We start from the raw sequence: 93,407 nt of genomic DNA on the forward strand, positions 1-93,407 counted from the left end.
AGCTCCACGAAGGCGCCGTAGTCGGTGATGTTGGTGATCCGGCCGGTGAACTACGCGCCCACCGGATACTTGGATTCCACGACGTCCCACGGGTCCGACTGGAGATGCTTCATGCCCAGCGAGCTGCGTTGGGTGTCGGGATTGATCTTGACGATCTGCACCTTGACCGTGTCGCCCACCGCCAGCACCTGGCTCGGGTGGTTGACGCGCTTCCAGCTCATGTCGGTGACGTGCAGCAGGCCGTCGATGCCGCCCAGGTCCACGAACGCGCCGTAGTCGGTGATGTTCTTGACCACGCCTTCGCGGACTTCGCCTTCCTGCAGCTGGCTGACCAACTCGGTGCGCTGTTCGGCGCGGGCTTCTTCCAGAATGGCGCGGCGCGAGACCACGATGTTGCCGCGCGGGCGGTCCATCTTGAGGATCGCGAACGGCTGCTCGCGGCCCATCAGCGGACCGACGTCGCGCACCGGACGGATGTCGACCTGCGAGCCGGGCAGGAACGCCGAGGCGCCGCCGAGGTCGACAGTGAAGCCGCCCTTCACGCGGCCGACGATTGAGCCGACCACCGGTTCGTTGCGCTCATAGACGCCTTCCAGACGCGTCCACGCCTCTTCGCGGCGGGCCTTGTCGCGGCTGATGACCGCCTCGCCCATGGCGTTCTCGACGCGCTCAAGGAACACCTCGACGGCGTCGCCGACCTTCAGCGTGGGCTTGCCGGCGTCGTCGACGCCGAATTCCTTGATCTGCACGCGGCCTTCGGTCTTCAGGCCGACGTCGATGATCGCGAAGTCCTTCTCGATGGCCACGACCTTGCCGTGCACCACCTGGCCTTCCATGAAGTCACGTCCGCCGAGGGACTCGTCGAGCAGCGCGGCGAAATCGTCACGCGAGGGATTGAGGCTTAGATCGTCAGCCATTTGGCTCTTTCAGGTCTGAATGACGCGAGGCCGGCCGGCTCGCACATGCGAATCCAGCGTCGGAGTCCCGGCGTCTGTTGGGGGTTGAACCGAAGGCGCGAGGACCGCGGCCCCTGTCGAAGGGAGGTCGTTCGCGTAGAAAAGTCGCCCGCAGCCGTACGAGGAAAAGGCGCGATGGGATTACCGTGGACCGTTCAGGCCCGGCCGGCGCGCGCCGCCTCTACGATGCGGCGGGCCGCATCGGCGGCCTGCTCTATAGTCATTTCCGAGGTGTCCAGCAAGACGGCGTCGTCGGCGGGCCGCATGGGCGAGGCCGCGCGGCCGCCATCCCGCTCGTCGCGCAGCCGGATGTCGGCCAGCACGTCAGCGAGTGAGACGCCTTCACCCTGCGCCTCGAGTTGCCGATGGCGGCGCTGGGCCCGCACCTCAGGCGAGGCCGTGACATACAGTTTCGCCGGCGCCTCAGGCGCGATCACCGTGCCCATGTCGCGCCCGTCCAGCACCGCGCCGCCGGCCTGGGCGGCGAAACTGCGCTGCAGCGCCAGGAGGGCCGCGCGCACCGGAGCGTGAACCGCGACTCGGCTGGCGGCCTCACCAGCGCGGCGGGTGCGGAAGGCGGGATCGGAAAGCGCGTCCGGCGTCAGAGCGCGCGCCTGGGCGGCGGCGGCGGCCGGATCGTCCAGGTCGCCGCCCGCGCGCTCCAACAGCACGCCGACTGCTCGATACAGCAGTCCGGAATCCAGCACCGGCAAGCCGTAAGCCTCGCCCAGCGCGCTGGCGATCGTGCCCTTGCCGGACGCCGCCGGCCCGTCGACGGTGATGACGAAGCTGGTCATACCCCTCCTCTCCCCCGCAAAGCGAGAGGGAGAGGGGTCACGCGACGATCTCGCCGCCCAGCCCGCGCATCAGCTCGACGAAGCCGGGGAAGCTGGTGGCGATCATCCCGGGCTCGTCCACCTCGACCGGCGCGTCGGCGGCCAGCCCCAGCACCAGGTGCGACATGGCGATCCGGTGGTCGCCACGGGTGGTGACCCGCCCGCCACCCGCCACCGCATGGTTGGCGCGCGCGGTCCCGACGACGATCAGGCCCTCGGGTTCCTCTTCCACCTGGGCGCCGCAGGCCGCCAGGCCCGCCGCCATCAAGGCGATACGGTCGCTCTCCTTGACCCGCAGCTCGCCGATGCCGCGCATGGCGGTGGGTCCCTCAGCGAAAGCCGCCGCAGCCGCCAGGATCGGATATTCGTCGATCATCGAGGGCGCGCGGTCGGGCGGCACCACGACCCCATGCAGCGCCGAGTGGCGGGCGGTGACGTCGCCTACCTGCTCGCCGCCTTCTTCGCGGGCGTTGGAGATCGTCAGGTCCGCGCCCATCTCGCGAAGCGTCGTGAACAGGCCGGTGCGCAGGGTGTTGAGCAGCACGCCCTCCACCGTCACCTCCGACCCCGGCGTGACCAGGGCGGCGACCAGCGGGAACGCCGCCGACGACGGATCTCCCGGCACCCGCACCTGAGCCGCGCTCAGCGACTGGCCGCCCGGCAAGGTGATGTAGCGCCCGTCGGCGCGGTCCTCGACCTCGATGCGCGCGCCGAACGCCCGCAGCATCCGCTCGGTGTGGTCGCGAGTGGGCTCCGGCTCGATCACCTGCGCCCCGCCCTCGGCGTTCAGCCCAGCCAGCAGAACCGCCGACTTCACCTGCGCCGAGGGCTCCGGCAGCCGGTAAGAGAGATACTTCAGCGCCCCGCCTTGCAGGGTCAGCGGCAAGCGCCCGCCCGAACGCCCGGCCCAGCGTGCGCCCATTTCGCTCAAGGGGTTCAGAACCCGGCGCATCGGCCGGCCGCGCAGCGACATGTCGCCGGTGAAGGTCGCCGCGAGTTCATAGCCCGCCGCCGCGCCCATGATCAGCCGCGCGCCGGTGCCGGAGTTGCCGCAGTCGACCACGTCGCCCGGTTCCTCAAGCCCGCCTCTTCCTTCAATCTTCCAGCGCCCGTCGCCCAATCGTTCGACCTTGGCGCCGAAACTGGCCATCGCCTGGGCGGTGCGCAGCACGTCCTCACCCTCGAGCAGGCCCTCGATCTCGGTGACCCCTTGGGCCAGCGCGCCGAGGATCAAGGCGCGGTGGGAGATCGACTTATCGCCGGGCGCCCTGATGCGACCGCGGAGCGGGCCTGCGCGCCGCGCGGTCAATCCTGCCGCCGTCATGGTGAAGACGCCCTCCGGAAAGGCTTAAAATGGCTTGGGGATTGCTTTTGACAGTGGCGTTCGCGCGTGGCAAGGGAGCCCGCTTCCAAGTCCGACGCAGAGAAAGTCATAGCCTTTGGCCAATCCCGAGCTGGGCACCAAACAGATCTGCCCGAACTGCCAAGCCAAGTTCTACGACCTCGGGCGACGCCCCGCCGTCTGCCCCAAGTGCGCCAACGAATTCGACCCTGACGAGGCGGTCCGCACCCGCCGGGTGCGCACCCGCGCCGTGGCGCCTGAGCCCGACGAGGCCGAAGACCTGGTCGTCGCCGACGCCGACGAGGCGGAGGACGAAGAGGAAGAAGAAGAGGAAGTCAGCGCGCCAGAGATCGATGAGCCGATCGACGATCCGGTGATCACCAGCGACGACGACGAGGACGCCGAACCCGGCGTCGCGCCCGCCGCCGAGGACGACCTCACCGAATTCAGCGAGGACGACGAGGATCTCGAAGACGACGCCGACGTGCCGTTCCTGGAGGACGACGAAGACGACGAATTCGACGAGACCGAGATCGACGGCCTGCCCGGCGAGGACGACGAACGCTGAGGAACAGATGCGCGCGGTCGAATTCCGCAACAAGGCGGCTTGATCGCGCGCAATCGTTTGAATAGGTTCCGCGCCTTCCCGGACCGGCGGAGACGCCGGGGCGCGAAACCCGAAACGACCCCGGGGCTATAGCTCAGCTGGTAGAGCGCTTGAATGGCATTCAAGAGGTCAGCGGTTCGACTCCGCTTAGCTCCACCATGAAGCCCTCCAGCAACCCGCTGGAGGGCTTCACCATTTTCAGAAGGCGGCATCAACGGATTTGGCCGAAAGGGGCCATCAGCCGGGCCCCAGTTTGCGTTTTAGGGGACGAAATGTAGCGCCTGCGCTGCAGGGGCATCGCGCACCACACCTCTCCCACGGGTCTTAAGACGATAGCGGAATTCGCGGTCGGGCCTTCCTCCGCCGCCCCCAGCGCCCCCAACCGTTCTCAAGGATGAATACGGCAGCGAGACGAAGGCCGCGCGCCGGGTTCAGCGGAGCGCGCAAGGCGCATCGCCTGTGCGACAGGCGAGCTTCAAAGGACCGCGCGAGGGCAAATGGCTGAGGAAGTCGTCCAAGAACGCGAGCTACCGCCGCGGTCGCCATGACCAATGAAGACTAGGCCCCCTTCGGCGACCTTGCTGGCGTCGCCGCCGCGCGTGTACGCTTGCGCTATGGATCTTCGGAACATGCGCCAAATGCTCGCGGTGCAGGCGCATGGAAGCTTCGCCCGGGCGGCAGAGTTTTTGGGTATTTCTCAACCGAGCCTGTCCACAGCGATCGCGCGGCTCGAAGACCAACTGGGCGTTCGCCTCTTCGATCGAACCCCGACAGGCTCGGAGCTTACGCCCATCGGCGAGATCATCGCGCAACGTGCTGTCAGGGTTCTGGCCGAGACGGAGAGTATAATCCGCGATGCGGAGCTGATCGCTGGTGGCGAGAGCGGGCTGTTTCGCCTGGGGGTCGGCGCGGCTTTGAAGCCCAATTTCCTGCCGCGCTACGTCCGATTGATCGCGGAGCAGCACCCGGCCTTGAGCTTGCACATTGATGTCCACGATCGCGATAAGCTGCTCCCGCTTCTCAAAGCGCGAGAGCTTGATCTGGTGGTGTGCGCGGTCGGCGACGAGATCATGGATGAGGCCCTTGTCGTCACCCCCATCATGGCGGCCAGGGTGGTCGCCGTGAGTTCACCGAACCATCCCCTCGCGGCCGAGGGACCGATTTCGGTCGCTCGCTTCGCCGAATTTCGCGCAGCGGGCTCCATGGTCGGTTTGTACACCAACACCGAGATCCTTGGGCTGCGCGATGATAGCGCACGTCCATCACATTATACCGCCAGCGACTATGACCCCCTGGTGACCTTAGCTTTGAGCGGAGCGTGTACGCTGATCGCGCCCCTCTATGTGGTTCAGTCACTCCTCGACGCAGGAGAGCTGGTGCGATTGGACCTCGATTGGACTTTCGCGGTGCAATTCGTCGCGATCACCACACGACCGTCCAGCTACTCGCCCATCGTTGCAAAGCTAGTGCTCTATGCGGCAGAGGTGGGTTTCGCCCTCCAGGACGAGTCTGGAAAGACTATCCCGTAGGAATCTATTCTGGCTCTTAGTTCGGATCGGCGTTGGCGCAGGAACCCCCTTGGATTCCGTAGAGGGCTTCGGCCGATATCGCCCGGCCATGCCAATGAATGGCGGCGTCAATGAGTAGTTTCTTTTCTAGCGGGTTCGCAGTTTTCTGCGCCTGTTCGAACAGCCCTGCTGCGAGTTTCTTGTAGGCGTCTATCGTAGACTGAGATGACATGGCTAACGGTGATCCTCAGGGGATGTCGCCGTCGTCTAATGGCTTCTCGAACGAAGGTGCGGAACCCGCTCATATTTGCGAGGTCCAGTAGCCTCAGCCTATAACTGCCCATGGGGACCTAAGCACGATCGTGCTTAGGTTGGGCGCGATCTTGGTGATTGCGCCATCTGGGAATAGCCGGATCCAAGCGGTGCGCGCCGCGAAGCGGTCTCCAGCCGCTCGGCCCTGGCGTTCGAGAGGTCAGCGCTTCGACTCCGCTTAGCTCCACCATAAAGGCCTTTCCGACGATCACCCCTGCAGAGTGACGTACAACTCTCGCTCCAGCAGCCACTGGCCGCGGCGCTCCCGCCAGGCGGCCAGATAGACGCCGCTCATCTCGATCCCGCCCTTCCAGCGTCCGGCCCAGCGACCCGCCTCGGCGGCGCGGGCGCCGTCTGCGGCGAGTTCGACGCTCTCCGTGGTGCGCACATAGTCCACGAAGGCGGCCTCGGCGAACTGGCCGGCGAAGGCGGCGACCACCGCATCCGCGCCGTGGATCAAGGCGCCGTCGCCGGCGATCAGCACCATGTCGTCGGTCAGGTGCGGGCGTAGTCGGACGGCGTCATGGGCGGCGATGAGGCGGTTGGTCAGTTTGCGTTTTGCGCGGATCGCGGCGTCGGGGGCTGGCATTGCAGGACCTTGATCGAGCGTAACGGGAGTGGTCTGGATTCAGCTTGGCCGCCAGGCTGAAGTCACCCTCGAGGATCTCTTGCAGAAAGCACAGGTGGCGGCGAACCCGGAATCCTATGTCGCAGGACTGGCGGGCTGGCAGGCCGATTGCGTCCGCAAGTTGCGCGGCGCCGTCACCTCGGCCGCCCCGTTCTCCGAGACGATCAAGTGGGGCCACCTGGTCTATCTCGCCAACGGCCCGGCCGTTCTGATCCGCGCGGAGGCGGACAGAGTCCTGCTGGGGCTGTGGCGTGGCCAGCGGTTGAAAGCGATCGAACCGCGCCTAGAGCCAGGCGGCAAATACGAGATGGCCCGGCTCGTTCTGCGAGAGGGTGACGCGCCCGACACCGCCGCCCGATTGGCCGCCGAAGCCCACAGGCTCAATGTGGAACTCGGCGATCCCACCGACCTTTCCCGCTAGCCTTCATTCGCCCTGCCCACGGCGCGCGGCGACACCGCCTGCCCACAATCCGCCTGATGGAGTTTGCCTGTGCTGCCGATCGCCCTGCTGGTCTGTTCCAACCTGTTCATGACGGTAGCCTGGTACGGGCATCTGAAATTCACCGACAAGCCGCTGTGGGTCGTGGTGCTGGCGAGCTGGGGGATAGCGCTCGTCGAGTACTGCTTCGCCGTGCCGGCCAACCGGCTGGGCTTCGCGCAGGGCTACACGGTCGGCCAGCTCAAAATCATCCAAGAGGTTATCACCCTGCTGGTGTTCGCCGGCTTCGCCACCTTGGTGCTGGGCGAGAAGCTGAAGTGGAACCACGCTGCGGCGTTCGCCTGCATGGTCGGCGCAGTGGCCTTCATCTTCGCCGACGACATCCGCCTCTAGGCAGCACATTGCTGCACTGCAACGCATCCAAAGCGCCCGCTCGCGCGTACCTGCCGTCCGGCGCTTGGCCGGATGGAGGATTTGATGTCGAGATTCACGATAGCCGCGGCGAGCGTCGCAGCTTTGTCGGTGCTGGGCGCCGGAACCGTCGCGCAGGCGCAAGCCGCTGACTGGACGGGCTTCTATGTCGGCGCGCACGCCGGTGCGGCCAGCCAGTCGGACAACGACGGCGAAAGCATCCTGTTCGACACCAATCTCGACGGGAATTTCAACAACACGGTGAACACCGCGGCGGGCGCCAACGCCTTTTCGCCCGGCTTCTGCGGCGGCGCGGCGGCGGCCTCGACGCCCGGGGCCGGATGCGATGGCGACGACGACGGTCCCGAGTTCGGCGGGCGCGTGGGCTACGACATGCAACTGGGCTCCTTCCTGGTCGGCGCGGTCGCCGAGGCCAGCCGAACCGACGTGACCGACAGCGTCAGCGCCTTCTCGACCACGCCTGCGCAGTACACCATGACCCGCAAGCTCAAGGGTCTGGCCGCAATTCGCGCCCGGGCCGGCTTCATCCTCGACCGCAACCTGATCTACGCCACCGGCGGAGCGGCGCGCGGCGAGATCGACCACACCTTCGGCAGCACCAACACCGCCAACACCTTCGTGCTGTCGGGCGACGACCACGCCGATGGCTACCAGTGGGGCGGCGGGCTGGAACACAAGCTCACCGACAATGTGAACCTGGGCGTCGAGTACATCTACACCAAGCTCGATGACGGCGGCGCGCGCGTGCGTTCGCAAGGGCCTGCGCCGGCCAACAATCCGTTCCTGCTGGTCAACGCCTCCGGGACCGACTTCCAGCGCAGCGAACAGGACTTCGAAGTCCATTCGGTGCGGTTCACCGCCAGCTACCGGTTCTGACCGACATGGCGCCCGGGATGCTCGGCGATCACACGCGACGCGGCGTCCTGGGCGCCGCCCTTTCCCTGGCGGCGGCGCCGGGGGCTTTCGCCGCGCCGAGCGGGAGGTTGCGGTTCAAGGTGTTTCGCAACGGCGTCCTGGTCGGCGAGCAGGTGACCACCATCGCCGGCGCGCCTGGCGCTCAGACCGTGACGACCGACGCCCAGCTGGTGGTCAAGCTCGGCCCGGTGCCGGTTTTCCGTTACCACCACCACGCGGTGGAGCGCTGGCAGGCCGGTCGCTTCGCCAGCCTCGAGACCACCACCGACAGCAACGGCAAGCATGAGCGGGTGTCGGCGCGTAGCGGCCCGGCCGGCGTCGCCATAGAGACCGCAAAAGGCAAGACGACGGCGCCGGCGAACGCCCTCCCCTTCACCCACTGGAACCCGCAGGTGTTCGCCGGCGCGCCGCTGTTCAACCCGCAGACCGGCAAGCTGCTCAAACTGTCGGTCAGCCGTCATGGCCCCGAGCGCCTCGCCCCGCCCGGCTCCCCGTCCGTGATCGCCACCCGATGGACAGTGCGCGGCGACGCGGAGATCGACGACTGGTACGACGCGTCCGGCGTCTGGGTGGGCCTACGTGGCAAGCTCGAGGACGGCTCGACGCTGGAGTACCGCCGCTAAGCGCCCGCTTGCCGCATCTCGGCGCGCAACTATGGTGAAGGTCTTCGTCCCTGGAGCGCCTTCCTATGCGTCTGCTGGTTCTTGCCCTCGCCCTTTCCGCCGTCACCGCGGCCCAGGCCGCGCCCGCACCGCTGACGCCCGCTGACAAGGCGGCCGCGTTCAAGGCCGCGGGCTTCAAGGCCAAAGGGCGCGAATGGGTGCGCTGCGACGACACCCAGACGAGCTCACACCAGAACGGCTCCATCGAGGTCGCCGACCTGAACGGCGACGGCGCCCCGGAAGCCTGGGTCCGCGAGAGCAGCGTGTTTTGCTACGGCGCCACCGCAGAGGCGTTTGTGTTGGTCACCAAGCGTCCGACTGGCTGGACGATCCTGCTCGACGAGGTGGGCGTCGCGAGCCCCTTGGCCACCAAGCATAACGGCTGGCCCGACATCGAGGTCGGCGGCCCGGGCTTCGGCCCGTCGCCCAAGTACCGCTACAACGGCGTGAAATACCTGGCCGGGCGCTGAGCCCGGCGCGGCGTTGAAACGGCGCAGCCTGATCCCCAGATAAGTCCTGTCTGGCGGCTGCGCGCCTATGCAGGGCGCTGCCGCCAGAGAGTCGCTTGTTCGAGGACTCTTCTTGCGATGAACCGGTCTCTGCTGTTCGACAGCCCTTTCCTGCTCGGGTTCGAGCATACCCGCGCGCTGGCGGAACGCGCCGCCAAGGCGGCGGCCGAAAGCTACCCGCCGTACAATGTCGAAGACCGTGGCGGCGGCGATTTGCGCATCACCCTGGCGGTGGCAGGCTTCACGCCCGATCAGCTCCAGGTGACTGTCGAGGACCGCCAACTGGTGGTCGCCGGCAAGCGTGACGACGCGCAGGCCAAGACCGAGGACGCCTATCTGCACCGCGGAATAGCCGCTCGCGGCTTCGTCCGCAGCTTCGTTCTGGCGGACGGGATGGAGGTCCGCGGCTGCGTTCTTGAGCACGGCCTGCTGCACATCGAGCTGTTCCGCCCAGAACCGGAGCGATTGGTGCGCCGTATCCCAATCCGGACGGCCGGCTGAACTTTGCAGCCGTTCGCGACGTTGACTTAGTTGGAGGTGGTCATGATGACGCCCGTTTTAACGACTGAAGCCTTTGCAGCCTTGGGCGCGCCGGACCTGGTGTACGTGCGCCCGGTCAAGGCCGCCGAGATCCTGGCCGGCACGCCGAACGGCCTGGTGGAAGGGTTCGAGCTTGAACCCAATCAAACGCTCTATGCAGTGCACCGCGCCGACGGCGAACGGCTGGCGGTGATGACCGATCGCGATTCAGCGGTCGCCGCCGCCTTGGCGCACGAACTGGCGCCTGTTTCGGTCCACTAGATCCGCCTGACGACAATACGGCGCGACCGCCGTCGATCAGGGGTTGTAGGCCCGCTCGCCGTGAGCGGCCATGTCCAGCCCCTCTTCGATGGCCTCGTCGCGCGCGCGCAATCCGATCGTGCGCTCAAGCACCACCGCCAGAATCAGCGTCGCGACGGCCGACCAGACGATGGTGGCGCCGACGCCAAGCGCCTGGGTGAACAGTTGTTGCACCGGCCCGACCCCCTCGGCGTAACCCTTGCCGCCCAGCTCAGGCGCCGCGAGGCCAGCGACCAGCAAGGTCCCCAGGATGCCGCCGACGCCATGCACGGCGAACACGTCCAGGGAATCGTCGATCTTCAGCCGATGTTTGATCAGCTCCACCGCCTGATAGCAGACGAAGCTACCGGCGGCGCCCAGCACCACGCCGCCCAGCGGGCCGACGAAGCCCGAAGCCGGCGTGACGGTGGCCAGGCCCGCCACCACGCCGGTGACCAGCCCGACCATGCTGGCCCGGCGGAATCTGCGCCATTCGATGAACGCCCAGACCAGCCCCGCCGTCGCCGCTGACAGGTGGGTGACCATCAGCGCTGACGCCGCGTCGGCCCCGGCGCTGAGCGCGCTGCCCCCGTTGAAGCCGTACCAGCCGACCCACAGCATGCCGGCGCCGGTCATGGTCATGCCCGGATTGTGCGGCGGCGAAAGCTCCCGCGGGAATCCGTCGCGCGGACCGAGGCGCCAGGCCAGCACCAGCGCGGAGACGCCCGCCGTGGCGTGAACCACCAGGCCGCCGGCGTAGTCCATGACGCCGCGCGCCGTCAGCCAGCCGCCACCCCACACCCAGTGGCAGACCGGCGCATAGACCACGAACAGCCACGCCGCCGAGAACAGCAGCACGGCGGAGAACTTGATGCGCTCGACGAAGGCGCCGACGATCAGCGCCGGCGTGATGATCGCGAAGGTCATCTGGAACATGAAGAACAGCGGCTCAGGCAGCGTGCCGGCCACAAGGTCGCGGCCGACCCCGATCAGGGCGAACTTGGCGAAGTCGCCGATCATCGGCCCGCTCCCGGAGAACGACAGGCTGTAGGCGCCCAGCAGCCACAGAACCGAAGCCAGGCAGGCGATCGCCACGCAGTGGGCCATCACCGAAAGCACGTTCTTCGACCGGACCAGGCCTGCGTAGAACAGCGCCAATCCCGGCAAGGTCATGAACAGCACCAGCGCGGTGGCGGCGAGCACCCAGGCGGTGTCGCCGGCGTTCACCTGGCCTGAAGCCTGGGCGCCGGCGCTTGAGGCGATGGTCGCAAACATCGCGGCGAGCGCACCGACGCGCGCGCCGCGGCAGATCCTGGGCATGCAGCCTCCCCCTTGCGCGGACGTCGCTCCCGACCGCGTCCGAATGCTCGGGTTATAAGCGTGAATCGCCCAATTCGCGAGCATCGCATTCTCGCGTGCTCATGACGCGTCGCCGTCGAGCTGGTCGGCGAGCGCCTGACGCACCGCCTCGATCAACGCCTTCAACCGGGCAGGCGGCAATCGACTCGCCCCATCCAGGAACGCCGAGAATTCCGCGAGGAACGATTCGTCTTCCGGCAAGCCCGCCTCTGTCCACTCATCCGCCAACAGGCCGCGCCAATACGGGCGGTCGCCATCCTCACTCATTCACCATACCCCCACCATCTGGACGGTAGGGATACACCTTATGATTGTCTAGACGCTCAGCGCGACGCCAGGCCGTTGCGCCGTTCCGGTGATCCGGGCCAGGATCGTTCACCATGCAGCCTCTGGATCACCTCGCACGATATATCGCCGATGCGCGCCGCATTGCGGTGTTCACCGGGGCGGGAATCTCGACGGAATCCGGGGTGCCGGATTTCCGCAGCCCCGGCGGGGTGTGGACCAAGATCCGTCCAATCCCCTTCCAGTCGTTCGTCGCCGACGAGGACGTGCGGCGAGAGGCATGGCGGCGCACCTTCACCGGCGTCGCGCGCTGGGTGGGCGCCCGACCCAACGCCGGCCACGCCGCGGTCGCCCGCCTGGTCGACGCCGGAAAGGCCCGCGCGGTGATCACCCAGAACGTCGACAACCTGCACCAGGACTCCGGCGTCCCGCCCCCCCAGGTGATCGAACTGCACGGCAACGCCAGCTACGCGCATTGCCTCGACTGCGGGCTGCGGCATGAGCTCGCGGACCTTCGCGACGGGTTCCTGGCCACCGACGCGCCGCCGGCCTGCCGCGCCTGTGGCGGCGTCGTGAAAGTCGCAACCGTCTCTTTCGGCCAGCCGATGCCGCCTGCGCCGATGGCCCGCGCAGAAGCTGAGACCATGGCCTGCGATCTGTTCCTGGTGCTGGGCTCGTCGCTGTCGGTGATGCCGGCGGCGTCGTTCCCGTTGATGGCCAAGCGCAACGGCGCACGCCTGGTGATCGTCAATCGCGATCCCACCGACCAGGACGCCTACGCCGACCTGGCGCTGCACGGCGAGATCGGCGCGGTGATGAGCGCCGTGGCGCCGGCGAACGGCTGAGAGTCAGGACGTCGCGTCGGCGCAGCCAGTCAGGGTCTCCGCACCCGCACGGACCTCCGCGCTCATCGGGTATTCCCGATCCGACATGCCGTCACTACAGGCGGCCTTGCGCAGCCGGACCTGCAGCGCGTCCGTGGATGCGCCCCAGGCTGCGGCGTCGCCCTCGGCGCGGGGGCCTGGATTCGCCGCCGTGACGTCAGGCTTGTCGGGACGCTGCAGGCGCAAGCCCTCGGGGCGGATCTGCAGCGCCCAGAACGGCTCCGTCCCGCGTGCGTCTATCGCGCCGCTGAAGCCCGGCAGTGCGGCTGGCGGCGCTAGAGGCGCGGGCTCCACCGCTTTTGGCGCATCCGCGGGCTCTTGGCTCAGCGAACCGTCGTCGGTCTTGGGCGAGCAGGCGGTCAAGGCGAGGCAAACGACGGAGACGGCCATCGGGCGCATGCGGGCATCCTTTCTTCAGGTCGCCATCACGCTAGACTCACCTGCGATGAGTCGAAACGCCCCGTTCACCTTCTATGAGTTCTTCGCCGGCGGCGGTATGGCGCGGGTGGGGCTCGGCGCGGAATGGACCTGCCTGTTCGCCAACGACTTCGATCCGGTAAAGGCGGCGACGTACCGGGCGAACTTCCCGGACGCCCAGGCGCATTTCCACCAGGGCGACGTCTGGCGGCTCGGCGCCGAAGACCTGCCCGACGCGGCCGATCTCGCCTGGGCCTCCTCCCCCTGCCAGGACTTCAGCCTCGCCGGCGCCCGCGCGGGCCTGGGCGGCGGCAGGTCCTCGGCCTTCTTCGGCTTCTGGCGTTTGATGGAGGGGCTCGACGACCAGGGCCGCGCGCCGCGTCTGGTGGTGATCGAGAATGTCACCGGACTCCTCACCTCGAATGGCGGCCGTGACTTCCAGGCGCTGTGCGAAACTCTGAGCGCCCGTGGATATGCGATGGGGGCGCTGGAGATCGACGCCGCCCATTGCCTTCCGCAGTCCCGTCCGCGGGTGTTCGTGATCGCCACGCGCGAGCCGCCCTCACCCCATCTCATCGGCGACAGCCCGTTCCAAACGCGCGCCGTGCGCGCCGCCCACGCCCGGTTGACCCAGCCGCTGCAGGCGAACTGGATCTGGTGGCGGCTCGCCGCGCCGCCCGCGCGCAACACCGAGCTGGCCAGCCTGCTGGAGCCGGACGACGCCGTGGCCTGGCATGCGCCTGCGCGCACCCAGCGCCTGCTGGACCTGATGTCCCCCGCCCACCGCCAGCGGCTCCAACACCACCGCGCACAGCCGGCCCGGAGCGTGGGGGCGGCCTATCGCCGGATGCGCGTTGAGGCCGGCGTGCGGGTGCAACGCGTCGAGGTGCGTTTCGATGGGCTGGCCGGATGCTTGCGCACGCCCCGGGGGGGTTCGTCTCGGCAGACGATCATCGTGGTCGAAGACGGCGGGGTGCGTTCGCGCCTGCTGTCGCCACGTGAGGCGGCCAGGCTGATGGGTCTGCCCGACGCCTATGTGTTGCCGAGCCCCGCCACCGCCGCCCTGCATGTGGCGGGCGACGGCGTGGCCGCGCCGGTGGTGCGCATGCTCGCCCAGGGCCTGCTGGAACCCCTGTTGAACGGCGCAGTACGGCTCGCCGCTGAATAAAGCCGGCTTCCAAAAAAACACGGAACGCTTAGGTTCGCGGCCCGACGCCAACTCTCGAACCGGAAGCTCCCCTTATGGACGCCAACACCGACCAGACCTACGACGCCGCGCGCCACAAGCGAGCCGGCCGTGGCAAGATCTTCGACAGCATCATCGACACCATGGGCGACACGCCGCTGGTGCGTCTGCCCCGCCTCAACGCCGCGTTGAAACCGCGCGGCGAAGTGCTGGCCAAGCTCGAGTTCTTCAATCCGATGGCTTCGGTCAAGGATCGCATCGGCGTGGCGATGATCGAATACCTGGAGGCCAAGGGCGTGCTGAAGGAGGGCTCGACCATCGTCGAGCCGACCAGCGGCAACACCGGCATCGCGCTGGCGTTCGTCGCCGCCGCCAAGGGTTACAAGCTGACCCTGGTGATGCCGGAAAGCATGTCGATGGAGCGGCGCAAAATGCTGCTGATCCTCGGCGCCAAGCTGGAACTGACGCCGGCCGAACGCGGCATGGCCGGCGCCGTCGCCCGCGCCAAGGAACTGGTCGAGGCGACACCCGGCGCGGTGATGCCGCAGCAGTTCGACAACGCCGCCAACCCGCTGATCCACCGGGTGACCACCGCTGAGGAGATCTGGAACGACACCGCGGGGGGCGTCGACGCGGTGATCTCCGGCGTCGGCACGGGCGGCACCCACACCGGCGTCGGCCAGGCGCTGAAGGCCCGCAAGCCCTCGGTGCGAATGGTCGCGGTGGAACCCGAGGCTTCGCCGGTTCTCTCGGGCGGACCGCCCGGACCGCACAAGATCCAGGGGATCGGCGCGGGCTTCGTGCCCTCGATCCTCGATCGCGGCGTGATCGACGAGGTGATCCAGGTCTCCAACGAGGACAGCTTCGCCATGGCCCGCCGCGTCGCCCGCGAAGAGGGCATCCCGGTCGGGATCTCCTCGGGCGCCGCCCTCATCGCAGCCTTTGACGTGGCGGCCCGTGAGGAGATGGCTGGCAAGTTGATCGTGGCGATCATCCCGAGCTTCGCCGAGCGCTACCTGTCGACGGCGCTCTTCGAAGGGCTGTGAGCGCGCGCACCGACGTCTTCGAGCCGGCCGTCCGCTCGGCGGTGATGCGCCGCGTCAAGGGGCGCGACACCGGCCCGGAGATGAAGGTGCGTCGCCTGCTTTGGGCGCTGGGCGCCCGCTACCGCCTGCATCGGAAGGACCTGCCGGGATCGCCTGACGTGGTGATGGCCGGCCGCCGGCTGGCGATCTTCGTCCACGGCTGCTTCTGGCACGGTCATGACTGCGCGCGCGGGGCGCGGACGCCGAAGTCCAACACGACGTACTGGACGGCCAAGGTCGCCCGCAACCGGGCGCGCGACGCCAGCGCTGCTCAGGCGCTGACCGACGACGGCTGGCAGGTCGAGACCATATGGGAATGCGAGATGAAGGATGAGGCGGCGCTGCGCGCGCGCCTCGCGGGCGTCATCGGCCGCTGCTAGGCGGCGGCCGTGGCCTGGATGCTCACCGGAATCAGCGCACGGGCGATGGCGGCGTGGAGCGCCGCGGCGTCGATTGGCTTGGCCACGTGGCCGGTCATGCCGGCTTGACGGCAGGCCTCCCACTCCGTGGCCTCGCTTGAGGCGGTGCAGGCGATCACCGGCGTATGCTGATTGGGTCCTGGCGTGCGGCGCAGCATCCGGCAAGCCTCTCGGCCGTCCATGACCGGCATGTGGACATCCATCAGCACCACGTCGAACACATGCGCCGAGAGTTGCTCGAGCGCGGCGCGGGCCGACGAGGCGGCGCTGAGCTGAACGCCGAACGGCTCCAGCATCAGGGCGACGGCGCGGCGGTTGACCTCGTGGTCGTCCACCACCAGCACACGCACGTCTTCGACGGAGGTTGCCAGGGTCTCCGCAGCGGCATCCTCCATGGGACGGGCGTCGGCAAGCGCGATCTCCAGGGTGAAGCTGGCGCCTTCTCCGGGGCGGCTGCGGGCATAGAGATCGCCACCCATCAGCCGGGCGAGCTCGCGGCTGATGGTGAGGCCCAGGCCCGTGCCGCCATGGGTGCGGGCGATCGACGTCTGGGTCTGCTCGAAAGGCGTGAACAGGCGTGCGATCTGGTCGCTGCTCATCCCGTCGCCGCTGTCGGCGACCGTGAAGCGCGCCATCCAGGCTGCGTCTTCATTGGGTAGGCGGACATCCTCCTCCAGCCGGGTGGCCAGCACGCTGAGGGTGACGCCGCCGTGGTCGGTGAACTTGATCGCATTGGAGAACAGGTTGTTGAGGATCTGACGCAGCCGGGTCGGGTCGCCCGCCACATGCGACGGCAGGACATCCACGCCCTCGAGCTCCAGGTACAATCCCTTCTTGGCGGCCTCCGCCGACCAGAAGGCGACGCTGTCGGAGATCAGCGCGGGCAGGTCATAGGTGATGACCTCGATGTCCATTCGCCCAGCCTCCATCTTGGAGAGGTCGAGGAGGTCGTTGAGCAGGGTGCGCATCATCCGGCCGGATTCGGCGATCAGTGCAGCGTTGGACCGTGTCGCCGCTTTAGGGCCGGCGCTGCGCTCGATCGCCTCGGCCCCCGCCAGGATGGCGCTGATCGGCGTGCGCAGCTCGTGACTGACCATGGCGATGAAGCTGGACTTGGCGGCGGTCGCGGCCTCAGCCTCGAGGCGACGACGATCGGCCTCGGCGTGGGCCCGCTTGCGGGCGTCGCGCGAGTCCGAGCCCGAGCGCCAGAGCTCCCGGGCGGTGTTGACGATCACCACGCACAGGGCGACGGCGGATATGGCGATGATCGGCGATCCGCTGATCTTCCCCGCCGTGTAGGCCACGAACAACAGGTAGCCGGCGAACGGCGCCAGGGCGGCGATGATGGCGGCGCGCGAGCCCTGATTGGTCATCAGCGGCGTCAGCATGCCGACAACCAGCAACATCAGGCCGTAGACCAGCCCCCAGCTCCCCTTCGACGAGGTGAACAGCACCGGTGCGCCGAATACGAGGCTGTTCACGGCAAGCCAGGTGAGCGCGAGCCCTTTGCTGAACGGTCGGCGGCGTGCGGATTCTGAACCGAAAAGCGCGAAATCGAGCGCCTGTACGGCGCTGTAGAGCGCCAGCCAGAGGATCGCTAGCGTCCAGCCTATCACCGGCGTCAGGCAGACCGCGAGGCAGCCGGCGCGGAACATGCGGCTGCGCTGACCCTGGCGTCGCGCGGCCATGGTCTCGACAACGCCGTCTTCGCGAATCCTGTCGAGCAGCTTGACCACTGCATTAGCCTCCCCCGGAGGCGCGGCCGTCGCCGGCGCCTCACGAGAACAGCGGTACGTGAAAGGGTGAAAGGATTGGTAAAGCGGCCCGTTCAACCGACGGCGGCGCGGCCCTCGACCTGGATGTCGGTCGTGACCGAATTGGCGATGAAGCAATCGCGATGCGCAGCGTGGTGCAGCGCCTCGCTCGCCTCAGTGGATGGAGCCGCGCCGTCGTAGATCACCTCGGGGCGCAGGGTGATGCGGGTGATCGCCAGGCGTCCGACGGCGTTGGGCTCCATCACCCCGACCGCGTGGTCGCGGTAGCCCAGCACGCGAAGGCCGGCCTCGCGCGCCTTATGCAGGAAGGTGAGCATGTGGCAATTGGCCACGGCGGCGACGAACATCTCTTCCGGGTCGACCGCCGACTCCACAGACCAGGGCGCCGGCACGACGTGCGGCGAGGACGACGCGTCGATCTGCGCGCCGCCATCGAAGCTCAGGATGTGGGCGCGGCTGTAGCGCCCGCGCGCGAAGTCCTCGCCTTCGCCCAGCGCCCAGGCGACCTGCGCGGTATAGGTCGCCATCAGAAGGCGTCGGCCGGCAGGCTCATCAGCGTTTGTGAACCGGCCTTCAGTTTACGCAGGTGGGCGCCGGACTGGGGCAGAACGCGCTCCAGGAAGTGGCGGGCGACGACGAGCTTGCGCGCATAGAAGGGATCGGTGTCTCCGGCCGCGACCTTCGCCTGGGAGACCTTGGCGATCCGAGCCCACATGTAGGCCAGGGCGGTCAGACCGAATAGATGCAGGTAGTCGCTGGAGGCCGCGCCGGCGTTGTCGGGATTGGCCATGCCGTTCTGCATCAGCCACAGGGTCGCTTCCTGAAGTTCGCCCTTGGCCTGGGCGAGGCCGGCGATGATCGGCGCCAGGGCCTCGTCGTCTTTGTTCGCCGCTGCATAGGCGTCCAGCTCGGTGAAGAAGGCCATCACCGCGCGACCGCCGTCGGCGGCGAGCTTGCGCCCGACGAGATCCAGCGCCTGCACGCCGTTGGTCCCCTCGTAGATCATCGAAATGCGCACATCGCGCAGGTACTGGCTCAGCGGCAGGTGTTCGGTGTAGCCCGCGCCGCCGTGAATCTGCAGGGCGTTGGAGCAGACCTGGAACCCCTGGTCGGTGAGGAACGCCTTCACCACCGGCGTCAGCAGCGCCATGAAATCTGACGCCTTGCGCCGTTCTGCCTCATCGGTCGCCGCATGTGACAGATCACCCTGCAGCGCCGTCCAGAACAGGAAGGCGCGACCGCCCTCGACCATGGCGGCGGCGTCCAGCAGCATGCGACGCACGTCGGGGTGGACGATGATCGGATCGGCTGGACCGTCGGGATTCTTCGGCCCGGTGAGCGCGCGCCCTTGCAGTCGCTCTTTTGCGAAGGCGGCCGCGGCCTGATAGGCGCCCTCCGCCTGAGCGATCCCCTGCAGGCCGACGCCGATCCGCGCCTCGTTCATCATCACGAACATTAGCGCCAGGCCGCGGTTCTCCTCGCCCACCAGCCAGCCGATCGATTCGTCATGGGCCAGGACGCATGTGGCGTTGCCATGAATGCCCATCTTGGATTCCAGGCCCAGGCATTTGACGCCGTTGCGGTCGCCCAGCGTCCCATCCGCGTTCGGGATGAACTTCGGCACGATGAACAGGCTGATGCCGCGTACGCCGGCCGGCGCGCCCTCGATGCGAGCCAGCACCAGGTGGACGATGTTCTCGGTAAGATCCTGCTCGCCGCCGCTGATCCAGATCTTCTGGCCGCTGATCCGATAGCTGCCGTCGCCTTGGGCGACCGCCTTGGTGCGCAACAGACCCAGGTCGGTGCCGCAATGCGGCTCGGTGAGGTTCATGGTCCCCGCCCACTGACCGGACGCCAGCCTGGGAAGGTAGAGGTCCTTCTGCGCCTGCGATCCGCCATTCAGAATCGCGGAATAGGCGCCGTGCGTCAGGCCCGGATACATGGCGAACGCCATGTTGGCGCCGGACGACATCTCCGAGACGGCCAGGTTGACCACAGCGGGCAGGCCCTGGCCGCCGTAGGCAGGCTCGGCGCCCAGCGCCGGCCAGCCTGCGTCGACGAACTGCTGATAGGCCGCCTTGAAGCCGTCCGGCGTGGCCACGGTATGGTCCGGGCTCCACCGGCAGCCCTGCTTGTCGCCCACAGCGTTCAGCGGCGCCAGCACCTCGCCGCAGAAGCGCGCCGCCTCTTCCAGGATCTGCTCGACCAGGTCGGGCGTCGCGTCGGCGAAGCCCGGCAGGTTGGCGTACCGTTCGAGCTCCAGCACGTCGCGCAGCACAAAGAGCTGATCGCGCACAGGCGGTTGGTAGGTCATGGACGGCTCCGGCGATACGCCGCGGACCGTACGGGCAGGCCCGCTCAGACGCGGCTACTTGGCTTCGACGCCTTCCATACGACGCGGCAGGGCCGGTGCAAATTGGTCTTCGAGCGCGTGCCCGTCGGTCCGCAGCGTCGTCAGGCTGCGCTCGCAGAACGCGATGCTCTCGCGCAGGTGGTCGATCGCGCCGTCGATGTCGGTCTTCTGTTCTTCCAGCGCACGGACGCGCTCGCGGAACTTGTCGGCCGACTTGATCAGCTGCGCCTCGCCGCCGTCGCCGGCGCTATAGAGGTCGAGGATCTCGCGGATCTCGGCCAGAGCCAGACCGACCCGCTTGCCGCGCAGGATCAGGATCAGCCGTCCACGGTCCTTGTGCGAATAGATCCGGTTCATGCCGTCGCGCGTCGGCGAGAGCAGGCCCTTGTCCTCATAGAAGCGCAGCGCGCGCGGGGTGCAGTCGAATTCCTGGCATAGCTGGCGGATGGTGAACGTCCGGCAGGGCTGGCGAAGCTCTTTGTCCATGGGGGGTCTCTCCTGGGGAGGAAGGAGGCCTCGGTATAGTTGACCCTTACGTCAACGGCAACTCGCCTTCACGTAGGGGGCGCCTCGCCTGTCAGGCGACGCTCGTCAGTTCTCCGTTTAGCGCCGTTTCGATCAGGGCGATGGTCCGCTCCAGCCCGAAGATCGCCGCGAACGACCCAAACCGCGGCCCCTGGCTCTGACCCAGCAGGACCTCGTAGAGGGCGGTGAACCAGCCACGCAGCGGCTCGAAGCCGGCGGCCTTGCCGGCTTCATAGACCTCGTTCTGGATCAGCTCCGCGTCCTGGCAGCCGGAAGGCAAGGCGCGCAGCCGCGCGGCCAGGTCGTTCATCGCGCCGCGCTCGCGATCATCGGGCGCGCGGAACGTCTTCGAGGGCTTCACGAAGTCCTCGTAGTAGTTGATCGCATAGCCGGCCATGCGATCCATCAACGGTTCGCTCTGCGGCGTCGCGCCCGTGAGGTAGCGGCTGAGGAATCCCCAGAGGATCTCCTTGCTGGAGGCGTTCGCCGCCGAAACCAGGTTCAGCATCAGCGAGAACGACACCGGCGAGCCCTTCGTCGGCGGCTCCGCGCGATGGACGTGCCAGGCCGGATTATCGATCGCCGGCGCGTTGGCGCCATCGCCCGCCGCCTTGTTGAACGCGTCCAGCTGCTGCAGATATTCGTCTGTCGCCTTGGGAATCACGTCGAAATACAGCCGCTTGGCCGACTTCGGCGATTGGAACATGTAGTAGGCGAGGCTCTCGGGCGTGCCGTAGCGCAGCCACTCCTCCATGGTAAGGCCGTTGCCCTTGGACTTGGAGATCTTCTGGTTGTGCTCGTCCATGAAGAGCTCGAAGTGGAAGCTCTCGGGCGGCTCGCCCCCCAGCACCTTGACGATGCGGTTGGAGATGCGGACCGAGTCCACCAGATCCTTGCCCGACATCTCGTAGTCGACGTTCAGCGCCGTCCAGCGCGCCGCCCAATCGGGCCGCCACTGCAACTTCACCCGGCCGCCGGTGACCGGGGTCTCGGTCAGCGTCCCGTCCTCGTCGGCGAAGACGATCGTGCCGCGGTCCAGGTGACGCTCCAGGGTCGGGGCCTGCAACACCCGCCCGGTCGTCGGGCTGATCGGCAGGAACGGCGAATAGGTTGCGCGGCGCTCCTCGCCCAGCGACGGCAGCATGATCGCCTGCACCGCATCGAAGCGCTCGAGGATGCGCAGCAGCACCTCGTCCAGCCGACCCGAGCGATAGGTCTCGGTGGACGACATGAAGGTGTAGTCGAAGCCGAACCCGTCGAGGAAGGCGCGCAGCCGGGCGTTGTTGTGCGCCCCGAAGCTCTCGTACTGGCCGAAAGGATCGCGCACGCTGGTGACCGGCTTGTCGCGGTCTTCCTCCAGCATAGCGCGGTTGGGCACGTTGTCGGGGATCTTGCGCAGGCCGTCCATGTCGTCGGAGAAGACGATCAACTGCGTCGGAATCGCGTCCTCGGTCAGCGCACGGAACGCGGTGCGCACCATGGTCGGACGCGCGGCCTCGCCGAAGGTGCCCATGTGCGGCAGGCCGGACGCGCCGTAGCCACACTGGAACACCACCGTTTCGCGCAGCGCCGGCAACGCCTGAACGGCCTCGGCGAACTTGCCCTGGGCGATGAGGGCGGCGGCCAGATCGCGCCCGGCGTCGTCGAGCCTCAGACGCAGGATGCGGGCCAGCAGGCCGCGGGCCTGCTCGAACGGCCAGCTCCTGGCCTCACGCGCGGCGTGGGAAAGTCCTTGCAACATGGCCGTGGCGGTAGCGCCCCTGCGCCCTGGCCTCAAGTGCGCATTTCCACGGCGCCACGCGCGGCGGAACCAACCGTCACGCTTCGCGTCTTCGCCAGGGTGGAGCTTTCGAAGGAGTTGCGGGCCCGTGAACCTCATCATCGCCAAGCGCGCGCTGGGCCTGTTCAGCATCGGATTGGGCGTCGTCGCCGTCGCCGCTCCGGATCGGCTGGCGCGCTGGCTGGGATCGGACGCCGAGGCCGAGGCGATGAGCGCCTTCGGGGCTCGTGAGATCGCCTCAGGCGCCGGCCTGCTGTCGCCGGTGAAGCCCGCGCCCTGGTTCTGGATGCGGGTCGGCGGCGACGTGATGGACCTGTTCGCCCTGCGCTCGGCGCTGCGCCCCGACAACCCCCGTCGTCAGGTCGCGATCGGCTTCACCGCCGTCATCGTGGCGATTGCCGCCATCGATGTGGCGATGGCGCTGCACGCCTCGACCAACCGCCGCGACAACGCCGAGGCCGCCGCCTAGCCGCCGTCGCTGAGCAGGAAATGGCCGCGTAACGCCGCCACCGGCGCGGCGCGCAAGTCCTGCCACGCCTCCACGTGGACGTTGGCCACGCGGCGCCCGACCTTGCGGACGTCGGCACGGGCGTAGAGCGTCACCGGCCGGCCCGGCCGCAGGTACTCGATGGTGATGTCGATGGTCTTCGGCGTCCGCCCGCCGGGCTCGTCGACGACGAGCTGCGCCAGCGCGGTAAGCTCCATGAACGCCCCCAATACCCCGCCGTGCAGGGCTGGCAGCTTGGTGTTGCCGATCAGGTGCGGCGAGTAGGGCAGGATGGCGGTCATCTCGTCGCCCGCCAGTTCGGCGCGCATGCCGAGGAAGGCGATGTACGGCACCCGGCTGATGAACCGCGCCAGCCGTTCGGGGGCGTCGCTCATCGGCCGTTCGCTCCCAGCATGAAGGCGGCCTGGGCGGTGGCGATCGGCTCGCCGCCCTTGTCGTCATAGGCCTGGGCCCGGACGAAGGCGATCGAGCGGGTCAGCTTGTAGCAATGCGCCTCGGCGGTGATGGCGCTGCGCGGCGCGGCGGGCCGCATGTAGTCGATCCGCAGGTCCAGCGTCGGCGTGCTGCCCAGTTCGCTCACCGCCGACACCACCGCCAGACCGCAGACATGATCCAGCAGGGTGGTGACGACGCCGCCGGCGATGACGCCCGTATCGGGATCGCCCGCCAAGGCCTCGCGCCACGGCACGCGCATCACGCCACGCCCGGTTTCCACCGACACCAGTTCAAAGCCGAGAGCGGCCGCCTGAGGCGCCATCATGACCATGCCGCGGGCGACCTGATCCAACTGGGATTCGTTGAACTCCATGGGCTCCGTTTGAGCCCGCGCGCGTTTCGCGTCAACGTGGAGGAGGTGCGCGGTCAGCCCGCGGCGCCCATATGCTCAATCGATGATCCGTCCCCAGGACCTGCTGTGCCCCCGCCCCGAGGGTCTCTACTGCGCCCCGGGCGATTTCTACATCGATCCTGTGCAGCCGGTGGCGCGTGCGGTGATCACCCATGGCCACGCCGACCACGCCCGCCCGGGGCACGGCGCGGTGCTGGCGACGCCGGAGACCCTGGCGATCATGGGCGAGCGCTATGGCGCCGACTTCGCCGAGGCGGCGGAGCCCTGCGCCTATGGCCAGACGATCGCCCGCGACGACGTTCAGGTGACCCTGGTCCCCGCCGGCCATGTGCTGGGTTCGGCCCAGGCGGTGGTGCGCTGGAAGGGCCTGACCCTGGTGGTGTCCGGCGACTACAAGCGCCGCCGCGACCCGACCTGCCCGCCGTTCGAGCCGGTGCCCTGCGACGTGTTCATCAGCGAGGCGACCTTCGGCCTGCCGGTGTTCCGCCACCCCGACGACGCCGGTGAGATCGCCCGACTGCTGCGCTCCGTCGCCCAATTCCCGGAGCGCGCGCATCTGGTCGGCGCCTATGCCCTCGGCAAGGCGCAGCGGATCATCCGGCTGCTGCGCGAGGCCGGCTGGGACAAGACCATCCACGTCCACGGCGCGCTGGAGCGGCTGAACCGGCTCTATGGGGAACACGGCGTCGATCTCGGTCCGCTGGAGCCGGCGACCACGGCGCGCAAACAGGACTTCGCCGGAGCCATCATCATCGCCCCGCCTTCGGCCACCGCCGACCGCTGGGCCAGGCGCTTCCCCGATCCGGTCACCGCCTTTGCGTCGGGCTGGATGCAGGTGCGCGCCCGCGCCCGCCAGCGCGGCGTCGAGCTGCCGCTAGTGATCTCCGATCACGCCGACTGGGACGAGCTGACCGCCACCGTCGACGAAATTCGCCCGGGCGAACTGTGGATCACCCACGGCCGCGAGGAGGCGCTGGCCCGCTGGGCGGAGCTGCACGACATCCCCGCCCGCGCTCTGGCCCTCGTCGGCTACGAGGAAGAGGACGACGATTGAACCTGGAGCTTGGAATCCATCACGCTCGTGTTACCGTCACTGCAACTCTTCCGTGCGAGTTGTTCATATGCGTATTGCGAATTGTCTAGTCATCGCCTTGGCGCTCACAGCCTGTAGTCGGCCCAGCGGCACGCAATATCGCAACGACCTAACCGACGTCGCACTGATCAAACCCGCGAACGCTGCACCCGAGACAACAGCTCCCGCCCCATTCACGCCAATGCTGGCCTATCGCTATCGGTACGCCGTATTTGCCTCAGCAGACTCGGTCCGGGCATTGATCGCGCGGCACGAATCTAGGTGCGCCGCGGCCGGCCCGACGACTTGCCAAGTCGTCCTCTCTTCAGTGACTGATCAAGGACCAGGTGATATTGTTGCTAAACTGCTGATCAGAGCAACACCTGTTTGGGTGGAACATTTTCGCAGCGGTGTCGATGGCGAGACGAAAGATGTCGGTGGGAAACTTGGTCAGACTTTGGCCGAATCTGAAGACATTTCTCGTCCTATCATAGATAATGACGCGACGCTTAGAGCAAAAACCACATTACGTGATCGACTACAAAGAATTCTCGACCAGCGACCCGCCAAGATCTCGGACATGTTGGAGGTGGAACGAGAACTCGCGAGAGTTCAGGGCGAACTCGACGTTCTTCAATCCGAACTCACCATGATGCGTAGTCGGGTGGCCACGTCAGAGATCGAGATTCATTACCGATCAGCAGGTATGGCGCCGCCGGCCGGAGTCAGGACGCCGCTATCGCTAGCGCTTCGCGACATGCCTGGCATCGTGGTCGAGACCCTAGCCACGATATTGCGCGTCATCGCCGCTGCCGTACCGTGGGCGCTGATCGGGGGCGTTCTTTGGCTCTTTCGCAAACGCCTTCCGCGCTGGAGGGGTAAGAAGTCTACTCCTACGATCTGAGGCTGCGCGCTCGCTTCAAGCCTTTGCGGTTCCTAAGTTAAAGCTATGCGCGCCTTCGCTGAGTTGCTGGATCGTCTGTCCCTGACCGCGTCGCGCAACGCCAAGCTGACGCTGGTGCGCGACTACCTCGCCCAGACGCCGGACCCGGACCGCGGCTGGGCGCTGGCGGCGCTGACCGGGGAGCTGACGTTCAACGCCGCCAAGCCAGCCTTCATCCGCAAGGCGGTGGAGGCGCGGATGGACCCGCTGCTGTTCCGCTGGTCCTACGACTATGTCGGCGACCTGGCTGAGACCGTCGCCCTGGTCTGGCCGCAGCGGCCGGGCGCCAATCGCGAACCTGAGCTTTCGGAGGTGGTCGACGCCCTGCGCGGCGCGACCCGGGCCGAGGTTCAGCGCCTGATCGAGACCTGGCTGGACGCCTTGCAGCCGACGGGCCGCTGGGCCTTGCTGAAGCTGATGACCGGCGGCTTGCGGGTAGGCGTCTCGTCGCGGCTGGCCAAGCAGGCGACCGCCGACTTGGGCGGCGTCGAGGTGGCCCAGGTCGAAGAGGTCTGGCACGCCCTGCACCCGCCTTACGAGGACCTGTTCGCCTGGCTGGAAGGCCGCAGCGAGCGGCCGTCGCCGGACGCGCCGGCGCGGTTCCGCCCGGTGATGCTTGCCCAGGCCCTGGACGACGCCGTCGACTTCGCCAAGCTCGACCCGGCCGACTACGCCGCCGAGTGGAAGTGGGACGGAATCCGCGTGCAGGCGGCCAACGAGGCCGGCGTACGGCGGCTTTACACCCGCAATGGCGAGGACATCAGCCACGCCTTTCCCGACGTGCTGGAAGCGGTGGCCTTCGAAGGCGCGATCGACGGCGAGCTGCTGGTTCTGCGCGACGGCCGCGTGGCGCCCTTCGCCGATCTGCAGCAACGGCTGAACCGCAAGACCGCCGACGCCAAGCTGATGGCCGCCCACCCAGCAGGCATACGCGCCTACGATCTGCTGTCAGACGCGGGCGAGGATGTGCGCACCCTGGACTTCAGCGAGCGGCGCAAGCGCCTGGAGGCGATGCTGCAGCGCTCGCCCTCGCCGCGCGTCGACCTGTCGCCGATGCAGCCGTTCGACACCTGGGCCGAGCTCGCCGCCCTGCGCGCGGACCCGCCGGCCGGCGACGCCCAGCTGGCCGAGGGCGTGATGCTGAAGCGCTGGACCTCGATCTACGAGGCCGGGCGGCCGAAAGGTCCGTGGTTCAAGTGGAAGCGCGACCCGATGCTGGTCGATGCTGTGCTGATGTACGCCCAGCGCGGCCACGGGAAACGGTCGAGCTTCTACTCCGACTACACCTTCGGGGTGTGGACCACCGGGCCCGACGGCGCCCGCCTGCTCACCCCCGTCGGCAAGGCCTACTTCGGCTTCACCGACGAGGAGCTGAAGCAGATCGACAAGTTCGTCCGCGACAACACCATCGAGCGGTTCGGTCCAGTGCGCTCAGTCCGCGCCGAGCCGCACGCCGGCCTGGTGTTCGAGGTGGCGTTCGAGGGCCTGCAGCGCTCGACCCGTCACAAGTCCGGCGTCGCCATGCGCTTCCCTCGCATCAACCGCATCCGCTGGGACAAACCCCCCGGCGAGGCCGACGAGCTGACGGCCCTGGAGACGATGCTGCAAAAGCTGGAGGGGCGCTGACGGCCTATGCGGCCGCGCTGACTTCGGGCGCGCGGATGCGCTTGGCGGCGAGCCACCAGGCGATCGCGGCCTGGACGACGCCGGAGACCAGGCTGACCAGCGGCGCGCCGGGCAGCGGGGCGAACACCGCCCCGCCGGTGTCGCCGCCGACCGAATGGCCGAGGATCGCGCCCGCCGCGTAGAACAGCGCCAGGGCCACCACCGCGCCGAAGTCGCCGCGCTGCGGGCGCGGCCCGAAGCGGAACAGCGCGATGACGCCAAGGTCGCGCACCACGAAGGCGATCAGCGCCAGCGCCTGCCAGACGTCCTGCAGCGAGATCTCGGCGCCGGCGTGGCGCGGACTGACCAGGGCCGCAATCACCAGCACGGCGGCCAGCACCACCGGCGCCAGGGCCGAGGGCGCCAACGGCGCAGCACGGCTGAAGTCCCGCGCCGCGGCCGCGCCGGCGAATTGCCGCAGGCGCACGCGGTCGGCCGGTTCGGCGAACCCGGCGGCGTAGGCGCACAGGGCGACCGCGAGCGCGCCGGCCAGCAACGCCGCCATCATCCCGCCCGCCGGGTAGGCGAAGCCGCCGATGAACAACGCCAGGAACACCAGGAACGCCGGCCACGTCAGTGGCGCGTTGCGCATCTGCAGCTCCAGCCGCATCAGCCGCCAGGCGCCCGCCAGCGCCCAGCCGGCGAATGCGGTCAGCGCCAGGGCGCGGAACGGCTGGCCCGGCGCAACCACGCCCCACCACTCCACTTCGCCGCCCGTATGCAAAAGGGTCGAGAGCCCGGCGATCCCCGCGCCGCGCTGGAAGCCCGCCGATCCGGCCGCGCTGACCAGCAGGAAGCCGCCGATCACCAGCCCGCCGATGACGCCGCTCGGTCTGGCGGCGCGGCCCTCGGCGCGCGCCTTGCGCACCCCGATCAACGCCGCGCCCATCGACACCGCCTGCAGCAGCACCGCCGCCGCCAGCATCGAAAGCACGCCCCAGAACGCCATGCGCGGATCGCGTCCTGCGCCCGCCACAGTCGCCAGCGCCAGGCCGGTCAGCCCACACATCCACGCCAAGCTGGAGGCGCCCAGCAGCTTGCCCCAGGTCATCGCCCAGGGATCGAGGGCCGACAGTCGCTGGAAGTCCCAGGTGCGGTCGGCGATCTCGCCCAGCACGGAGGATCCGGCTGCGCGCGCAGCCCAGATCCAAGCGCAGAGCACGAACACCGCCCCGCCGGTCCAGCCCAATGCCTCGGTGCGACCGCTCGGATAATCCGGCGCCGCCAGGAGCGCGATCCCATAAACCAGAGCCAGCGACACGCCGGCCCAGGCGATCCGGCGGGGCGAAGCCTCGAGCCAGAGGTTGCGCTGGAACTCCGGGTTCATCGCTTCACCTCGGCCAGATAGGCGTCCTCGAGCGTGCGCCGCGCAGGCTGGAACGACCGCACCCTCAGGCCGGCCGCCATCAGCCGGCCCAGCAGCGCCGAATCGTCCTCGCCGGCCGGCGCGGCGATCACCGCATCGTCGCCGTCGATGGTTTCCACGGCGACGCCCAGCGCTGTCAGCCGTTCGGCCAGGTCCGGCGGCGGATCGGCGAAGGTCACCGCCACCCGCTCGCCGTCGCGTGCGCCCGCGCCCGCCGCCACCACGCCGCCGCCGGCCACCCGACCGTCCCGGATCATCAGCATGCGGGTCGAGTAGTCCTCCAGCTCGGCCAGGATGTGCGAGGAGACGACGATGGTCATGCCCTCGGACGTCAGCTTGAGGATCAGGTCCGAAAGGCTGCGCCGCGCCTCGGGGTCGAGGCCGGCGGCCGGCTCGTCCAGCAGCAACACGCGTGGGCGGTGGACGATGGTCTGCCCGATCGCCAGCCGCTGGCGCAGGCCCCGCGACAGCTCGCCGGCCCGCGCGTCCAGCCGGTCAGCCAGCTGCACGCGCTCCGCCGCGAGCTGCACTGCGGCCGGCGCGTCAGCCTCGCTCACCCCGCGCGAGCGAGCCGCGTAGGTCAGCGCGCGCCGCACGCTGAGCTCCTCATAGAGGCCGTAGAAGTCCGGCAGGTAGCCTATGGCGGCGTGCACCGCGCGGGGATCGTCCTGGGTGTCTAGACCGGCAATGCGGATATGGCCCTCGGTGTGCGAATCCAGCGCCGCCATGCACCGCATCAGCGTGGTCTTGCCGGCCCCGTTGGGACCCACCAGCGCCAGCACCGCGCCGGCGTCGACGGTAAATCCGATCCCGTGCAGCGCGCGCATGGCGGGATAGTCGTAGATCACGTCCGTCACCTCGATCATGCGAGGATCGCCTCCGCTTCCAGGAATTTCGCCAGATCGCCGCCGGGGAACAGCAGGCCGCGCAGGCCGGCACGCAGGGCGGCCTCCAGGTCGGCCGGCTTGTCACCGACCATCACCGAGCGCTCGCGGTCCACCGGCCATTCGGCCAGCGCCCGCAGGATCATGCCGGGGTTGGGTTTGCGGTCCGGTGGATCGGGATGGCGATAGGCTTCCACCGTCGCCTCCGGATGCTGGGCGCAATAGTAGACTGCGTCGATCCGCCCGCCGCTGGCCGCCAGGTCCTCGATCATCCGCGCGTGCAGGGCGAGCATGGCGTCCTCGGTATAGTAACCGCGCCCGATGCCGGACTGGTTGGTCACCACGAACACCAGCCAGCCGGCGCGGTTGAAGGCGCCGATCACCTCTTTCGCGCCGGGGATCCAGCGGAAGTCCTCCCAGCGGTGGACGTAGCCGTGATCGACGTTCAGCACGCCGTCCCGATCGAGGAACAGGGCGGGGCGCAACAACGGATCGGCCGAGGCGTTGGACACGGGCTGGACTATAGCGCCACCGCGACGCCACGGCGCGCGCTTTCGCATTCGTCACGCGCCGGTCTATGGTCGGGGCTATTCCCTGCGCAGAGGTGCTCGTCTTGGCGGACCCAGATCGATCGGCTCCTGTCCTTAGCCTGGATGACCTGACCGTCGACTTCGAGACCTACGACGGCGCGGTGCGCGCGGTGCGCGGCGTTACCCTGGCGATCCAACGGGGCGAGACCCTGGGCGTGGTGGGCGAGAGCGGCTCGGGCAAGAGCCAGACCTTCATGGCGGTGATGGGCTTGCTGGCGCGCAATGGCCGCGCCGGCGGCTCCGCGAAGTTCCTTGGGCAGGAATTGTTGGGCTTGCCACCCAAGGCGCTCAATCGCATCCGCGGTTCGAAGATGACGATGATCTTCCAGGACCCGCTGACCGCGCTCACCCCGCACGTGCGGATCGGCGAGCAGATCGCCGAGCCGCTGCGCCTGCACCTGGGCCTGTCTGGCGAAGAGGCGCGCAAGCGGGCGCTGGACTGGCTGGGCCGGGTGCGTATCCCCGATGCGGCCCGGCGCATGAGCCAGTATCCGCACGAGCTCTCGGGCGGCATGCGCCAGCGAGTGATGATCGCCGCCGCCATGGCCGGCGGGCCGGAGCTGCTGATCGCCGACGAGCCGACCACCGCCCTCGACGTCACCGTGCAGGCCGAGATCCTCGATCTGATGGACGAACTGAAGCGCGAGACCGGCGCGGCCATGGTGCTGATCACCCACGACATGGGCGTTATCGCCCGCTTGGCCGACCGGGTCTGCGTGATGCGGCAGGGCGCCTATGTGGAAGAGGGTCCGGTCGAGCAGATCTTCTCCGCCCCCCAGACCGACTACGCCCGCGAGTTGCTGGCCGCGATTCCGCGCCTGGACCGCGCCGACCGGGGCGGCAGGCCCACCCTGCAACCCGTGGCGGCCGACGCGCCGATCGTCGCCGAGGCCACCGACGTCAAGGTCTGGTTCCCCATGCGCGAGGGCCTGTTCGGCGGCCGCAAGCAACTGCGCGCCGTCGACGGGGTGAGCTTCCACGTGCGCCAGGGCGAGACCCTGGGCGTGGTCGGAGAGAGCGGCTGCGGCAAGTCCACCCTGTCGCGGGCGGTGCTGCGGCTGATCCCGCCCACCGCCGGCGCGGTGACCCTGATGGGCCGCGACATCACCCATGCCGACCGCGAGAGCCTGCGCGCCGCGCGCCGCGACCTGCAGATCGTCTTCCAGGACCCGCTGGCCAGCCTCGACCCGCGCATGACCATCGGCGACTCGATCGCCGAACCGATGCAGGTCTACCGGGCCGGCATGTCGCGCGCCGAACGCGAGCTGGAGGTCCGCGCGATGATGGCCAAGGTCGACCTCGACCCGGCCCTGATCAACCGCTATCCGCACGAGCTCTCGGGCGGCCAGAATCAGCGGGTCGGCATCGCCCGCGCCATGATCCTCAAGCCCAAGCTGGTGATCTGCGACGAGGCGGTCTCGGCTCTCGACGTGTCGATCCGCGCCCAGATCATCGACCTGCTGATCGCCCTGCAGAAGGAGATGGGCCTGGCGATGATCTTCATCAGCCACGACCTGGCGGTGGTGCGCGAGATCAGCCACCGGGTGATGGTGCTCTATCTGGGCCGGGTGATGGAGCAGGCCGATCGCGACCAGCTCTACGCCGCGCCGCAGCACCCCTACACCCAGGCCCTGTTGTCGGCCGCGCCGATCCCCGACCCGGTACGCGAGCGCAGCCGCAAGCGCATCAAGATCGAGGGCGAGCCGCCGAGTCCGATGGACCCGCGCGCCGCCCTGCGCTTCCTGCCATCCCGGCTGAGCATCGACCCGATGGCGCCGGTCTACGCGCCGCAACTGCGCGAAGTGGCGCCCGGCCACCTGGTGTCGGAATTCGATCCACCCGCCGGGCCGGACGCTAGCATCTGATTCACCGGCCGGAAGTTATGCGTTCCCGATGACCTACACCGCCGCCAACTACGCCCCCGTCCTCAGCCTCGAGGAATTCGCCAAGTTGCGGGATGCCCGCGACATGGGGGTGGTCGTCGCCACCTCAGGCGGCTTCGACCCGATCCATCCGGGCCACGTTACCTGCATCGTAGAGTCCAAGGCGATGGGCGACACCCTGGTGGTGATCGTCAACGGCGACGACTTCCTGGTGAATAAGAAGGGCAAGGCGTTCCAGGACCTGGAGACCCGCGCGGCCATCGTCTCGGCGATCCGGGGCGTCGACTACGTGGTGACCTTCGAGATCAAGGACGACCCGACCGTGGCCGTGGCGCTGCGCGCCGTGCGGCCCCGCTACTTCACCAAGGGCGGCGACCGGGTCGTGGGCAAGTCCATGCCGCCCGCCGAGGAATCCGCCTGCCGCGATCTCGGAATCGAGATCATCGACGGGGTCGGCCGCGACAAGCAGTGGTCCTCCACCGACTTCCTGCGCGACTGGGGCGAGTTCTGGAGCAGCCGGCGCTAGGCGCGGCCTCAACCTCGCGGAAAGACTCACGGGCCTAGGATCCGCGCGAGTTCAGCTAGGTTTCCGCCCCTTGTCGATCGACGTCATCCGTCCCCGCGACCTGACCGCGGCCCAGGTCGCGCGCTGGAGCGAGCTGCAGCGCGTCGATCCGGCGTTCGACAGCCCGTTCCTGTCGCCGCAGTGGGCGAGGACTGTCGAGCGCGCCCAGGCTGAGAGCGCACGCGGGCTGCAAGTTGCGGTGGTCAAGCAGGACGGCCGCGACGTGGGCTTCATGGCTGCCCGGCTGGGCGCCTACACCGCCCTGCCGGCGGGCGCGCCCATGTGCGACTACCAGGCCCTGGTCGCCGAACCCGGCCTCAGCGTCGATCCGCACGACCTGGTGCATGCGTTCGGCGTCCACCGCTTCGACTTCTCGGCCATGCTGGAGAGCCAGGCCGCCTTCGCCCCCTACGCGCGCGGTCGCACCGTGTCACGGGTGGTGGACATGGCCGGCGGCTGGGGCGCCTACGAGGCCGAGCGCCGCGCGGCAGGCGTCGGCCTGATCAAGGACATCGAGAAGAAGCGCCGCAAGGTCACGAAAGACTTGGCCACGCCCGTCTTCAACGCCTTCTCGAGATCATCGGGCGACTTCGAGCGCATGATCGGCTGGAAACGCGACCAGCTGCGCGCCACCCACCAGACCGACATCTTCGAGACACCCTGGACCCAGCGGCTGCTGCGCGAGCTGTTCGACAGCCGCGATCCGGAATTCGGCGGCGCGCTGTTCACCCTGCACATCGGCGACAAGCTGGCGGCGGCGCACTTCCACGTCCACGGCCGGCGCACGGTGCACGCCTGGATCATCGCCCACGACCCGGCGTTCGAGCGCTATTCGCCGGGCATGATGCTGTTCCTCGACGTGCTGCGCTGGATGGACGGCACGCCCTACAGCCGCCTCGACCTCGGCTGCGGCGACCAGCGCTTCAAGCAGGAGCTGTCCAACGCCGTCCAGGGCGTGACCCAGGGTTTCGTCGGCGTGCCCTCGGCCGCAGATCTGGTGCGCCGCGCGGCCTATGGCGTGGTGGCCGCCGCCGAGGCCCTGCCGCTCGGTCCCGCCTCGCACCTTCCGGCCAAGGCGTTGCGCCGCATGGACCAGTGGCGAGGCCTGCGCATCGCGCGGTGATTGCCGCCATGCTGCGGCGCCGTTAGGTTGCGCGACTTTTTCCCCAAGGCCCTCCGCCAATGACTCTCGCTTTCACCGACATCCTCGCCGCCGCAGACCGGCTGAAGGGTCATATCGAGCGCACGCCGTGCCGCCATTCGCGCACCCTGTCGGAAATCACCGGGGCCGAGGTGTGGGTGAAATTCGAGAACCTGCAATTCACCGCCGCCTACAAGGAGCGCGGCGCGCTGAACAAGCTGCTGCTGCTGGGCGACAACGCCAAGAAGCGCGGCGTCATCGCAGCGTCCGCCGGCAACCACAGCCAGGGGCTGGCCTATCACGCGGCGCGGCTGGGCATTCCGGTGACCATCGTCATGCCGCGCTCGACCCCGTTCATGAAGGTCCAGCAGACCCGCGCTTTCGGGGCCGATGTGGTCCTGGAGGGTGAAGGCTATGACGACGCCTCGGCCCGCGCCCAGGATCTCTGCGCCGAGCGCGACCTGATCTTCGTGCATCCGTTCAACGATCCCGATGTCATGGCCGGCCAGGGCACGGTGGCCCTGGAGATGCTGGAGGATGTGCCGGACCTCGAGGTGCTCCCGGTGCCGATCGGCGGCGGCGGGCTGATCGCCGGCGTCGCCACGGCGGCCAAGCACGTCAACCCGAAGATTTCGATCATCGGCCTGGAGCCGGCGATGTATCCGTCGTTCACCGCCAAGATGCGCGGCGTCGCGCCCGGAGCCGGCGGCTCGACCATCGCCGAAGGCATCGCGGTGAAGCAGGTGGGCGAAGTCAGCTACGGCATCGCCCGCCCGCTGATCGACGAGGTGCTGCTGATCGAGGAGCCCTACTTCGAGCGCGCCGTGGCGCTGTACTGCAACGTCGAGAAGACCGTCGCCGAGGGCGCCGGGGCGGCGTCGCTGGCGAGCCTGCTGGCCTATCCCGAGCGGTTCAAGGGCAGGAAAACCGGCGTCATCCTCACCGGCGGCAATATCGACACGCGCCTGCTGGCTTCGGTGCTGACCCGCGAACTGGTGCGCGACCAGCGCCTGGTGTCGCTGCGGATCATCGGCGACGACCGCCCGGGCTTCCTGGCCACGGTGTCGCGGGTGATCGGCGACATGGGCGCCAACATTGTCGAGGTGGCGCACAACCGCCTGGCCTTGGACGTGCCAGCCAAGGGCGCCGAATTCGACATCATGATCGAGACGCGCGACGCCCAGCATACCCAGGACATCATGTCGGCGCTGCGCGACGCCGGTTATCCCCCGAGGGCCGTCTGATGGCGTTACGTTTCGCAAGCCTCCTGGCCTGCCTGCTGCTGGCCGCCTGCGGCGCGCCCAAGGCGCCCGACCAGTCGGCCGCCTCCGAGGCGTTCTTGGCCCAGAACAGCAAGGCCGCGGGGGTCGTCACCTTGCCGTCCGGCCTGCAGTACCGCGTCGTCCGCCAGGGCCCTTCGACCGGACTGCACCCGCAACGCGCCGACGAGGTGAAGGTCCACTACGAAGGCAAGCTGGTGTCGGGCAAGGTGTTCGATTCCTCCTATGAGCGCGGCGCCCCGACGGCGATGCCGCTGGGCGGCTTGATCCCGGGCTGGATCGAGGCGCTGCAGCGCATGCGTCCGGGCGACGAATGGATCCTCTATGTGCCGCCGGAGCTCGGCTACGGCGACGAGCAGAAGGGCGACATCCCACCGGGCAGCGTGATGATCTTCCGCATCGAGCTGATCGACGTGCTGCCGGCGCCCGGCCGCATTCAGCAGGGCTGAGCCGCGCGGCGTTCCATCGCCATCCGGCGCGGGACCCACGCTTTCCTTTGAGGCTGGCGACGCAGGGGACTAGGCTTCCCCCATGTCCGCAGAACAACTCGGCGATCGCGCGCTCGACATCCTCGGCCGGCTGATCGCTTTCGACACCACCTCGCGCCTGTCCAACCTCGCCCTGATCGAGTGGGTCGAGGCCTATCTGGCCGATCTGGGGGTCGCCTCGCGCCGCGTGCCCAACGCCGAGGGCACCAAGTCCAACCTGCTCGCCACCATCGGCCCCGCCCTGCCGGGCGGCGTGGTGCTGTCGGGCCACACCGACGTGGTGCCGGTGGACGGCCAGCCGTGGACCTCCGACCCCTTCGCCCTCACGCCGCGCGGCGACCGGCTGTACGGTCGCGGGACCTGCGACATGAAGGGCTTCCTGGCCCTGGCGCTCGCCGCCGCCCCCGACATCCTGGCCGCCCAGCCAAAGCGCCCTGTGCATCTAGCCTTCTCCTACGACGAGGAAGTGGGCTGCATAGGCGCGCCGGCGATGATCGAAGTGATCGCCCGCGAACTGCCCCGCCCCGCCCTGGTGGTGGTCGGCGAGCCCACCAACATGGAGGCGGTCACCGGCCACAAGGGCATCTCCACCTTCATCGTCACGGTCAGCGGCAAGGAGGCCCACTCCAGCCAGACCCAGCTCGGCGCCTCTGCGGTGATGGCGGCGGTCCAGCTCATGGGCTCGCTGTCGCGGCTGGCCGAACGGCTCGAGCGCGAGGCCGATCCCGCTTCGCCGTTCACGCCCAAGGGCGCGACGCTCACCATCGGCCAGGTCAATGGCGGCACCGCGGTGAACATCTTGGCCCGCGAGTGCGTCTTCGTGTTCGACCTGCGCTGCGCCGGCGCGATGGACCCGGAAGCGGTGCTGCGCGACTTCTTCGCCGAAGCGCAGGCGCTGGACGCGACCCTGAAGGCGCGCTTCCCCGAGGCCGGCGTTCGCGTCGAGCGCCGCTCGCATACACCCGGCCTCAATCCCGAACCGGGCGGCGTCGCCGAAACCTTCGCCCGGCGGCTGGCGGGCGACAACGGCCCGCCGCGCGCCGTGGCGTTCGCCGCCGAGGCCGGACAGTTCCAGCAGGCGGGTTTCTCCACGGTGATCTGCGGCCCAGGGTCCATCGACCAGGCGCACCAGCCGGACGAGTTCGTCGAAGTCAGTCAGATGCAGCGCGGCGCGGCGTTCATGAGCCGGCTGGCCGAGTGGGCCGCCACCGCCGAATGACCACTCGCCGGGCCAGCAGGTCCAGCGGGTTCCAGGTCATGGCGCGGGCGATCTCGAGCGACGAGACGCGCCGCTCCGCCTGGGCTTCGCGGCGCGCCGCAAGCGCCATCGGCAAGCCCCTCACGCCCGCCACAAGCCCGCGCCACGGCGCGCCGATCTCGCCGCGCAAGGCGTGACGGGCGAACAGCAGGAGCGTCGCGGCAAGATGCAGCGGCGCGGTCAGCCACAGCAGCGGCGTCGGCGTATCCTTGACGAACACCCAGAGCCGGTTGCGCGTGCCATGGAAAACCGCGAACTCCGAGCGCGGCCCGCCTGACGAGGCCGAGCCTACGTGGCGGACCACCGCCTCAGGGATCACCAGCACCGGCTCGCCGCGCAAGCGCAGCCGGTAGCCGAGGTCGACGTCTTCGCAATAGCAGAACAGCCGCTCGTCGAAGCCGCCCATCTCCAGAAACAGCTCGCGCTCGATCAGCATCGCCCCCCCGCAGGCTGAGAACACCTCGCCGTCCGGCAGCGGCCCGGGATCGCGCCCGCGATAGCCCCCGCGGAACGGGAAGCCCACCGCCGACATCACATCGCCCAGGCCGTCGAGACGGCCCGCATCGGCCTCCATCAGTTGCCGCGAGGCGAAACAGCGCACGTCGGGATAGCGGCCGGCCGCGTCCATCAGCCGCTCCAGCCACTGCGGTTCCGCATAGGCGTCGGGATTGATCAGCGCCAGCCAGCGGCCTTGCGATGCGCGCGCCGCGGCGTTGACCCCCGCCGCGAAGCCGAGGTTGGCGCCGTTGTCGATCAGCCGCACGCCGGCGTCGGCGGCGGCGGCGGCCTGTGGCGCGCCGTCGCTGGAGCCGTTGTCGGCCAGCAGCAGCTCGAAGTCGGTGAAGCTCTGTCCACGCAGGGCGTCGAGGCATCGTGCGAGCGTCGGCCCGCTCTGATAGGCGAGCACCAGGACGCTCGCGGCCGGCGCCGCAATCTTGTGTTCGTCCGCAGGCTGGGTCATGCGGAGGCCACGTCCACTCCCGTTGAGAAGGCCATGACGACGATCACGCCGCTCGCCCTGCCCGAGGTTCTGCTTATCACGCCCAAGCGTCATGGCGATGCGCGAGGCTGGTTCTCCGAGACCTGGAGCCGGGCTGCGATGGCGCAACAGGGCCTGGACTTCGACTTCGTGCAGGACAATCAGGCGTTCAGCGCGCGCCGCGGCACTGTGCGCGGGCTGCACTTCCAGGCCTCGCCCAACCCGCAGGCCAAGCTGGTGCGCGTGCTGCGCGGCGCGATCTACGACGTGGCGGTGGATATCCGTCCGGGCTCGGCCACCTACGGCCGCTGGGCCAGCGCCGAGCTCACCGCCGAGCGCGGCGAGCAACTGCTGGTTCCGCGTGGTTTCGCCCACGGCTACTGCACGCTGACCGAGGACTGCGAGATCTTCTACAAGGTGGACGGCGCCTACGCCCCGAACTCCGAGGGTGGGATCCTCTGGAACGACCCGGCGCTGGGCATCGACTGGCCGGTGGGTGCGGCCGAAGCCACGGTCAACCCAAGGGACCAAGCCCTGCCGGTGTTGGCGGAACTGGGCGCAGTGCGGTTTTAATTAAAACTCCGCTCATCCCGACGAAAGTCGGGACCCAAGCTACGTCAGACACTTAAAATCCGATCAGGTTATTGATGTCCGGATACAGGTCGCGCCACTCAGGATTCGTGGCCTCGATCAGCTCGATCTTCCATTTGCGCTTCCATTCCTTGATCTGTCGCTCACGTCGAAACGCCGCCTCCCGGCTCTCGTGCGCCTCGAACCAGACTAGCCGCACACGCCGTATTTGGCGGTGAAGCCGGGCCGGACCTTTTCGCGGTGTTCGTAGATCCGCTTCGCGAGATCGTCGGTGCTGCCGGCGTAGAGCGTCCCATAGGGCGCGCTGGCCATCAGGTAAGTGTAGAAAGACATGGCTCAGGGCCACCGCCAGCTCAGCTTGGGTCCCGACTTTCGTCGGGATGAGCGGGAGTGGGGGACCACTCGGCTTGAACATTCCAATCACGCTCCGTCGAGGCCCGATCCGCCTGCATTCCCGCAAACACCTCCGGCGCCAGCCGCCTGAGCGCCCAAGCCGCCGCGCCTCTCACCACGGGCGCCGGGTCGTCCAGCAACGCCAGCACACGCGTCACCAGTCCCACGTCCCCCGAGTTGCCGATCGCGTAGAGGACGTTGCGGACGAAGCGGTCGCGGCCGATGCGCTTGACCGGGCTCTTGGCGAACAGGGCGCGGAAGGCGGCCTCGTCCAGCAGGGCGAGCTCTCCCAGCGGCGGCGCGCGCAAAGCCTCCCGCGCATGCAGGGCCTGTTCGTGGGCGATCTGGGCGAACTTGTTCCAAGGGCAGGCGGCCAGGCAGTCGTCACAGCCATAGATGCGGTTGCCGAGCGCGGGCCGGAACTCGGCGGGAATCGCGTCCTGCAATTCGATGGTCAGGTAGGAGATGCAGCGCCGCGCATCGAGCTGGTACGGCGCCGGGAAGGCGTTGGTCGGGCAGGCGTCGAGGCAGGCGTGGCAGGCGCCGCAGTGGTCCTCGGACGGAGCGTCCGGCTTGAGCTCGCGCGTGGTCAGCACCGCGCCCAGGAACAGCCAGGAGCCGAACTCCCGCGACACCAGGTTGGTGTGACGGCCCTGCCAGCCCAGGCCGGCGCGCTCGGCCAGCGGCTTTTCCATCAGCGGCGCGGTGTCGACGAACACCTTCACCTCGGCCGGGAAACGCTGCTGCATCCACCGCGCTAGCGTCTTCAACCGCTTCTTGATCAGCTCATGGTAATCGTCGCCCTGGGCGTAGGCCGAGATCGCGCCAAGCTCGGGATGCGCCAGGATCTCTCGCGGGTCGGCGTCCGGCCCGTAGTTGACGCCCAGCATCACCGCCGATCGCGCCTCGCCCCACATGGCGGTCGGGTGGGCGCGGCGTTCGGCGGTCTGCGCCATCCAGGCCATCTCGCCGTGGCGGCCGGCGTCGACGAACTGCGCCAGTCGATCCGACGCAGGCCACGCTTCGGAGGCGTCGGCGAAACGGCAGGCGTCGAACCCCAGCCGCAGGGCCTCGGCGCGGATCAGCGTCTCAATGGAGTCAGAAGTCGAGGTCGTCATAGTGGCCGGCGGGCGCCAGCCCCGGCCAGCGATCGAGGAGCAACGGCCTGAAGCAAGGCCGGCTCTTCAGCTTCATGTACCACGTCTTCACGCCCGGGAAGTCACGCCAGGGGATGTCGCCGAAGTAGTCGATCACCGACAGGTGCGCGGCGGCGGCGAAATCCGCCAGGCTCATGCGCTGGCCTGCCAGCCACTCGCGGCCCTGCAACAGGGCCTCGATATAGTCGAGGTGGGCGCGCAGCGCCTCGCGGCCGTGGCGCAGCGCGGCCAGATCGGGCGAGCCCAAGCGCAGCAGACGCTTTTCCATCTTCTCGTGCAGCAGGGTGCCGCCGACCTCGAAGTCGAACTTGCGGTCGAACCACTGCAGCAGGCGCCGCGCCTCGGCCCGTTCGGCCGGGCGGCGGCTGAGCAGCGCGGGCTCCGGATAGCGTTCCTCAAGGTAGTCGAGGATGGCGCGGCTCTCGCACAACACCAGCTCGCCTTCGCCGTCGCTGTCGACCAGCACGGGCGTGGCCCCTGACGGGCTGAGGCGTGCGAACTCCTCCGGCCGCTCCCAGTAGCGGACGTGATTCTCCTGGAACGCGAGGCGCTTCTCCCCCAGCGCAAGGCGAACCTGGCGAGAGGCGGGATCCAACGGAAAATGGTGCAGTGTGCGTTCGGCGGCCATGGCGGTCAGGGGCGGGTCAGCGTGGCGCTGACGTTGAGAACAACGCGCCAGACACGGCGCGCAATCCCTTAAAGTCCCGTTTACTACGCACGGTCCGGAATCTCCTCGGCGAACGCGCCGCCGTGCGGCTCGGCCCGGCCCCGAGGATCGGCGTGGATGATCACGTCGGCCGAGGGAAACGCTTCGAGCAGGCGTTTCTCCGCCGCGACGATCGCCTCATGCACCGCTTCCAGGCTCAGGTCGGCGTCGAGGTCGACATGCATCTGCATATGGATGATCGGTCCGGCGGCGCGGGTGCGCAGCTGGTGAACGTCGGTCAGGCGCGGATCATGGGTCACCAGCTCGACGATCCGCGCGCGCTCCTCGTTCGGCAATTCTCGGTCCATGAGCTGAGCCGACGCCTCGCGGAACACCCCCACGGCCCCCCACAGCAGCAAGGCGGCGACAACGAAGGCGGCCACCGCGTCCAGACGCCCCTGGCCCAGCCAAGCCGCGGCCGCGATGCCCAGCAGGGCGACGACGTTCGAGGCGAGGTCGGACATGTAGTGGGCTCGGTCGCCCGAGATCGCCACGGAGCCGGTGCGCTTCAGCACCTGCGTCTGGGCGTAGATCAGGCCGGCGGTGAGCGCGGTGGAGGCGAGCATCGCGGCGATCGCCCAGCCCCCTGACTCCAAGGGTTGCGGATCCAGGGCGTGACGCACCGCCTCCTGGCCGATCAAGGCCGCCGAGGCGAACACCAGGCCCGCCTGTACGAGGCTTGCGAAGGCTTCGGCCTTGCCGTGGCCAAAGCGGTGCTCGGCATCCGGAGGGGCGGCGGCGTAGCGCACGGCGAAAAAGGTGATCAGCGAGGCCAGCAGGTCCAACCCTGAGTCCGCCAGGGACGCGAGCAGGGCGATCGAGCCGCTGGCCATCCACGCTGCGGACTTCATCGCCACCAGCGCCAGCGCCACGCTCACGGAGAGCAGGGTGACCCGTCGGGTCAAGGCGAAGGTCTCGCCTGGACTGAGCCTGGGCGTGGCGGAGGTCATCGGCTCTAATTACCCAAGCGGGGGCCTCGACCCCAGCGCAAATGACTCGCAGCCGGCGGCGCATTGACCGGGCCTATCGCATCCCGTATATCCGCGCCTCCGAATTTCACCGTCCGGCGAGGCCCGGGCGCGAACCTGTTTGAGAGCTGAAAATGGCCAATACGCCCGGCGCCAAGAAGGCCGTCCGCAAGATCGCCCGCCGCACTGAGATCAACAAGGCGCGCCGTTCGCGCCTGCGCACCTTCCTGCGCCGCTTCGAAGAAGCCGTCACGGCCGGCGACAAGCCCACCGCGACCACGGCTTTCGTCGAGGCTCAGTCCGAGCTGATGCGCGCCGTCAGCAAGGGCGTCGTGCACAAGAACACCGGTTCGCGGAAGGTCTCGCGCCTCGCAGCCCGCCTGAAGAAACTCGCCGCCGCCTGAGGCGCGCTGGCGCCCCGCAAGGGCGTCTTTCCCTGCTTGTCAATTATAGCTGCCGCGACCCCTTTTCAGGGGTCGCGAAATCGTGCCCGGTGCCTGGGAGGGTGCGACTAATGCGACCAAAATACTCAGCGCCCGGAAGGTGATTTTGAGTTTCCCCTGACGGTTGAAGGGCTGCCGGTGAGTCAACGAAAATATCGCGAAAAGCCGCGAAGAATCCCCGTTGACCCCCCAAGGCCCCCGACTAGTCTGCCGGCTCTTAGAGCGTATTCAATCTGAACTCGGATCAAAAACCGGGCGCTGGCGGGCCACTCCATGACCGCCGGACGGGAATTGTTGTGCTCTGGAAAAGGTCGACAGCAGCGTGGGGTTGCGGGTCGTCCGGTGGGTTGGTGAGGTGGCGGACATGACTAGCGGGGGCTATGTGGGCGCGGTGACTGACACCCAGGCGGGGCTGGTCTGGGATAAAACTTGCCTGGCGCTCAAGCGCGAGCTGGGCGATGCGACCTTCGGGTCGTGGCTGGGCCAGGCGGCGCTGCGCGAGCATGCAGGCGAAGTGTGCCTGGTCGCCGCCACCGGCGTGGCCCGCGACTGGATCCGTCGCCATGCCTGGCGGCGCATCGGCGAGCTGTGGGCGCAGAACGATCCCCTCGGCCGCCGTCTGGACCTGAAGTCCAAGATGGAGTTCGACACCGTCTCCGCCGCCGACACGCAGGCCGTCCCGGTGGCCGCGACGCCGGCCCTGCGCGTGGTCGACGCCGAGCCTGCGGCGCCTGCGCCGGAGACTGCGCGCCAAGCCCGCCAGCAGGGACTGCAGGAGCGCTTCAGCTTCGACACCTTCGTCGCCGGCCCGGCCAACGAGTTCGCCTTCGCGGTCGCCCGCCGGGTCGCCACCTGGGCCGACGGCCACTTCAACCCGGTGGTGTTCCACGGGCCTTACGGCTTCGGCAAGACCCACCTGCTGAACGCCATGGCCTGGGAGGCCATGCGCAACGCGCCGGACAAGCGGGTGGTCTATCTGACAGCCGAACGCTTCACCTCGACCTTCGTGCGCGCCATCCAGGACAAGCAGACCGCGGCGTTCAAGGCCGATCTGCGCAACGCCGACCTGCTGCTGATCGACGATGTGCACTTCGTCGCCGGCAAACCCTCCACTCAGGAGGAGCTGTTTCACACCTTGATCGCCCTGGTCGAGGATGGCCGCCGGGTGGTGATGACCGCCGACCGCGCACCGACCGACCTGTCGGAGCTCGAGCCGCGCCTGCGTTCGCACCTGCAGGCGGGTCTGGTCTGCGGCATCGAGCCGGCCGATTACAACCTTCGCCTCGGCATCCTGGAGCGCAAGCTGGCGACGCTGGCCCAGCAGGGCAAGTTCCTGCCGTCCGCCCGGCCCGAAGTGCTGCAGTTCCTCGCCGAACGCTTCACCGACTCCGTACGCGAACTCGAGGGCGCGCTGAACACCCTGGTCGCCCGGGTCGGCGGGGACCTCGCCCGTCTGACGCTCGACGAGGCGCAGGCCATCCTGCGTCCGCACTTCGCCTGCGGTGAAAAGCGGGTGACCGTCGACCAGATCCAGAAGGCGGTGGCCGAGCATTATGGCCTGCAGCAATCGGACATGACGTCTGAGCGCCGCGCCCGCGCGGTCGCCCGTCCGCGTCAGGCGGCAATGTGGATCGCCAAACAGATCACCACCCGCTCGCTGCCCGACATCGGCCGTCGCTTCGGCGGCAGGGACCACACGACGGTTTTGCATGCGGTGCGCCGCATCGAGGCCTTGAAGGTGGATGACCCGACCTTGGCCCGCGACCTCGACGTTCTGCTGCGGAAACTGCGCGGCTGACCTAACTCGCCCCTAGACGTCCACCTCGGCGTCCAGGGCGAATTCCTGGATGAATTCGCGGCGCGGCTCGACCAGGTCGCCCATCAGGCGGGTGAACATGTCGTCGGCGTCGTCCGCGTGGGTCACCTTGACCTGCAGCAGGGTGCGCGCGCTGGCGTCCAGCGTCGTCTCCCACAACTGGTCGGGGTTCATCTCGCCCAGGCCCTTGTAGCGCTGGACGGTCAGGCCGCGGCGACCGGCCTCCATCACCGCGTTCACCAGGTCGATCGGCCCGCGCACCTGGGTGGACCGGTCGCGCCGGCTGAAGTTGGCTGGGGCCGAGAAGGTCTCGGACATGGCCGCGGTGCGCTCCGCCAGGCGACGCGCGTCGGCGGCGTGCAGCAGCAGGTCGTCCAGGACGATGCGCTCCGACACCCCGCGCTTGATGCGCGAGAACACGAAGCCGCCCAGGTCGCCCTTTTCACCGGTCCAGCCGCCGTCGCCTTCCTCAGCGTAGAGGTCGAGACGCCGGGCCGCGGCGGCGACGTCGGACGCCTCGCCCAGCAAGCCGGCGAGTGCGGCCTGCTCGATGGCGAAGGCTGGAGCCCGCGCGGCCAACCGCTCGACATTGGCCTTGGCCCCGCGCGCAGACTGCACCAGCGCCAGAAGGTCGGCGCCGGCCAGTTGCTCGCCGCTGGCGAGCTGCAGCACCGCCCCGTCGACGCCTTCGCCGATCAGGTAGGCCTCCAAGCCCGCCTCGTCCTTGAGGTACTGGGAGGATTTGCCCTTGGTCGCCTTATAGAGCGGCGGCTGGGCGATATAGAGGTACCCCCGCTCGATCACCTGCGGCATCTGCCGATAGAAGAAGGTCAGCAGCAGGGTGCGGATGTGCGCCCCGTCGACGTCGGCGTCGGTCATCACCACGATCTTGTGGTAGCGGATCTTCTCGATGTCGAAGTCGTCTCGGCCGATGCCGGCGCCCAGCGCGGTGATCAGGGTGCCGATCTGGTCCGACCCCAGCATCTTGTCGAAGCGGGCGCGCTCGACGTTGAGGATCTTGCCCCGCAGGGGCAGCACGGCCTGGTTCTCGCGGTTGCGCGCCTGCTTGGCCGAGCCCCCGGCGGAGTCGCCTTCGACCAGGAAGATCTCGGACTTGGCCGGATCCTTCTCCGAACAGTCGGCGAGCTTGCCGGGCAGCGAGGAGATATCGAGGGCGGTCTTGCGCCGGGTCAGGTCGCGGGCCTTGCGGGCCGCCTCGCGGGCGGCGGCGGCCTCGGCGATCTTCTGGACGATCAGCTTGGCTTCGGTGGGATGCTCCTCGAACCACTGGCCGATGCCTTCGGAGACCAGCCCCTCCACGGCCGGGCGGACCTCGGACGAGACCAGCTTGTCCTTGGTTTGCGACGAGAACTTGGGATCGGGGACCTTGACCGACAGCACGCAGGTCAAGCCCTCGCGGGCGTCTTCGCCGGACAGCGAGACCTTCTCGCGCTTGGTCGCGCCGGAGCTCTCCGCATAGCCGGTGATGATCCGCGTCAGCGCCGAGCGGAACGCCGCCAGGTGGGTGCCGCCGTCCTTCTGCGGGATGTTGTTGGTGAAGCAGAGGACGTTCTCGTGGTAGCCGTCGTTCCACCACAGCGACATGTCGAGCTCGACGTTCTCGCGCTTGCCGCGGATCACGATGGGCGCCTTCAGCAGCGCGGTCTTGGCCTTGTCCAGGTGGCGTACGAACGCCTCGATGCCGCCGTCGTAGTGCAGCAGCTCGACGAACGGCTCGGCCTCGCGGTTGTCCTTCAGCCAGATGGTCACGCCGGAGTTGAGGAACGCGAGCTCCCGCAGCCGGTGCTCCAGCGTTTTGCGATCGTACTCGACCAGTGAGAAGGTCTCGTTGGAGGCCATGAAGGTGACCTCGGTGCCGGACAGGAACTCACCGTTCTCGCGCAGCGGCGCGTCGCCGGTGACCACCAGGGGCGAGACTGGGTCGCCGCGCCGGAACTCCATCTCGTAGGCCTTGCCGCCCCGGTAGATCTTCAGCTTCAGCCAGTCCGACAGGGCGTTAACCACGGAGACGCCGACGCCGTGCAGGCCGCCGGAGACCTTGTAGGAGTTCTGGTCGAACTTACCGCCGGCATGCAGCTGGGTCATGATGACCTCGGCCGCCGAGACCCCCTCGCCCTCATGGATGTCCGTCGGGATGCCGCGCCCGTCGTCGGTGACCGTCACCGAGCCGTCGGGATTGAGGATCACCTCGACACGTGTCGCCCAGCCCGCCAGGGTTTCGTCGATGGCGTTGTCGACCACCTCATAGACCATGTGGTGCAGGCCAGAGCCGTCGTCGGTGTCGCCGATGTACATGCCCGGGCGCTTGCGCACCGCGTCCAGGCCCTTGAGCACCTTGATCGACTCCGCGCCATACTCGGCCTGGCCGGGGTTCTCGCCGCCGGTTTCGTTGGGGGTTTCGCTGGGGGTCATAGGTTTTCCAAAATCGCATGGCCGGCGGCGTCCACGCGCACGCCTTGAGCCCGGCCCTTGAGGTCTTCGAACAGATGCTCGTCCGTGCCGGTGAGAAAGGCCTGGAGACCGAGCGCGGTGATTTCGTCGAACAGCGCCGCCCGTCTGCGACGGTCCAGATGCGCTGCGACTTCGTCCAACAACAATATAGGGTTCGGGGCTGATTCTGCACGCGAAAGTCGCGCCGCCTGGGCCAAAACCAGGTTTAATATCAGCGCTTTCTGCTCCCCCGTCGAGCATTCGGCCGCCGCACGGTCCTTTTCGGCGTGCCAGACCGCGAGATCGCCCCGATGCGGCCCGGTCAGCGCCCGTCCGGCGGCGGCGTCACGCTCGCGGGCGAGGGCCAATGCGCGGCCCAGTCGCGCTTCGATCTCATCGGTTTCGACGCCGGATGCGGCCATCTGCTCCCACTCGCCGGTGAGGGTCAGGCGCGCCTGGGGGAACGGCCGGTCGCCGCGCCCGGCGATCTCGGCGCTCAGCGCTTCCAGCGCCCGCGCCCGCGACGCCGCCATCAGCGCGCCGGCCCGCGCCAGCCGCGCCTCCAGCGCGTCGAGCCAGACCGGATCGCCCGCGCCGTCGATCAGCAGGCGCATGCGTTCGCGCTGGGCCTTGTCGTAGGCGCCCGCATGAGCGGCGTGCGCCGGCTCTGCGGCGAACACCAGCCGGTCGAAGAACCGCCGCCGCTCGCCCGCGCCCTCCAGGAACAGCCGGTCCTGGGCCGGCGTCAGCCACACCTGGCGCTGGTAGTCGGCGAGCCGGCCGGGCGGCACGGTCTCGCCCTCCAGCCGCACAGTGCGTCGCGCGGAACCGGCCTGCTCGATGCCGGTCCCCAGTCGCACCACCTCTCCATCGGCCTCGATACTGACGGCGACCGCCCAGGCGCGCCCCTGCGCCTCGCCGGGCATCCGCCGGCCGACCTCGGCCAGGCTCGCCCCGCGAAGCCCCCGCCCCGGCGTCAGCAGGCTGACCGCCTCCAGCAGATTGGTCTTCCCCGCCCCGTTCGGCCCCACCAGGAACACCGCGCGCCCGTCCAGCGCGAGCTCGGCGCTGGCGTAGGACCGGAAATCCGTCAGGGTCAGACGTGTGAGAGCCGTGCGCACCGCCCGCTCTTAGCGGGTTTTGGCCAACGGAGCGAAGATCGGCTCGCACCGTCTCTCCGACCCTTTTCCCCAAGGGAGACGGAGCGCGCCTACACTCGCAGCGGCATCAGCACGTAGCGGACGTCGGCGTCGGTGGGGTCGAGGACCAGGGCAGGGTCGTTGGGCCCGCCGAAGCGGAATTCGGCCTGGGGGGCGGAGACCTGATCGGTGACGTCCAGCAGGTAGCGGGCGTTGAACGACAGCTCGAACGGCTCGCCGTCGTAGTCGATCTCCAGCTCCTCGACCGCCTGACCGGCCTCCATGTTGCGCACGGTCAGGACCATGCGCCCGGGCTCCATGGCCATGCGCACCGAGCGCGACTTCTCGGCCGAGATGGTCGCCACCCGGTCGACGGCTTGCGCGAACAGCTTGTTGTCGACCAGCATCACCCGGTTGTTGTCGCGCGGGATCACCCGGCTGTAGTCGGGGAACGAGCCGTCGATGACCTTGGAGGTCAGCGCTGCGCCGTTGAATTCGAAGCGCACCTTCTGGGCGCTGAGTTGCAGGTCGACCTGCTCGCCGGCGTCGTCCAACAGGCGTCGCGCCTCGCCGACCGTCTTGCGCGGCACGATCACGCCCGGCGATCCCACCGCGCCTTCCGGCGCCGGCATCTCGGCCAGGGCGAGGCGGTGGCCGTCGGTGGCGACGGCGCGCAACTTGGCCACGCCGTCCTCGACCACCGTGTGCAGGTAGAGGCCGTTCAGGTAGTAGCGCGTCTCCTCGGTGGAGATGGCGAAGCGGGTCTTGTCCATCAGTCGGATCAGGTCGGCGACGTCGACGCCGATGCGCCCCGACAGCCCGTCCGACGACATCACCGGGAAATCCCCCGACGGCAGCACCGGCAGGTTGAAGCGCGATCGGCCGGCGGCCACCGTCAGGCGCGGGTCCTCGCCGGTGAAGCTGAGCTGAACGTCGGAGCCGTCCGGCAGCTTGCGCACGATCTCGTAGAGCGTGTGGGCCGGCGCGGTGATCTGGCCGGGCTGGTCCACCTGGGCCAACGCCTGGTCGATGATCTCCATGTCCAGGTCGGTGGCGGAGAAGCTCAGGCGGTCGCGGTCCGCCGACAGCAGCACATTGGACAGGATCGGGATGGTGTTCCGCCGCTCGACCGCGCTCTGCACGTGGCCCAGCGCCTTCAGCAGCGCCGCCCGCTCAATCGTCAACTTCATGTGCCGTCCGACCTCATCAAGGCGCGGGCCAAGCTCGGCCGCGACCCCGCATCCCCAAGGGAAAGGGCCTGCGACCTTAGCGGAATCCGGAGCCGGCGAAAGGCCCCAGAAGGGCCCCGGGCGAGGCATTTCGCGGGGTAGTCACGGCCACGGACACGCCGGCCTCAGGAACCTGCTTTTTTCAAGCTGCCGGAGTTGCGAGAGTTCGCCGATTTTGCTCGTGCGGCCCCGAGTTCTTTACGCGCTACCCGTCCGAGCGACGCTTTGAGCGCCTCGTTCATACGCGTCTGCCAACCCGCCCCGGTCGCTTTGTAGGCGTCGACCACTGCAGCATCGACGCGAAGGCTGATGGCGACCTTAGGCTCGACAGACTTCGGTCGGCCGCGCGCCTTAAAGCTTGCCTGGGTCGCTTTGGACATCACCTCGCGCGCGGGCAGAGCCTCGGCGAAGAATGCGTCGTCCAATTCCGGCGCATCGTCCTCGAAAATTACCGGCTCAGCCATCTCGCCGTCTCCTTGTCGCTAGCGGGTCGAAGACTGATCACCCGCGTCACCGAGCCGCGAGGTGTGTAGACTAGCACCCGCAGATCGCCGTCGATCGGCCCGACGGCGACGAAACGATCCTCGCCGTAGTCGAAGCGGCTATCCTGCGCCACGAGGGCTTCGTCGAGATCCATCCCACCCGCTTCCGCCAGAGAAATCCCGTGCTTCGCGATGTTGGCGGCGTCCTTCGCGGCGTCGAACTCGATCACGACTTATCGTATATACAAAGATACATGTTTTTCAAGTCAAAGCCTGTATGATTCATACATGCCACCGGTAACCGTCCGAGCAGCCCGCTCTCCCGCTACGCCCTAAGCCGTGCGGTCCACCGCGCCTCCTGACGCGTCCGTTTCGCCGGCGTCATAGGGGTTGTGCGCCTGGGGCTCGGCGGACGTCTGAGGCCCGGATCCCTTGGCGGCGACGATGACCATGGCCGGGCGCACGACGCGCCCGAACAACTCGTAGCCGGACTGCAACACCTGGATGACGCCGCCGCCGGCGATCTCGGCGGAGGGTTGCTCCATCACCGCCTGGTGCTGGTGGGGGTCGAACTTGGCGCCGGGCGCAGGCTCGACGCGCTTTAGGCCGTTGCGGTCGAATGCGGCCTGCAGTTCCTTGTCGGTCATCTCGACGCCGACGACGAAATTCTTCACCGGCCCGTCGACGGCTTCCGGCGCGGCGGCCAGCGCACGCTGCAAGTTGTCGGCGACGCCCAGCAGGTCGCGGGCGAACTTCTGGATCGCATAGGCGCGGGCGTCGTTGGCCTCACGCTCGGCGCGGCGTTTGGTGTTCTCGGCGTCGGCGGCGTAGCGCAGCACCTGTTCCTTCAGCGCCGCGGCCTCGGCGCGCAGCGCCTCCAGTTCACCCGTCTCGGCGGCGGGCTGGGCTTCTTCGGCGGCGGGGGTGTGATCTTCGGACATCATGTTCCTGGTCTAGCTGTTCATCACCTGGCCAAGCACGCGGGCGGTGTAATCCACCAACGGAATGATCCGGGCGTAGTTCAAACGCGCCGGGCCGATCACGCCGATCGCACCCAGCACGCGCTGATCGCCCGTCATATAGGGGGCCGCGATCACGGCGGAACCCGAAAGCGAAAACAGCCGCGTTTCGGCGCCGATGAATATGCGCACGCCCTCGCCCTCACGCACGCCGTCCAGCAGGTTGATCAGCTGCTCCTTCTGCTCCAGGTCGCCGAACAGCATGCGCACGCGTTCCAGGTCCTCGGCGGCGTGCGGCGCGCCCAGCAGATTGGCGTGGCCGCGCACGATCAGCGCGCGATCCTGGTTGTCGCCGCCGCCCCACGCGGCCAGCCCGTCCTCGACCAGCCGCGCGGCGGTGGCGTCCAGCTCGCGCCTCGCCCGCTCCAGTTCGGCGCCCAGGTCGGTGCGCGCCTCGGCGATGGTGCGGCCGCTGAGCGAGGCGTTGAGGAAGTTGGAGGCTTCGGTAAGCGCTGAGGGCGTGACCCCGGCGGCCAGGCGCACCAGGCGATTCTCCACCGAGCCGTCCTCGAACACCATGATCGCCAGCGCCCGATCGACGCCCAGCGCCACGAACTCCACGTGCTTCACGCCGGCGTCCCGGATCGGCGTCACCACCACGCCTGCGCCGCCGGCCAGGCCCGATAGGATCGAGGACGCTTCGCTCAGCGCATCCTCGAAATTGCCGCCGCGGGCCGCGAGCCTCGCCTCGATCATCCGGCGCTCGTCTTCGCCGACGTCACCCACCTCCAGCAGTCCATCGACGAACAGCCGCAGGCCCGCGTGGGTCGGCAGCCGCCCGGCGCTGACATGCGGCGCGCCCAGCAGGCCGAGCTGCGTCAGGTCCTGCATGGTGTTGCGGATAGAGGCCGGCGACAGGTGGACGCCCGCCTTGGAGAGGGTCCGCGAGCCCACCGGCTCGCCGGTGTCCAGGTAGGACTCGACGATATGCCGGAAGATCTCGCGGGCGCGGGCGTCAAGTTCGGCGAGGGTCGGCCCGGGGGTAAGCAGGCTGCTGGGCACGTGTGGTGATCGCTCCGTGGTCGGCGCGCCCATGGACTGGACCTTCGCGATCTAGGATAAGCGCCGCCTGCCGAGGCGCAAGCGCCCACCCCCCCGCCAAGGAGACCCGCCCATGCGTCCTTCAGAACGCGCCGCCGACGTGCTTCGTGCCGTGACCCTCGAAGTCGGCGTCAACCGCTACGCCGAGGGCTCCTGCCTGGTTAGCTTCGGCCACACCAAGGTGCTGGTCACCGCCAGCCTCGAAGAGGGCGTGCCGCCGTTCCTGCGCGGCCGCGGCCAGGGCTGGGTCACCGCTGAGTACGGCATGTTGCCGCGAGCCACCCACACCCGCGGGCGCCGCGAAGCCGCCCAAGGCAAGCAGTCCGGCCGCACCCAGGAAATCCAGCGGCTGATCGGCCGGTCGCTGCGCGCGGTCACCGACCTGAAGGCGCTGGGCGAGCGGCAAATCTCGGTGGACTGCGACGTGATCCAGGCCGACGGCGGCACCCGTACAGCCGCCATCACCGGCGCCTGGGTGGCCGTGCGCCAGGCCACCCGCTACATGCTGGACGAAGGCTTGATCAAGACCGACCCGATCCTCGACCAGGTGGCGGCGGTGTCGTGCGGGGTGTTCGCCGACACGCCGGTTCTGGACCTCGACTACGAGGAGGATTCCAACGCCGAGGCCGACTCCAACTTCGTGCTGACCGGGTCGGGCGCCATTGTCGAGATCCAGGCCACCGGCGAGAAGCGCGGCTTCAGCCAGGCGGAGTTCGAACAGCTCTTCGCCCTGGCCCGCAAAGGCATCGGCGAACTGTGCGTGCTGCAGCGCGCCGCCAGCGGAAGTTGAGGGGCTCAGTCCGGCTCAGCCGTCCACGTCAGCAGGTCGCCGGGAGCGCACTGCAACTCCCGACAGAGCACGTCCAGCGTTGAGAACCGCAAGGCGCGCGCTTCGCCGTCGCGCAGGATCGCCAGGTCCGCGGCGGCGATCCCCACGCGGTCCGCGAGCTCGGCCAGGGACATGCGCCGGGCCAGCAGCAGTTCGTCCAGATGAATGCGCACGGCCACGCTGAAAGCTCCCTCAGATGGTCAGTTCGGCTTCGCGCCGAAGCCTGGCGCCTTCGCGGAACACCTCGGCCAGGACGAACACCACCAGCACCGAAAACCACGCGGTCAGGCTGAAGTCCGGCTCCACCTTGTCGACGCCCGGCAGCAGCCAGGCGCCCAGCGCCCACAGCAGGTAACGGCCAAGCTCAAGCCCCGCCAGGATCAGGCCGATGGTGCGCAGCCGGGTGACGTTGTCTGGATGGAACGGATCGCCGGCCGTCAGAGTCGCGAAAATCCGCCGCAGCCGCCCGACGATCGCCAGCACGCCGCCAATGTACAGCGCCGCGGCCGCAAGCCCCGCCGCCAGCAGCGGCCCGCGGCCAGTCACCTGCGCGCCCGCGCCATCGCTGCCGAGACCCGCCAGCAGGTCCGGGTCAAAGCTCAGCAGCAGGGCGGCGAGGATCAGCAGGCCCACCGCCGCCATGGCGATCCACAGAGCGCCGGACACCACGTCCAGGACGATCTTCAGGACGCTCGACACCGAGCCGGGACCCAAGGCGCGCATGCGTTGCTCCGTCTGACCTGCCGCGCCGCGAGCCTAGCCGATCGCGTGCGCCCAGGCGCGCCTTGCGATGATCGGGCGCACGCCTATGGTCTCGCGCGTCGCTGACAGGAGGATCGACATGGCCCTGAAGCTAGAGCCCGGCGCGCGCCTGGTGGTGGCGACGCACAACCCCGGCAAGGCGGTGGAGCTGGCGCAGATCCTCGAGAACCGCTTCGTCCTTGTGACCGCCGGCGAGCTGGGCCTGGCCGAGCCGGACGAGACCGAGACCACCTTCACCGGCAACGCCCTGCTCAAGGCCCGCGCCGCCGCCCAGGCCAGCGGCCTGATCGCGCTCGCCGACGATTCCGGCCTGTCGGTGGCGGCCCTAGACGGCGCGCCCGGGATCTACTCCGCCCGCTGGGCCGGTCCTGATCGCGACTTCGGCGAGGCCATGCGCAAGGTCGAGTCCCGGCTGGAGGAGGTCGGCGCGGAGGATTTCTCCGCCTGGTTCACCTGCGCGCTCGCGGTCGCCTGGCCGGACGGGCCGATGGTGGCGGTCGAGGGCCGCATCGACGGGACCCTGACCTTCCCGGCGCGGGGCACGCGGGGGTTCGGTTACGATCCGATCTTCACACCGACCGGCGGCGCGCTGACCTTCGGCGAGATGGAGTCGGCGGCGAAGGACGCGATGAGCCATCGTGCGGTCGCCTTCGCCAAGCTCAAGGCCGCCCTGCTGTGACCAACCGGCCGCCGCTGGGCGTCTATGTCCACTGGCCCTATTGCGCGCGGATCTGCCCCTATTGCGACTTCAACGTGTTCCGCGACCGCGGCCGTCGCGACGAACAACTGGCGCTGGTGAAAGCGATCGAGGCTGACCTCACCGCCCAGGCGGCGCTGAGCGGCCCACGGTCGCTGGTCTCGATCTTCTTCGGCGGCGGAACGCCCTCTCTGATGGACCCTGAGTGGGCCGGGCGCCTCATCGCCCTCGCCGCCAAGCTGTGGACGCCCACCGAGGACCTCGAGGTCTCGCTGGAGGCCAATCCCACCGACGCCGAGGCCGACCGATTCGCGGCCTTCGCCGACGCCGGCGTCCGGCGGCTCTCGCTGGGCCTGCAGTCGCTGAACGACGATGCGTTGGGCTTCCTCGGTCGCAATCACGATGCGGCGGCCGGCAGGCGCGCCGCACGCGCCGCGCGCGCAGCCTTCCCGCGACTGTCGCTGGACCTGATCTATGCGCGCCCCGGACAGTCGGTCGACGCCTGGCGTGACGAGCTTCAGGCCGCCCTGGACCTCGGCGCCGAACATCTGTCGCCCTATCAACTGACCATCGAAGACGGCACGCCGTTTGACCGCGCCGTGCGCCGTGGCCGCATCGCCCCGCCCGGCGAAGACGCCGCCACCGACCTTTTCGAGACGACCCAGGGGACCCTGGAGGCCGCCGGCTTCGACGCCTACGAGGTCTCCAACCACGCCAGGGGCGAGGACGCCCGCTCGCGGCACAATCTCGTCTACTGGCGCGGCTGGGATTATGTCGGCGCCGGTCCCGGCGCGCACGGGCGTCTGGCGATCGACGGCGCGCGGCAGGCGACGATCGCGGCGATGAAGCCTGCGGACTACATCGCCCGTGTCGCCCAGCACGGCGTCGGCTTCGCGACACGCGAGACTTTGAACCCGGTCGAAGCGGCGGAGGAACGCCTGCTGCTCGGCCTGCGGATCGACGACGGGGTGGGCTTCGAAGAGGTTTCCGCGCTCGGCCTGCGGCCCTCGTCCCAGCAGGTGCGTGAACTGGTCGATCTGGGCTTGCTGGCGGCCGATCCGCTGCGGCTGCGCGCAACCCGCCAGGGCCGCCTGTTGCTGGATCGGGTCACCGCCGCGCTGATCACCGGCGCTTAAGCCCTCGCGGCGCGCGGGTGGAGGCTTGCCTTCGGCGCGCCAAGCGGCGAACCCTGCGCGGCCATGGCCCGCGCGATCATCCCGCCCATCCTGTCCGACGCGCCGCTGGCGCCGGGCCTCTATGTAGTGGCCACGCCAATCGGCAACCTGCGCGACATCACCCTGCGTGCGCTCGACGTGCTCAACGCCGCCGACGTGGTGCTGGCCGAAGACACGCGGGTGAGCGGCAAGCTGCTCGCCGCCTACGGCCTGTCGGCGAAGCTGGAGCGCTATGACGAGCACGCCGCCGAACGCATGCGCCCCCGCGTGATGGCCAAGCTCGCGGCCGGCGAGCGAGTAGCGTTGATCTCCGACGCCGGCACGCCGCTGATCTCCGACCCTGGCTACCGGCTGGTGCTCGAGGCGGCGGCCGAGGGCTTCACCGTGTTCGCCATCCCAGGCCCGTCGGCGCTGCTGGCCGGCCTGTCGGTCGCCGGGCTGCCCACCGACCGGTTCTTGTTCGCGGGTTTTCCGCCGCCCCGCAGCGCCGCGCGCCGCGTCTTCCTGGAGGAGGTGGCGGGCGTCCGCGCCACCCTGGTGTTCTTCGAGGGCGGCTCCAGACTGGCCGCCAGCCTCGCCGACATGGCTCATGTGTTCGGCCCGCGCGAGGCCGTGGTCTGCCGCGAACTGACTAAGCTCTATGAAACGGTGGTCCGTGGGCCCCTGCCCGACCTCGCCACCGACCCCGCCTTTGCTGCGCCCAAGGGCGAGATCGTCGTCCTGGTCGCACCCGGCCGCGAGGAGGAGGCCAGCGCTGCAGACGCCGACACGGCCCTGCGCGACGCCCTCACTCGGCTGCGACCCGCCGAGGCCGCGAGCGAGGTCGCCAAGGCGCTCGGCATTCCCCGCCGCGACCTCTACCGCCGGGCCATGACGCTGAAGGGCGACGGCGCATGAGCAAGGCCCGCAGCCTGCGCGGCGCGGCGGCGCGGTTGTCCGGCCGCCAGGCCGAGGTGTGGGCGGCGCTGTGGCTGATGCTCAAGGGCTACCGGATCCTGGGTTTCCGGCTGCGCACCCCGCAGGGCGAGATCGACCTGCTCGCTCAGCGCGGCGCGGTGCTGGCGGTGGTCGAGGTGAAGCGCCGGGCTAGCCTCGCCCAGGCGCTGGAGGCGGTGACTTTCGAGCAGCGCGAACGGCTGCGGCGCGCCGGGCGCTCGCTGGCTGCCCGCCGAAGAGGCCTTCAGGGCGCGGCCGTGCGGCTCGATTTGATCGCGCTCGCCCCTGGCAAGCTTCCCCGGCATAGTCGCGACGCCTGGAACGGCGCGTAAGGCGATTGATGTAGCGTGATGACCCGCGAGGACGCCGAGATCCTTCTGACCGAAGCCGGCCAGGCTTCCGATGGTGACTTCCCGCTGCTGGACGCGGCGATCGCCTGCGCCCTGCATGAGGACCCCAGCCGCGACCCGCAGGCGGCGCGCGATCTAGCGGCCGCCGGGGTCGACCGCCTGTCCGCCCGCCTGAAGACCGAGAGCGCCGAGGAGGCCCTGGCCGAGGCGATGGCCGGCGACCTGGGCCTGAACGGCGACCTGTTCACCTATGAGCACCCCGACAACGCCGACCTCCTGGCCGTCGCCGAACGCCGCAGGGGCCTGCCGGTGGCGCTGGGCGTCTATTACCTGCACGTGGCGCGGCGCTGCGGCCTGACAGTGCAGGGCGTGGATTTTCCCGGCCACTTCCTGCTCCGCATCGAGACCGAGGAGGGTCCGCTGGCGCTGGATCCGTTCAGCGAGGGTCGGGTGGTGATGCCCTCGGAGCTGACCAGGCGCGCCCTGCACGCAGGCCTGACGCCCGACGTCGCCGACCGGTTGGACCGGCTGATGGCTCCGGTAAGCAACCGTGCGGTGTTGATCCGCCTGCAGAACAACATCTTCGCCCGCGCCCAGTCGGCGCGCGCCTACGCCCGCGCCGAGCGCGCGGCGCTGAGGCGCGCCCTGCTCGACCCCAAGGATCACCGCCCGTGGCTGGACGTCGCCGCCGCGCGGGAAGGCCAGGGCGCTCTGGCCGGGGCGCTGGAGGCGCTGGCGCGGGCCTCGGCGCTGGACGGCGGCGCGGCGTTGGCCGCCCGCGCCCAGCGCGAACGCATGCGGTTGCGCCTGAACTGATCCTGGCGCGTCGCCGGCGTGCGGAGTATCTGCATCACCTTCGCCGCGAGGAAGCCCGCCATGCCATTGAAGGTCGCTGTTCAGATGGACCCCCTGGAGGGGATCAATATCGAAGGCGACACGACCTTCCTGATGATGGAGACCGCCCAGGCCCGCGGCCATTCGCTGTTCGTCTACACGCCCGAAAAGCTGTCCCTGGAAGAGGGTCGGGTCACCGCCCGTGGCCGCCCGGTCGAGATCCGCCGCACCAAGGGCGACCATGCGACCTTCGGCGACTATCAGCGGTTGAACCTGGAGGAGGTCGACGTGGTGCTGCTGCGCCAGGATCCGCCCTTCGACATGGCCTACATCACCAGCACCCATCTGCTGGACGTGGTGCACCCGAAGACCCTGGTGGTGAACAACCCCACCGAGGTGCGCAATGCGCCGGAGAAGCTGTTCGTCACCGGCTTTCCGGGCGTGCAACCGCCGACCCTGATCACCTCCGACGTCGAGGCGATCTACGACTTCCGCGCGCGCCAGGGCGACATCGTTTTGAAGCCGCTGTACGGCGGCGGCGGGTCGGGCGTGGCCCGGCTGTTGGCGGACGATCCCAACCTCGACGCCCTGCTGGAGCTGCACGCGATGATCGGCCGCGAGCCGGTGATCGCCCAGAAGTTCATCCCCGCCGTGGTCAAGGGCGACAAGCGGATCCTGCTGGTCGACGGCGAACCGGTGGGCGCGGTCAACCGGGTGCCCAACGCAGGCCAGATCCGCTCCAACCTGCGGGTCGGCGGGCGGGCTGAGGCTGTGGAGCTGACCGCACGCGACCTGGAGCTCTGCGCGATCATCGGCCCAGAGCTGAAGCGCCGGGGCCTGCTGTTCGTCGGCATCGACGTGATCGGCGAGTTCCTGACCGAGATCAACGTCACCTCCCCTACCGGCGCCCAGCAGCTCAAGCGCTTCACCGGCATAGACGCCACCGAAAAGCTCTGGGAACGCATCGAAGCGATCCGCGCCAGTTAGAGACCCATTTCCGACGATAGCCTCCTCGTCCCGACCAACGCTGGGAACAGAACTCGAATTATCAACCAATCAGTTGACTCTCAATCGATCAGTTGATTGATTGAGGCATGGACGTTCTGCCTCTGACTTTGCGCGACGACCCGGCCCCGGATGAGGCCCAGCAGCTCGATGCGGTGTTCTTCGCGCTCTCAGACCCGGTGCGCCGCGCCATCCTCGAACGGCTGGACGCCGGCGCCCTGCTGGTCTCGGAGATCGCCGAGCCCTTCGAGATCTCGCTGCAGGCGGTGTCGCGTCACATCCACGTGCTGGTGCGCGCAGGCCTGGTGCGTCAGGCGCGCAGCGGCCGGGTTAGCCGTTGCACCCTGGACGCCGCGCCGATCTACGCCGCCGCCCTGTGGATGAACCGCTACGCCAAGTACTGGCAGGCCGGCTTCGACGCCCTCGCCCAACACCTGCTGCGCATCGACGAGACGCGCGGCTCGACGATCCAAGACAAGGGAGACGAATGATGGACTACGCCCAGACCCGCGAGACCCTCTCCGGCCATCGCGCCCGCATCGAAGCGCTGCGCGCCGAGATGCGCCAGATCCAGGCCGACGTCACCCCGCAGCCGGTGGCCGACTATGAGCTCAGCGGCCCAGGCGGCCCGGTGCGGTTGTCGGATTTGTTCGGGGCCAAGGACGACCTGTTCGTCATCCACAACATGGGGACCGGCTGTCCCGCCTGCACCATGTGGGCGGACGGCTTCAACGGCGTCTACGACCACCTGGCCGATCGCGCCGCCTTCGTGGTCTCCAGCCCCAACACGCCGGACGTCCAGCGCGCGTTCGCCGCCGGCCGCGGCTGGCGTTTCCCGATGGTCAGTCACCAGGGCACCAGCTTCGCCGCCGACATGGGCTATCACCGCAATGGCGGCTGGCAGCCGGGGCTGTCGGTCTTTCAGCGCCAGGGCGATCAGATCCTGCGCGTGTCGGACACGGAGCTCGGGCCGAACGACGACTTCTGCTCCGCCTGGCACATGTTCGCCATGCTGCCGCAGGGCGCGGCCGGCTGGTTTCCAAAGTTCAATTACGTCTGAGGCTCAGCTTATGTGATGCTACGATCACGCTCCGGACGGGCAGGACTACGGCACAGCTAGGTTGTGAGTCGAAGTGGTGGCGCTAGAGCGCAGAAACCACTGATCTTCCCGATAAGTTCATCATTTGTTCTTGATCCGAACCGCGTTCTGCGGCAGCCTTGTGGATAACTCAAGGCGTCAATAAGCGGGGAATGATGGTCGCGCGGGTGGTCACCTTGGCCTTTCAAGGGGTTGAGGCGCGGCGCGTCGACGTCGAGGTCCAGCTGACCGGCGGCGAGGTCAAGTTCATGCTGGTCGGCCTGGGCGACAAGGCTGTCGCCGAAAGCCGCGAACGGGTGCGCGCCGCCTTCGCAGGCCTGGGCCTGGCCATGCCGGCCAGGCGGATCATCGCCAACCTCGCGCCGGCCGACCTGCCTAAGGAGGGCAGCCACTACGACCTGCCGATCGCGCTCGCGGTGATGGCCTCGATGGGCGTGATCCCGCCCGACGCCCTGGCCGGATGGGCGGCGGTGGGCGAACTCTCGTTAGACGGCCGCATCGTCGGCGTGGCCGGGGCGCTGCCCGCCGCGGTCGCCGCCGGATCGATGGATCTCGGCCTGATCTGCCCGAAGGACTGCGGGGCCGAGGCCGCCTGGGCCGGCGACGTGCGCTTGCTGGCCGCGCCGTCGCTGGTGGCGGTGATCAACCATTTCCGCGGAACCCAGATGCTGTCGCCTCCGAAGCCCGGGCCGATGGTCGACGGTGCGCGCGTACCCGACCTGCGCGAGGTCAAGGGTCAGGAACAGGCCAAGCGCGCGCTGGAGATCGCCGCGGCCGGCGGCCACAACCTGCTGTTCTGCGGCCCGCCGGGGTCTGGCAAGTCGATGATGGCCGCGCGCCTACCGGGTCTTTTGCCGCCGCTGACGCCGGAGGAGCTGCTGCAGACCTCGATGGTTCATTCCATCGCCGGCCTGATCGCCAAGGGCGAGCTGACCCGGGCGAGACCCTTCCGCACGCCGCACCACTCAGCCAGCATGGCGGCGCTGACCGGCGGCGGGATCAAGGCCAAGCCCGGCGAGGTTTCGCTGGCGCACAATGGCGTGCTGTTCCTCGACGAGTTGCCGGAGTTCTCCGCCCAGGCGCTGGATAGCCTGCGCCAACCGCTGGAGACCGGCGAGGTGGTGGTCGCCCGCGCCAACGCCCACGTGCGCTACCCGGCGCGTTTCCAGCTCATCGCGGCGATGAACCCGTGCCGTTGCGGCAATGGCGGGGCCGGCCGCGGCGCCTGCGGGCGCGCGCCGCGCTGCCAGTCGGACTACCAGGGCAAGGTGTCGGGCCCGATGATGGACCGCATCGACCTGCAGGTGGACGTGCCGCCGGTCACGGCAGCCGACCTCGCACTGCCGCCGCCGGCCGAGGGCACCGCCGAAGGCGCCGCCCGCGTGCTGGCCGCGCGGCGCCTGCAGGCCGATCGCGCAGCGCAGGCCGGAAACGGCGCGGCTGCGCTGAACGCCCAGGCGGACGGAGACTTCCTGGACGCTATCGCCGCCATGGACGCCCCTGCCCGCGCGCTGCTGTCGCGCGCCGCGGAGGCCGGCAACCTGACCGCCCGCGGCTGGATCCGTACGCTCCGGCTTGCCCGCACCATCGCCGACCTGGAAGGCGAGCCGTCGGTGCGCCGCCTCCACATCGCCGAGGCGCTCATCTACCGACGCGTGTCGCCGGGGATGGTGATGTCGGGCGCTTGACGCGTTCAATCGTCCGCGGCGCGGCGCAGCACCTTCAGCGTGCCGGGCTCCAGCCTGACGTCGAACACCTTGCCATCGGCAGTGCGCGCGTCGTCGATGTCCCAGACCGGCTGACGGATCGGTCGGTCGTCGTCGTACTCGATCTCCTCCCAGGCCACGAAGCCCTCGGCGCGAAGCACCTTTTCAATCGCCGCCTGCTCCTGTGGCGTCGGCGCGCGATCCTTGGCGAGCGTCGGGCTCGCGAGAAGGGCGACTGAACCGGAGAGTATGGCGAGGGCGACAATGCGCATGAGAGGCGTTCCTAAGGCGGTTGGATGCTGCGAAACGGCTCATGGCGGCGCGCGTTCCAATCCGCCCGGGCGCGGCTTGGCCGCCTAGCGTCGGGTGTCGCCGATAGCAGGATCGAACCCCATCGCCAGTTCGACCTCGGCCCGACGCCGCGCCGCCCGGTAGGTCCATGTGCCGACCGCCAGCGGGACCAACAGCAGGTAGCCCCAGAGCACGCCGGCGCTGTAGTAGACCCAGTTGCCCAGCGTGCGGTCGAGCATCTGGGCGACGTGGGTGACCACCGCCAGCAGTTGGAACGCCGCCGCGCAGATCGGCCAGTAGCGGTCGCTCCTCAGGGCGAGCCAGATCAGCACCGCGAACACCAGGATGTCGACCACCGTGGTGGTCCAGCGCAGGTGGAGCCACTGATCGTCCGGCAACAGCACCGCGATCATCCAGCCCACGAAGATGGCCGCCGCACCGATGCGCTCGGACGGCCCCCCACGCCAGCCGGCGTTGGCGCAGACGCCGCAGATCGCGACCCACCAAAGCCAGTGGGGCAGTTGCAGGCTCGCCAGGCTCATAACGAAAGTGGGCCCTCGTTCGCACGAGGGCCCACACTGGCAGACGGTCAGGTCTTATGAAACCCGAGCGCGAACCTTAGGCGGCGCGGACGGTGCGCAGGCGAGCCGCGATGCCGCCTTCGACCGGAGGCTTGTCGCCGCCTTCGTCGCCCAGGGCGACAGCGCCCAGGCCGATTTGGCTTTGCGCGACGCTGAGTTCCTTGTGGGTCTCGACGATGGCGCGGCGCGCTTCGGTCAGCGCCATGATCGCCTGGCTGGCGCGTTCGACAGCGCCTTGACCGATCAGAGCCGAGAGACCGGCTTGCGCGCGCATCGACGGCATGACGCCGGTCAGCGTGGCGGTTTTGCTGAGCGCCGCGTCGATGGCGGCCTCGGCTTGGAACAGAGCATCGGCGATGTTTTCGGCGATGGCGCGGCGTTGCTTGAGCATGAGTTTTCTCCCGCGCGCCGAAATGGCACGGCGCGCCCCTAGGTTGACGTTGATTTCAAAAGTCGAGCCGGATCAGGTCCGGACGAGGGCTCGCGCCAGGTCTTGAAGGGCGTGAAGCCCGGCAAGCACCGCGCCGAAAGCAAGCGCCGTCAAAATCGCGACGCCTACGATCGCCCCCAGGCGAGCAAGCGGGCCTAGGTCATTTCGTCCGACCCTTCCCCGATCCCAGGCCTGAAATTCTCGTCGAGGAGAACCCAGGTGAGGCAGAGGATTTCCCGCAGCACCATCTCGGGCGGCTTGAAGGCGCTCAGTTTGCGTGTGGCCGATACTAAATGGCGAGCCATCTCCGCTTGCATCTCGGTTGCGGCCAGATCGACGAGCTGTCGTTCCAGCTGCACCCATGAGAAAGTCGGTGTCGTTTCCTCCGAGCTGTTGGGCGCGGGCCAGCGCTGCTCGAATTCGTCGATCTCCCGACGAAGACGAATCGCCCTGCCGATCGCCACCCTGTTCCCGAAGTTCTGCCGTTCGCCCATAGGCCGCCTCTCCCGATGCGTCCTCATCGGGCCAGGAGAACTCAGGGCTGTCTGTCCTGATTGCGTCGTGTCCTGATGCGATCAGGACAGCCGGGTCACGCTCGCGCGCCGCCAGCAGCTTGGCCGCCGCGTAGCGGTCGTCGACGCCGAGTTTACGGCGCGCACGGTCGCAGTAGGTGTCGACGGAATTCTTCGACATCCCCAACTCGCGGGCGATCTGCTTCGAACTGAGATGCTGATCGACGAGGCGCAGACATTCCCGTTCCCGCGGGGTCAGCAGCTCGACGCGATCAGCGGTCATGGTTGAAATGCTCGCATAAGGCGAACAGTACACGACTGATCGCGTTTTTCGTCTAGTTTGCCTTTAAGTCGGCCAAACGGCCGCACGCCCGTTCAGTTATCGACGTTAGAGACATTGATGCAACCCAAAGAGGCGGCTCCACCGGAGCCCATCGATTTGGCCATAGGCGCACGCATACGCGCCCGTCGCCGCCAGCTCGGCCTCAGCCAGGGCGAACTGGCCTCGGTGATCGGCGTGTCGTTCCAGCAGGTGCAGAAGTACGAGCGCGGCGCGAATCGCGTTTCGGGCTCCACCCTGGTGTCGACGGCGTCGGCGCTGGAGACCACCGTCGGCTGGCTGGTCGGCGAGGAAGGCTTCAGCGCCCAGAGCGACGACGTGTTCGAAGCCCTGGCCACGCCTGGCGCGCTGGAGATTCTGCATGCCTATGCGGCGATCCCCAGCGCGCGGGCCCGCGCAGCCCTGCTGACCCTGGCCCAGGAGATGACCGAGGCCGCCCTGGCCGAGGCCGCCGCGGGCGCAGGGTCCCTGGCCGAGACCGAAGTCTCGCCGGCTTGACCGAGCGTTAAGCCGCCGCGGCTAAGCTGCGGGTCATGAAACGCACCGTCCAGCCGCGTCGCGGCGCGAAGGTCCAGGCCGGCGTCGCCGCGGGCCAGCTCGCAGCGCTCAGCCATGAGTTCCGAACCCCGTTGAACGGCGTGCTCGGCATGGCGCGACTGCTGGAAGGCACCCGTCTGACCGCCGAACAGCGCGCCTACGTCGCCGCCCTGCGCGAAAGCGGCGAGCATCTGCTTGGCCTGGTCAACGACCTGCTGGATTTCGCCAAGCTGGGCGAGGGCAAGGTCGAGCTGCATCCTGCGTCCGTCGACGTGGAAGCGTTGCTGCGCCAGGTCTGCGAGCTGTTGTCCCCCCGCGCCCGGGAAAAGGGTCTTGAGATCGCCTGGGCGGTTCCGCCCGCCGCCGGCCGGATTCTGGCCGACGAGGGACGCGTGCGTCAGATCCTGCTCAACTTCGCCGGCAACGCCGTCAAGTTCACCGAGGCCGGCGGCGTGCTGGTGACCGCCGAGCGCACCGTCCAAGGCGCGACCCGGTTCATCGTCGCCGACACCGGCCCAGGCGTGCCGGTCGCCGCTCGCGACCGGGTGTTCGAGGCTTACGCCCAGGCCGATCCGCACGCGGCCTCCCTGGGCGGCGCGGGCCTGGGCCTGGCGATCGCCCGACGGCTGGCCCATGCCATGGACGGCGAGGTCGGCGTCGAAAGCCCCGCCGGCGGCGGCGCGACCTTCTGGTTCGAAGCACGGTTCGACGTCGTCCCGGATTCTGAGAACGACGCGACGCTGACCGGGCGGGTCGTCGGCGTCGCCTCGCCCAGCGCCATCGTGCGCGAGGGCGCACGCCGTCAGATCGAAGCCAGCGACGGCCGCGCGGTGGTCGCCGACAATCTCGAAACCCTGTCGCGACGCGCCCCGAAGGACGCGGTGCTGCTGGTCGACCACGCCCTGGCGCCGGCCGGCCGGGCGTTGCGCCCTCCTGAAGGCCGCGCGGCGGTGATCCTGCTGGCGCCCGACGAGCGCGGGCGGATCGCCCGTTACCGCGAGGCGGGCTTTCGTGGGTACCTGATCAAGCCGCTTCGTCGCGCCTCGTTGGCCGAACGCGTGCTGGCCGCGATCGACGGCGCCGCCACGACGGGCCAGCCCGGCGAGGACGAACGCGTCGTGCACGCCGTGGCGACCGGCGCGCGGGTGCTGCTGGTCGAGGACAATCCGATCAACGCCATGCTCGCCCGCACCCTGCTCACCCGCGAAGGCTGCGCGGTGGACCATGCGCGCTCCGGCGAGGACGCCCTGGCGGCGCTGAAGCAGGGCCGCTTCGACTTGATCCTCATGGACATGCGCATGCCGGGCCTGTCGGGGGCGGAGACCACCCGGCGGTTGCGGGCCGACGGCGTGGCCAGCCCCGTGGTGGCGCTGACCGCCAACGCCTTCGACGACGACCGCCGCGCCTGCCTGGCGGCGGGAATGAACGACTTCCTGGTCAAGCCGCTGTCGCCGGACGCCCTGCGCGGCATGCTGGCGCGCTGGGTCAAGGCCGGCTGGACGGACTCCGCGGAGCGGGCCAAGCTCGGTTGACGGCGGCGGGGTCTCCCGGCGCGCACCCGATTCGAGGCCGAGACCCATGACCGCGGACGCCGACACCCCGCCCCGGCGCAGCCTGCTGTCGGCCATCGCGGTCTATGGCGAGCGCCGCTCGCTGGCGATGCTGGCGCTCGGCTTCGCCTCCGGGCTGCCCAACCTGTTGATCTTCGACACGCTGTCGGCCTGGCTGCGCGACGCCGGCCTGTCGCTGGAGGTGATCGGCTTCTTCAGCCTGGCGACGCTAGCCTATTCGTTCAAATTCCTCTGGGCGCCGCTGGTCGACCGCACGCGGGTGCCGCTGCTCACCCGCTGGCTCGGTCATCGACGTTCGTGGATGCTGGCCTGCCAGGCGCTGGTCATCGTCGGCTTGTGGCTGGTGGCCGGTACGGATCCGGCGAGCCAGCTCGGCCTCATGGCCACTTTCGCGGTGTTCGTGGGCTTCACCTCGGCGACCCAGGACATCGTCATCGACGCCTGGCGCATCGAGGTGGCGGAGGTTGAAAAGCAGGGCGCGATGGCTGCGGCCTACCAGTGGGGCTACCGCATCGCCACCCTGACCGCGGGCGCGGCGCCGCTGGTGCTGGCCGAGAGCCACGGTTGGAACTTCTCCTACGCCGTGATGGCGGGCCTCATGGTGGTGGGCGTGCTGGGCGTGCTGGGCGCCCCCCGCGAAGCCCAGCACCAGATTCGGCCGATCCACGCCGAGGGCGTCGCCGCCGCGCCGGCGCGCGAGGTCTTCGAGTGGGTGATCCGTCTGGCGCTGTTCGTCCTAGGCGCCCTGGTGCTGGGCTCCGGCCTGTCGGGCAACGCCGACCTGCTGGCCGGTTTGCTGGGCCTTCTCGGTCTGCCCTCGGCGGGCGAAAGCCTCACCGCCGTCTGGGAGGCGAAGCCCTGGGGCGTGTTCGCCCAGGTGGCCGGGGTGATCGTGGGCGGACTGATCATCTTCGTCGCAGCAAGACCGTTGCGCTCGATGCGCACCCGGCCGGGAATCTATCTGGGGGCCGCGTTCGGCGAGCCTCTGGGCGACTTCTTCGGGCGCTACGGCCGCGTGGCGGGGTTGATCCTGGCGACCATCTGCCTCTACCGGCTGTCCGACTTCGTGCTCAACATCATGAATCCGTTCTACCTGGACCTCGGGTTCACCAAGACCGAGATCGCCGAAGTGCGGAAATTCTTCGGCATGTTCATGTCGATGGCCGGCGTGTTCCTGGGCGGGCTGGCGGTTGTCAGGCTGGGGCTGATGCGGGCGCTGGTGATCGGCGCGTTCGCGGGCCCGCTGAGCAATCTGGTTTTCGCCTGGCTGGCGGCGCAAGGGCCGACCCTGCCCGCCCTGTTCGTCGCCATCGGCGTGGATAACATCGCCTCGGGCTTCTCGGGCACCTGCCTCATCGCCTACATGTCCAGCCTGACCAGCGCAGGGTTCACCGCCACCCAGTACGCGCTCTTCTCCTCGCTCTATTCCCTGCCCGGCAAGCTGCTCGCGTCGCAGTCCGGACGGCTGGTCGAGGCCACGGCGAAATCGGCTGACGCTGGCGGGCCGGCGGCGATGCTGAAGGGCCTGTTCACGGGCTTGCCGCCGGAGACCTTCGCCGCCGCAGCGGCCAAGTCCCAGGTCAGCGCCGCGGCGCTCGGCGCGGGCTATGTCTCGTTCTTCTTCTATTCGGCGGCGATCGGGGTCGCGGCGATCGTCCTGGTGTTCATGGTCGCGCGCCGCCAGCCGCCCGCGCAGACACCGGCCCAAACCCAGAGCCAGTCGCAGACCGCCTAGGTCGTCAGGCAGATCACCTGGGCCACGCGCAGGTCGCGGCGCAGCCCGTCGGCAACGCGGCCGTAGTTGTCGGTGGTCACCGGCTGGCCGGCCGCGAAGGGTGCGGCCCGCTTGTGGGAATAGGCGATGGCGTCGCTGACCGTTTCCGGGACCGTCGTGTAGATCCGCCCGCGACGCGGCGACTCGGCGACGGTCACGGCGATCACCCGGCCGGCAGAGTCCAGCGCCGGCGCGCCGGAGAGGCCGCCCAGCGTGCCCTCCAGGCCATCGGTCCGGCCGGTCTCGGCCCAGGCGAGCACGGGCTCGGCGCGGGCGCCTCGCCCCCTAACCATCAAGGTCTCACGCCCGAGCAGGCGTGAGGTGGCCTCGCCGGGACGGCCCTGTGGGTAGCCCGGGTGGAAGGCGCGTTCGCCGCGTCGCAGGCCGGCGCTAAGACCCAGAGGCAGCGGCGGGGCCCCGCCATCCGTCGTCAGGATCGCCGCTTCGCCGCGGGGGTCGATCTGCACCTGGGCGGCGACGCCCTGGCCCTCGCCGATGACGATGGCGGTGCGGGCGCAGCCGTCAACCACGTGGCGCGCGGTGATCCAGACGCCGCTGTCGGACACGGAGAAGGCGGTGCCGACGCCCGGTGAGGCCTTGCCCGGCACATCCACCACGACGCCCGGATCGAAGGGCGAGGCGGGGCCCAACGGGCCTTCATCCAGCTCCGGCGGGGCCGGCGGCGCATCGGCGCGCTCCTGGCGTCCGACGGCGGCGACCAGCAGCGCTGCGACCACCGCCGCATAAACGGCCCAGTCGGGTAGCCGGGGGAAGTGCATGGTCCGCTCAGCCAGCCACGGCGGCGGCGATGATCAAGGCGGTGGCGAGTTTGGCGCCCACCAGCAGGGCCGCGGCGGCGACCTCGCCCTCCTGGATGCGCTGCGGCAGGCCGCGCAGCACGATGTCGACAAGGCGGAAGACCAGCAGTTGGACGATCACCGTCGAGACACCCCAGACGCCGATCTCCACCACCGAGGTCGAGGCGGTCAACGACACGGCGAGCGGGATCGCCAATCCCACCAACACGCCGCCCAGCGACACCGCGGCGGCGGCGTTGCCCTCGCGGATCAGGCGGATCTCCCGATGCGGGGTGAGCAGGACGTAGAGCGTCACGGCCAGGAACAGGATCAGCGTGGTCACCGCCGCGTGCAGCAGCGTGACGGGAAAGCCTGTGGCGAAAGCCTGGATCTCCGGCGACTGGAGCTCTGGCGGCATCGGAGGATTTTACCTGGCGGTCGGCGGAGACGGGCTTCTGGTTAGCACGCGGCGCGCGGCGCGCAACGTCCGTGGCTAGACGTCAAGGCGCGGCCTCGGGCGCGACGGCCGACCCGGCGGGGGTCTTTCGCCGCGCGCTGGCCCTGACCTTCTCGCTCTCCGACTTGAGCTGGCCGCAGGCGGCCAGGATGTCGCGGCCGCGCGGCGTGCGGATCGGCGAGGCGTAGCCGGCGCGGTTCAGCACCGCGGCGAACCGTTCGATCGTCCCCCAGTCCGAACACTCGTAGGTGCTGCCCGGCCAGGGGTTGAACGGGATCAGGTTGATCTTGGCGGGGATGCCGGCCAACAGCCTGACCAGCGCCTTGGCCTCCGCGAGGCTGTCGTTGATCCCCTTCAGCATCACGTACTCGAAGGTTACGCGGCGGGCGTTCGACAGGCCCGGATAGGCGCGCACGCCGGCGATCAGCTCCGCGATCGGATATTTCTTGTTCAGCGGCACCAGCACGTCGCGCAACGCGTCGTTGGTGGCGTGCAGCGAGATCGCCAGCATCGCCTGAGTCCGCGCGCCCAGGGCGTCGAGTTCCGGGACGACGCCCGACGTCGACACGGTGATCCGTCGCCGCGACAGCGCGATGCCCTCGTTGTCCGAGATGATGTCGATCGCGTCGGCGACGCCGCCCAGATTGTACAGCGGCTCGCCCATGCCCATGAACACCACGTTGGAGAGCCGGCGGTCTTCCTTGGGGCTCGGCCATTCGCCCAGGTCGTCGCGCGCCACCTGCACCTGGGCGACGATCTCGGCCGCGGTCAGGTTGCGGACCAGCGCCTGGGTGCCGGTGTGGCAGAAGGTGCAGTTCAGCGTGCAACCGACCTGGCTGGAGACGCACAGCGCGCCTGCCCGGCCGACGTCGGGGATGTAGACGGTCTCGACCTCGATGCCCGGCGCGGTGCGGATCAGCCACTTGCGCGTGCCGTCGCGGCTGACCTGGCGCTCCACGACCTCGGGCCGCGCAACCACGAAGCGCTCGGCCAGCGCCGCGCGTGTCTCCTTGGCGATGTCGGTCATCCGTTCGAAGTCGGTGACGCCGTAGTGATGCATCCAGCGCCAGAGCTGGCCGGCGCGCATGCGGGCTTTCTCCGGCGGCACCGCTTCGGAAGACACCAGCGCCGCGGCCAGCGCCGGCCGCGTCAGCCCCGAAAGGTTGGGCCTGGCCTGGGCGGGTTCGCCCGCGGCGGCGCGCGAAAAGTCCAGGGTGACGCCCAAGGGTGCAAGGTCCGCAGGGTTGGAGGAAGCGGCAATATAGGGCCTGGGACCCGCTGCGCCAAATCGGGCCGCGGCTGTCCCGCCCGGCCCTTCCGTCGCCAGACGGGCTGGGCTAGCGTCGCGCACTTTTTGCGCAAGCGTGTGGTGATCGAGATGAAGGCTCTGCTGAGCAAGTCTCCGGGCGGCCCCGAAACCCTGGTGTTCGAGGACCTGCCGAGTCCGGTGGCGGGCGCGGGCCAGGCTGTGGTCAGCGTCAAGGCCTGTGGGGTCAACTTCCCCGACGTGTTGATCATCGAGGACAAGTACCAGACCAAACCGCCCCGCCCGTTCGCCCCGGGCGGCGAAATCTCCGGGGTGGTGAAACAGGTGGGCGACGGCGTCACCGCGGTGAAGGTCGGCGACCGCGTACTGTCCGTAACGACATTCGGCGGCATGTCCGAGGAGATGGCCATCGAGGCGGCGCTCCTGGTGAAGATCCCCGACGCCATGCCCTTCGACGTCGCGTCCGCCTTCCTGCTGACCTACGGCACCGCGCATCATGCCCTGAACGAGCGCGGCAAGCTGAAGGCCGGCGAGACCTTGCTGGTGCTGGGCGCGGCGGGCGGCGTCGGGCTCGCAGCGGTGGAGGTCGGCAAGGCCATGGGCGCGCGGGTGATCGCTGCCTGCTCCAGCCAGGAGAAGGTGGACCTGGCCAAGGCGCACGGCGCCGACGATGGCGTGGTCTATCCACGTGGCCCGATCGACCGGGCCGGCCAGAAGGCGCTGTCGGAGCTGTTCAAGTCGGCCTGCGGCGCGGACGGTCCCGACGTGATCTACGACGCGGTGGGCGGCGACTATGCGGAGCCGGCGCTGCGCAGCATCAACTGGGAAGGCCGCTACCTGGTGATCGGTTTCGCGGCGGGCGATATCCCGCGCATCCCGCTGAACCTGCCGCTGCTCAAGGGATGCGACATCGTCGGGGTATTCTGGGGCGACTGGATGCGCCGCGACCCGAAGGCGTTTTCGGCCAGCGTCCAGAACCTGCTTGGCATGTACGAGCGCGGCGCGCTGAAACCTCACGTCTCGGAGCGCTTCCCCCTGTCCAAGGCCGCTGACGCCATCACCCACTTGGCCAGCCGCAAGGCGATGGGCAAGGTGGTCGTGACCATGGGCGAGCCGGCCTGAGCCGTCAGGTCTCGCGCCGCATCCGGTCCAGCAGGCTGCGCGCCGCCTCGCGGTGGCGCGGCTTGAGGTTGCGCCCGACCACCGCCAGCAGGGCCGCGAACACCGCCGCGTCGTCGGTGAATCCGATGCCGGCGATGAAGTCGGGCACCGCATCGGTGGGCACGACGAAATAGGCCAGCGCCGCCAGCATCATGCCCTTCGCAGCCGGCGGCGTTTCGGCGTCGCGGGCGCAGAACCATACCGACAACACCTCGCCGGCGAACGGGACGCGCGCGGCGACCTTGCGGAATTTCGGCCAGAAGCCTGTCGCCACGCGTTGTTCGTTCAGGCGGATCACCGCCGGCGTCAGCGCGCGATCGGGAGCGATCGGCCCCGTGGCGTCGAAAGGGTCGCCGTGGACGTCGCGGGAAGCGTCGGTGTCAGCGGTCATCGTCCCCAGCCTTGCGCCTATAGGATGGACGCTGCAAGCGAGGCCGCGCCAAGGCTTGATCGCGCTGACGCGCCGCACGTGCCGTGGCCAGTGCACGCTTTACCTTCGGCCTGATTGAGGGTTCGTTGGGCGGCGGATGACAACAGGGCTGCCTCGATGATCGGCAGATGGGCTCAGCGGTTCGCCACCGCGATCGAACGCCCGGCCGCGGCCTATGGCCTGGTGGTCGCCGCCGTGGCGGCGGCGGTCGGCGTCCGGCTCCTCGCCGGGCTGTTGATTGCCGATCCCCCGGCGTTCATGGCCTTCTTCCCGGCTGTGCTGTTCGCCACCCTGGTCGCCGGCGGCCGAGGCGGCCTGCTGGCCGTGGCGCTGAGCGTGGTCGCGGTGGTCGCCTTCTTCCTTCCGCACATCCCGGCGCACCGACTGTGGGCGACCCAGCATGTGCAGGTGGCGATGTTCGCCGCCACCTGCGTGATTATGGTGGCGATGGCCAGGGCGCTGCGCGCCGGCATCCTGCACGGGGTCACCGCCGAGGAGCGTTTTCGGGCGGCGCAGGAGCGCGCGCTGGACGCCTTCGTCATCGTCGACGCCGTGCGCACCGGCGACAGGATCGTCGATTTCGTCTGGAGCTACGCCAACCCAGCCGCCGATCGGATGGCGCCGGCCGGAATCGACGGACTGACCGGCCGACGCGTGCTGTCGGTGTTCCCCGGCGACGCCGGTCAATTGATATTCGAGCGCTATCTCGATCTTCACGCCAGGGGCGGGCCGGATCTGCTGGAGACGCAGCGGGTGATCGACGGGCAGGAGCGCTGGGTGCGCACCTCCGGCGTGCGGGTGCGCAACAGCCTGGCCGTCACCTTCCGTGACATCACCGAAGAGCGCCAGGCGGCCGAGGCGGTGCGGGCGGCGGAAGCGGAGGCGCGGCGCAGTCGTGACGAGTTCGAGCACATCGCCAACGCTACGCCGGTGATGATCTGGATGAGCGACGCGTCGACCCGTTGCACCTGGGTCAATCAGCGATGGCTGGACTTCAGCGGCCGGGAGATGGCGGCGGAGTTGGGCGTCGGCTGGATGGATCGCCTGCATCCCGACGACAAGGCGACCTGGAGGGCGAACTACGGGGAGTCGATCGCTCACAGCGACCCGTTCCACGCCCAGTACCGGCTGCTGCGTCACGATGGCGAATACCGCTGGATCGAGGGCTTCGCCGCGCCGCGCCTGGATGAACAGGGCGAGCTGATCGGCTACATCTCCAGCGCCGTGGACATCAACGACCGCAAGTCGGCGGAGGAGGCGTTGCGCGTTGGCGCCGGGCGGATGCGCGCGCTGATGGAGACCCTGCCGCAGATGATGTGGGCCAACCGGGCCGACGGCTACTGCGACTACCTGAGCACCCAGTGGCTGGCCTACACCGGCGTCCGCGCAGAGGATCATCTGGGTTTCGGCTGGCTGGACGCCATCCATCCCGAGGACCGCGACGACTGCCGCCGCGCCTGGGAGCAGGCGGTGGCCGGGACGCTGCCGTTCGACGTCGAGTACCGGATCCGCCGGCACGACGGCGTCTGGCGATGGTTCCAGGGCCGCGCCGCAGCAGTGCGCGACGGCGAAGGACGGGCGACCCGCTGGTTCGGGTCCTCGTCGGACATCACCGAGATCGTCGAGGCCCGTCGCGACCTGGAGACCCGCGTCGCCGAGCGCACCCGCGAACTGCAGGAGAGCCTGGAAGAGCGCGAGCGCGCGGAAGCGGCCCTCGCCCAGGCCCAGCGGCTCGAGACCGTGGGCAGGCTCACCGGCGGCGTGGCGCATGACTTCAACAACCTGCTGACCGTGGTGATCGGCGGGCTCGACATGATGCTGCGCACGCCGAACGACGCGGCGCGGGTCACGCGCCTGGGCGAGGCGGCCCTGGCGGCGGGCCGGCGCGGCGAACGGCTGACGCGGCAACTGCTGGCGTTCTCGCGTCGCCAAGAACTGAAGCTCGACGTCATGGACGTGGGCGCCCTGATCGCCCAGGTCGAGCCGCTGGTGCGCCGCGCCGCCGGCGAGGCCATCGAGCTGAGCGTGCGTACCGATCCCGCGACGGGCGCCAGCCGCCTCGACGGCGCCCAGTTCGAGGCTGCGTTGCTGAACCTGGTGGTGAACGCCGCCGACGCCATCGGCGCCGGCGCCGGCCGCATAGAGATCGCCGTCGACAGGACCACGCTTCGCGACGGCGAGGTCGGGGGTGCAGCCGCCGGCGACTACGTCCGGGTCGCGGTGTCGGACAGCGGCGCCGGCATGTCGCCCGAAGTCCTGAAACGGGTGTTCGAGCCGTTCTTCACCACCAAGGAAGTGGGCAAGGGCACCGGGCTCGGCCTCGCGCAGGTCTATGGCTTCGTCACTCAGTGCGGCGGGGCGGTGACGATCGACAGCCAGGTGGGCCAGGGCGCGACGGTGACCTTGTTGCTGCCAGCCGTCGAAGCGCCGCCCACCGTTATCGCGACGGCCGAGCCCCAGACATTCTCCGCGGTGAGCACCGAGGGCGCCAAGGTCCTGCTGGTCGAGGACGACGTCGCGGTGCGCGCGGTGGCCGAGGGCCTGCTGATCGAACTGGGCTGCGAGGTGCAGGCGGAACCCGACGCCCCGTCGGCGCTGCGCCGGCTGGCCGAAGGCGGGCGCTTCGACGTGCTGATCTCCGACATCGTCATGCCGGGCGGGATGAGCGGCCTAGATTTGGCGCAAGCCGCACGGCAGGCGCGACCGGAGCTGCCGATCCTGTTGACCACCGGCTACGCCGGCGAACAATGGGGGGCCGCCGCGGCGGCGGCCGACTGGCCGATTCTGCGCAAACCCTTCCGCGCCGAACAGCTCGGCGCTGCGCTGCGCAAGGTTCTCGACTGGACGTCCGAGACCGCCTGACCGCCCGCTAGCGGCGGCGCAGGCTGCCCAGCGCCCCGCGGATCAGCTCGCGCCCGACCTGGCTGCCGATCGTGCGCAACAGCGACTTGGCGAAGGCCTCCGCCATGCCCTGGCGCTGTGGGCGCGGCGCGGCGCGGGCCGCAGGCGCGCGAGCCTCGCGCGCCGGAGCCTGGGCAGGTGCAGCCTTCGCCGCCGCCTGAGCCTGGATCTCGGCCTGGGCCTTGTCCGCCCTCGCGTGCAGCATCTCGTAGGCCGACTCACGGTCCTTCGCCTGGTTGTAGAGCCCGCCCACCGGACTGGCGGCGGTGATGGCCGCGCGCTCGGCGGGCAACATCGGCCCGAGCCTCGAGGCCGGCGGCCGCACCAAGGTCTTCTGCACCACCGTGGGGGCGCCCTTCTCGTCCAGCACCGAAACCAGCGCCTCGCCGACGCCCAGCCCCTGGATGGTCTCGGCGGTGTCGAACGCCGGATTGGGACGGAACGAGCCCGACGCGGCCTTCAACCCCTTCTGCTCCGCCGGCGTGTAGGCGCGGAGCGCGTGCTGGATACGGTTGCCGAGCTGGCCCAGCACCGTCTCGGGGATGTCGGCCGGGTTCTGGGTGACGAAATAGATGCCGACGCCCTTGGAGCGGATCAACCGCACCACCTGCTCGACCTTTTCGATCAGCGGCTTGGGCGCGTCGCGGAACAGCAGGTGCGCCTCGTCGAAGAAGAACGCGAGTTTGGGCTTCTCGGGATCGCCGACCTCGGGCAGCTCCTCGAACAGCTCCGACAGCAGCCACAGCAGGAAGGTCGCGTAGAGCCTGGGCGAATTGATCAGCTTGTCGGCCGCCAGCACGTTGACGTAGCCGCGCCCGGAAGTGTCGGTGCGCATCAGGTCGCTGAGCGACAGGGCCGGTTCGCCGAACAGATTGGTCCCACCCTGGTTCTCCAGCACCAGCAGCTTGCGCTGTATGGTCGCCACCGTGGCCGGGGCGACGCCGCCGTACTTGGCGCCCAGCTCCGCCGAGTGCTCCGAAGCGTAGGTCAGCACCGCCTGCAGGTCCTTCAGGTCGACCAGCAGCAGGCCTTCATCGTCGGCGGCGCGGAACACCACGTTCAGCGCCCCCTCCTGCACGTCGTTGAGCTCCAGCATCCGCGAGATCAGCAGCGGGCCCATCTCCGACACCGTGGCGCGGATCGGATGGCCCTGTTCGCCGAACAGGTCCCAGAAGATCACCGGGGCGGCGGCCGGCTTCAACTCCAGGCCCATGGTCGCGGCGCGCGCCAGCATTTTCTCGTTGGGCTGGCCGATCATGCCGATCCCGGAAAGATCACCCTTCACGTCAGCGGCGAAAACCGGGACGCCGGCGTCGGAGAGACCCTGGGCGATCACCTGCAGCGTCACGGTCTTGCCGGTGCCGGTGGCCCCTGCGACCAGGCCATGCCGGTTGGCGCGGTCGAGCCGCAAACACTCGAAATGATCGGAGAAGCCGATCACCACGCCGCCTTCTGGCGTCATCCGTAAAACCTCCGCTGGAACAGCGCCTACGCTATCTGCGGCGCATGGGCTCCGCCAGGGCGGATGGCAAGCCCAAGGATCGTGGAAGTCGGCAATCGCAAGCATTGACCTCGGTCGCGCACAGGACGAGTCTTCCGACGCATGCGCTCTACCGAATTCTCCGCCGTGTCCCGAGGTTCGTTGGTCCTCCTGGCCGTGATCGCAACGGGCGCCGCCCTGTTCTGGCTCAGGGGCATCCTGACCCCCCTGGCGCTGGCCGTGTTCCTGGCGGTGATGATCGACGGGTTCGCCCGCGTCCTGCATTCGCGTCTGCCGAAGCTGTCGCGCGTCGCCGCGCTGCCGGTGGCCATCGTGCTGTCGATCGTGTTGTTCGGGTGCGCCGCCTGGGTCATCGCCGACAACGCCACCAGCTTCGTCAACCAACTGATCACCTATTCGCCCAGGCTCAACGGCCTGATCGCCAGGATCGCCGGCATGGTCGGCGTCGACGTCCCGCCCTCGATCGACCAATTGTTCGCGCAGCTCAATCCGACCCGCTACCTGGGCGACGTGGCCCGGGCGCTTCAGGACTTCGCGTCCAACGCCATCTTCATCATGGTCTACCTGGGCTTCATCATCGCCTCGCGGCGAGGGTTCGAGCGCAAGATCGTCGGCCTGTTCCCACAGCGCGAGCGACGTCAGGAGGCGGTGGACGCCTTCCTGCGCATCCGCGACGGGGTCGAGCAGTACCTGTGGGTGCAGACCGTCACCGGCCTGATGATCGGCGTCGCCTCCTGGCTGGCGATGACCGCGATCGGCCTCGACAACGCGATCTTCTGGTCGTTCCTGATCTTCATCGCCTCCTACATCCCGGTGATCGGCGGGCTGGTGGGGATTCTTGCGCCGCCGCTGTTCGCCCTCGTGCAGTTCGAGACCTTCTGGCAGGCCATCGTCCTGCTGGCGGTGCTGCAGACCACCCAGTTCATCGTCGGCAACGTCGTGCAACCGCGCATGCAGGGCCGCAGCCTGAACATCGACCCCGTGGTGGTGCTTCTGGCGCTGGCGCTGTGGGGCGCGCTGTGGGGGTTGGCCGGCATGTTCCTGTCCACGCCGCTGACGGTGATGCTGATGGTGATTCTGGCGCAGTTCGAGGGCACCCGCTGGCTGGCGGTGCTGCTGTCGGCGGACGGCGATCCCAACCGTCTGCGCGACCGCGTCGTCGGCTCCACTCCCGACCAACCCGATCCGCCGACGCCGCCGCCGACGCGCCGTCCACGTAAAAAGAGCGTGATAGAGGGCGCCAAATGATCGCAGAACGCCTATGTGAGACGAGCTGGAACCTTCCAAGGCCAGCGAACGGCGTCTGTCCCCCAAGCCCGCGGACGCCGCGAGTCCCGCCGACCCCCGACGGCGGAACCATACGCCGCCGGACACTCTCCTCCGGCGGCGTAGTCGCGTCTGGAGCCGTACCGCACGCAGAATGGGTGCGGCGGGCATGAGCCGCGCGCCACGCGCTACGGCCAACGCCGCCGAAACTCTGCGAGACGCGCTGAATACGGCGCTAGGCGACGACGCAGCCGCGGCCGCGGCCTTCGCAGACCAGGCCGCCCGGGACGACTCGCCCGAGGACTTCCCCCACCACGACCCCAAGGCGCTGGCCGCAGACCTGGCGGACTTCTGGCGCTTCGGCGACAAGCGGCGTGGGCGCAAGCCCGCCCTGCGCGTGCTGCCGGCGAGCGGCGCCAACGGTGCGGCCTTCGATCGCCTGGAGATCGTCCAGGACGACTCCCCGTTCCTGGTCCGCAGCGTGATGGGCGAGATCGCCGAGCAGGGCCTGTCGATCCGCGCCCTGTTCCACCCCGTCGTCGAGGTGCGTCGCGACCGCGCCGGCGTCCGCGCGGCCGGCGGCGTGATCAAGCGCGAGTCGATGATCCAGGTCGTGTTGGACGCCGTCGGCGGGGACCGCGAGGCGGCGTTGATCGAGGGCGTCCAGGCGACGCTCGCCGACGTCCATGCCGCGGTCGACGACTTCAAGCCGATGCTGGCCCTGGTTGGCGCGACGCTGGCCGAGCTCAAGCAGCGGCCCGGCCCGCACGGCGACGCCGCCGAAGAGGCGGCCTTCCTCGAATGGCTGCAAGCCGATCACTTCGTGTTCCTCGGCGCGCGCACCTACGCCTACCCTCGCGGCAAGGACGGCGCCCTCGCCGCCGAAGAGCCGCTGTACCAGGCCGAAAGCGGCCTCGGAGTCCTGCGCGATCCGGAACGCACGGTGCTGAGGCGGACCAACGAGCCGGCGGTCCTGGCCGGTCAGGTCGGCGCGCGCCTGGCGCGTGAGCCCGCGATCACGGTGGCCAAGTCCAACCTGCGCACCCGGGTGCATCGCCGAGGCCACCTCGATTACGTCAGCGTCAAACGCTACGACGCCGAGAACCGCCCGATCGGCGAGACCCGGTTCGTCGGCCTGTTCACCGCCGAGGCCTACGACCACTCGGCGATCGAGACCCCGCTGGTGCGCGGCAAGATCGCCCAGGTGCTGCGCCGCTCGGGCGCTGTCCCCGGCAGCCACAATGAGAGCCGCCTGAAGACCATCGTCGAAGGCTATCCTCGCGATGAGCTGTTTCAGATCGGCGAGACCGAGCTGCTGCGCACCGCGCTGGGGGTCCTGCACCTCTACGACCGGCCGCGGGTGAAGTTGTTCGAGCGTCGCGATCCCTTCGACCGTTTCGCCTCGATCCTGCTGTTCGTGCCGCGCGAGCGCTATGATTCCGACCTGCAGCGCACGGCGGGCGAAATCCTCGCCGAGGCCTATGGCGGCCGAGTGTCGGCGGTCTATCCGACCTTCCTCGACGCGCCGCTGGCGCGCATCCACTTCATCATCGGCTTCACCCCGCGCGAGCACGCCAAGCCCGATCTGCGCGCCGTCGAGACCCGCATCGCCGAAGCCGCCCGCACCTGGGGCGACCGTTTCGAGAGCGCCGCACGGGTCAGTTACGCCGACCCGCAAACCCTCGCGGGATTGCTGGCGCGCTATGCCGAGGCGTTCCCCGCCGGCTATCGCGACCGCTATGTCGCCGCCGAGGCGCTCGAGGACCTCGCGGTTATCGAGAGCCTGACGCCGGACGAGCCGATCCGCGCCCGCGCCGCCCGCGATCCAGGCGATCCGAACACCCGGTTCCGGTTCAAGCTGTACCGGCCAGACGTCCCCGCGCCGCTGTCCGACGTGCTGCCGATCCTCGAGAACATGGGCCTGCGCACGCTGGTCGAGGAAGGCTATCCGATCCGCCCCGCGGACGGCCGCACGGTGTGGGTGCACGACTTCCAGATCGAGGACCAGCGTGGCGAGCACCTGGTGTTCTCCGATCTGAAAGCCGCCTTCGAGGACACCGTGGTCGCGGTGTGGAGCGGCCGCACCGAGAACGATGGCTTCAATCGCCTGGTGCTGGAGCTGTCCATCCCCTGGCGCGAGGCGGCGCTGATCCGCGCGCTCGCCCGCCACCGCCAGCAGACCGGCCTCGATCCAGGTCACCGTGTGCAGGAACAGGCGCTGTCCGACCACCCCGGCGTCGCCCGCCTGATCCTGGACATGTTCCGCACCAAGTTCGACCCCGCGATCAGCGTCTCCACCGCCGACCGCGTGGCCCAGGCTCGCGCGGTGATGGCCGAGATCACCGAGGCGCTGCAGCTCGTGGAAAGCCTGGACGACGACCGTGTGCTGCGCCGCCTGGCGCTGCTGGTCGACGCTGCGGCGCGCACCAACTTCTACCAGTCGGATCCCGATGGCGGACCCAAGCCCTACATCAGCTTTAAAGTGGCGAGCCGCCAGGTCGCCGACCTGCCAGCGCCGAAGCCCTATCGCGAGATCTTCGTCTGGGGCGTTGGCGTCGAGGGCGTTCATCTGCGTTTCGGGCCTGTGGCCCGCGGCGGCCTGCGCTGGTCCGACCGGCGCGACGATTTCCGCACCGAGGTGCTGGGGCTGGCCAAGGCCCAGCAGGTGAAGAACGCGGTGATCGTGCCCGTCGGCTCCAAGGGCGGCTTCTATCCCAAGCAACTGCCCCGGGCCGGTGCGCCCGACCAGATCCGCGCCGAGGGCGTGCGCGCCTACACCACCTTCCTGCAGGGCCTGCTGGACATCACCGACAACCTGACGCCTGAAGGCCAGGTGGTGCGCCCGCCCGATGTCATCGCCCACGACGACGACGATCCCTATCTTGTGGTCGCCGCCGACAAGGGCACGGCGAGCTTCTCCGACATCGCCAACGGCGTCGCCGAATCCTACGGTTTCTGGCTGGGCGACGCCTTCGCCTCGGGCGGATCGGCGGGCTACGACCACAAGGTGATGGCGATCACCGCGCGCGGCGCGTGGGACGCGGCCAAGCGCCACTTCCGCGAGCTGGGCAAGGATATCCAGGCCGAGCCGTTCTCGGTCATCGGCGTGGGCGACATGTCGGGCGACGTATTCGGCAACGGCATGCTGTTGTCGCGGCAAATCCAGCTCAAGGTCGCCTTCGACCACCGGCACATCTTCTTCGATCCGACGCCGGACCCCGAAGCCTCCTGGCAGGAGCGCAAACGGCTCTTCGGCCTGCCCCGGTCATCCTGGGACGACTACGACCGCAAATTGATATCGACAGGCGGCGGGGTGTTCGCGCGCACGCTCAAGGTGATCCCGCTAAGCGCTCAGGTGCAGGCGCTGCTGGGCGTCGAGGCGGCGTCGCTGGGACCGGCGGAGCTGATCTCGGCGATCCTCAAGGCCCAGGTCGAGATGCTCTACCTCGGCGGCATCGGGACGTATGTGAAGGCTCGTTCGGAAACCAATCCGGACGTCGGCGACAAGGCCAACGACGCCGTGCGGATCAACGGCCGCGACCTGCGCTGTCAGGTGGTCGTCGAGGGTGCGAACCTGGGCTTCACCCAGCGCGGCCGCATCGAATTCGCGCTGGCCGGCGGACGGATCGACACCGACGCCATCGACAACTCGGCCGGCGTCGACTGCTCGGACCATGAGGTGAACATCAAGATCGTCACCGGTGCGCTCGAACGCTCGGGCAAGCTGACTCGCAAGCGCCGCGACGCCCTGCTTCGCTCAATGACCGACGAGGTCGCCGACCACGTGCTGGCCCACAACTACGATCAGACCCTGGCGCTATCGTTGATGCAGCTCGACAGCGTCGCCGAACTAGACCCGCAGGCGCGCTTCATGGTCGAGCTGGAGGCCGCCGGCCGCCTCGACCGCGCGGTGGAGTCCCTCCCCGACGCCATAGAGATCGAAGCGCGGCGCCAGGCCGGAAGCGGCCTGAGCCGGCCGGAACTGGCGGTGATGCTGGCCTACGGAAAGCTGGAGCTATCGCGCGAACTCGTCGACTCGCCGGCGCCGGATGACGACTATTTCGACCGCATGCTGCTGGACTATTTCCCCAAGCCGCTGCGGCGCTACGACGACACCATCCAGCGCCACCGCCTGCGGCACGAGATCATCGCCACCTCGATCTCCAACGACCTGGTCAACCGCTGCGGTCCGACCTTCGCCAGCCGCCTGCAGGTGGCCGCCGACTGCGACGTGGCTTCCCTCGCTGCCGGGTACGAGGCGGCGCGCGTTGTGCTGGACCTCGAGCGGGTCTGGGCTACCACCGCCGCGCTGGATGGCAAGGCCGACGCTCACGGGCAGCTCGCGACGTTCCAGACGCTGACGCGCGCACTGCGCGGCAAGACCTTCTGGCTGGCCAGGCGCGCAGGGCGCGAGCGGCTGGGCGCGGCGGCTCTGATCCATCGATACGGACCGGGTTTGAAGGAGCTGCGCGGCCTGATCGTCGACCTGCTCTCGCCGGTTGAACGCGCGGCCCTCGAAGCGCGGGTCGCGGACCTGACCGGCAAGGGCGCGCCGGAACCGCTGGCGCGCCAAGCGGCCAGCCTGCTGCCGCTGACCACCGCCGCCGACCTGGTGGACCTCGCGCAGGCGTCCAGTTGGCCGCTGGCCAATGTGGCGCGGCTCTATCACCAGCTCGGCGAGGTCTTCGCCTTCGACCGTCTGCGCTCGGCGGTCGGCGCCCACACGGCCGGCGACCACTTCGAACGCATCGCCGTGCGCCGTCTGGTCGAGGACCTGCTGGCCGAGCAGACTGAGCTCACCCGCGCGGTGATGACTTTCGCCGGGAGTGCGCAGGCTGGCGAAGACGCCGACAGCGCCCGCCACGCGGCGACGTCCTGGTCGGCGCTGCGCCGCGAGGCGGCCGCCTCCGCCAAGCGCACCATCGAGGAGATCGAAGCTGCATCCGGCGGCTGGAGCTTCGCCAAGCTGACCATCGCCAACGCCGCCCTGCGCGAACTGGTCGCCGAAGCCGCGCGCCAGGCGGCCGGCCCGGCGAAGACGCCCCGCCGCGCGCGCTAGCTCCGCAAAAAGTCCGCTCATCCCCGCGAAAGCGGGGACCCAGGCTTTTTTCGCTGTTCGAAGTGCCAGCCGGGCCGAGGCGATCCAAGCTCAGCTACACAAAAGCACCTGGGTCCCCGCCTACGCGGGGATGAGCGATGTGGAAGGTTGATCCCGCCATCAGTGGCGGAAGACCCGCACGCCGGTGAAGGCCATGGCCACGCCCGCCGCGTCGGCGGCGGCGATCACCTCGGCGTCGCGCATCGAGCCGCCCGGCTGGATCACCGCGGTGGCGCCGGCTTCGATCGCCTGTTCCAGGCCGTCAGCGAACGGGAAGAAGGCGTCCGAGGCGCAGGCCGAGCCCTCGGCCAGCGACTGCGGCAAGCCGGCCATCTCTGCAGCCTCGCCAGCGCGAAGGGCGGCGATGCGGGCCGAGTCGCGGCGGTTCATCTGGCCGGCGCCGATGCCCGCCGTCTGACCATCGCGGGCGTAGACGATGGCGTTGGACTTCACGTGCTTGGCGACGGTGAAGGCGAACAACATGTCGCGCACTTCGTCCGGCGTCGGCTGGCGCTTGGTCACCACCTTGAGGTCGGCGGCGGTGATGCGGCTGGCGTCACGGCTCTGCACCAGGAAGCCGCCGGCCACCTGGCGGAAGACGTCGCCGGCGCTGGCCGGATCGGGCATGCCGCCGGTCAGCAGCAACCTCAGGTTCTTCTTCTTGGCGAACACCGCGATGGCGTCGTCGTCAGCCTCGGGGGCCACGACCACCTCGGTGAAGATCTCCACCATTTCGCGCGCCGCAGCGGCGTCCAGCCGGCGGTTCACCGCGACGATGCCGCCGAAAGCCGAGACCGGGTCGCACTGCAGGGCCCGGCGATAGGCGTCGGCCAGATCCGAACCCAGGGCCACGCCGCAGGGGTTGGCGTGCTTGATGATCGCCACGGCGGCGGAAGCGCCCGCATCGAATTCGGCCACCAGTTCGATCGCCGCGTCGGTGTCGGCGATGTTGTTGTAGGACAGTTCCTTGCCCTGTAGCTGGCGAAGCGTCGCCACCCCCCGCCGTGGATTGGCCTCTGCGTAGAAGGCCGCCTGCTGATGCGGGTTCTCGCCGTAGCGCATGGTCTGCACCAGAGCGCCGGCGAAGGCGCGGCGGCGCGGCGCGGGATCTTCCAGCACCTTGGCGAACCAGGCGGAGATCGCCGCATCGTAGGACGCCGTGCGGGCGTAGGCGCGGGCGGCGAGGGTCTTGCGCAGCGCCAGACTGGTGGTCCCGTCGGCCTTCAGCTCGGCCAGCACCTCGGCCAGGTCCGCCGGTTCGGTGCACACCGCCACATAGGCGTGATTCTTGGCCGCCGAGCGGATCATCGCCGGGCCGCCGATGTCGATGTTCTCCACCGCCGTGGCGTAGTCGGCGCCGGCCGCCACCGTAGCTTCGAACGGGTAGAGGTTGACGTAGACGAGGTCGATGCCGCCGATCCCGTGCTCGCCCATGGCGCGGGCGTGCTCGGGCGCGTCGCGCACGCCCAGCAGGCCGCCATGCACCACCGGATGCAGGGTCTTCACCCGGCCGTCCATCATCTCCGGGAAGCCGGTCAACTCGGCGATGTCCTTCACCGACAGGCCGGCGGCGGCGATGGCCGCGCGGGTGCCGCCGGTGGAGACCAGCTCGACGCCCATCTGCGACAGCACGCGGGCGGCGTCGACCAGGCCGGTCTTGTCGGACACCGACAACAGGGCGCGCTTCACAGCGGCGCGGTCGGGAGCGGCGGGATAATCAGGCGCTTCAGGCACGGGCGGCCTCCTTCTGAGATGTGAAAGGATCGGCGCCCAGGCGAGCGGCTTCAAAAGCGCCCCGCGCTCCCCGGTGGTCGCCCACCTCGAAGTCGCCAGTCACACGGGACGGCGGGAGCTATACGCGCGGTCCCCTCTGAGTCAACGCGGCGGCGGCCACGCCTCGGCATGGGCGAGTTTCCAGCGGATCCGCGCTCCCGAGTCCAGCCGCGCCTGCCCGCGCAGCACCACCTGGCTGGTCCGTCTCGGCATGCCCTGCTGGAAGTAGATGGACGGCTCAACCTCGACCTCGATGGCGTCGTTGCGCAGCCACCAGCCGGTCTCCTGGCCCTCCGCGCGCAACAGCACGCTCTTGCGGTCGTTGGCCCGCGACACCCGCACGTCCGGATGCAGGTGGAAGCGGACCATGAACGGCACGAACTTGCGGCCCTTGGCGTCGGGCGGGGTCAGCGGGGTGAAGCTGTCCTCGCCGCGCAGCTCGTCGGTAGCCGGGTCGATGTACAGGCGCCGCTCGTGACGCAGACCGAACCGCGGGGCCCAGCCGTCGTGCGACAGCTCCAGCCATCGCCCGCCCTCGGCCTCGTGGCGATAGGCGTCGACGTGGCGGCAACCGCCGCTCAGCCGCGGTCCCAGCACGCTGGCCGCGACGCCGCGCAAGGGCTCGCCACATGACAGGTCGCCGAGGGTCGCGGTGGAGGCGGCGTCCGCCACCCGCAGCGCCGGCGGCCCGACCGCATCGGGCGACCAGCCGCCGTTGACGATCAGCCGCTGGCGGCCGACCAGCACCTCGATGGCCAGCGGCTGGGCGCAGGCGGTGACGCTCCACGGGCCGAGTGCCGGCGGCGCGGCGTCGGCCACAACCTGCAGGCTCTTGCCCTCCAGCCGGTGATAGCCGTTGCGCGCCGAGGGGATCGGCCGGTCCCCGCCGCCATCCTCGACGCGGGCGGCGGCGACATAGGCCGCACGGCTCTCCTCGCCGCCCTGGAAGTCCGGCAACCCGCCGTCGCCCAGGGTGAAGAACCGCACCGCGCCGGCCAGCCGGTCGATCGCCCGCATCATCTCGTCGCGCGGGGCGACGCCCCGCTGCATCAGCGCCGCGTCGAGGGTCAGCAGGTCGAACAGCAACTCCAGCGCCGCCTGCGGGCTGCGCGATGCGTGGCCGCCGTCAGGTGCGACGGTGCGCGGCAGGGTGCGCTCGAGCTGCGCGCAAGCCTGTTCGACCAGCCGCTCGCCGGCCTTGCCGGCCAAGGCCGCGCCGGCCACCGCGGCGGCGGCGGCGCGCTCGGCCGCCCGGGCGGGACCTTCCACATTGGCCAGCAAGTGACGCGCCTGACGGGCCAGATCCAGCGCGATGGCGCCAGCCTCTGCGTCGGAGGCCTTGTCGCAGATTGTGTGCACCGCACAGGCCAGGTTGAACAACCGCCGCTCGAGGATCTCCGGCCGCCAGGCGAAACTGTTCCAGCCGCCGAACACCCGGCTCCACTCCAGGGTCAGGCGCAGGCCCTCGGCAGCGCCGTCTGGCCCGGCGGTCAGCAGGTCGCCCATCCAGACGAAGCGGTGCAGGGCGACGGCGAAGCGCCGGCTGGGACTGGGCCGGTCCCACGGGTCGCCGCGCGGGCCGACATGCATGGCCGAGCCGGCGAACACGAAGTCGCCCATCATGACGCGCAGGCCCGCCTGCTCATCGTGCGGCCGCCGGTCGATGGGCGCTGCGGCCAGGCCCTCAGGCCTGGGGTGGGTGAGCGTCGCCCGGTGCAGAGACGAGCCGGTCCATTCGTGATGCAGCTGTCGGCGCACCGCGGCCGCCACCGCCATCACGGCCAGGCCGCCGGGAAGGCGCGCTAAGGCGGGGCCCTGGTCGGCCACGCGCCGCTCCGCTCAATCGCCCCGAAGGGCGCTGATGTTCGCCGCGTAGGCGGACGGTCCGCCCTTGAACACGGCGGTGCCGGCGACCAGCGCGGTGGCCCCGGCGGCGATGCAGCGGGGCGCGGTCAGGGGCGTGACGCCGCCGTCGACCTCCAGCGGGATATCACGGCCGGTGGCGTCGATCATCGCCCGCAAGCGCTCGATCTTGGCGAGCTGCGAGTCCATGAAGACCTGTCCTCCGAAGCCAGGATTGATCGACATCACCAGGATCAGGTCGACCTCGTCCATCATCCACTCGATGGTCTCGGGCGGGGTCGAAGGGTTGAAGACCACGCCGGCCTTGGCGCCCACGTTGCGGATCTGCTTCAGCGTGCGGTTCAGGTGCGGGCCGGCCTCGGGGTGGACGCTGATGTAGTCGGCGCCGGCGGCGCGGAACGCCTCCAGGTACGGGTCGGCCGGCGAGATCATCAGATGCACGTCGAACGGGATCGAGACCAGTGGGCGCAGCGCCTTCACCACGTCTGGTCCGATGGTGATGTTCGGCACGAAATGGCCGTCCATGACGTCGACGTGCAGCCAGTCGGCGCCGGCCGCCTCCACCGCGCGGGCCTCTTCACCGAGCCGGGCGAAATCCGCCGCCAGGATGGAAGGCGCGATCAGGGGCTTTGCGGCGCTGCTCATGGCCCGGACTTATCGCACAGCGCCCGCCCGCCACAAGCCGGCAAGGCTTCTCAGACGCCGCGCTTCAGCCGCGCCGCATAGAAGCCGTCCAGGCCACCGTCCACGTGATGCGGCAGGATGCGCAGCGTGCCGTCCTTGCGCAGGCTCGGGGCCGGCGCTCCGCCTTCGCCGGACTGCGCCGGTTCAATGGCGAACGCGGCGTTACGCTGCAGGAACGCCGCGATCTGCGCCTCGCCCTCCTCCGGTTCCAGCGAGCAGACGCAGTAGACCAGCCGCCCGCCCGGCCTCACGCGGCGCGCGGCGGCGTCCAGCATCTTCGCCTGCAGGCCGGCCAGCGAGGCGACGTCGCCCGGCTTCGCCGCCCACAGCACGTCGGGATGCCGGCGGAAGGTGCCGGTGGCGCTGCAGGGCGCATCCAGCAACACGGCGTCGAAGGTGCGCGGGTCGGGCCAGGCGATGGCGTCGGCGCAAACCACCTCGGCCTCCAGCCCCATGCGGGCGAGGTTCTCGGTCACCCGGCGCAGGCGCGGCGCCGATCGATCCAGCGCGACCACCGAAGCGCCGGTCGCAGCAAGCTGCAGCGTCTTGCCTCCCGGCGCGGCGCAGAGGTCCAGCACCGACTGTCCGGGCTGCACGTACAGCAGGCGCGCGGGGATCGCCGCAGCGGCGTCCTGCACCCACCAGGCGCCCTCCGCGAAGCCCGGCCAGGTCGAGAGCTCGCCCCGTCGCGCCGTGCGCAGGCCGCCACCCGGCAGCGGCTCGGCCTCGAGGTCCTCGGCCAGCGCGGCCGACATCGCCGCGTCCTTCAGCGTCAGGTCGGTCGCGGGCTCTTTCGCCACCATGCCGACGATGGCGTCGGCGCCAGTCTCGCCATAGGCCGCACGCCAGCGGGCGTAGAGCCAGGGCGGGGCCTGGTCGTTCGGATCATCCAGCTTCGGCGGTTCGCGCAGCAGTCCGCGCAGCACGGCGTTGACCAGCCCCTTGAACCGGCGGCTGCCCGCCTGGGCGTCGGCGAGGTCGACGCTGGTGGCCACGGCCGCGTGCGGCGCGATCTCCAACCCAAGCGCCTGTGCGGCGCCCAGGCGCAGGATGTTGCGCACCCGGTCGGGCGGGGGCCGTTGCAACTTGGCGTCCAGCGCCCGGTCGATCGGTCCCAGCCGGCGCAGGGTCGCCATCACCACCGCGCGAGCGAAGGCGCGGTCGCGCGGACTCAGCGCCTGCAGGGCGGGGTGGCTCAGCCCGTCGTCCAGGCCGGTGCGGCCGCTCAGGGCGGCGGTCAGCAGGTCGAGCGCGGCGGCGCGTGCGGGTAGTCCGGCGTCGGTGTCGTTCACGCGGCGCGGCGTGCCTGCTCGCGGCGCGGGCCGCAAGCGGTTTCGCGAACACTGGCGTTACGGCCACTGCACGCCTAGATGCCTTGGCATGGACGATACGCCCCCCAACGCCGCCCCAGGCAAGGTCCTTACGCCCGCTGCGCGCCGCGCTCTGGAAGAGGCCGAGGCGCGCCGCGCCGCCCAGGCGCAGGCCGAACCGACGCTCCCCGAAGACGGCGGCCCCAAGGGCCCGGAGCCCACGCGGTTCGGCGACTGGGAGCGCAAGGGCATCGCCGTCGACTTCTGAGCGGCGCGCGAACCGTTAACCTCAACGCTCGCCTCACGCTTGCAACCGTTCGCCCGCGCCCCCGTCGCCGCCTATGACTGTGCGACGTGACCGGGAGTTCGACCATGCGCTTGGCGGCTATTTCTCTACTGATCGGCCTCGGCTTGGCCGGCGCGGCCCAGGCCTGTCCGCAGGTCTGCGGCGACGGCGGCCAACGCGGCTATGACTACGAGTCCTACAGCTACGACAGCCGCGTGGACGGCGCCGACGCGGGCGGCTGGCGCGACGGCTATGCGGACCAGCGCAGCTATGACGGGCGCTACGACGACGATCGTAGCTATGAGAACAGCTACGCCGCCGATCGCGGCTACGAAGATCGCGACGCGGACTACGCCGACGAGCGCGCCTACAGCTACGACGATCGTGGCTATTCGGCCGAACGCATCTGGGAAAAGCCGGACGGCAGCTGGTTCATGTACGGCCACCGCGCCTCGCCGGCCTCGCGCGACTGCCTCTGCCGCAACGGCGGCATCGCCTGGGGCGGCGTGTCGACCGGCGGCTGGTCCACGGTCGGCGTGATCAACGACAGCTTCTTCGCCGACACCGGCGGCGTCGGCCCGATCGGCGGCGGCGACTACTGGAGCGGTGGCGGCGGCTATGGCTTCGTCGGCGCGGGCGCCTTCGCCGGCGCCTCAGCGCGCGCCCACGCCAGCGCCTCCTCGAGCGCGAGCATCAGCTATCGTGGCGGGTACAAGGGCGGCGGCTATAAGGGCGGCCACGGCGGCAAGGGCGGCGGCCACAAGGGCGGCGGCAAGGGCCACTAGGCCCCGGCCATCTCCCCGGCGATCCGCAGCGCCGCTTCGCGCGGGTCGTTGGCCGCGGTGATCGGCCGACCGCAGACGATGTGGGAGGCTCCACCGCGCAGCGCTTCCGCCGGCGTCGAGGCGCGGGCCTGATCGTTCTTCGCCGCCCAGTCGGGCCGCACCCCCGGCGTCACCACCAGGAAGTCCGGCCCGCCGATGGTCCGCGCCAGCGCCGCCTCGTGGGGGCTCGCCACCACCCCGTCGCAGCCGGCGGCCAGCGCCTGATGAATGCGGCGCTCGACCAGCGCCCGGGCCGTCTCCGCATAACCCATCTCCGCCAGATCCCCGTCCGACAGGCTGGTCAGCACGGTGACCGCCAGCACCTTCAGCCGCGACGTCCCCCGCCCGGCGACAGCGGCGGCCATCACCTGCGGCTCGCCGTGCACGGTGAGCAGGTCGCAGCCGGCGTCGGCCAGCACGCTGGCGGCGCGCTGCACCGTGGTGGGGATGTCGTGCAGTTTCCAGTCCAGGAACACCTGCTTGCCCTCGGCTTTCAGCGCTCGGGCGAGCGTCATGCCGTCAGAGGCGAACAGCTCCAGGCCGACCTTGTAGAAGCTGACGGCGTCGCCCAGCGTGTCGACCATGCCGCGGGCGGCGTCGACGCTGGGCAGGTCCAGGGGAACGATCAGGCGCGGGTCGGCGGCGGCCATAGCGAGGCTCCGTGTAAAGCGCCGGGCGGCGCGGTTCGTGATTTGGGCTAAGTCCCGTCCATGAGCTAGGCAGGCCCCATGGTCAACGGCTTCGTCGCTCAGATGTGGCGGAACCGCGCGCCCTGCCAGGCCATCAGCGCCAGCATCCATTCCTCCGGCGCCAACCTGGCGAGCGCCGCGATCGCCTTGTTGGGCGCGCCTGGCACGCAGATCGGCCGGTTCGCCTCCGCCGCCTCGTAGCCGGCCGCGGCCACCGCCTCGGCGCCCAGCCACATCCAGTCGGGCACGGACTTCCCGACCAGGGCGCGCGAGCCGGTGACGTCGTGGAACTCAGAATAGGTGAAGCCGGGGCACAGGGCGCTGACGTGTACGCCGCTGTTCAGGGTCTCCAGGTGCAGGCTCTGCGAGAAGCGGATCAGGAAGCTCTTGGACGCGCCATAGAGCGTGGATCCAGCCGAGCCCGGGACCAGGCCAGCGAGCGACGCGACGTTGACGATCCGGCCGAAGCCGCGATCGGCCATGCCGTCCAGCACCTTGCGCGCCAGTTCACAGGGGGCGGTGACCATCACCTGCAGGAAGTCGGCCTGGGTTTCCCAGGGCACGTCAGCGTAGACGCCCGGCACGCCATAGCCGGCGTTGTTGACCAGCACGTCGATGACGCGACCATGTGCGGTCAGGTGGGCCAGCAGCGCGGCCGGGGCCTGGGCGTCCGCGAGGTCGGCGGCGAAGGTCAGGGTCTCGACCCCGTAGCGCTGGCCGATCTCCGCGGCGACGGCGTCCAGGCGGTCCTGCCGGCGGGCGGTCAGGGCCACGTCATAGCCGTGGCTGGCGTAGATCCGCGCGAACGCCGCGCCGATCCCGGCCGACGCGCCGGTCACCAACGCCAGTCTGCGATCCATCCAGGCCCCCTCGCCGTCGGTCGCAGGGTGGCGAAAGCCGCGCCACGGTTCAACCCGCCCAAGCTCAACCAAGCAGCAGCGACGTTAACCTGATACGTTCAGCATGGCCTTGCGGCGTGGCGGCGGATTGAACCGCCGTCGGATTGGGTGTATCGCGCCCGCCGCGTGACGGCATGGCGCCGCCTAGGGGACCGGTGGGGTTTCCGGAGACTACGGATGGCAGACCCGGCCGGCGTCGCCCTCGATTCGAGCGAGGGCGCTCCTCACGCCCACAAGGAAAAGTTCTGGGCGTTGGCGCTGGGCTCCGTGGGCGTCGTCTTTGGCGACATCGGCACTAGCCCGCTCTACGCCATGCGCGAAGCGCTGCATCACGCCCGCGCCGGCGGCACAGAGGCCCTTGAGGTGCTGGGCGTCGTGTCCCTTGTGACCTGGGCGCTGATCCTCATCGTGACCATCAAGTACGTGGTCTTCCTGATGCGCGCCGACAACAAGGGCGAAGGCGGCACGCTCGCGCTGACCGCGCTGGCCCAGCGCGCGCTGGGACGACGCTCCGGCGTGGTCTTCGTCCTCGGCATGCTCGGCGCGGCGCTGTTCTACGGCGACGGGGTGATCACGCCCGCGATCTCCGTGCTCGGCGCCATCGAAGGCCTGAAGGAGGCGCCGCATGTGGGCGCGGCCCTGAAGCCGATGGTGCTGCCGATCTCGGCGGGCATCCTGATCGTGCTGTTCATGGTGCAGTCGCGCGGCACGGCCAGCATGGCGCGGTTCTTCGGGCCGATCACCGCGGTGTGGTTCCTGACGCTGGCGGCCCTGGGCCTGGTGCACATCAGCGACGACCCGTCGATCTTCCGCGCGCTGTCGCCGCACTACGGCGTGATGTTCCTCTTCGAGAACGGGCTGCTGGGATTCATCATCCTGGGCAGCGTGTTCCTGGCGGTCACCGGGGCCGAGGCGCTCTACGCCGACATGGGCCACTTCGGCAAAGCCCCGATCCGCGCGGCCTGGCTGGTGCTGGTGCTGCCCTGCCTGCTGCTCAACTACTTCGGTCAGGGCGCGCTGGTGCTGTCGGACCCATCGGCCGCGGCCAACCCGTTCTTCCACATGATCCCGGACTTCGCCTACTGGCCGGTGCTGGTGCTGGCCACCTGTGCGGCGGTGATCGCCAGCCAGGCGGTGATCACCGGGGCCTTCTCCATGACCCAGCAGGCGGTGCAGCTGGGCCTGTTCCCGCGCATCGACATCCGCCGCACCAGCGAGACCCAGGCCGGCCAGATCTACGTGCCGCAGGTGAACACCTTCCTGCTGATCGGGGTGCTGATCTTGCTGGTGATGTTCCGCAGCTCGTCGAACCTGGCGGCCGCCTACGGAATCGCGGTCACCGGCTCGATGTTCATCGACACCCTGCTGTTCTACGTCATCGTCAAGCATATGTGGAAGCGGCCGACCTGGCAGGCGGCGCTGGCCTCCTCGGCGTTCGGCGTGCTGGACATCGCCTTCCTTGGCTCCAACCTGCTGAAGATCCCGCAAGGCGCCTGGCTGCCGCTGGTGCTGGGCGCCGGCCTGGTGGTGATGATGTGGACCTGGACGCGCGGCGCTCAGATCCTCAGCGATAAGACCCGCCGCGACAGCATCTCGCTGGCCGAACTGTCGGAGATCTTGCGCGCCCGCAGCCCGCACCGGGCGCCGGGCACGGCGATCTTCCTGACCTCCGACCCCGAGGTCGCCCCTGTCGCCCTGATGCACAACCTCAAGCACAACAAGGTGCTGCACGACCGCAATGTCATCCTCACCATCCGCACCGCGGAAACACCGCGGGTGAAGGATGAGGACCGCATCCTGATCGAGCCGATCAACGAGGATTTCACCAAGGTGACCGTGGCGTTCGGCTTCATGGAAAGCCCGAACATCCCGCGCGCGCTCGGCTTGTGCCGCAAGCAGGGCCTGAAGTTCGACATCATGGCCACCAGCTTCTTCCTGGGTCGCCGCTCGGTGGTGCCGTCGGCCCAGTCGGGCATGCCGCTGTGGCAGGACAAGATCTTCATCTTCCTGATGCGCAACGCCGCCAACCCGACGGACTTCTACAAGATACCGCCCGGCCGCGTGGTCGAGCTGGGCACCCAGGTGACCGTCTAGCCGATGCATGTCCTTTCGCTGGCGGCCGACGCCCTGTGGATCATCGCCCTGTCGATCATGGCCAGCGCCAGCCGCGCGGCGTGGGAACGCGCGAAGCCGGACGCCCGCGTGCCGCCGCCGCTGATGCCGGGAATGCGCGTCAGCCGCACCGTCGCGCTCGCCGTGGGTCCCGGCGTCGGTCTGGTGCTGGGCGGCGTCCTGCTGTTCCTGCACCGAAGCACGGCGCCGGTCGGGCCGGAATCGCTGGTGTGGTTCTGCTTGCGCGCCATCACCGCCGCGCTCTTCGCGCTCGGCTATCTGCGCTACCTGCAGGCCGCGCTCGAGACCATGCAGCGCGAGGAGCAGTTCAAGTCCTGAGGTCGGTCATGCCGCTTTGGCCTTGAACCCCGCCCGCGTTCGCCCTTAAACGCCCGCGCGACCCGCTTCCTCCCCCTGCCCTCCCCAAGGACCCGCGCCCATGGCCGCCGACACGTCGATCAAGAAGGTCGTCCTCGCCTATTCCGGCGGCCTGGACACCTCGATCATCCTGAAGTGGCTGCAGCATGAGTACGGCGCCGAGGTGATCACCTTCACTGCCGACCTCGGCCAGGGCGAGGAGCTGGCCCCGGCCCGCGAGAAGGCGCTGATGCTGGGCATCAAGCCCGAGAACATCTTCATCGAGGACCTGCGCGAGGAGTTCGTCCGCGACTACGTGTTCCCCATGTTCCGGGCCAACACCGTCTACGAGGGCCAGTACCTGCTGGGCACCTCGATCGCGCGGCCGCTGATCGCCAAGGGGCAGATCGACATCGCCCGCCGGATGGGCGCCGACGCCGTCTGTCATGGCGCCACCGGCAAGGGCAACGACCAGGTCCGTTTCGAGCTCGGCTACTACGCGCTGGAGCCCGACATCAAGGTGATCGCGCCCTGGCGCGAGTGGGACTTCAAGAGCCGCGAGGCGCTGATCGAGTTCGCAGAGAAGAATCAGATCCCGATCTCCAAGGACAAGCGCGGCGAGGCCCCGTTCAGCGTCGACGCCAACCTGCTGCACTCCTCGTCGGAGGGTAAGGTGCTGGAGGACCCGGCCGTCGAGGCGCCGGAATTCGTCCACATGCGCACCATCGCGCCGGAGGACGCGCCCGATAAGCCGACGGTGTTCACCCTCGACTTCGAGAAGGGCGACCCCGTCGCCGTCGACGGCGTGCGGCTGTCGCCGGCCACTCTGCTGACCAAGCTGAACGAGCTCGGCCACGACAACGGCGTCGGCCGCCTGGACCTGGTGGAGAACCGCTTCGTCGGCATGAAGTCGCGCGGTGTCTACGAGACCCCCGGCGGGACCATCCTGCTGGCCGCCCACCGGGGCATCGAGTCGATCACGCTGGATCGCGGCTCGATGCACCTGAAGGACGAGCTGATGCCGAAGTACGCGACGCTGATCTACAACGGCTTCTGGTTCTCTCCCGAGCGCGAGATGCTGCAGGTCGCTATCGACCACTCCCAGGCCATGGTCACCGGCCAGGTGCGGGTGAAGCTCTACAAGGGCAACGTCAGCATCATCGGCCGAACCAGCCCCTACTCCCTCTACGACCAGGACCTAGTGACCTTCGAGGAAGGCGCCGTCGCCTACGACCACCGCGACGCCGCCGGCTTCATCAAGCTCAACGCGCTGCGCCTACGCGTGAAGGCCCAGCGCGACAAACGCATCGCGAAGTAGGCGCGCCGGCCCCCTTCGACCGCTCACCCCGGCGAATGCCGGGGCCCA

General features: G+C 69.3%; 94 protein-coding genes, 1 tRNA gene, 1 pseudogene and 1 riboswitch. Of the genes and pseudogenes, 49 read left to right on the forward strand and 47 right to left on the reverse strand.

Annotated elements, in window-relative coordinates:
* Positions 1-53: 53 nt before the first annotated feature.
* From Q8R27_RS13790 to aroA, 3 genes and pseudogenes are all read right to left on the reverse strand, one after another.
* Positions 54-917, reverse strand: a pseudogene (locus tag Q8R27_RS13790) (S1 RNA-binding domain-containing protein); the annotation flags it as partial.
* A 194-nt stretch (positions 918-1,111) separates the two neighbouring features.
* Complete coding sequence (gene cmk, locus Q8R27_RS13795; protein ID WP_305699562.1) at positions 1,112-1,753, reverse strand: (d)CMP kinase; 642 nt, start codon at positions 1,751-1,753, stop codon at positions 1,112-1,114.
* 37 nt (positions 1,754-1,790) lie between these two features.
* Complete coding sequence (gene aroA, locus Q8R27_RS13800) at positions 1,791-3,116, reverse strand: 3-phosphoshikimate 1-carboxyvinyltransferase (protein ID WP_305699563.1); 1,326 nt, start codon at positions 3,114-3,116, stop codon at positions 1,791-1,793.
* 115 nt (positions 3,117-3,231) lie between these two features.
* Between aroA and Q8R27_RS13805 the strand changes: the two genes are divergently transcribed.
* The 3 genes from Q8R27_RS13805 to Q8R27_RS13815 all read left to right on the forward strand — a co-directional run bounded on the left by Q8R27_RS13805 (position 3,232) and on the right by Q8R27_RS13815 (position 5,270).
* Positions 3,232-3,702, forward strand: a complete 471-nt coding sequence (locus tag Q8R27_RS13805; RefSeq protein ID WP_305699564.1) for a TIGR02300 family protein — start codon at positions 3,232-3,234, stop codon at positions 3,700-3,702.
* Positions 3,703-3,824: 122 nt separating this feature from the next.
* Positions 3,825-3,900, forward strand: a tRNA-Ala gene (locus Q8R27_RS13810).
* Between the two features lie 470 nt (positions 3,901-4,370).
* Positions 4,371-5,270, forward strand: coding sequence for a LysR family transcriptional regulator (locus Q8R27_RS13815; protein WP_305699565.1), 900 nt, complete (start codon positions 4,371-4,373; stop codon positions 5,268-5,270).
* A gap of 499 nt (positions 5,271-5,769) precedes the next feature.
* Here Q8R27_RS13815 and Q8R27_RS13820 read toward each other — a convergent pair whose 3' ends face one another.
* On the reverse strand, positions 5,770-6,150 hold the full coding sequence (locus Q8R27_RS13820) for a DUF4440 domain-containing protein (protein ID WP_305699566.1): 381 nt from the start codon (positions 6,148-6,150) through the stop codon (positions 5,770-5,772).
* Positions 6,151-6,178: 28 nt separating this feature from the next.
* Between Q8R27_RS13820 and Q8R27_RS13825 the strand changes: the two genes are divergently transcribed.
* From Q8R27_RS13825 to Q8R27_RS13855, 7 genes are all read left to right on the forward strand, one after another.
* Positions 6,179-6,610 carry a DUF1801 domain-containing protein gene (locus Q8R27_RS13825; protein WP_305699567.1) on the forward strand — a complete coding sequence of 144 codons (432 nt, stop codon included), beginning with the start codon at positions 6,179-6,181 and terminating at the stop codon, positions 6,608-6,610.
* A 69-nt stretch (positions 6,611-6,679) separates the two neighbouring features.
* Entirely contained in the window at positions 6,680-7,021 is a 342-nt protein-coding gene (locus Q8R27_RS13830) for a DMT family protein (protein WP_305699568.1), read from the forward strand.
* A gap of 84 nt (positions 7,022-7,105) precedes the next feature.
* Positions 7,106-7,936 carry an outer membrane protein gene (locus Q8R27_RS13835; protein WP_305699569.1) on the forward strand — a complete coding sequence of 277 codons (831 nt, stop codon included), beginning with the start codon at positions 7,106-7,108 and terminating at the stop codon, positions 7,934-7,936.
* 17 nt (positions 7,937-7,953) lie between these two features.
* The gene (locus Q8R27_RS13840) at positions 7,954-8,598 is read left to right on the forward strand and encodes a DUF6134 family protein (protein WP_305699570.1); all 645 of its coding nucleotides are present in this window, start codon (positions 7,954-7,956) and stop codon (positions 8,596-8,598) included.
* Between the two features lie 65 nt (positions 8,599-8,663).
* Complete coding sequence (locus Q8R27_RS13845) at positions 8,664-9,107, forward strand: hypothetical protein (protein WP_305699571.1); 444 nt, start codon at positions 8,664-8,666, stop codon at positions 9,105-9,107.
* Positions 9,108-9,224: 117 nt separating this feature from the next.
* Positions 9,225-9,647 carry an Hsp20 family protein gene (locus Q8R27_RS13850; RefSeq protein WP_305699572.1) on the forward strand — a complete coding sequence of 141 codons (423 nt, stop codon included), beginning with the start codon at positions 9,225-9,227 and terminating at the stop codon, positions 9,645-9,647.
* A 45-nt stretch (positions 9,648-9,692) separates the two neighbouring features.
* A complete protein-coding gene (locus tag Q8R27_RS13855) occupies positions 9,693-9,947 on the forward strand; it encodes a DUF1150 domain-containing protein (RefSeq protein WP_305699647.1) in 255 nt (84 codons plus the stop codon).
* A 36-nt stretch (positions 9,948-9,983) separates the two neighbouring features.
* On the opposite strand, the gene Q8R27_RS13860 is transcribed toward Q8R27_RS13855, so the two are convergent.
* Both Q8R27_RS13860 and Q8R27_RS13865 read right to left on the reverse strand, forming a co-directional pair.
* A complete protein-coding gene (locus Q8R27_RS13860; RefSeq protein ID WP_305699573.1) occupies positions 9,984-11,285 on the reverse strand; it encodes an ammonium transporter in 1,302 nt (433 codons plus the stop codon).
* Positions 11,286-11,384: 99 nt separating this feature from the next.
* Positions 11,385-11,525, reverse strand: coding sequence for a hypothetical protein (locus tag Q8R27_RS13865; RefSeq protein ID WP_305699574.1), 141 nt, complete (start codon positions 11,523-11,525; stop codon positions 11,385-11,387).
* 179 nt (positions 11,526-11,704) lie between these two features.
* On the opposite strand from Q8R27_RS13865, the gene Q8R27_RS13870 reads away from it, so the two are divergent.
* Positions 11,705-12,454, forward strand: a complete 750-nt coding sequence (locus Q8R27_RS13870) for a Sir2 family NAD-dependent protein deacetylase (RefSeq protein WP_305699575.1) — start codon at positions 11,705-11,707, stop codon at positions 12,452-12,454.
* A 3-nt stretch (positions 12,455-12,457) separates the two neighbouring features.
* Here Q8R27_RS13870 and Q8R27_RS13875 read toward each other — a convergent pair whose 3' ends face one another.
* Complete coding sequence (locus Q8R27_RS13875; RefSeq protein WP_305699576.1) at positions 12,458-12,892, reverse strand: COG3650 family protein; 435 nt, start codon at positions 12,890-12,892, stop codon at positions 12,458-12,460.
* 46 nt (positions 12,893-12,938) lie between these two features.
* Between Q8R27_RS13875 and Q8R27_RS13880 the strand changes: the two genes are divergently transcribed.
* From Q8R27_RS13880 to Q8R27_RS13890, 3 genes are all read left to right on the forward strand, one after another.
* Complete coding sequence (locus Q8R27_RS13880; protein ID WP_305699577.1) at positions 12,939-14,078, forward strand: DNA cytosine methyltransferase; 1,140 nt, start codon at positions 12,939-12,941, stop codon at positions 14,076-14,078.
* A 74-nt stretch (positions 14,079-14,152) separates the two neighbouring features.
* On the forward strand, positions 14,153-15,142 hold the full coding sequence (gene cysK, locus Q8R27_RS13885; protein ID WP_305699578.1) for a cysteine synthase A: 990 nt from the start codon (positions 14,153-14,155) through the stop codon (positions 15,140-15,142).
* A complete protein-coding gene (locus Q8R27_RS13890) occupies positions 15,139-15,561 on the forward strand; it encodes a very short patch repair endonuclease (RefSeq protein ID WP_305699579.1) in 423 nt (140 codons plus the stop codon). The genes cysK and Q8R27_RS13890 overlap by 4 nt, the downstream gene beginning before the upstream one ends.
* Here the strand turns inward: Q8R27_RS13890 and Q8R27_RS13895 are convergent.
* From Q8R27_RS13895 to Q8R27_RS13915, 5 genes are all read right to left on the reverse strand, one after another.
* A complete protein-coding gene (locus Q8R27_RS13895; protein ID WP_305699580.1) occupies positions 15,558-17,336 on the reverse strand; it encodes a response regulator in 1,779 nt (592 codons plus the stop codon). The genes Q8R27_RS13890 and Q8R27_RS13895 overlap by 4 nt on opposite strands.
* 92 nt (positions 17,337-17,428) lie before the next feature.
* Positions 17,429-17,902 carry an OsmC family protein gene (locus Q8R27_RS13900; protein WP_305699581.1) on the reverse strand — a complete coding sequence of 158 codons (474 nt, stop codon included), beginning with the start codon at positions 17,900-17,902 and terminating at the stop codon, positions 17,429-17,431.
* Positions 17,902-19,689, reverse strand: a complete 1,788-nt coding sequence (locus Q8R27_RS13905) for an acyl-CoA dehydrogenase C-terminal domain-containing protein (RefSeq protein WP_305699582.1) — start codon at positions 19,687-19,689, stop codon at positions 17,902-17,904. Before Q8R27_RS13905 ends, Q8R27_RS13900 begins: the two co-directional genes overlap by 1 nt.
* A gap of 54 nt (positions 19,690-19,743) precedes the next feature.
* Positions 19,744-20,214 (reverse strand): MerR family DNA-binding transcriptional regulator, encoded by a 471-nt coding sequence (locus Q8R27_RS13910; RefSeq protein ID WP_305699583.1) that lies wholly within the window; start codon positions 20,212-20,214, stop codon positions 19,744-19,746.
* Positions 20,215-20,305: 91 nt separating this feature from the next.
* Positions 20,306-21,994 (reverse strand): lysine--tRNA ligase, encoded by a 1,689-nt coding sequence (locus tag Q8R27_RS13915; protein WP_305699584.1) that lies wholly within the window; start codon positions 21,992-21,994, stop codon positions 20,306-20,308.
* 127 nt (positions 21,995-22,121) lie between these two features.
* Here Q8R27_RS13915 and Q8R27_RS13920 point away from each other — a divergent pair, with 127 nt between their 5' ends.
* Positions 22,122-22,502, forward strand: a complete 381-nt coding sequence (locus Q8R27_RS13920; RefSeq protein WP_305699585.1) for a hypothetical protein — start codon at positions 22,122-22,124, stop codon at positions 22,500-22,502.
* Here the strand turns inward: Q8R27_RS13920 and Q8R27_RS13925 are convergent.
* Both Q8R27_RS13925 and Q8R27_RS13930 read right to left on the reverse strand, forming a co-directional pair.
* Positions 22,499-22,915 (reverse strand): PaaI family thioesterase, encoded by a 417-nt coding sequence (locus tag Q8R27_RS13925; protein WP_305699586.1) that lies wholly within the window; start codon positions 22,913-22,915, stop codon positions 22,499-22,501. The genes Q8R27_RS13920 and Q8R27_RS13925 overlap by 4 nt on opposite strands.
* Positions 22,912-23,349, reverse strand: coding sequence for a PaaI family thioesterase (locus Q8R27_RS13930; RefSeq protein WP_305699587.1), 438 nt, complete (start codon positions 23,347-23,349; stop codon positions 22,912-22,914). Before Q8R27_RS13930 ends, Q8R27_RS13925 begins: the two co-directional genes overlap by 4 nt.
* Before the next feature lie 82 nt (positions 23,350-23,431).
* Between Q8R27_RS13930 and Q8R27_RS13935 the strand changes: the two genes are divergently transcribed.
* The 3 genes from Q8R27_RS13935 (at position 23,432) to Q8R27_RS13945 (ending at position 27,029) form a co-directional block, all read left to right on the forward strand.
* Entirely contained in the window at positions 23,432-24,442 is a 1,011-nt protein-coding gene (locus tag Q8R27_RS13935) for a ligase-associated DNA damage response exonuclease (protein WP_305699588.1), read from the forward strand.
* Positions 24,443-24,509: 67 nt separating this feature from the next.
* Complete coding sequence (locus Q8R27_RS13940) at positions 24,510-25,364, forward strand: DUF4349 domain-containing protein (RefSeq protein WP_305699589.1); 855 nt, start codon at positions 24,510-24,512, stop codon at positions 25,362-25,364.
* 45 nt (positions 25,365-25,409) lie between these two features.
* On the forward strand, positions 25,410-27,029 hold the full coding sequence (locus Q8R27_RS13945) for a cisplatin damage response ATP-dependent DNA ligase (RefSeq protein ID WP_305699590.1): 1,620 nt from the start codon (positions 25,410-25,412) through the stop codon (positions 27,027-27,029).
* 4 nt (positions 27,030-27,033) lie between these two features.
* Here the strand turns inward: Q8R27_RS13945 and Q8R27_RS13950 are convergent, their stop codons facing one another.
* Genes Q8R27_RS13950 through Q8R27_RS13960 form a run of 3 tightly spaced genes read right to left on the reverse strand, consistent with a single transcriptional unit; the run spans position 27,034 to position 29,830 of the window.
* Complete coding sequence (locus Q8R27_RS13950; protein ID WP_305699591.1) at positions 27,034-28,395, reverse strand: hypothetical protein; 1,362 nt, start codon at positions 28,393-28,395, stop codon at positions 27,034-27,036.
* Positions 28,392-29,300: an ABC transporter ATP-binding protein gene (locus Q8R27_RS13955; RefSeq protein ID WP_305699592.1), complete on the reverse strand. Its 909-nt coding sequence runs from the start codon at positions 29,298-29,300 to the stop codon at positions 28,392-28,394. The genes Q8R27_RS13950 and Q8R27_RS13955 overlap by 4 nt, the downstream gene beginning before the upstream one ends.
* Positions 29,297-29,830 (reverse strand): HAD family hydrolase, encoded by a 534-nt coding sequence (locus Q8R27_RS13960; RefSeq protein WP_305594842.1) that lies wholly within the window; start codon positions 29,828-29,830, stop codon positions 29,297-29,299. The genes Q8R27_RS13955 and Q8R27_RS13960 overlap by 4 nt, the downstream gene beginning before the upstream one ends.
* 101 nt (positions 29,831-29,931) lie before the next feature.
* On the opposite strand from Q8R27_RS13960, the gene Q8R27_RS13965 reads away from it, so the two are divergent.
* The 6 genes from Q8R27_RS13965 to argE all read left to right on the forward strand — a co-directional run bounded on the left by Q8R27_RS13965 (position 29,932) and on the right by argE (position 36,484).
* The gene (locus Q8R27_RS13965) at positions 29,932-31,773 is read left to right on the forward strand and encodes a dipeptide ABC transporter ATP-binding protein (protein WP_305699593.1); all 1,842 of its coding nucleotides are present in this window, start codon (positions 29,932-29,934) and stop codon (positions 31,771-31,773) included.
* Positions 31,774-31,801: 28 nt separating this feature from the next.
* The gene (locus Q8R27_RS13970; protein ID WP_305699594.1) at positions 31,802-32,317 is read left to right on the forward strand and encodes an adenylyltransferase/cytidyltransferase family protein; all 516 of its coding nucleotides are present in this window, start codon (positions 31,802-31,804) and stop codon (positions 32,315-32,317) included.
* A 70-nt stretch (positions 32,318-32,387) separates the two neighbouring features.
* Positions 32,388-33,479 (forward strand): GNAT family N-acetyltransferase, encoded by a 1,092-nt coding sequence (locus Q8R27_RS13975; protein WP_305699595.1) that lies wholly within the window; start codon positions 32,388-32,390, stop codon positions 33,477-33,479.
* Between the two features lie 59 nt (positions 33,480-33,538).
* Positions 33,539-34,741, forward strand: a complete 1,203-nt coding sequence (locus Q8R27_RS13980; RefSeq protein ID WP_305699596.1) for a threonine ammonia-lyase — start codon at positions 33,539-33,541, stop codon at positions 34,739-34,741.
* Positions 34,741-35,226: an FKBP-type peptidyl-prolyl cis-trans isomerase gene (locus tag Q8R27_RS13985; RefSeq protein ID WP_305699597.1), complete on the forward strand. Its 486-nt coding sequence runs from the start codon at positions 34,741-34,743 to the stop codon at positions 35,224-35,226. The genes Q8R27_RS13980 and Q8R27_RS13985 overlap by 1 nt, the downstream gene beginning before the upstream one ends.
* Positions 35,227-35,308: 82 nt before the next feature.
* Positions 35,309-36,484, forward strand: a complete 1,176-nt coding sequence (gene argE / locus Q8R27_RS13990) for an acetylornithine deacetylase (RefSeq protein WP_305699598.1) — start codon at positions 35,309-35,311, stop codon at positions 36,482-36,484.
* On the opposite strand, the gene Q8R27_RS13995 is transcribed toward argE, so the two are convergent.
* Positions 36,444-37,484 carry a glycosyltransferase family 2 protein gene (locus tag Q8R27_RS13995; protein WP_305699599.1) on the reverse strand — a complete coding sequence of 347 codons (1,041 nt, stop codon included), beginning with the start codon at positions 37,482-37,484 and terminating at the stop codon, positions 36,444-36,446. The genes argE and Q8R27_RS13995 overlap by 41 nt on opposite strands.
* A gap of 33 nt (positions 37,485-37,517) precedes the next feature.
* Here Q8R27_RS13995 and rfbC point away from each other — a divergent pair, with 33 nt between their 5' ends.
* Entirely contained in the window at positions 37,518-38,075 is a 558-nt protein-coding gene (rfbC, locus tag Q8R27_RS14000; protein WP_305699600.1) for a dTDP-4-dehydrorhamnose 3,5-epimerase, read from the forward strand.
* Between the two features lie 52 nt (positions 38,076-38,127).
* Here rfbC and Q8R27_RS14510 read toward each other — a convergent pair whose 3' ends face one another.
* The 5 genes from Q8R27_RS14510 to Q8R27_RS14020 form a co-directional block, all read right to left on the reverse strand.
* Positions 38,128-38,292: a hypothetical protein gene (locus Q8R27_RS14510; protein ID WP_371134703.1), complete on the reverse strand. Its 165-nt coding sequence runs from the start codon at positions 38,290-38,292 to the stop codon at positions 38,128-38,130.
* Positions 38,283-38,426: a GIY-YIG nuclease family protein gene (locus Q8R27_RS14515; RefSeq protein WP_371134704.1), complete on the reverse strand. Its 144-nt coding sequence runs from the start codon at positions 38,424-38,426 to the stop codon at positions 38,283-38,285. The genes Q8R27_RS14510 and Q8R27_RS14515 overlap by 10 nt, the downstream gene beginning before the upstream one ends.
* A 20-nt stretch (positions 38,427-38,446) precedes the next feature.
* Positions 38,447-39,604: a tRNA epoxyqueuosine(34) reductase QueG gene (queG, locus tag Q8R27_RS14010; protein ID WP_305699601.1), complete on the reverse strand. Its 1,158-nt coding sequence runs from the start codon at positions 39,602-39,604 to the stop codon at positions 38,447-38,449.
* Complete coding sequence (locus Q8R27_RS14015) at positions 39,585-40,271, reverse strand: glutathione S-transferase family protein (protein WP_305699602.1); 687 nt, start codon at positions 40,269-40,271, stop codon at positions 39,585-39,587. Before Q8R27_RS14015 ends, queG begins: the two co-directional genes overlap by 20 nt.
* Before the next feature lie 83 nt (positions 40,272-40,354).
* Positions 40,355-41,299, reverse strand: a complete 945-nt coding sequence (locus Q8R27_RS14020; protein ID WP_305699603.1) for a cation diffusion facilitator family transporter — start codon at positions 41,297-41,299, stop codon at positions 40,355-40,357.
* A gap of 152 nt (positions 41,300-41,451) precedes the next feature.
* On the opposite strand from Q8R27_RS14020, the gene rpsT reads away from it, so the two are divergent.
* Entirely contained in the window at positions 41,452-41,721 is a 270-nt protein-coding gene (rpsT, locus tag Q8R27_RS14025; protein WP_305594831.1) for a 30S ribosomal protein S20, read from the forward strand.
* Positions 41,722-42,124: 403 nt separating this feature from the next.
* Positions 42,125-43,558 (forward strand): chromosomal replication initiator protein DnaA, encoded by a 1,434-nt coding sequence (dnaA, locus tag Q8R27_RS14030; protein ID WP_305699604.1) that lies wholly within the window; start codon positions 42,125-42,127, stop codon positions 43,556-43,558.
* 12 nt (positions 43,559-43,570) lie between these two features.
* Here the strand turns inward: dnaA and gyrB are convergent, their stop codons facing one another.
* From gyrB to hrcA, 7 genes are all read right to left on the reverse strand, one after another.
* Positions 43,571-46,009 (reverse strand): DNA topoisomerase (ATP-hydrolyzing) subunit B, encoded by a 2,439-nt coding sequence (gyrB, locus tag Q8R27_RS14035; RefSeq protein WP_305699605.1) that lies wholly within the window; start codon positions 46,007-46,009, stop codon positions 43,571-43,573.
* Positions 46,006-47,148, reverse strand: a complete 1,143-nt coding sequence (gene recF / locus Q8R27_RS14040; protein WP_305699606.1) for a DNA replication/repair protein RecF — start codon at positions 47,146-47,148, stop codon at positions 46,006-46,008. Before recF ends, gyrB begins: the two co-directional genes overlap by 4 nt.
* An 89-nt stretch (positions 47,149-47,237) precedes the next feature.
* Positions 47,238-48,356 (reverse strand): DNA polymerase III subunit beta, encoded by a 1,119-nt coding sequence (dnaN, locus tag Q8R27_RS14045; protein ID WP_305699607.1) that lies wholly within the window; start codon positions 48,354-48,356, stop codon positions 47,238-47,240.
* A gap of 164 nt (positions 48,357-48,520) precedes the next feature.
* Positions 48,521-48,859, reverse strand: coding sequence for a BrnA antitoxin family protein (locus tag Q8R27_RS14050; RefSeq protein ID WP_305699608.1), 339 nt, complete (start codon positions 48,857-48,859; stop codon positions 48,521-48,523).
* Positions 48,844-49,107, reverse strand: a complete 264-nt coding sequence (locus Q8R27_RS14055; RefSeq protein WP_305699609.1) for a BrnT family toxin — start codon at positions 49,105-49,107, stop codon at positions 48,844-48,846. The genes Q8R27_RS14050 and Q8R27_RS14055 overlap by 16 nt, the downstream gene beginning before the upstream one ends.
* Positions 49,108-49,209: 102 nt before the next feature.
* Positions 49,210-49,818: a nucleotide exchange factor GrpE gene (grpE, locus tag Q8R27_RS14060; RefSeq protein ID WP_305699610.1), complete on the reverse strand. Its 609-nt coding sequence runs from the start codon at positions 49,816-49,818 to the stop codon at positions 49,210-49,212.
* Positions 49,819-49,830: 12 nt separating this feature from the next.
* Positions 49,831-50,931, reverse strand: coding sequence for a heat-inducible transcriptional repressor HrcA (hrcA, locus tag Q8R27_RS14065; RefSeq protein ID WP_305699611.1), 1,101 nt, complete (start codon positions 50,929-50,931; stop codon positions 49,831-49,833).
* 79 nt (positions 50,932-51,010) lie between these two features.
* On the opposite strand from hrcA, the gene rph reads away from it, so the two are divergent.
* Positions 51,011-51,727, forward strand: coding sequence for a ribonuclease PH (gene rph, locus Q8R27_RS14070; protein WP_305699612.1), 717 nt, complete (start codon positions 51,011-51,013; stop codon positions 51,725-51,727).
* Positions 51,728-51,732: 5 nt separating this feature from the next.
* Here rph and Q8R27_RS14075 read toward each other — a convergent pair whose 3' ends face one another.
* A complete protein-coding gene (locus Q8R27_RS14075) occupies positions 51,733-51,945 on the reverse strand; it encodes a helix-turn-helix transcriptional regulator (RefSeq protein ID WP_305699613.1) in 213 nt (70 codons plus the stop codon).
* A 13-nt stretch (positions 51,946-51,958) separates the two neighbouring features.
* Entirely contained in the window at positions 51,959-52,489 is a 531-nt protein-coding gene (locus Q8R27_RS14080) for a DUF2975 domain-containing protein (RefSeq protein ID WP_305699614.1), read from the reverse strand.
* Between the two features lie 118 nt (positions 52,490-52,607).
* On the opposite strand from Q8R27_RS14080, the gene rdgB reads away from it, so the two are divergent.
* The 9 genes from rdgB to Q8R27_RS14125 all read left to right on the forward strand — a co-directional run bounded on the left by rdgB (position 52,608) and on the right by Q8R27_RS14125 (position 60,312).
* Positions 52,608-53,207 (forward strand): RdgB/HAM1 family non-canonical purine NTP pyrophosphatase, encoded by a 600-nt coding sequence (rdgB, locus tag Q8R27_RS14085; protein ID WP_305699615.1) that lies wholly within the window; start codon positions 52,608-52,610, stop codon positions 53,205-53,207.
* The gene (hemW, locus tag Q8R27_RS14090) at positions 53,204-54,361 is read left to right on the forward strand and encodes a radical SAM family heme chaperone HemW (RefSeq protein WP_305699616.1); all 1,158 of its coding nucleotides are present in this window, start codon (positions 53,204-53,206) and stop codon (positions 54,359-54,361) included. The genes rdgB and hemW overlap by 4 nt, the downstream gene beginning before the upstream one ends.
* A 63-nt stretch (positions 54,362-54,424) precedes the next feature.
* The gene (gene rsmI / locus Q8R27_RS14095; RefSeq protein ID WP_305699617.1) at positions 54,425-55,297 is read left to right on the forward strand and encodes a 16S rRNA (cytidine(1402)-2'-O)-methyltransferase; all 873 of its coding nucleotides are present in this window, start codon (positions 54,425-54,427) and stop codon (positions 55,295-55,297) included.
* Positions 55,294-55,668 carry a YraN family protein gene (locus tag Q8R27_RS14100; RefSeq protein ID WP_305699618.1) on the forward strand — a complete coding sequence of 125 codons (375 nt, stop codon included), beginning with the start codon at positions 55,294-55,296 and terminating at the stop codon, positions 55,666-55,668. The genes rsmI and Q8R27_RS14100 overlap by 4 nt, the downstream gene beginning before the upstream one ends.
* A gap of 18 nt (positions 55,669-55,686) precedes the next feature.
* The gene (locus Q8R27_RS14105) at positions 55,687-56,502 is read left to right on the forward strand and encodes a transglutaminase family protein (RefSeq protein ID WP_305699619.1); all 816 of its coding nucleotides are present in this window, start codon (positions 55,687-55,689) and stop codon (positions 56,500-56,502) included.
* A gap of 60 nt (positions 56,503-56,562) precedes the next feature.
* Complete coding sequence (gshB, locus tag Q8R27_RS14110) at positions 56,563-57,507, forward strand: glutathione synthase (RefSeq protein WP_305699620.1); 945 nt, start codon at positions 56,563-56,565, stop codon at positions 57,505-57,507.
* A 107-nt stretch (positions 57,508-57,614) separates the two neighbouring features.
* Positions 57,615-58,016 (forward strand): helix-turn-helix transcriptional regulator, encoded by a 402-nt coding sequence (locus Q8R27_RS14115; RefSeq protein ID WP_305699621.1) that lies wholly within the window; start codon positions 57,615-57,617, stop codon positions 58,014-58,016.
* Positions 58,016-58,585, forward strand: coding sequence for a DUF899 family protein (locus tag Q8R27_RS14120; RefSeq protein ID WP_305699622.1), 570 nt, complete (start codon positions 58,016-58,018; stop codon positions 58,583-58,585). The genes Q8R27_RS14115 and Q8R27_RS14120 overlap by 1 nt, the downstream gene beginning before the upstream one ends.
* Before the next feature lie 194 nt (positions 58,586-58,779).
* Positions 58,780-60,312, forward strand: coding sequence for a YifB family Mg chelatase-like AAA ATPase (locus Q8R27_RS14125; RefSeq protein WP_371134705.1), 1,533 nt, complete (start codon positions 58,780-58,782; stop codon positions 60,310-60,312).
* A 5-nt stretch (positions 60,313-60,317) separates the two neighbouring features.
* Here the strand turns inward: Q8R27_RS14125 and Q8R27_RS14130 are convergent, their stop codons facing one another.
* From Q8R27_RS14130 to Q8R27_RS14145, 4 genes are all read right to left on the reverse strand, one after another.
* Positions 60,318-60,602 carry a PepSY domain-containing protein gene (locus Q8R27_RS14130; protein ID WP_305699623.1) on the reverse strand — a complete coding sequence of 95 codons (285 nt, stop codon included), beginning with the start codon at positions 60,600-60,602 and terminating at the stop codon, positions 60,318-60,320.
* 84 nt (positions 60,603-60,686) lie between these two features.
* A complete protein-coding gene (locus Q8R27_RS14135; protein ID WP_305699624.1) occupies positions 60,687-61,163 on the reverse strand; it encodes a hypothetical protein in 477 nt (158 codons plus the stop codon).
* Between the two features lie 76 nt (positions 61,164-61,239).
* Entirely contained in the window at positions 61,240-61,593 is a 354-nt protein-coding gene (locus Q8R27_RS14140) for a hypothetical protein (protein ID WP_305699625.1), read from the reverse strand.
* Positions 61,594-61,665: 72 nt separating this feature from the next.
* The gene (locus Q8R27_RS14145; RefSeq protein ID WP_305699626.1) at positions 61,666-62,427 is read right to left on the reverse strand and encodes a helix-turn-helix transcriptional regulator; all 762 of its coding nucleotides are present in this window, start codon (positions 62,425-62,427) and stop codon (positions 61,666-61,668) included.
* A gap of 117 nt (positions 62,428-62,544) precedes the next feature.
* On the opposite strand from Q8R27_RS14145, the gene Q8R27_RS14150 reads away from it, so the two are divergent.
* The 3 genes from Q8R27_RS14150 to Q8R27_RS14160 are packed head-to-tail and all read left to right on the forward strand — an operon-like array spanning position 62,545 to position 66,327.
* Positions 62,545-62,982 carry a helix-turn-helix domain-containing protein gene (locus Q8R27_RS14150; protein WP_305699627.1) on the forward strand — a complete coding sequence of 146 codons (438 nt, stop codon included), beginning with the start codon at positions 62,545-62,547 and terminating at the stop codon, positions 62,980-62,982.
* Between the two features lie 35 nt (positions 62,983-63,017).
* Positions 63,018-64,553 carry a response regulator gene (locus tag Q8R27_RS14155; protein ID WP_305699628.1) on the forward strand — a complete coding sequence of 512 codons (1,536 nt, stop codon included), beginning with the start codon at positions 63,018-63,020 and terminating at the stop codon, positions 64,551-64,553.
* A gap of 46 nt (positions 64,554-64,599) precedes the next feature.
* Positions 64,600-66,327 carry an MFS transporter gene (locus tag Q8R27_RS14160; RefSeq protein ID WP_305699629.1) on the forward strand — a complete coding sequence of 576 codons (1,728 nt, stop codon included), beginning with the start codon at positions 64,600-64,602 and terminating at the stop codon, positions 66,325-66,327.
* On the opposite strand, the gene Q8R27_RS14165 is transcribed toward Q8R27_RS14160, so the two are convergent.
* The 3 genes from Q8R27_RS14165 to rlmN form a co-directional block, all read right to left on the reverse strand.
* A complete protein-coding gene (locus tag Q8R27_RS14165) occupies positions 66,324-67,145 on the reverse strand; it encodes a serine protease (RefSeq protein ID WP_305699630.1) in 822 nt (273 codons plus the stop codon). The two genes, Q8R27_RS14160 and Q8R27_RS14165, sit on opposite strands and share 4 nt — an antisense overlap.
* A gap of 7 nt (positions 67,146-67,152) precedes the next feature.
* Positions 67,153-67,581, reverse strand: a complete 429-nt coding sequence (locus Q8R27_RS14170; RefSeq protein WP_305597337.1) for a DUF350 domain-containing protein — start codon at positions 67,579-67,581, stop codon at positions 67,153-67,155.
* An 82-nt stretch (positions 67,582-67,663) separates the two neighbouring features.
* The gene (gene rlmN / locus Q8R27_RS14175) at positions 67,664-68,845 is read right to left on the reverse strand and encodes a 23S rRNA (adenine(2503)-C(2))-methyltransferase RlmN (protein ID WP_305699631.1); all 1,182 of its coding nucleotides are present in this window, start codon (positions 68,843-68,845) and stop codon (positions 67,664-67,666) included.
* 153 nt (positions 68,846-68,998) lie between these two features.
* Between rlmN and Q8R27_RS14180 the strand changes: the two genes are divergently transcribed.
* Positions 68,999-70,009, forward strand: a complete 1,011-nt coding sequence (locus tag Q8R27_RS14180; RefSeq protein WP_305699632.1) for an NADPH:quinone oxidoreductase family protein — start codon at positions 68,999-69,001, stop codon at positions 70,007-70,009.
* Positions 70,010-70,013: 4 nt separating this feature from the next.
* Here the strand turns inward: Q8R27_RS14180 and Q8R27_RS14185 are convergent, their stop codons facing one another.
* A complete protein-coding gene (locus Q8R27_RS14185; RefSeq protein WP_305598388.1) occupies positions 70,014-70,439 on the reverse strand; it encodes a YkvA family protein in 426 nt (141 codons plus the stop codon).
* 156 nt (positions 70,440-70,595) lie between these two features.
* Here Q8R27_RS14185 and Q8R27_RS14190 point away from each other — a divergent pair, with 156 nt between their 5' ends.
* A complete protein-coding gene (locus Q8R27_RS14190; RefSeq protein WP_305699633.1) occupies positions 70,596-73,340 on the forward strand; it encodes a PAS domain-containing sensor histidine kinase in 2,745 nt (914 codons plus the stop codon).
* 7 nt (positions 73,341-73,347) lie between these two features.
* On the opposite strand, the gene Q8R27_RS14195 is transcribed toward Q8R27_RS14190, so the two are convergent.
* The gene (locus Q8R27_RS14195; RefSeq protein ID WP_305699634.1) at positions 73,348-74,841 is read right to left on the reverse strand and encodes a helicase HerA-like C-terminal domain-containing protein; all 1,494 of its coding nucleotides are present in this window, start codon (positions 74,839-74,841) and stop codon (positions 73,348-73,350) included.
* A gap of 141 nt (positions 74,842-74,982) precedes the next feature.
* Here Q8R27_RS14195 and Q8R27_RS14200 point away from each other — a divergent pair, with 141 nt between their 5' ends.
* Together Q8R27_RS14200 and Q8R27_RS14205 are read left to right on the forward strand one after the other, a co-directional pair.
* Positions 74,983-76,128 carry an AI-2E family transporter gene (locus Q8R27_RS14200; protein ID WP_305699635.1) on the forward strand — a complete coding sequence of 382 codons (1,146 nt, stop codon included), beginning with the start codon at positions 74,983-74,985 and terminating at the stop codon, positions 76,126-76,128.
* 187 nt (positions 76,129-76,315) lie between these two features.
* A complete protein-coding gene (locus tag Q8R27_RS14205) occupies positions 76,316-81,205 on the forward strand; it encodes an NAD-glutamate dehydrogenase (protein ID WP_305699636.1) in 4,890 nt (1,629 codons plus the stop codon).
* Between the two features lie 159 nt (positions 81,206-81,364).
* Here Q8R27_RS14205 and purH read toward each other — a convergent pair whose 3' ends face one another.
* The 4 genes from purH to Q8R27_RS14225 all read right to left on the reverse strand — a co-directional run bounded on the left by purH (position 81,365) and on the right by Q8R27_RS14225 (position 86,856).
* The gene (gene purH, locus Q8R27_RS14210) at positions 81,365-82,978 is read right to left on the reverse strand and encodes a bifunctional phosphoribosylaminoimidazolecarboxamide formyltransferase/IMP cyclohydrolase (RefSeq protein ID WP_305699637.1); all 1,614 of its coding nucleotides are present in this window, start codon (positions 82,976-82,978) and stop codon (positions 81,365-81,367) included.
* 27 nt (positions 82,979-83,005) lie between these two features.
* Positions 83,006-83,091, reverse strand: a riboswitch (ZMP/ZTP riboswitch).
* A 28-nt stretch (positions 83,092-83,119) separates the two neighbouring features.
* A complete protein-coding gene (locus tag Q8R27_RS14215; protein ID WP_305699638.1) occupies positions 83,120-84,844 on the reverse strand; it encodes a heparinase II/III family protein in 1,725 nt (574 codons plus the stop codon).
* Positions 84,845-84,856: 12 nt separating this feature from the next.
* Positions 84,857-85,525: a ribulose-phosphate 3-epimerase gene (gene rpe, locus Q8R27_RS14220; protein WP_305594626.1), complete on the reverse strand. Its 669-nt coding sequence runs from the start codon at positions 85,523-85,525 to the stop codon at positions 84,857-84,859.
* A 50-nt stretch (positions 85,526-85,575) separates the two neighbouring features.
* Positions 85,576-86,856, reverse strand: a complete 1,281-nt coding sequence (locus Q8R27_RS14225) for an RsmB/NOP family class I SAM-dependent RNA methyltransferase (protein ID WP_305699639.1) — start codon at positions 86,854-86,856, stop codon at positions 85,576-85,578.
* 88 nt (positions 86,857-86,944) lie between these two features.
* Here Q8R27_RS14225 and Q8R27_RS14230 point away from each other — a divergent pair, with 88 nt between their 5' ends.
* Positions 86,945-87,142, forward strand: a complete 198-nt coding sequence (locus Q8R27_RS14230; RefSeq protein ID WP_305699640.1) for a DUF1674 domain-containing protein — start codon at positions 86,945-86,947, stop codon at positions 87,140-87,142.
* A gap of 104 nt (positions 87,143-87,246) precedes the next feature.
* Complete coding sequence (locus Q8R27_RS14235) at positions 87,247-87,945, forward strand: hypothetical protein (protein ID WP_305699641.1); 699 nt, start codon at positions 87,247-87,249, stop codon at positions 87,943-87,945.
* Here Q8R27_RS14235 and pyrF read toward each other — a convergent pair.
* On the reverse strand, positions 87,942-88,634 hold the full coding sequence (gene pyrF / locus Q8R27_RS14240; protein ID WP_305699642.1) for an orotidine-5'-phosphate decarboxylase: 693 nt from the start codon (positions 88,632-88,634) through the stop codon (positions 87,942-87,944). The two genes, Q8R27_RS14235 and pyrF, sit on opposite strands and share 4 nt — an antisense overlap.
* 98 nt (positions 88,635-88,732) lie before the next feature.
* Entirely contained in the window at positions 88,733-89,533 is an 801-nt protein-coding gene (locus Q8R27_RS14245) for an SDR family oxidoreductase (RefSeq protein ID WP_305699643.1), read from the reverse strand.
* Positions 89,534-89,749: 216 nt separating this feature from the next.
* Between Q8R27_RS14245 and Q8R27_RS14250 the strand changes: the two genes are divergently transcribed.
* The 3 genes from Q8R27_RS14250 (at position 89,750) to Q8R27_RS14260 (ending at position 93,359) form a co-directional block, all read left to right on the forward strand.
* Positions 89,750-91,666, forward strand: a complete 1,917-nt coding sequence (locus Q8R27_RS14250; RefSeq protein ID WP_305699644.1) for a potassium transporter Kup — start codon at positions 89,750-89,752, stop codon at positions 91,664-91,666.
* Positions 91,667-91,669: 3 nt separating this feature from the next.
* A complete protein-coding gene (locus Q8R27_RS14255) occupies positions 91,670-92,023 on the forward strand; it encodes a hypothetical protein (RefSeq protein WP_305699645.1) in 354 nt (117 codons plus the stop codon).
* Between the two features lie 100 nt (positions 92,024-92,123).
* Positions 92,124-93,359 (forward strand): argininosuccinate synthase, encoded by a 1,236-nt coding sequence (locus Q8R27_RS14260; protein WP_305699646.1) that lies wholly within the window; start codon positions 92,124-92,126, stop codon positions 93,357-93,359.
* Positions 93,360-93,407 lie beyond the last annotated feature (48 nt).

Source organism: Phenylobacterium sp. (genome assembly GCF_030697305.1).
Lineage (GTDB): Bacteria > Pseudomonadota > Alphaproteobacteria > Caulobacterales > Caulobacteraceae > Phenylobacterium.

What these genes read in the sequence shown, in the direction of transcription:
- Q8R27_RS13995 (WP_305699599.1), bottom strand. Translation starts at nt 37,484, where the DNA reads ATGACCCAGCCTGCGGACGAACACAAGATTGCGGCGCCGGCCGCGAGC.
- Q8R27_RS14250 (WP_305699644.1), top strand. Translation starts at nt 89,750, where the DNA reads ATGGCAGACCCGGCCGGCGTCGCCCTCGATTCGAGCGAGGGCGCTCCT.
- Q8R27_RS13900 (WP_305699581.1), bottom strand. Translation starts at nt 17,902, where the DNA reads ATGGCGACCTATACCGCGCAGGTCGCCTGGGCGCTGGGCGAAGGCGAG.
- Q8R27_RS14180 (WP_305699632.1), top strand. Translation starts at nt 68,999, where the DNA reads ATGAAGGCTCTGCTGAGCAAGTCTCCGGGCGGCCCCGAAACCCTGGTG.
- Q8R27_RS13970 (WP_305699594.1), top strand. Translation starts at nt 31,802, where the DNA reads ATGACCTACACCGCCGCCAACTACGCCCCCGTCCTCAGCCTCGAGGAA.
- Q8R27_RS13815 (WP_305699565.1), top strand. Translation starts at nt 4,371, where the DNA reads ATGCGCCAAATGCTCGCGGTGCAGGCGCATGGAAGCTTCGCCCGGGCG.
- Q8R27_RS13910 (WP_305699583.1), bottom strand. Translation starts at nt 20,214, where the DNA reads ATGGACAAAGAGCTTCGCCAGCCCTGCCGGACGTTCACCATCCGCCAG.
- grpE (WP_305699610.1), bottom strand. Translation starts at nt 49,818, where the DNA reads ATGTCCGAAGATCACACCCCCGCCGCCGAAGAAGCCCAGCCCGCCGCC.
- Q8R27_RS14015 (WP_305699602.1), bottom strand. Translation starts at nt 40,271, where the DNA reads ATGGCCGCCGAACGCACACTGCACCATTTTCCGTTGGATCCCGCCTCT.
- Q8R27_RS14185 (WP_305598388.1), bottom strand. Translation starts at nt 70,439, where the DNA reads ATGACCGCTGACACCGACGCTTCCCGCGACGTCCACGGCGACCCTTTC.
- Q8R27_RS14195 (WP_305699634.1), bottom strand. Translation starts at nt 74,841, where the DNA reads ATGACGCCAGAAGGCGGCGTGGTGATCGGCTTCTCCGATCATTTCGAG.
- argE (WP_305699598.1), top strand. Translation starts at nt 35,309, where the DNA reads ATGTCCGCAGAACAACTCGGCGATCGCGCGCTCGACATCCTCGGCCGG.
- Q8R27_RS14255 (WP_305699645.1), top strand. Translation starts at nt 91,670, where the DNA reads ATGCATGTCCTTTCGCTGGCGGCCGACGCCCTGTGGATCATCGCCCTG.
- Q8R27_RS13955 (WP_305699592.1), bottom strand. Translation starts at nt 29,300, where the DNA reads ATGATCGAGGTGACGGACGTGATCTACGACTATCCCGCCATGCGCGCG.
- pyrF (WP_305699642.1), bottom strand. Translation starts at nt 88,634, where the DNA reads ATGGCCGCCGCCGACCCGCGCCTGATCGTTCCCCTGGACCTGCCCAGC.
- Q8R27_RS13915 (WP_305699584.1), bottom strand. Translation starts at nt 21,994, where the DNA reads ATGTTGCAAGGACTTTCCCACGCCGCGCGTGAGGCCAGGAGCTGGCCG.
- Q8R27_RS13840 (WP_305699570.1), top strand. Translation starts at nt 7,954, where the DNA reads ATGCTCGGCGATCACACGCGACGCGGCGTCCTGGGCGCCGCCCTTTCC.
- Q8R27_RS13845 (WP_305699571.1), top strand. Translation starts at nt 8,664, where the DNA reads ATGCGTCTGCTGGTTCTTGCCCTCGCCCTTTCCGCCGTCACCGCGGCC.
- cysK (WP_305699578.1), top strand. Translation starts at nt 14,153, where the DNA reads ATGGACGCCAACACCGACCAGACCTACGACGCCGCGCGCCACAAGCGA.
- Q8R27_RS14155 (WP_305699628.1), top strand. Translation starts at nt 63,018, where the DNA reads ATGAAACGCACCGTCCAGCCGCGTCGCGGCGCGAAGGTCCAGGCCGGC.
- Q8R27_RS13905 (WP_305699582.1), bottom strand. Translation starts at nt 19,689, where the DNA reads ATGACCTACCAACCGCCTGTGCGCGATCAGCTCTTTGTGCTGCGCGAC.
- hrcA (WP_305699611.1), bottom strand. Translation starts at nt 50,931, where the DNA reads ATGGGCGCGCCGACCACGGAGCGATCACCACACGTGCCCAGCAGCCTG.
- Q8R27_RS13880 (WP_305699577.1), top strand. Translation starts at nt 12,939, where the DNA reads ATGAGTCGAAACGCCCCGTTCACCTTCTATGAGTTCTTCGCCGGCGGC.
- Q8R27_RS14235 (WP_305699641.1), top strand. Translation starts at nt 87,247, where the DNA reads ATGCGCTTGGCGGCTATTTCTCTACTGATCGGCCTCGGCTTGGCCGGC.
- Q8R27_RS14140 (WP_305699625.1), bottom strand. Translation starts at nt 61,593, where the DNA reads ATGCTCAAGCAACGCCGCGCCATCGCCGAAAACATCGCCGATGCTCTG.
- Q8R27_RS13980 (WP_305699596.1), top strand. Translation starts at nt 33,539, where the DNA reads ATGACTCTCGCTTTCACCGACATCCTCGCCGCCGCAGACCGGCTGAAG.
- Q8R27_RS14160 (WP_305699629.1), top strand. Translation starts at nt 64,600, where the DNA reads ATGACCGCGGACGCCGACACCCCGCCCCGGCGCAGCCTGCTGTCGGCC.
- Q8R27_RS13870 (WP_305699575.1), top strand. Translation starts at nt 11,705, where the DNA reads ATGCAGCCTCTGGATCACCTCGCACGATATATCGCCGATGCGCGCCGC.
- Q8R27_RS13925 (WP_305699586.1), bottom strand. Translation starts at nt 22,915, where the DNA reads ATGAGCGACGCCCCCGAACGGCTGGCGCGGTTCATCAGCCGGGTGCCG.
- Q8R27_RS13940 (WP_305699589.1), top strand. Translation starts at nt 24,510, where the DNA reads ATGCGTATTGCGAATTGTCTAGTCATCGCCTTGGCGCTCACAGCCTGT.
- dnaA (WP_305699604.1), top strand. Translation starts at nt 42,125, where the DNA reads ATGACTAGCGGGGGCTATGTGGGCGCGGTGACTGACACCCAGGCGGGG.
- Q8R27_RS14130 (WP_305699623.1), bottom strand. Translation starts at nt 60,602, where the DNA reads ATGCGCATTGTCGCCCTCGCCATACTCTCCGGTTCAGTCGCCCTTCTC.
- Q8R27_RS14020 (WP_305699603.1), bottom strand. Translation starts at nt 41,299, where the DNA reads ATGACCTCCGCCACGCCCAGGCTCAGTCCAGGCGAGACCTTCGCCTTG.
- dnaN (WP_305699607.1), bottom strand. Translation starts at nt 48,356, where the DNA reads ATGAAGTTGACGATTGAGCGGGCGGCGCTGCTGAAGGCGCTGGGCCAC.
- Q8R27_RS13930 (WP_305699587.1), bottom strand. Translation starts at nt 23,349, where the DNA reads ATGGAGTTCAACGAATCCCAGTTGGATCAGGTCGCCCGCGGCATGGTC.
- rpe (WP_305594626.1), bottom strand. Translation starts at nt 85,525, where the DNA reads ATGAGCAGCGCCGCAAAGCCCCTGATCGCGCCTTCCATCCTGGCGGCG.
- Q8R27_RS14165 (WP_305699630.1), bottom strand. Translation starts at nt 67,145, where the DNA reads ATGCACTTCCCCCGGCTACCCGACTGGGCCGTTTATGCGGCGGTGGTC.
- Q8R27_RS13850 (WP_305699572.1), top strand. Translation starts at nt 9,225, where the DNA reads ATGAACCGGTCTCTGCTGTTCGACAGCCCTTTCCTGCTCGGGTTCGAG.
- aroA (WP_305699563.1), bottom strand. Translation starts at nt 3,116, where the DNA reads ATGACGGCGGCAGGATTGACCGCGCGGCGCGCAGGCCCGCTCCGCGGT.
- Q8R27_RS14125 (WP_371134705.1), top strand. Translation starts at nt 58,780, where the DNA reads ATGGTCGCGCGGGTGGTCACCTTGGCCTTTCAAGGGGTTGAGGCGCGG.
- Q8R27_RS13950 (WP_305699591.1), bottom strand. Translation starts at nt 28,395, where the DNA reads ATGAACCCGGAGTTCCAGCGCAACCTCTGGCTCGAGGCTTCGCCCCGC.
- gyrB (WP_305699605.1), bottom strand. Translation starts at nt 46,009, where the DNA reads ATGACCCCCAGCGAAACCCCCAACGAAACCGGCGGCGAGAACCCCGGC.
- Q8R27_RS14150 (WP_305699627.1), top strand. Translation starts at nt 62,545, where the DNA reads ATGCAACCCAAAGAGGCGGCTCCACCGGAGCCCATCGATTTGGCCATA.
- Q8R27_RS14145 (WP_305699626.1), bottom strand. Translation starts at nt 62,427, where the DNA reads ATGACCGCTGATCGCGTCGAGCTGCTGACCCCGCGGGAACGGGAATGT.
- Q8R27_RS13935 (WP_305699588.1), top strand. Translation starts at nt 23,432, where the DNA reads ATGATCCGTCCCCAGGACCTGCTGTGCCCCCGCCCCGAGGGTCTCTAC.
- Q8R27_RS14170 (WP_305597337.1), bottom strand. Translation starts at nt 67,581, where the DNA reads ATGCCGCCAGAGCTCCAGTCGCCGGAGATCCAGGCTTTCGCCACAGGC.
- rdgB (WP_305699615.1), top strand. Translation starts at nt 52,608, where the DNA reads ATGGCCCTGAAGCTAGAGCCCGGCGCGCGCCTGGTGGTGGCGACGCAC.
- Q8R27_RS14245 (WP_305699643.1), bottom strand. Translation starts at nt 89,533, where the DNA reads ATGGATCGCAGACTGGCGTTGGTGACCGGCGCGTCGGCCGGGATCGGC.
- Q8R27_RS13945 (WP_305699590.1), top strand. Translation starts at nt 25,410, where the DNA reads ATGCGCGCCTTCGCTGAGTTGCTGGATCGTCTGTCCCTGACCGCGTCG.
- Q8R27_RS14080 (WP_305699614.1), bottom strand. Translation starts at nt 52,489, where the DNA reads ATGCGCGCCTTGGGTCCCGGCTCGGTGTCGAGCGTCCTGAAGATCGTC.
- Q8R27_RS14200 (WP_305699635.1), top strand. Translation starts at nt 74,983, where the DNA reads ATGCGCTCTACCGAATTCTCCGCCGTGTCCCGAGGTTCGTTGGTCCTC.
- Q8R27_RS14135 (WP_305699624.1), bottom strand. Translation starts at nt 61,163, where the DNA reads ATGAGCCTGGCGAGCCTGCAACTGCCCCACTGGCTTTGGTGGGTCGCG.
- Q8R27_RS13875 (WP_305699576.1), bottom strand. Translation starts at nt 12,892, where the DNA reads ATGCGCCCGATGGCCGTCTCCGTCGTTTGCCTCGCCTTGACCGCCTGC.
- Q8R27_RS14515 (WP_371134704.1), bottom strand. Translation starts at nt 38,426, where the DNA reads ATGTCTTTCTACACTTACCTGATGGCCAGCGCGCCCTATGGGACGCTC.
- Q8R27_RS13860 (WP_305699573.1), bottom strand. Translation starts at nt 11,285, where the DNA reads ATGCCCAGGATCTGCCGCGGCGCGCGCGTCGGTGCGCTCGCCGCGATG.
- Q8R27_RS14230 (WP_305699640.1), top strand. Translation starts at nt 86,945, where the DNA reads ATGGACGATACGCCCCCCAACGCCGCCCCAGGCAAGGTCCTTACGCCC.
- Q8R27_RS14100 (WP_305699618.1), top strand. Translation starts at nt 55,294, where the DNA reads ATGAGCAAGGCCCGCAGCCTGCGCGGCGCGGCGGCGCGGTTGTCCGGC.
- rfbC (WP_305699600.1), top strand. Translation starts at nt 37,518, where the DNA reads ATGACGACGATCACGCCGCTCGCCCTGCCCGAGGTTCTGCTTATCACG.
- cmk (WP_305699562.1), bottom strand. Translation starts at nt 1,753, where the DNA reads ATGACCAGCTTCGTCATCACCGTCGACGGGCCGGCGGCGTCCGGCAAG.
- queG (WP_305699601.1), bottom strand. Translation starts at nt 39,604, where the DNA reads ATGACGACCTCGACTTCTGACTCCATTGAGACGCTGATCCGCGCCGAG.
- Q8R27_RS13820 (WP_305699566.1), bottom strand. Translation starts at nt 6,150, where the DNA reads ATGCCAGCCCCCGACGCCGCGATCCGCGCAAAACGCAAACTGACCAAC.
- Q8R27_RS13855 (WP_305699647.1), top strand. Translation starts at nt 9,693, where the DNA reads ATGACGCCCGTTTTAACGACTGAAGCCTTTGCAGCCTTGGGCGCGCCG.
- Q8R27_RS14115 (WP_305699621.1), top strand. Translation starts at nt 57,615, where the DNA reads ATGGACGTTCTGCCTCTGACTTTGCGCGACGACCCGGCCCCGGATGAG.
- gshB (WP_305699620.1), top strand. Translation starts at nt 56,563, where the DNA reads ATGCCATTGAAGGTCGCTGTTCAGATGGACCCCCTGGAGGGGATCAAT.
- Q8R27_RS14260 (WP_305699646.1), top strand. Translation starts at nt 92,124, where the DNA reads ATGGCCGCCGACACGTCGATCAAGAAGGTCGTCCTCGCCTATTCCGGC.
- Q8R27_RS14105 (WP_305699619.1), top strand. Translation starts at nt 55,687, where the DNA reads ATGACCCGCGAGGACGCCGAGATCCTTCTGACCGAAGCCGGCCAGGCT.
- rsmI (WP_305699617.1), top strand. Translation starts at nt 54,425, where the DNA reads ATGGCCCGCGCGATCATCCCGCCCATCCTGTCCGACGCGCCGCTGGCG.
- Q8R27_RS13835 (WP_305699569.1), top strand. Translation starts at nt 7,106, where the DNA reads ATGTCGAGATTCACGATAGCCGCGGCGAGCGTCGCAGCTTTGTCGGTG.
- rph (WP_305699612.1), top strand. Translation starts at nt 51,011, where the DNA reads ATGCGTCCTTCAGAACGCGCCGCCGACGTGCTTCGTGCCGTGACCCTC.
- Q8R27_RS13985 (WP_305699597.1), top strand. Translation starts at nt 34,741, where the DNA reads ATGGCGTTACGTTTCGCAAGCCTCCTGGCCTGCCTGCTGCTGGCCGCC.
- rpsT (WP_305594831.1), top strand. Translation starts at nt 41,452, where the DNA reads ATGGCCAATACGCCCGGCGCCAAGAAGGCCGTCCGCAAGATCGCCCGC.
- Q8R27_RS14205 (WP_305699636.1), top strand. Translation starts at nt 76,316, where the DNA reads ATGAGCCGCGCGCCACGCGCTACGGCCAACGCCGCCGAAACTCTGCGA.
- Q8R27_RS14190 (WP_305699633.1), top strand. Translation starts at nt 70,596, where the DNA reads ATGATCGGCAGATGGGCTCAGCGGTTCGCCACCGCGATCGAACGCCCG.
- Q8R27_RS14120 (WP_305699622.1), top strand. Translation starts at nt 58,016, where the DNA reads ATGGACTACGCCCAGACCCGCGAGACCCTCTCCGGCCATCGCGCCCGC.
- Q8R27_RS14050 (WP_305699608.1), bottom strand. Translation starts at nt 48,859, where the DNA reads ATGGCTGAGCCGGTAATTTTCGAGGACGATGCGCCGGAATTGGACGAC.